The organism is Staphylococcus sp. 510 (assembly GCF_057219715.1).
Genome location: NZ_JBXVVK010000004.1, coordinates 1 through 115,343, shown reverse-complemented (window position 1 = coordinate 115,343; position 115,343 = coordinate 1). Strand labels below are relative to the sequence as shown.

Below are 115,343 nucleotides of genomic sequence, written 5' to 3'. Positions count from 1 at the left end.
GCACAAGAAGTAAGTTCTAAAGAGTATTTAATTACTGAATTATCTTCATTCCAATTACTCGGTATAGAACAATATAAGCCTCATATCGCAATTATCACTAACATTTATTCTGCACATCTAGATTATCATGAGTCACTTGAAAATTATCAAAATGCTAAAAAGCAAATATACAAAAATCAAACAGAAGATGATTATTTAATTTGTAATTATCACCAGCGTCATCTTATTGAATCAGAAAATTTAAAAGCTAAAACATTGTATTTCTCAACACAACAAGAAGTTGATGGCATTTATATTAAAGATGGCTTTATAGAATATAAAGGCGTACGTATTATTAGTGTAGAAGATTTAGTATTACCAGGCGAACACAATTTAGAAAATATTTTAGCTGCAGTGTTAGCTGCAATCCTAGCTGGTGTACCGATCAAAGCGATTGCAGATAGTTTAACTACCTTCTCAGGTATTGAACATAGACTACAGTATATTGGTACTAATAGAACAAATAAATACTACAATGACTCTAAAGCTACAAATACGTTAGCTACTCAATTCGCACTTAATTCATTTAATCAACCTATTATTTGGTTATGTGGTGGATTAGATAGAGGTAATGAATTTGATGAATTAATCCCATATATGAAAAATGTCAGAGTGATGGTTGTATTTGGTGAGACACAAGAAAAATTTGCCAAGTTAGGTAATAGCCAAGGTAAATATGTCATTAAGGCTACAGATGTACAAGATGCTGTAGATAAAATCCAAGATGTCATTGAGCCTAACGATGTTGTATTATTATCTCCTGCATGTGCAAGTTGGGATCAATACAACACATTCGAAGAACGTGGTGAGAAATTCATAGAAAGTTTCCGTGCACACTTGCCATCATACTAAAAGGGCGTGAAATCATATGGACGGTAAAACAAATAAAAACAACCATAACAAGCAAACGAATCACGAAAATAATCAAAATGATGATTTAAGTATGTTCCGTAGAAGTAACGACTTTAGAACTAGAAAAAGGAAGAAGTTTAAAGATAAAGTTGACGATGAGCAATCATTTTCATCGAGTTTTGATGACAATGACAAAGAGAGAAAAAATAGGAACAACAATGAAATGGATTCTAGGCAATATGAAGATCATAATACTCATCAGTATGAACATTATGGCCAAAATCAACCTGATGCGGAATCTATGCACACCACTCAAGAATTGGAACAGTCATATTCAGATGATTATCATGAAACTGAACGTGACATAGAGAAGAATGAATCGTCAAATGATATAAACAGTACTGCAACTAAGACCAAAACAGATACTAAAAAACATAAAAATAAAGATAAAAAATCTAAAGAGAATTGGTTTCAAAAGTTAACAGGAAAGCCAAAGTCATCTGATAAGGAAGCTAAAACCGATCGCAAACAACAGGATTACGATAGTAAGGTGACACAATTTAATTCACCTACATTAGAAGAAAAAAGAGCACAACGTCGACAACGACAAAAAAGAATTCAATATACAGTCATAACAGTATTGGTGTTATTAATCGTGATATTTTTACTTTATATGTTTACACCATTAAGTAAAATTTCTAATGTGAAAATTGAAGGTAATCATAATGTGAGTAAAAGTCAGATAAATAAGGCATTAGATGTAAAGCCAAGCTCACGTATGTATACATTTAGTAAAAGTAAAGCTCGGAACAATTTGAAGGAAAAAGAATTAATTAAAGATGTTAAAATAACAAAAGTAATACCTAATACATTAAATGTAAACATAACTGAATATCAGGTTGTTGGCTTGGAAAAATCTAAAGATAACTATGTACCTGTGTTAGAAGATGGCAAAGAATTAAAAGATTATAAAGGCGATATTTCACATGATGTACCAATTATCGATGGATTTAAAGAAGGCAAAAAAGAAAAAATGATACAAGCACTATCTGAAATGTCACCTAAGGCAAGAAATTTAATTGCAGAAATAAGCTATGCGCCAGATAAGAATAAACAAAACAGAATTAAAATTTTCACTAAAGATAACATTCAAGTGATTGGTGACATTACGACTATTGCGGATAAAATGAAGTATTATCCTCAAATGTCAGAATCATTATCTAGAAGTGATTCTGGTGACTTAAAAACAGATGGATACATTGATCTCTCAGTAGGTGCATCATTTATTCCATATAAAAATAGTACAGGTGCACAATCAGAATCTGAACAAAGTGTATCGCAAACATCACAGAAAGAAACAGATGCTAAAGAAGAACTTCAGAGTGTGTTAAATAAAATTAATAAAGATTCAAAAGAAAATAATTAAAAAATTTTGATATTAGTATGTGTTTATAGTTCACAAGCTTATCAACGTATTGTAAACTAAACATAGTGTATTTTAATAGTAACTTGTCAGGAGGTGCCTATCTATGGAGGAACATTACTATGTAAGCATAGATATTGGTTCATCAAGTGTTAAAACAATAGTAGGCGAAAAATTTCACAATGGAATAAATGTGATAGGTACAGGACAAACCTATACAAGCGGTATAAAAAATGGTTTAATTGATGACTTTGATATTGCTAGACAAGCTGTCAAGGATACAATTAAAAAGGCTTCTATCGCTTCAGGTGTAGACATCAAAGAAGTATTCTTAAAATTACCTATCATAGGAACTGAAGTGTATGATGAATCAAATGAAATAGAATTTTATGAAGATACTGAAATTAACGGAACTCACATTGAATCTGTACTTGAGGGTATTAGAGATAAAAATGATGTTCCTGAAACAGAAGTGATTAACGTTTTCCCAATTCGATTTGTTGTAGATAAGGAAAATGAAGTATCAGATCCAAAAGAATTAATCGCAAGACACTCACTTAAAGTGGATGCTGGCGTTATTGCTATTCAAAAATCAATTTTAATTAATATGATTAAATGTGTTGAATCATGTGGTGTAGATGTATTAGATGTATATTCTGATGCATATAACTACGGATCAATCTTATCAGCAACTGAGAAAGAACTTGGCGCATGTGTGATTGATATCGGTGAAGATTTAACACAAATTGCCTTCTATGAACGTGGCGAATTAGTAGATGCTGATTCAATAGAAATGGCTGGTCGTGATATTACTGATGATGTGGCACAAGGTTTAAATACGTCATATGACACGGCTGAAAAGATAAAACATCAATATGGACATGCATTTTATGATTCAGCTTCAAGCCAAGATGTATTCACAGTAGATCAAATTGATAGTGAAGAACATGTTCAGTATACTCAAAAAGATTTAAGCGACTTTATTGAAGCAAGAGTTGAAGATATATTCTTTGAAGTATTTGATGTATTACAAGAGTTAGGTTTAACTAAAGTTAACGGTGGTTTTGTTGTAACAGGTGGTTCAGCTAATCTATTAGGCGTAAGAGAATTATTACAAGATATGGTTAGTGAAAAAGTGAGAATTCACACACCTTCACAAATGGGAATTAGAAAACCAGAATTTTCATCTGCGATTTCTACTATTTCTAGTAGTATCACTTTTGATGAGTTATTAGATTATGTTACAATTAATTATCATGATAATGAGGAATTTGAAGAGGAAGTTATCGAATCTGATGAAAGAGATACTGACTCTAAATCAAGCGGTTTCGATTGGTTCAAACGCAAATCGAACAAAAAAGATGTTTATGAGGATGAGCCTGAAGCACCTCATGAAGAATATGACGACCGCGAAGCTCATCTAGAAGAAGATCATCATAATGCTCAAGGTAAAGACAAAGAAGAAGGTAAATTTAAAAAACTCATGAAATCTTTATTTGAATGATTATTGGCCATTAAAACTAGGAGGAAATTTAAATGTTAGAATTTGAACAAGGATTTAATCATTTAGCGACTTTAAAAGTCATCGGTGTAGGCGGCGGCGGTAACAATGCTGTAAACCGTATGATTGACCACGGAATGAATAATGTAGAATTTATCGCTATTAATACGGATGGACAAGCTTTAAACTTATCTAAAGCTGAATCAAAAATCCAAATTGGTGAAAAATTAACTCGTGGATTAGGTGCTGGTGCTAACCCAGAAATTGGTAAAAAAGCTGCTGAAGAATCACGCGAACAAATTGAAGATGCTATACAAGGTGCAGATATGGTATTCGTAACTGCAGGTATGGGTGGCGGTACTGGTACTGGTGCTGCTCCTGTAGTAGCTAAGATTGCTAAAGAAATGGGAGCATTAACAGTTGGTGTTGTTACTCGTCCATTTGGTTTCGAAGGACGTAAACGTCAAACACAAGCTGCTGCCGGCGTTGAATCAATGAAAGCTGCTGTAGATACATTAATCGTTATTCCTAACGACCGTTTATTAGATATCGTAGACAAATCAACACCTATGATGGAAGCATTTAAAGAAGCTGACAACGTATTACGTCAAGGTGTACAAGGTATCTCTGATTTAATCGCTGTATCTGGTGAAGTTAACTTAGACTTTGCTGACGTTAAGACAATCATGTCTAACCAAGGTTCAGCATTAATGGGTATTGGTGTTTCATCTGGTGAAAATAGAGCAGTTGAAGCAGCTAAAAAAGCAATTTCTTCCCCATTACTTGAAACATCAATTGTTGGTGCTCAAGGTGTGCTTATGAATATTACTGGTGGCGAATCACTATCATTATTCGAAGCACAAGAAGCTGCGGATATCGTACAAGATGCTGCAGATGAAGATGTAAATATGATCTTCGGTACAGTAATCAATCCAGAATTACAAGATGAAATTGTAGTAACAGTTATTGCTACTGGATTTGAAGATAAACCATCATCTCAAGGTCGTAAAGCGTCTAGTACTGGATTTGGTTCAAGTGTAAATAGCACTTCATCAACTTCTTCAGTTGGTAAAGAAGAATCAATGAGCAGTTCTGCAACAAGTTCATCATCTGATAGTGCGACTGAAAGAAGTCATACGACTAAAGACGATGATATTCCAAGCTTTATCAGAAATAGAGAAGAAAGACGTTCAAGAAGAACAAGACGTTAATCGTATCTTAACCATAATATTTAAAGTCATCAGAATTATTTCTGATGACTTTTTAATTTATTTGAATAGTGATTTTTAAATAGTCGTTGAAGCATAATTTAATTGTTTTTAAAATAATTAGTTTTAAGAATAGAAATAATAGTTTTAATTTAAATACGAATAAGAATGCTATATAATAGTTCTATAAAACATATTTAGACACTTTAATCGTTATTAATGAAAATTCATACTTAAGGTTGTGAAATAGTTGACTGAAAAATTTATAAAACAAAATCATTTTTTAGCATATAAAGACGATAAAATGACACATACTACTCTTGGTTTTACGACACGTGAGGGTGGCTTAAGTATGTATCCTGAAAAAGCCTTTAATATGGCTAGATATGTTGATGATCGACAAGAAAACATTACACATCATCAAACCATATTAGCTAATATGATTGGCTTCCCCCGTAATGAATGGGTTTTTCCGATACAAACACATGAGAATAAAATTGCTAAGATAACATCGAATGATAAAGGTGTAAATATTGATGCTATTACGAATGATTTACATGGTATAGATGGATTGTATACATATGAGCCCAATATATTATTAACGATGTGTTACGCAGATTGTGTGCCTGTTTATTTCTATAGCGAGAAGCATCATTATATTGGACTCGCTCATGCAGGTTGGCGTGGTACATACGGAGAAATCGTTAAAGAAATGGTTCGACATATTGATTTTGATTTAACTGACTTAAATGTAGTTATCGGTCCAGCTACATCTAATTCATATGAGATTAATGATGATATTAAAATGAAATTTGAAAGTCTAGATATTGATACAACTCAATTTATTGATACACGTGATAGTGATAGACACGGTATAGATTTAAAAAAGGCCAACTCATTATTATTACAAAGTGTAGGTGTACCGGAAAGTAATATTTATATTACAGACTATGCTACATCTGAAAACTTAGATTATTTCTTTTCTTATAGAGTTGAAAAAGGACAAACTGGACGAATGTTAGCATTTATAGGAAGAAAGCAAGGTGATTCATAATGCGTGAAGTGAAAGAGAATCTCGCACAAATCAATTCAGAAATCAATGAGCATAGAGAAAAAAGTAACATTTCAACACAGCCTAACGTGATTGCAGTAACAAAGTATGTTACAATAGAGCGAGCTAAAGAAGCATATCAAGCTGGAATTCGACATTTTGGAGAAAATAGACTTGAAGGGTTTAAAGAGAAAAAAGAAGCATTACCAAAAGATGCTGTACTTCATTTTATTGGCTCTTTACAATCTAGAAAGGTTAAAGATGTCATCAATGATGTTGATTATTTTCATGCTTTAGATAGAATGAGTTTAGCTAAAGAAATTAATAAGCGTGCCGAGCATACAATATCTTGTTTCTTACAAGTGAATGTTTCAGGTGAATCATCCAAACATGGGATTAGTTTAGATGAAGTAAATGCTTTTATTGATGAAATTAAACAATTCGAAAATATAAAAATAGTCGGTTTAATGACGATGGCACCATATACAGATGACGAGGGGTACATACAGTCATTATTTAGAAAATTACGAACAAAAAGAGATGAAATTAAACAACTCAATTTAGAATATGCACCATGTGAAGAATTGTCGATGGGTATGAGTAATGACTATCCAATTGCAATTGAAGAAGGTGCAACATTTGTGAGAATTGGGACTAAACTTGTAGGAGAATAGGAGTGAGCCCCTTGGCTTTAAAAGATTTATTTAATGGATTTTTTGTTGTTGAAGATGAAGAAGAAGTGGAAGTACCTGAGGAACGTGAACCTGAGCGTGATCGTAAACCAGAACGTGAAGTAGAATCGCCAAAAGAACCTGTGCAACAACCAGCAGCATCTAAAACAAGTGCGATTAAATCTGTACCTCAAAAAAGTACATCAAGATATAATACAACTTCCGAAGAAAGGAATTATCGTATGAGTAATAATTCTAAATCGAATACAAGAAATGTTGTAACAATGAATAATAACGTTCAATCAAATTATGCTACACAAGAAAGTTCAAAAATGTGTTTATTTGAACCACGTGTTTTCTCAGATACACAAGATATCGCAGATGAATTAAAAAATCGTCGTGCGACATTAGTTAACTTACAACGAATCGACAAAGTATCTGCAAAACGTATCATTGATTTCTTAAGTGGTACTGTTTATGCCATTGGTGGCGATATCCAACGTGTTGGTACAGATATTTTCTTATGTACGCCTGATAACGTCGAAGTTGCTGGTAGTATTACAGATCATATTGAAAACATGGAGCAACATTACGAATAAGGAGCTAACGTATGGACATTGGATTACTTAATACAATTTTCCAATTTATCATTTGGATTGTCCAAATTTATTATTTTGGTATGATTGTATATTTCTTTACATCTTGGGTACCAAGTATACGTGAATCTAAATTTGGTGAAATACTGGGAAAAATTTATGAACCATTTTTAGAACCATTTAGAAAAATCATTCCTCCGATTGGAATGATTGATATTTCATCAATTGCTGCAATTATAGTATTAGTTTTATTCCAAAGAGGACTAGTAACTATTTTTAACATGATTTTAGCTTATTTAGCGAGATAGTTAGAATAAACAGCAATATAGATATGATGATCATAAACGAGGTGATTGGAAGCATTCCATGTTGCCTCGTTTTATTATTGTTTAGATATAAAAATGATATTTTAAATAAATCACATTAAAGTTAAGTGAGGGATGAGCAATCGATATTTATCAACATTTTAGAAAAGAAGAACAAAGTATGATTGATATTTTAATTGATAAATGTGAACAAGCTGAACGTCACTATTCGCCTGTACTAACCACATTCCTAGACCCAAGAGGGCAATATATTTTAGAAGTGATAGTCGGCAGTTACGAAGATTTGAAAGTACATTTTAATGGTGGACCGAGAGCAGAACGACAACGTGCCGTGATTGCACCATCATATTATGAACCAGATGAAAGTGACTTTGAACTCACATTAATTGAAATAGATTATCCTGAAAAGTTTGTAACTATTCAACATCAACACGTTTTAGGTACGTTGATGTCTTTAGGAATCGATAGAAGTCAACTTGGCGATATCATTGTTGGAGAACGTATTCAATTTGTTTTGACAAAAGCATTAGAATCATTTATTATGTTAGAATTCACTAGAATCAAAGGTGCTACAATTAAACTTAATTCTATTCCGTTGAAAGATATGATACAATCAGAAGAGAATTGGAAGATTCACAGTTCAACAGTGAGTGCACTTAGACTTGATGTTGTATTAAAAGACATGATTCATAAATCAAGATCTATTGCGAAACAACTTATAGAGAAGAAGAGAGTCAAAGTGAATCATACCATTATTGATTCACCAGATTTTCAATTAGAAATGAATGACTTACTTTCCATACAAGGATTCGGAAGAGCTCAAGTAACCGATATTGGTGGAAGAACGAAAAAAGATAAAATACACATAACCTATCATACATTATTTAAATAGTGTAAAATTAAGGAGGATACACAATGCCTTTTACACCAAGTGAAATTAAAAGCAAAGAGTTTACTCGTGTGAAAAATGGTTTAGAACCTACTGAAGTTGCAAACTATTTAGACCAGTTAAGTACTGAAATAGAACGTTTAAAAGAAGATAAAAAACAACTTGAAAAAGTCATCGAAGAAAGAGATACTAATATTAAGTCTTATCAAGATGTTCACCAATCAGTTAGCGATGCTTTAGTACAAGCTCAAAAAGCTGGTGAAGAAACAAAATTAGCAGCGAATAAGGATGCAGAGGCAACAATTGCTAAAGCACAAGCGCAAGCAGACCAAATTGTTAACGATGCAATCGAGAAAGCACGTCGCTTAGCTTTCCAAACTGAAGATATGAAACGACAATCTAAAGTATTTAGATCACGTTTCCGTATGCTAGTTGAAGCGCAATTAGACTTATTGAAGAATGAAGATTGGGATTACTTATTAAATTATGATTTAGATGCTGAACAGGTCACTTTAGAAGATATTCATCATTTGAATGATAACGATTTAACAGAAGAAGAAAAAGCTATGAAAAATAATGCGCAAAGTCAATCACAATCAACACAAACTTCAGAGACCACATCAACGTCTCAAAGCGATTCAACAAGTACAAGTCAATCCGAATCAACGAGTTTAAAATAATAATTAAATTTGAAGTCAGACACGTAAGAAACACTACACTTATTACAGCGAATTAGGAAATGGTGTGAGCCTAATATAAGACTGTTTCTTATATCACTGACTGATAATGATGAATAAAGAACCAAGAGAGAACTCTAAGTTGAGTTAATCAGGGTGGTACCGCGGTATAACCGTCCCTGTTAATTGAACTTAGAGTTCTTTTTTATAATTAGGAGGAATGAAAGTATATGAATTATAAAGATACGTTATTAATGCCCAAAACAGAATTTCCAATGCGAGGCGGTTTACCAAATAAAGAACCAAAAATCCAAGAGCAATGGGATGCAGACAATCAATATCAAAAAGCTTTAGAGAAAAACAAAGGTAATGCCTCATATATTTTACACGATGGACCACCATACGCGAATGGTAGTTTACATATGGGTCATGCATTAAACAAAATTATTAAAGACTTTATTGTACGTTATAAAACAATGCAAGGTTTTTATGCACCATATGTACCAGGTTGGGATACACATGGTCTTCCAATTGAACAAGCATTGACTAAAAAAGGTGTAGATCGTAAAAAAATGTCTACAGCCGAATTTAGAGAAAAATGTAAAGAATTCGCTCTAGAGCAAATTGAAATTCAAAAGAAAGATTTCAAACGTCTAGGTGTACGTGGTGACTTTAACGATCCATATATCACATTGAAACCTGAATATGAAGCTGCTCAAATTCGATTATTCGGTGAAATGGCAGAAAAAGGACTTATTTATAAAGGTAAAAAGCCAGTCTATTGGTCACCATCTAGTGAATCATCTCTAGCAGAAGCGGAAATCGAATATCATGATAAACGTTCAGCATCAATTTACGTTGCATTTGATGTTAAAGATGATAAAGGTGTAGTAGATAAAGATGCTCAATTCATTATCTGGACAACTACACCTTGGACAATTCCTTCTAATGTTGCGATTACTGTTCATCCGGAATTAAAATACGGACAATACAATGTAAATGGCAAAAAATATATTATTGCTCAAGCATTAGCTGAAACAGTAGCAGAAGCTTTAGAATGGGATCAAGATACGATTCAACTTGAAAAAGAATTTACAGGTAAAGAATTAGAATATGTTGAAGCACAACATCCATTCTTAGATCGTACTTCATTAGTTATTAACGGTGAACATGTTACAACTGATGCTGGTACAGGTTGTGTTCATACAGCACCTGGACACGGGGAAGACGACTACATTGTTGGACAAAAATATGATTTACCAGTGATTAGTCCATTAAATGATAAAGGTGTCTTCACTGAAGAAGGTGGACCTTTTGAAGGTATGTTCTATGATAAAGCTAATAAAGCAGTAACAGACTTATTAACTGAGAAAGATGCATTGTTAAAATTAAACTTTATTACGCATAGTTATCCTCACGATTGGAGAACGAAAAAACCAGTTATCTTCCGTGCAACACCACAATGGTTTGCATCTATTAATAAAGTGAGACAAGACATTTTAGATGCAATTGAAGATACTCAATTTAAAGTAGATTGGGGTAAAACACGTATTTATAATATGATTCGTGACCGTGGTGAATGGGTAATTTCACGTCAACGTGTTTGGGGTGTACCACTACCTGTCTTTTATGCAGAAAATGGTGACATCATCATGACCAAAGAAACTGTAAATCACGTTGCAGATTTATTTGAACAACATGGTTCTAATATTTGGTTTGAAAAAGAAGCCAAAGATTTATTACCTGAAGGCTTCACACATCCAGGTAGTCCAAATGGTGAATTTACGAAAGAAAATGACATCATGGATGTATGGTTTGATTCTGGTTCATCTCATAGAGGTGTGCTTGAAACACGTCCAGAATTAAGTTTCCCAGCTGACTTATACTTTGAAGGTAGTGACCAATACCGTGGTTGGTTTAACTCATCTATTACAACTTCTGTTGCTACAAGAGGACAAGCACCATATAAATTCTTATTATCTCATGGTTTCGTTATGGACGGAGAAGGTAAGAAAATGAGTAAATCATTAGGTAATGTCATCGTTCCTGATCAAGTCGTTAAACAAAAAGGTGCTGATATTGCACGTCTTTGGGTAAGTAGTACAGACTATTTAGCAGATGTACGTATTTCAGATGAAATCTTAAAACAAACATCTGATGTATATCGTAAAATCAGAAATACATTAAGATTTATGTTAGGTAATGTGAGTGATTTCAATCCTGAAACTGATAGCATTGCTGAAGCGGAGTTATTAGAAGTAGATCGTTATTTATTACATCGTTTACGTGAATTTACTGCAAGTACAATTAACAATTATGAAAACTTTGATTATCTTAATATCTATCAAGAAGTTCAAAACTTTATTAATGTTGAATTAAGTAACTTCTACTTAGATTATGGTAAAGATATTCTATATATCGAAGAACGTTCTTCACATAAACGTCGTAGTATGCAAACAGTACTTTATCAAATCTTAGTTGATATGACTAAGTTGCTTGCACCAATTTTAGTGCATACAGCAGAGGAAGTTTGGTCACATACACCTCACGTTAAAGAGGAAAGTGTTCACTTAGCTGATATGCCTAAAGTTGAAGAGGTAGATCAACAATTATTAGATAAATGGAATACATTTATGAATTTACGTGATGATGTGAACCGTGCTTTAGAAGCAGCACGTAATGAAAAAGTAATTGGTAAATCATTAGAAGCTAAAGTTGTGATTGGTAGTAATCAAGACTTTAATGCTACAGAGTTCTTACAACAATTTGATGATTTACAACAATTATTCATTACGTCACAAGCGGAGGTTGTTGATCAAGTTGATAACGGCGTATCATATCAACATGGTGACATCCGTATTGAACATGCAGAAGGTGAAAAATGTGAAAGATGTTGGAACTATAGTGATCAATTAGGTTCTGTTGGTGAACTAGATCATTTATGTCCACGTTGCCAAGAAGTCGTTAAAACACTAATTTAATCGTTAATGTAATATTCAAACTGTTAGCAAAGTCGAATGATTTTGCTAACAGTTTTTATTTTGCAACGACTTGAGACAGTATGGGTATAAATAAATCGTATTGATAAGCATTGCAATTAAGTTGCTTTTGTTTTGATTTTTTTGCATAATATTTAAAATATGAGTCATAATTCATAAGTAAAGATAGTTATATAGATAAGTTATTTTGAAAGAGGTACATGGAATGTTTCATAATAAAGATGCAAATTTTGTCAACGGAATAACGATTAATGTGAGAGATAAAGATGCGCTCAAACCATTTTACGAACAGATTTTAGGATTTAATATTGTCAATGAAACGATGACAAGTATTCAATATGAAGTGGGCATGTCAAACCATTTTATTACTTTAAATGAAATTGCTAATGGTAGAGAACCTCTAATGTCAGAAGCTGGGTTATTCAATATAGGCATTATGCTGCCTTCATTATCGGATTTAGCTGATTTGTTAGTACAATTAAGCGACTATGAAATCCCGGTAAATGGTGGGGAACAAAGTGTAGCCACATCTCTATTTATCGAAGATCCAGAAGGAAATGGTTTGAAGTTCTATGTCGATCAAGATTATGAAGAATGGCATTATGAAGATGACAAAGTGTTACTTAATATCGTACCAATTAATGTACCACGTTTATTAAATGAAGTATCAGATGAAAAATGGCATGGTATACCAGATGACGCAAAAATAGGTACCTTGCATTTGAAGTCGATTCGTATTTCTGAAGTTAAACCATACTATTTCAATTATTTTGGTTTGGAAGAATCTGCATATATGGATGATTACTCGCTCTTTTTATCCTCACAACATTATCATCATCATTTAGCACTAAATCAATGGATTTCTGGAACAAAACGGGTGGATAATGCACATTCTTATGGCTTAGCGCTTGTAGACTTTCATTATCCTGAAACGACACATTTAAATATCAAAGGACCAGATGGGATATACTTTAGATTTAATTTTATAAAAGAAGCGTGATGAAGTGAAGAAAAGTATTGTTTGGATGTTATTTATTACGATTAGCCTAACACTAGCAGCAATTTTTGATGGTTTGAATAATCAAGATATGACTGAACCTAAAAATCATTTATTCGATTTTAATCCGATGAAATATAATACGTATCAAAAAGGACAATGTACATATTATGTTTTCGATAAGGTGAGAGAAGACCATCATCAAATTGCAAACTCTTGGCATGACGCTAAAGATTGGGCGAAAAATGCTAAAAAAGATCAATATAAAGTCAATCAACATCCTAAAGAAGGTTCGATTTTACAGACGACTGAAGGGAAATATGGTCATGTAGCCTATATTGAAAAAGTGAACGAGGATCAATCATTATACATTTCAGAAATGAATTTTAAAAAGCCATATGAAATATCAAATAGAACTATACCAGCGAATGACGTTGATCAATATCAATATATTCATCCCAAAGAAAATCAACATATATCCTAATGATGAAATGAGTGCAGGCTAGGATATTAATATATTTCAAGTTACATTCATATATAGGCTGTAGGTGACTTACACATGAGTATTGACTCATGTGTTCAAATTAAGCTTTAGAGGTATACATGAACTAAAGTTCATGCATAAAACCGTCTAAGTAATAAATTACAAAGACGGTCTAATGTACCAAGCTTTTTCGTTTCTAGTCAACCTTGCCGTGGGGACGGGCCCCAAACATAGAGAATTTCGAAAAGAAAATCTACAGACAATGCAAGTTGGGGATGGACAACGATAAAGAAATACTTTTTCTTTAGAAATTAGTATTTCTTATGCATGAGTTTCACTCATGTATTTCTATTTTAAAGTACATATTAGCTGCGGCTAATGCTTAAGAACCACTACATCATAAATGATTAGTGTTTCTTTATTATTTCTGTCTTACTCCTATATGTTTTAGCAAATATTTATTATGAAGCTAACCTGTTTTTATACTCTTGTTTAAGATATAATGAAAGTTGTTGTAAAAAGTGATGAATGGTTCTGAATGGAGGAACATGAATGAAAAAGAAATATTATGTCGGTATTTCATTACTCGTAGCCTTTTTAATCATAGTCATTGACCAAGTGACAAAATGGATTATTGCTAGTTCAATGAAAATAGGCGATTCTTACGAAGTGATACCCAATTTTTTAAATATAACGTCACATAGAAATAATGGTGCTGCTTGGGGAATATTAAGCGGTAAAATGTTCTTCTTTTATATTATTACAGTGATTATTTTAATTGTGCTCGTATTGTTCTTTATAAAAGAAGCGCAATATAATTTATTTATGCAGTTAGCGATAAGTTTATTATTTGCAGGTGCTTTAGGAAATTTCATTGATCGTTTATTAAATGGAGAAGTTGTTGATTTTATTGATACAAATATTTTTGGATATGATTTTCCTATCTTCAATGTAGCCGATTCAAGTTTAACAATTGGTGTGATGTTAGTCATTATTGCACTACTTAAAGATACAACAAATAAAGGTTAGGAGGTCTGATTATGGAAACGTATGAATATACGATTACAGATAGTAATCATGTTGGACAGAGATTAGATAAAGTATTACCAGAATTAAATAGTGATTGGTCACGTAGCCAAATTCAAGATTGGATTAAAGAAGATCTTGTGAAAGTTAATGACAAAGTGGTCAAACCCAATTATAAAGTGAAGCAAAATGACAATATCGTTGTGACTGAACAAGAAGTCGTTGATGCAGATATCACACCGGAAAATTTAAATCTTGATATATATTATGAAGATGATGATGTAGCTATTGTTTATAAACCAAAAGGGATGGTAGTTCATCCATCACCAGGCCATTACACTGGTACGTTAGTTAATGGGTTGATGTATCAAATTAAAAATTTATCTGGTATTAACGGTGAAATTCGTCCAGGTATCGTGCATCGTATTGATATGGATACATCTGGTTTATTGATGGTTGCTAAAAATGACATTGCACACCGTGGTTTAGTTGAACAATTAATGGCTAAATCAGTTAAGCGTAAATATGTTGCATTAGTTCATGGTAATATTCCACATGACTATGGAACAGTGGATGCACCTATTGGACGTAATAAAAAAGACCGTCAAGCGATGGCAGTAGTAGATGATGGAAAAGAAGCAGTAACACATTTTAACGTTTTAGAACATTTTAAAGATTATACTTTAATAGAATGTGAACTCGAAACAGGCCGTACGCACCAAATTCGTGTGCATATGAAATATATCGGTTTCCCATTAGTTGGAGACCCTAAATATGGTCCTAAAAAAACATTAGATATTGGCGGACAAGCCTTACATGCAGGTGTAATAGGATTTGAGCATCCAGTTACTCATGAATATATTGAAAGAACAGCAGAGTTACCTCAAGAATTTGAAGATTTATTAGCCGATATTAGAAAAAGAGATGCCTAGAAAATGGCATAAAAATAATAAATACTATCACAGCTCTTAAATGATATCCCATTGTCATTTAGGGGCTTTTTTATAATCAAAAGAAATATGTTAAATAATGTAGGAAGTTCATTTATAGAGTAATCATAAAATGAGTTATAGGTTCTATAGAATAAAATATATGAACATAACATGTAATATGCTATGATATGTTGAAAACAAAGTGAAAGTAGGAACAAACTAAATGGAAACATCGTATCAACCTCGACATTTACAAGAGAAAAGTGCGGGATTTCATGAATTATTTTTTGATTTAATATTTGTTTATGCAATGCAGAAGATGGCACATGTCATTTTAAATGTACATGGGGGGACTATATCATCTGAATTATTTTTAAAGTATATCATTATGAGTGTGTTTTTATGGATATTATGGTCGCATCAAACATTTTATACAAATAGATTTGGAGAAACGACAACTAAAGATGTCATATTTATGATGTTTAACTTGTTTGTATTAGTATTTTTATCAAATAGTTTATATCCTGATTTCGAAAAAACATTCTTTCCATTCTTTCTATGTATTGGAATTCTATATTTGAGTATAAGTATTCAATATAGTTTACATTTAAATAAAACAAAGCATAAATCTGATTATAAAACGTGTCAGGCATTTGCAATTGTTGCATTAATCGTTGCAATCCTTTCATTAGTATCTCTTGTATTACCAAAAAGTATTCATTATATTCCAGGGTTTTTAGGATTATTTATTGCTTCAACAGGCTTGATTCCATACCGAAAATATTTATATCAATCACCTGTGAATTTATCACATTTAGTTGAAAGATTCTCGTTGTTGACGATTATTATATTTGGTGAGGTTTTAGTTGGTTTAACATCTATATTTAGTATTGAGCATTTCAATTATATTTATATATTTCAATTTTTAATCGTTGTAAGTTTATTCGGAACATATTGGTTAGTGACTGAAAGTCATATTAATTTACATCAAACGACTATTGGTTTCCAACTCGTTTATACACACTTATTAATTAATATCGCATTAGGTATATTAAATGCTGCTGTTATTTTTAGTGACTCTCATCAGTTAAGTTCAAAGTTTGAAATCTGTATGATGCATGATAGTATTTTATTATTTTATATTGGTGTTTGGATTAATACGACATATTTTCATAAAGAACTTAAAAACATCAAATATATTATAATCGGCGCAATACTGTTGGTTTTATCATTTATCATAAGTATGTTTTTTAATGGTTATCAAGATGTAATGATTATCAGTATCGCAATTGCAAATACTTTAGTTATGCTTTTGTATTATAAAAATATAAAAAAACGTACCAATTCTGTGATTAAATAAAATACCGCTAGCGATGCAAATGGCATAATATAGTAAACATTTAAAAAATGTTAATCAATCAAGTATTTTATTAGAAAAGACGTTGACTATTTGCAACTTTAGGATTAAACTAATAACAGTTTAATTATAAAAGTAGTCTTTAAAGATAAGTCCAGAGAGGCTTCAAAGACATGAAAATGATACTGATATACATGATTGTTATTAATTTAATGAGATGATAACTAGCGATCAATCATTGAATGATTGCATAACAAACAGTTAAGAATATGTGTGGAATATTGTTTAGTTACACTAGGGCTAAATTGATATCACGCATTATCTATATATCAACCTCATGTCTTTGTTAAAGACGTGAGGTTTTTTTGATATGAATAAGAGATAGAGGTGAGACAATGTCTGAACGTATCATAATGGATGAAGCAGCAATTCAACGTACAGTTACTCGAATTGCACATGAAATATTAGAGTATAACAAAGGTACTGAGAATTTGGTATTACTAGGCATTAAAACACGTGGTGCATATTTAGCTTATCGTATTCAAGAAAAAATAAATATGATAGAGCAACAACTTGTAACAACAGGCACAATTGATATTACACAATTCCGTGATGATATCGATCATGTTTCGAAGCAATCATTCGACAAAGCTTTTGAAATAGATGTAGATATTACAGGAAAAGTTGTTATTATCATTGATGACGTCTTATACACTGGAAGAACGGTTAGAGCGTCATTAGATGCCATCTTATTACATGAGAGACCAATTAAAATTGGATTAGCTACGCTAGTTGATCGAGGCCACAGAGAGCTTCCAATTCGCGCAGATTTTGTAGGAAAAAATATACCAACTGCACGCGATGAATCCGTTAAAGTGTACTTAACTGAAAAGGATTCAACTAATGCAGTTATAATAGAATAATATCCCTTTTAAAGCAGTACGAGAGACTGAAAAAGGTGAAATGAATATATGAGCAAAGTAGTTACAATAGAATTATTATGTTAACTACTGTATTTAAATAGCTTAAATACTTCATATCATTCGCTTTAGTCTCTTTGCATAACTGTATGTAAAGAGATTTTTTTATGAAAGGAAATGAATCACCATGGAAAATGAACAAATGTTTGAAAGAACGGTACAACCAGTATTAGATGTACAAGACAAACCAAAGCCAGCACAGTGGGCGTTTTTAAGCTTGCAACACTTATTTGCAATGTTTGGATCGACAGTACTTGTACCATTTTTAACCGGACTGCCTATTTCAGCAGCATTATTAGCATCAGGAATTGGAACTTTGTTATACATACTTATTACCAAAGCTAAAATTCCAGCATATTTGGGATCTAGCTTTGCATTTATCACACCTATCATTACGGGATTAAGTACACATAGTTTAGGAGACATGTTAGTCGCACTCTTCATGAGTGGTTTAATGTACGTCATTATTGGTTTCTTAATCCGTTTTAGTGGGACAGGTTGGTTGATGCACTTATTACCACCAGTTGTAGTTGGACCTGTCATTATGGTCATTGGATTAAGCCTTGCACCAACTGCAGTTAACATGGCAATGTATGAAAATTCTGCAGACATGAAAGGTTATAACTTAAGCTATTTAGTCGTTGCATTAATTACGCTGATTGTAACAATCGTTGTACAAGGATTCTTCAAAGGATTCTTATCATTAATTCCTGTATTAATAGGGATCATAGTGGGTTATATCGTCTCTATCTTTATGGGATTGGTTAAATTTGCACCGATTGCAAAAGCAAAATGGTTAGCATTCCCGGATATTTACTTACCATTTAAAGATTATGTACCTTCCTTCCATTTAGGATTAGTGCTTGTCATGATTCCAGTTGTATTTGTAACTGTCAGTGAGCACATCGGACATCAAATGGTAATCAACAAAATTGTAGGTAAAAACTTCTTTAAAGATCCAGGTTTAGATAAATCAATCATAGGTGACGGTGTATCAACAATGGTTGCAAGTATTATAGGTGGACCACCAAGTACAACTTATGGTGAAAACATTGGTGTATTAGCGATCACGAAAATTTACAGTATCTATGTCATTGGTGGTGCTGCAGTCATCGCAATCGTACTTGCATTCATTGGTAAATTTACAGCACTTATTTCTTCCATACCAACACCGGTTATGGGTGGCGTGTCAATATTATTATTTGGCATTATCGCAGCAAGTGGTTTAAGAATGATTGTAGAAAGCAACGTTGATTTTGCTAACAATAGAAACTTAGTGATTGCATCAGTCATCTTAGTTATTGGAATAGGAAATTTATTAATCAATTTAAAAGGTATCGGCGTTAACTTACAACTTGAAGGAATGGCATTATCAGCTTTATCAGGCATTATCTTAAATTTAATCTTACCTAAAAAATAGTTAGATATTCTGAGGAGGCAAACAATGGAACATTTATTATCAATGGAAGATTTATCAAACGATGAAATTTATAGCTTAGTCAAAAAAGCAAGTCAGTTTAAATCTGGAGAAGTTAATGTACCACAATACAAAAATCATTTTGTAGCTAATTTGTTCTTTGAAAATTCAACAAGAACAAAATGTAGTTTTGAAGTTGCCGAACAAAAACTTGGATTGAATTTAGTTAATTTTGAAACGAGTACGTCGTCTGTACAAAAAGGAGAATCACTATATGATACTTGTAAGACATTAGAAAGTATTGGTGTAAACTTGTTAGTAATCAGACACTCTCAAAATGCATATTATGACGATTTGGAAGGACTAAATATACCTATTGCCAATGGTGGTGATGGTAGTGGACAACACCCGACTCAAAGCCTACTTGATTTAATGACTATTTATGAAGAATATGGAAAATTCGAAGGTTTAAACGTATTAATTTGTGGTGATATTAAAAATTCACGTGTTGCTAGAAGTAATTTCCATAGTTTAAAAGCTTTAGGTGCAAATGTCATGTTCGCGAGTCCTGATGAATGGGTAGATGATACAATAGAAGCATCATACGTTAACATTGATGATGTGATTGGAAAAGTTGATATTGTGATGTTACTTAGAGTTCAGCACGAAAGACACGGTATTACAGGAAAAGCTAACTTTGAAGCTGAAAATTATCATCAACAATATGGGTTAACTAAGGAAAGATATGATAAATTAAAGAAAGAAGCTATTGTCATGCATCCAGCTCCAGTCAATAGAGGTGTTGAAATTGAAAGTGACCTAGTAGAGGCACCTCAATCACGCATCTTTAAACAAATGGAAAATGGCATGTATTTAAGAATGGCAGTCATTGATGAGCTTTTAAAATAAGGAAGGGGTATTTAAATCATGAAACTAATTAAGAACGGTAAAATTATAAAAAATGGAAAATTAAAAAATACGGATATTCTTATTAACGGTAAAAGAATTAAAACGATTAGCAGTAAAATTGATTCTTCATCTGAAAATATTGAAGTTATAGATGCTAAAGGAAATTTAATCGCGCCTGGATTTGTAGATGTTCATGTACATTTACGTGAACCAGGTGGAGAACATAAAGAAACAATTGAAACTGGTACGAAAGCAGCTGCAAGAGGTGGTTTTACAACTATCTGTCCAATGCCAAATACAAGACCAGTACCAGATTCAGTGGAAAATATAAGAGCGTTAAGAGAAAAAATCAAAGATTCAGCACAAATTCGTGTCTTACCATACGCTTCTATTACAACTAGACAAGCAGGTAAAGAGTTAGTAGATTTCCAAGCTTTAGCAGATGAAGGTGTGTTTGCCTTTACTGATGATGGCGTTGGTGTACAACAAGCAAGTATGATGTATGCTGCTATGAAACAAGCAGCAAAAGTGAAAAAACCTATCGTAGCACATTGTGAAGATAATAGTTTAATATACGGTGGTGCTATGCACAAAGGTAAACGTAGTGAGGAATTAGGTATTCCAGGTATCCCAAATGTATGTGAATCAGTTCAAATTGCCCGAGACGTTCTATTAGCAGAAGCGACAGGTTGTCATTACCATGTATGTCATGTTTCTACTAAAGAAAGTGTTCGTGTCATTCGTGACGCTAAAAAAGCAGGCATTCATGTAACTGCAGAAGTAACACCTCATCACTTATTATTAACTGAAAATGATGTGCCAGGTGATGATGCAAATTACAAAATGAATCCACCATTAAGAAGTACAGAAGATCGTGATGCATTATTAGAAGGTTTATTAGATGGAACAATTGATTGTATCGCAACTGATCATGCACCTCATGCGAAAGAAGAAAAAGAACAACCAATGACAAAAGCACCATTCGGTATTGTAGGCAGTGAAACTGCATTCCCATTATTATATACGCACTTTGTTAGAAATGGTAATTGGTCATTAAAACAATTAATCGATTACTTAACAATTAAACCGGCAACTATCTTTAATCTTAATTATGGTAAATTGCATAAAGATAGTTACGCAGACATCACAATTATTGATTTAGAAAATGAAAAAGAAATTAAAAGTGAAGATTTCTTATCTAAAGCTGACAACACACCATTTATTGGTGAAAAAGTATTCGGACATCCGGTATTAACAATGGTTAAAGGTGAAGTAGTATTTAAGGAGGAAAAATAGATGCTTTCAAAACGTTATCTAGTATTTGAAGACGGCTCTTATTATGAAGGGTATCAATTAGGTTCAGATGAACTTTCAATTGGCGAAATTGTATTTAATACAGCTATGACAGGTTATCAAGAAACGATTTCGGATCCATCATATACGGGTCAAATTATTACATTTACGTACCCATTAATTGGAAATTACGGTATCAATAGAGATGATTTTGAATCTTTAACTCCAACATTGAATGGTGTTGTTGTGAAAGAAGCAAGTACACATCCTAGTAATTTTCGTAATCAAAAGACTTTACACGAAGTATTAGTACAATACCAAATACCAGGTATCTCAGGGGTAGATACAAGAAGTATTACCCGTAAGATTCGTCAACACGGTGTATTAAGAGCCGGATTCACAGATAACAAAGCTGACATTGAAAGCTTAGTCCAACATTTAAAAACGACTGAATTACCTAGAGATGAAGTATCGACAGTTTCTACAAAAACACCTTATGTTTCTACAGGTTCAGATTTAAGTGTTGTCTTACTCGACTTTGGTAAAAAACAAAATATCGTTCGAGAGTTAAACATGCGTGGTTGTAATGTGACTGTTGTACCTTATAACACATCTGCAGAAGAAATCATCAAAATGTCTCCAGACGGTGTAATGCTATCTAATGGTCCTGGAGATCCAGAAGAAATTGATGTTGCTGTGAAAATGATTAACGGTATTCTTGGCAAAATTCCATTCTTTGGTATTTGCCTAGGCCATCAATTATTTGCTTTATCTCAAGGTGCTACATCATTCAAAATGAAGTTTGGACATAGAGGTGCCAACCACCCTGTTAAAAACTTAAGAACAGGTAAAGTCGACATTACAAGTCAAAACCACGGTTATTCAATTGACCGAGATTCATTAGAAAATACAGACTTAGAAGTCACTCATATTGCATTAAATGATGGTACTGTTGAAGGCTTAAGACATAAAACGTTACCTGCCTTTTCAGTTCAGTATCATCCAGAAGCAAGACCAGGTCCAAGTGATTCTAATTATTTATTTGACGAGTTTATTACTATGATGAATGAGTTCATCGAAAAGGAGCGTAATATAAATGCCTAAGCGTAACGATATTCAAACAATTTTAGTATTAGGATCGGGCCCAATTATTATTGGCCAAGCTGCGGAATTTGATTATGCAGGAACTCAAGCCTGTCTTGCACTTAAAGAAGAAGGGTATAGAGTGATCTTGGTTAACTCTAACCCAGCTACAATTATGACTGATAAAGAAATTGCAGATAAAGTATATATTGAACCTTTAACACATGATTTTATCGCACGTATCATTCGTAAAGAACAACCTGATGCTTTGTTACCAACTTTAGGTGGTCAAACAGGTTTAAATATGGCAATTCAGTTACATGACAGTGGTGTATTAGCTGCTAATAATGTGAAACTACTGGGAACTGAATTAGAATCAATTCAACAAGCTGAAGACCGTGAACTATTTAGAACATTGATGAATGATTTAGATGTTCCTGTACCAGAAAGTGATATTGTAAATACAGTTGAACAAGCTTTTAAATTTAAAGAAGAAGTGGGTTATCCATTAATCGTTCGACCAGCCTTTACAATGGGTGGTACAGGTGGCGGTATTTGCTATAACGATGATGATTTAAAAGAAGTTGTAACAAATGGTTTACATTATAGTCCAGCTACACAATGTTTAATTGAAAAATCAATTGCAGGTTTTAAAGAAATTGAATATGAAGTTATGCGTGATAAAAATGATAATGCCATTGTAGTATGTAATATGGAAAACATTGACCCAGTGGGTATCCATACAGGTGATTCCATTGTGGTTGCACCAAGTCAAACATTATCAGACGTGGAATACCAAATGCTAAGAGACGTTTCATTAAAAGTTATTCGAGCTTTAGGCATCGAAGGTGGATGTAATGTTCAGTTAGCGTTAGATCCAGATTCATTTAATTACTATATTATTGAAGTCAATCCACGTGTATCTCGTTCATCAGCATTAGCATCTAAAGCAACAGGTTATCCAATTGCCAAACTAGCTGCAAAGATTGCTGTTGGATTAACATTAGATGAAATGTTAAACCCAATTACAGGTACTTCATATGCAGCATTTGAACCGACATTGGATTATGTAATCTCTAAAATTCCACGTTTCCCATTTGATAAATTTGAAAAAGGTGAACGCGAATTAGGCACACAAATGAAAGCAACAGGTGAAGTAATGGCAATCGGCCGTACCTACGAAGAATCATTACTCAAAGCAATTCGTTCATTAGAATATGGTGTGCATCACTTAGGATTACCAAATGGAGAAAGTTTTGATTTGGATTACATTAAAGAAAGAATTAGTCATCAGGATGACGAAAGATTATTCTTCATCGGTGAAGCCATTCGTCGTGGTACAACACTAGAAGAAATTCATAATATGACTAAAATTGACTATTTCTTCTTAAATAAATTCCAGAATATTATTAATATTGAACATGAATTAAAAGCACATCAAGGCGATTTAGAATATCTTAAATATGCTAAAGATTATGGTTTCAGTGACAAAGTCATTGCTCATCGATTTGATATGACAGAAGAAGACGTCTATCAATTGAGAATTAACAACAATATTACGCCAGTATACAAAATGGTAGATACATGTGCGGCTGAATTCGAATCAACAACACCATATTATTATGGTACCTATGAAACTGAAAATGAATCCATTGTTACAGACAAAGAGAAAATTTTAGTTTTAGGTTCAGGTCCTATTCGTATAGGGCAAGGGGTTGAATTTGACTATGCAACAGTACATGCTGTGTGGGCAATTCAAAATGCTGGATATGAAGCAATTATTGTCAATAATAACCCAGAAACAGTATCAACTGACTTCTCTATTTCAGATAAATTATACTTTGAACCTCTTACTGAAGAAGATGTGATGAGTATCATTAATCTAGAACAACCAAAAGGTGTCGTTGTACAATTTGGAGGACAAACAGCTATTAATTTAGCAGATAAATTAGCTAAACATGGCGTGCAAATTCTAGGAACATCTTTAGAAGATTTAAACAGAGCTGAAGATAGAAAAGAATTTGAAGCGTTATTGCATACGATTGACGTACCGCAACCTCAAGGTAAAACTGCGACTTCACCAAAAGAAGCATTAGAAAATGCACGTAATATTGGTTACCCAGTTGTTGTAAGACCTTCATATGTACTTGGTGGCCGTGCAATGGAAATTGTTGATAATGATAAAGAATTAGAAAACTATATGACACAAGCAGTTAAAGCTAGCCCAGAACATCCAGTGTTAGTTGATAGATACTTAACTGGTAAAGAAATCGAAGTCGATGCTATCTCAGATGGTGAAACAGTAATTATTCCAGGTATTATGGAACATATTGAACGTGCAGGTGTCCATAGTGGTGATTCTATCGCAGTATATCCACCTCAAACATTATCTCAAGAAGAAATTGAGACATTAGAAGATTATACGATTCGACTAGCGAAAGGCTTGAATATCGTTGGATTAATTAACATTCAGTTTGTGATTGCACATGACGGTGTTTATGTTTTAGAAGTAAACCCTCGTTCAAGTCGTACTGTACCATTCTTAAGTAAAATCACTGATATTCAAATGGCTCAACTCGCAATGCAAGCCATTATGGGTACAAAATTATCTTCACTTGGTTATAAAGAAGGTATTCAACCGTATTCAGAAGGGGTATTTGTTAAAGCACCAGTATTCAGCTTTAATAAATTGAAAAATGTTGATATCACTTTAGGACCTGAGATGAAATCAACTGGTGAAGTAATGGGTAAAGATCAAACATTAGAAAAAGCGCTATACAAAGGGTTAACAGGTAGTGGATTTGAAGTTAAAGACCATGGAACTGTATTGATGACTGTAAGTGATAAAGATAAAGAAGAAATTGTTAAAATTGCGCATCGTCTTAATGAAGTCGGTTATAAGATTTTAGCCACTAAAGGGACTGCTGAAAAATTAAATCAAAATGATATTCCAGTAGAAGTTGTAGGCAAAATCGGTGGCGAAAATGATTTACTCACTCGTATTCAAAATGGTGATGTACAAATCGTGATCAACACAATGACAAAAGGTAAAGAAGTGGAAAGAGATGGCTTCCAAATTCGTCGTACTACGGTAGAAAATGGTATCCCATGTCTTACATCACTTGATACTGCAAGTGCATTAACAAATGTTATAGAGAGTATGACATTTACAATGAGAAATATGTAAAACAAGTTCAATTAAATAAGCTAAAGTCTACATTTATTTTAAGATAAGTTCTTCAATTCATAGTTTTTAGCTATGGTTGAAGAACTTTCAATATAAGGAGTTACACGATGAAACAATTACCAATTATTGCATTAGATTTTGAATCAGCTGATAAAGTAAATGCATTTTTAGATCAATTCGATGAACCATTATTTGTTAAAGTTGGTATGGAATTATTCTATCAAACCGGACCTGAACTGATTAAATCTATTAAAGATAGAGGACATAGTATTTTCTTGGATTTAAAATTACATGATATTCCAAACACTGTGAGTAAAGCCATGGAAGGTTTAGCGAAGCTAGATGTGGATTTAGTCAATGTGCATGCAGCTGGTGGGAAGACAATGATGGAAGCGGCTATTAAAGGATTACGTCAACATAATAAACATACCAGAATCATTGCAGTGACTCAGTTAACATCAACTACAGAGACACAGTTACACGAAGAACAAAACATTCAAACGACAATTGAAGCGGCTGTATTAAACTATGCTAAGTTAAGTCAACAAGCTGGTTTAGATGGTGTGGTATGTTCACCACTTGAAGCGGAGTTAATAACTGCTCAACTAGGTAAAGATTTTATGAAGGTTACACCAGGTATTAGACCAGAAGGTGCCGCTCAAAACGACCAAAAGCGTATTACAACTCCCGAGCAAGCAAAACAATTAGGTTCAACACATATTGTCGTTGGACGACCTATAACACAGAGTGATGATCCAGTTAAAAGTTATCAAATTATTAAAGAAAGTTGGTTAGGTTAAATGGCTAAAGAAATTGCAAAGGCATTATTAGATATTAAGGCAGTATCACTTTCACCCAATGATTTATTTACATGGAGTTCAGGAATTAAATCACCTATCTATTGTGATAATCGTGTTACATTAGGTTATCCACTCGTACGTAATGCGATTAGAGATGGTTTAATCAAATTAATTAACGAAAAATTCGAAGATGTAGAAGTAATATCAGGAACTGCGACAGCAGGGATTCCACACGCTGCATATATTTCAGAAAAAATGGAATTACCTATGAACTATGTACGTTCAAAAAGTAAAAGTCATGGTAAGCAAAATCAAATCGAAGGTGCGAAAAGTGAAGGTAAGAAAGTCGTAGTTATAGAAGACTTAATTTCAACTGGCGGTTCTTCAATAACTGCAGTAGATGCATTAAAAGAAAGTGGTGCAGAAGTATTAGGTGTTGTAGCTATCTTTACTTATGGATTAGCCAAAGCTGATGAAACATTTAATGAAGCGAAGATACCTTTCTATACATTAAGTAATTATAATGAGTTAATTGACGTTGCTAAAGAGCAAGGAGAAATTTCTGAAGATGATATTAAGACATTAGTTGAATGGAGAGATAACTTATCATAAGATAAGAGCATAGGTGGGATGACCATGAAAAAACAAAACAATAATAATAATTTGTATACATCCTTAAAACATTGTAATGCATTTTTAAGTAGAGAAGAGGACTATCGTGAAAATGTATACACCGATGCTCAGACTAATGAATCAACGATGGTTCAATTTCAGAAAGAGATGAGCCGAGATGCGTTTGTGCATTCAAGTGATATATTTAAAAAAGCAAAGCAAAACCTACGTGTTAAAGGCGAGTTGTAAGTAGGCTCTAGAGAATTTACATGTTAATAAGTGATAATAATAGTTGAGCGGTGTACAGTCAATGTGTTTAAACAAAGATTGGACACCGCTCTATATTGTATTAACGAATGAATATTTTAGTTAATAGCCATCCAATGAGTAGAACAATTACTAATATTAATAAAGGTATAAGTACATGTGTCATGTTATGGCCTCCTTTTCACTTAGTTTAATTTTAACTGTTCATGATAATAAGTCAAAATTTATCAACTTATATGCTGAAAAAGTTTTATGAATTCACTGATTTAAAAGGTCTATAACAGAAAATAATCGTTACACATGTTAAACTATACTAAAGAAAAATAAACATACCTTTAGGGGGATTAAAATGGAAATACCAAAAATAACAACATTTTTAATGTTTAATGATCAAGCTGAAGAAGCTATCAATTTATATACAAGTTTATTTGAAGACAGTGAAATTATAACAATGGTTAAATACGATGAAGATGGACCAGGCACACCAGGTACCGTCCAACATTCAATATTTACACTCAATGGCCAAGTTTTTATGGCTATTGATGCGAACAATGGTGAAGAATTACCTATGAACCCTGCGATGTCACTTTATGTCACTGTTAAAGATCCTATGGAAATGGAAAGATTATTTAGCGGTCTGAAAAAAGAGGGCGCCATTTTGATGCCTAAAACAGAAATGCCTCCGTATAGAGAATTTGCATGGGTACAAGATAAGTTTGGTGTCAGTTTCCAATTGGCTTTACCAGAAAAACATTAATCTATAACATAAAAAAGCACTGATTTTAGCATTTAATGATGCATAATCAGTGCTTTTACTTTATTTAATTTAAACTGTCAGATTTCATTTTTTGTATATGGTCGTAATCAGGCGTAGCATATAATGTTTTTTGATTATCATAAGTAACAAATCCAGGTTTAGCGCCAGAAGGTTTATGCACATGGCGAATTTCTGTATAATCAACAGGAATTTGTCCAGAGTTACCAGCTTTAGAGAAATATCCGGCTAACATCGCCGCTTCTTTAATCGTTTCCTCTGACGGTGAGTCGTTAAGTATGACTACGTGTGAACCAGGTATATCTTTGGTATGGAACCATATATGATTTTTTTGTACTTTTTTATTTGTAAGGTAATCATTCTGTTTGTTGTTTTTACCAACTAAAATAGTGTCGCCATCTGATGATATATACGATTGTAATTGAATTTTAGCATTTTTCTTCTTCTTAACATTTTTACGTTGCTTCATAAATCCTTGGTCTGCTAATTCATCACGAATATCATCAATTTCATTGACAGTAATATGTTCAAGTTGCTGTTCGATACCTGTAAAGTAATCAATATTCTCTTTAGTCAATTGTAATTGATGTTGAAGTTCATGTTCACGTGTCTTCATACGATTATATTGTCTGTAATAATATTGTGCGTTAACTGATGGAGATTTAGTTGGATTGAGAGGAATAGTGATTTCCTCATTATTATAATAATTAAGAACAGTTACAGATTCATCACCTTGTTTAATACGATAAATATTAGCGGTTATTAATTCGCCATAGAGTTGATAATTATCTTTATCTTTTGTACCTTCGTATTCTTGTAACAATTTACTTAATTTATTTTGATATTTATGAAGTTGTTGTTGAACGAACCGAACTAAATCGTTAGCACGTTGTTTGACACGTTCACGTTCACCTCTCGCATCATAATAACGATCGAGTAATTCATTTAGTGATTCATAGGTAACCATATCATCATAAAATTGATTTAATGTCATGAAATAGAAATCTTCTTTACCTGATTGATGATTTTTATGAAATACAGGTGTAGGAGCTTCAAGCGTTTCAGCCATCACTTCATCATATGCTTCTGGTAAGGTGTCAGGTGTCATGAACTGACGTCGACTTACAATTTCATTTGTAATTAGAGGACTAAAACCTTCAAATGTATTAAGTAACTGTTTAGCAATTTTACCTGCATTAAAATCGATATATTTTAAAACATCTTCACCTGATACATCATAAGGGTTAAGTTTATGTTGTGTAGGTGGAGCTTCATATTTAAATCCAGGCATAACTGTACGGTATTGATTTGTATTCGGTGTAAGATGTTTAAAACCTTCGAGAATTTTTCGTTCGTCATCTACTAAGATCAAGTTACTGTGTTTGCCCATAATCTCTAAAATAACTGTACGGTGTATCGTATCACCGATTTCATCTTTACTTTGTACATCGATTTCAACTCTTCGGTCATTACCAATTTGACGAATGGATTTAATAATGCCACCTTCTAAATGCTTACGAAAGACACGTGCAAACATTGGGGGATCAAATGGATTATCATATTTTTTATTCGTTAATTGTAATCTAGAGAAGCTTGGATGTATGGATAAAAGTAATTGATGATTTTGACGATTTTGGCGAACAACGATGATGATTGTGTCATTTTCTGGTTGATTGATTTTATGGATTCGTCCAGTAACTAAATCTTGTAAAGAAGTCACCATCTTTTTTGTAAATAGGCCATCATATGCCATAATTATCTGCCACCTTCATTTTATTCATTCTCATTATTGTAACATGCATTGTGCTAATGGTCATACATCGTGTTCAAAACATTGAATATTTGAAAAATGAGGATAACTGCTCAAAGTATCTCTATACAATTTCAAGTGCAATATGATATCATATTTAAATAATAGAAGAATAGCTTAGAGAGGTCGTAAGGCATGGATAATGAAAAAGGATTGTTAATTGTTCTTTCAGGTCCTTCTGGTGTTGGTAAGGGAACTGTTAGAAAAAAAATATTTGAATATCCAAACACTTCGTATAAGTACTCTATATCAATGACAACTCGTAGCATGCGCGAGGGCGAAGTTGATGGTGTAGATTACTTTTTCAAGACGAAAGAAGAGTTTGAAGCATTAATAAAAGATGATCAATTTATTGAATATGCCGAGTATGTAGGTAATTACTATGGGACGCCTGTTCAATATGTTAGAGATACTATGGACCAAGGACATGATGTATTTTTAGAAATTGAAGTCGAAGGTGCAAAACAAGTAAGAAAGAAATTCCCTGAAGCATTATTTATTTTCCTTGCTCCACCAAGTCTTGATGATTTAAGGGATCGTTTAGTTGGTAGAGGCACTGAATCAGATGAGAAAATTCAAAGCCGTGTTGCCGAAGCACGTAAAGAAGTAGAAATGATGAACTTATACGATTATGTAGTGGTAAACGACGAAGTAGAATTAGCTAAACATAAAATTCAGTCTATTGTCGAAGCTGAGCACCTTAAACGTGAGCGTATAGAAGCTAAATATAGAAAAATGATACTGGAGGCTAAAAAATAATGTTAAATCCACCATTAAACCAATTAACAGGTAAGATTACATCTAAATATCTTATCGCAACGACTGCCGCAAAAAGAGCTCGTGAATTAGACGAAAGACCAGAAACAGCTTTAGAAACTGAATATCATTCAGCTAAGCCTGTTGGTAAAGCATTAGAAGAAATTGCAGATGGCAAAGTATCACCAGTTATCCCGCAAGAATTTTTAGGATAATCATATACTAATTTTATGACACACCTTTTTGAAGATATTTCATTACAATCTTGTGATGGATATATCATGTAGATGAGGTGTGTTTTTTTAATATTAGCGACAATTTGTGTATAATTAATATAAATTTGAACATAGATGCGAATATAAATTGTGTGAATATCCTCATTTAAAGAAATGAATTCAGTGAAATGAGAATGTTTTAAGGAGAAGTAGATAATGAAACATATTTTATTAGCAGTAACAGGCGGTATTGCAGCATATAAAGCAATTGATTTAACAAGTAAACTTACTCAAGCTGGTTACGAAGTGCGTGTCATGCTTTCAAATCATGCACAAGAATTTGTAACACCATTGGCTTTTCAGTCTATAAGTAAAAATCCAGTATATACAAATACTTTTAAAGAAGAAAACCCGCAAGAAATTCAACATGTGGCATTGGGGGATTGGGCAGATGTCATTATTGTCGCACCAGCAACTGCCAATACAATTGCGAAGTTAAGTGTTGGTATTGCAGACGATGTGATTACGTCAACGTTATTAGCAACAGAAACACAAACGTTTATTGCACCTGCAATGAATGTACATATGTATGAAAATAAGCGCACACAACATAATATTGAAACACTCAAAGCTGATGGTTATCAATTTATAGAGCCAGGAGACGGCTACTTAGCGTGTGGATATGTCGCTAAAGGACGAATGGAAGAACCTTTACAAATAGTTTCAGTCATCAATCAATATTTCCATCAACAAGAGATTCAAGTGGAAAGTTCATTTAATGGTAAACATGCATTAGTTACTGCAGGGCCAACGATTGAAGTTATTGATCCAGTTAGATTTGTATCTAATCGATCTTCAGGGAAAATGGGATTTGCTATTGCTAATGCACTAAAAAAACGGGGTGCACATGTTACGTTGATAACTGGTCCGACACAATTGGCAGATCCAGAAGGTATTGAAGTTATTCATGTTGAAAGCGCAGAAGAGATGTTTCAGGAAACCGCTAAACGATATGATATGCAAGATATTGTTGTGAAAGCGGCTGCCGTCTCAGATTATACGCCATCAGAAGTTCTAGACCATAAAATGAAAAAACAAGATGGTGATGTAATTGTTAATTTCAAACGAACACAAGACATACTAAAATATCTTGGTGAGCATAAAACACATCAATATTTAGTAGGGTTTGCAGCAGAAACACAAAATATTGAAAAGTATGCACAAGATAAATTAAAACGTAAAAATGCAGATGTGATTATTTCAAATAATGTAGGCGACCACTCAATTGGATTTAGTTCAGATGAAAATGAATTAACGATGCATTTTAAAAATCAAGATATGATCAATATTAAGAAAGGCAAAAAAGTTGAAATTGCGAACGATATTTTAGACGAATTAGAAACTAGGTGGCAATAATGATAGCTAAGGTTATTGTGGACATACCTTCGAAAAGCGTCGACTTTAAGTTTGATTATATCATTCCCGAACGACTGCAATCATTTGTTCAAATAGGTGTGAGAGTGATTGTACCTTTTGGACCAAGAACAATACAAGGCTATGTGATGAGTATTCAAAGTCAACCTGATGAAGGTATTGATATCAGTAAGCTAAAGGAAATTAAAGAAATACAAGATATTAAACCAGAGCTAACACCTGAGTTAATTGAACTCAGTGAATGGCTTAGTCATTATCATTTAACAAAACGTATATCTGTTTTAGAAGTGATGTTACCGAATGCAATAAAAGCTAAATATCAAAAGGCATTTGAGGTTCTTAAAGGTGATGATATACCTGAATTACTTTTAAAGCGATTTAATAAAGAAGGTTATTATTTCTATAAAGATGCTCAAAAAAATGATGATTTAGAAGCGTTGAATGATTTACTAAAGCAAGACATCATAAAAGAAACAACAATTTTATCGCAAAATATTAAGAAGAAAACGCAACGTGCCGTTAAAGTGACAGAAATAGGAAATCCGGATGAGATACTTAATCATTTGGAAAAAGCGATTAAACAATATGATTTATATGCGTACTTATTAGATGAACGTCATAGAGATGTCTTTTTAAAAGAAATTGAAGAAATGGGATTCTCTAAATCAAGTTTAGATACCCTTATTAAGAAGGGATACTTGGAAAAATATGATGCTGAAATAGAAAGAGATCCATTTGCGAATCGAATTTTTGAGAAAGAAGATAATCGTCAATTAACACATGACCAACAAAGTGCTTTTGATGCTATCAAAGAGAAAATAGATGCCAACGAAGAAAGAACCTTTTTATTACATGGTGTGACAGGTTCTGGTAAAACAGAAGTTTATTTACAAGCAATTGAATCCGCTCTAAATCAAGGTAAACAAGCTATGATGCTTGTACCTGAAATTGCTTTAACACCTCAAATGGTATTAAGAGTCAAACGTCGTTTTGGTGATGATGTTGCTGTATTACATTCAGGTTTATCAAATGGAGAACGTTACGATGAATGGCAAAAAATTCGTGATGGACGTGCACAAGTTAGTGTCGGTGCACGCTCTAGTATATTCGCACCATTTAAAAACTTAGGATTAATCATCATCGATGAAGAGCACGAGTCTACATATAAGCAAGAAGATTATCCTAGATATCATGCTAGAGATATTGCTCAATGGAGAAGTCGTTATCACCATTGTCCAGTCATATTAGGCAGTGCGACACCAAGTTTAGAATCGTATGCACGTGCTGAAAAAAATGTCTATCAATTACTTGCATTACCACATAGAGTGAATAATCAAGCATTACCAGAAATTGATATCGTGGACATGCGCGAAGAGCTCGCTGAAGGCAACCGTTCAATGTTCTCATCAACGTTAAGAGATGCGATTCAACATTGTTTAAATAACAATGAACAAATTGTATTATTCTTAAATCGAAGAGGCTACGCTTCATTTATGTTATGTCGTGATTGTGGTCATGTACCACAATGTCCGAACTGTGATATTTCTTTAACCTACCATAAGACGACAGATCTACTGAAATGTCACTATTGTGGATATCAAGAAACACCACCTAATCGATGTCCTAATTGTGAGAGTGAACATATTAGACAAGTTGGTACGGGAACACAAAGAGTTGAAGAGTTATTACAACAAGAATTTGAACAGGCCAAAATTATTCGAATGGATGTTGATACGACTTCACGTAAAGGTGCGCATGAAAAGTTACTCAATGATTTTGAAAATGGTAAAGGAGATATACTTTTAGGAACACAGATGATTGCCAAAGGGCTAGACTATCCAAACATCACTCTTGTTGGGGTACTCAACGCAGATACCATGCTTAATTTACCTGATTTCAGAGCGAGTGAACGAACATATCAATTATTAACACAAGTAGCAGGTCGTGCTGGTCGACATGAAAAAGAAGGTAAAGTGATTATTCAAACGTATAATCCAGAACATTATGCTATTGAAGATGTTAAGAAAAATGATTATTTAACGTTTTATGAACAAGAGATGACTTATCGTAAACTAGGAAAATATCCGCCGTATTACTTTTTAATTAACTTCACGATTTCACATAAAGAAATGAAAAAAGTAATGGAAGCTTCCAAACATATTCATAAAATCTTATTACAACATCTTACAGATCAAGCGCTTGTTTTAGGACCATCACCTGCAGCACTATCTAGAATTAATAACGAATATCGTTTCCAAATTTTAGTTAAATACAAACGGGAGCCTGAACTTCATAAAGCACTTCAATATTTAGACGATTACTATCATGATCAATATGTTAAAGACAAATTAGCATTAAAAATCGACATTAATCCGCAAATGATGATGTAAATAGAAAAGCCATTGTGTGACATAAAGATGACACACAATGGCTTTATTTGTTAGGTTGTAATGCAATGCTAAATTACATTGTCACATTACCATTTTCATCTGCAGGCTTGAATAATGTTAGAATAGCACTAATAATTGCTAATACATGAGGAATCGCTGTCCAACAGAATAAGATGTGTAAGATGCCTTGCATCGTTTTACCAGCATAGAATTTATGAATTCCAAAGCTTCCTAAGAATACGGCTAATAAAATGTAAATGACTTTATTGACTTCCATAATGGTTACACCTCACTTTATAAAAAATAAATTAATGATTTTGAAAGACTTTTCTATTTTCAAAACATACTACTCATTTATATTTTATAAAATATAATATTAAAGTCAAAGACATTGACCTCATCCTTTAGTCTGATTAGGAGAGGTCGCAATTTTGTGCTAATTAAGTTATAATGGTTTGATGAATTTTAATGAGGAGCGTTAAATGTGTCAGTAAAAAAATTAGTGAAATCAGAGCATCCAATTTTTAATCAACCTGCAAATTCAGTTAAACATTTTGATGATCAATTAAAGCAAACGTTAATAGATGTAGAAGATAGTCTATATGCTTTGGAAGGGTCTGCACTCAGTGCTAATCAAATTGGCATTAACCAACAAGTAGCGATTGTAGATATGGAAATGGAAGGATTGCTACAACTGATTAACCCGAAAATAAAAAAACAATCTGAAGAAACCATTACTGATTTAGAAGGGTCAGTCAGTTTGCCAAATGTGTTTGGTGAAGTTGAACGTAGCAAAATGATTGTTGTAGAAAGTAATGATGTCAATGGGAATACTGTTGAACTTACAGCATATGATGATGTAGCTAGAATGATTTTACATACGATAGATCAACTCAATGGCATATTTTTCACAGAAAAGGCTAAACGTATACTAAGTGAAGAAGAAATGGAGGCGTATTTCGAATATGAGTAAAATAATTTTTATGGGGACACCTGATTTTTCGACAAAAGTATTAGAAATGCTAATCGCAGAACAAGAAGTAGTTGCAGTAGTAACGCAACCAGATAGACCAGTAGGTAGAAAACGTGTCATGACACCACCACCAGTTAAAAAAGTAGCATTAGAGCATGATATACCAGTATATCAACCTGAAAAAATAAAAGATTCTGATGAATTACAAACTTTATTAGACATGGATGCTGATTTAATTGTTACAGCTGCATTTGGGCAAATCTTACCTGAATCTTTATTAGATTCACCTAAATTAGGTGCTATTAATGTACATGCATCTTTATTACCTAAATATCGTGGCGGTGCTCCGATTCATCAAGCGATTATTGATGGTGAAAAAGAAACAGGAATCACGATCATGTATATGGTGAAAAAATTAGATGCAGGAAATATTATTTCACAACGTGCAATTGCAATTGAACAAGATGATAATGTTGGTTCTATGCATGATAAGCTAAGTTTTTTAGGTGCTGATTTACTTAAAGAAACTTTACCGTCTATCTTAGATGGTACAAACGATAGTATTGTTCAAGATGAAGCTCAAGCTTCATTTGCTTCTAATATTAGTCGTGAAGATGAAAAAATTAATTGGAACCAAGATGCACAGGTAATTCATAATCATATTCGTGGCTTATCTCCTTGGCCAGTAGCTTATACCATCATGGATGATAAAAATTTAAAAATATATAGTGCGCACATCGTTTCTGGTAAAAAAGGAGAACCTGGAACGATTGTTGAAACGACTAAAAAAGCAATTGTTGTTGCAACAGCTTCAGATGAATGTATTGCACTAACTGATATACAATTAGCCGGTAAAAAACGTATGCAAGTAGCAAATTATTTAAGTGGTGTTCAAGAATCACTAGTTGGGAAGAAATTAGTATGACAAATTCGATAAGAGGTCTCGCATTTGAGACAATACAAGCAATATTAGATGAAGGTGCATATAGTAATCTAGAAATCAATGAAGTACTCTCTACTTATGAGATTAGTGATTTAGATAAAGGTCTTTTCACTGAACTTGTATATGGGACTGTTAAACGCAAATACACGTTAGATTTTTATTTGAAGCCTTTCTTAAAAACTAAGATAAAAGGTTGGGTACGTGAGTTGTTATGGATGAGTATCTATCAATATGTATATTTAGATAAGGTACCGAATCATGCCATTATTAATGAAGCGGTTGAGATTGCAAAAGAAGAAGGCGGCTATTATACCGGCAATGTGGTTAATGGTATTCTACGTACAATCATGAGAAGTGAATTGCCTGATGTTAAAGATATACAAGATGATAAAAAACGTATCGCCATTCAATATAGTTTACCAAAATGGCTTGTTGATCATTGGGTAACACATTACGGTTTAGAGCAAACAGAAGCAATTGCACAGTCATTTTTAGAGCCAGTAGCAACCACTGTTAGAGCAAATATTACGAGAGGTTCTATTGATAACATTATTAGTGCATTAGAGAAAGAGAATTATACTGTTGAACGAGATGATGTGTTACCATTTTGTCTCCATATTTCAGGCAAACCGATTGTTAATTCAAGAGCATTTAAGGATGGTTTAGTTTCAATTCAAGATAAAAGTTCTATGTTTGTTGCACATATTATGGGCTTAAACAGAGATGATTCAGTCCTTGATGCATGTAGTGCACCAGGAGGAAAAGCGTGTCACATCGCCGAAATTTTATCTCCGGAGGGACATGTTGATGCAACTGATATCCATGACCATAAAATTAAATTAATAGATTTCAATATAAGAAAGCTTAGATTGAAAAATATTAAAGCTTATCAACATGATGCAACTAAACCTTATAATAACCAATATGACAAGATTCTAGTAGATGCACCTTGTAGTGGCTTTGGTGTATTAAGACATAAACCTGAAATAAAATACACGCAGTCGAAAAATTCTATACAATCATTAGTTGAATTGCAATTACAAATATTGGAGAATGTTAAGCATAACGTGAAGCCAGGTGGCTCAATTATTTATTCAACATGTACGATTGAACAAATGGAAAACGAAAATGTTGTCTATACATTTTTAAAACAAAATAAAGATTTCGAATTCGAACCATTCCAACACCCAATGACAGGGGAAATGGTGAAGACATTACAAGTATTCCCTCAAGACTACCACTCAGATGGATTCTTTATCGCTAGAATTAAAAGAAAGGAAAGTTAAAATGATTACTGATAAAAAGAAAAAGAAAAATAAATTCCTTCCTGATTTTGAGAAGCAGTCTATTTATTCATTAAGATATGATGAAATGCAAAATTGGCTTATCGAACATGGCCAACAAAAGTTCAGAGCAAAACAAATATTTGAATGGTTATACCAAAAACGTGTTGATAGTATTGATGAGATGACGAATTTATCTAAAGATTTAAGACAACTTTTAAAAGATAACTTTGCTATGACAACATTAACTACTGTAGTTAAACAAGAAAGTAGAGACGGTACAATTAAATTCTTATTTGAATTGCAAGATGGATATACAATTGAGACAGTATTAATGCGTCATGAATATGGGAATTCTGTATGTGTAACAACGCAAGTAGGTTGTCGTATCGGTTGTACATTCTGTGCCTCAACATTAGGAGGATTAAAACGTAATTTAGAAGCAGGTGAAATTGTTTCACAAGTGCTTACAGTACAAAAGGCGTTAGATGAAACTGAAGAGCGTGTCTCTCAAATCGTTATTATGGGAATCGGAGAGCCATTTGAAAATTATGACGAAATGATGGATTTCTTGCGAATTGTCAATGATGATAATAGTTTAAATATAGGTGCACGTCATATTACTGTATCAACATCAGGTATTATTCCTAGAATCTATGATTTCGCAGAGGAAGATATTCAAATTAACTTTGCCGTTAGTTTACATGGCGCAAAAGATGAAGTGCGTTCAAGATTAATGCCGATTAACAGAGCATATAATGTTGAAAAGTTAATGGAAGCCATTGAATATTATCAAGAGAAGACGAATCGACGAATTACATTTGAATATGGCTTATTCGGCGGTGTGAATGATCAATTGGAACATGCAAGAGATTTAGCGCATCTCATTAAAGGGTTAAATTGTCACGTGAATTTAATACCTGTGAACCATGTTCCAGAAAGAAATTATGTTAAAACACCTAAAGATGACATTTTTAAATTTGAAAAAGAGTTAAAACGATTAGGTATCAATGCTACAATAAGACGTGAACAAGGGTCAGATATTGATGCAGCATGTGGTCAATTAAGAGCGAAGGAACGACAAGTAGAAACGAGGTAAGAGCAATGCTAAATGCACAATTTTTCACTGATACTGGACAACATAGAGATAAGAATGAAGATGCAGGTGGTATTTTTTATAACCAAACCAACCAACAAATGCTAGTTTTGTGTGATGGTATGGGTGGTCATAGAGCTGGTGAAATTGCAAGTCAGTTTGTTACTTATGAGCTACAAAAACGTTTTGAATCAGAAAACTTAATAGAAGAACATCAAGCTGAAGAATGGTTGCGTACAAATATTAAAGATATTAATTTTGATTTGTACAATTGTGCTCAAGAAAATCCAAATTATTATGGTATGGGAACGACTTGTGTTTGTGCATTAGTATTTGATAAAACAGTTGTCGTTGCCAATGTGGGTGATTCTCGTGCATATGTTATAAACAGTAGGCAAATCGATCAAATTACAAGTGATCACTCCTTTGTCAATCATTTAGTGATGACAGGTCAAATCACAGAAGAAGAAGCATACCGTCACCCACAAAGAAATATTATTACAAAAGTTATGGGCACTGATAAACGCGTGTCACCAGACTTATTTATTAAGCGCTTAAATTTTTATGACTTCTTACTATTATGCTCTGATGGATTAACAGATTATGTTAGAAATGAGGAAATTCAAGAGGAATTAAAACAAGACGCCTCTTTAGAAGATCATGGTGAGCGTATCATGCGTATAGCATTCGCACATGATTCAAAAGATAATATCAGTTTTATCTTATCTGCTATCGAAGGTGATAGAGTATGATCGATAAACTGATTGACGAACGCTACAAAGTCATCGATAAACTTGGCGGAGGTGGCATGAGCATTGTGTATCTTGCTGAAGATCTTATTCTTAAACGCAAGGTAGCTATCAAAGCGATTTCCATACCTCCAAGAGAAAAGGAAGAAACACTACGTCGATTTGAAAGAGAAGTGCATAATTCATCACAATTGGCACATAAAAATATTGTGAGCATGTATGATGTAGCTGAAGAGGACGACTGTTACTTTTTAGTGATGGAATATATAGAAGGGCCAACATTGTCTGAATATATTCAAAATCATGGACCTTTAAGTATAGAGACAGCAATTCAATTTGCCCAACAAATTCTTGAAGGTATCAAACATGCACATGATAATAGAATTGTACATAGGGATATTAAACCGCAAAATATACTCATAGATAAAAATAAAACACTTAAAATCTTTGATTTTGGAATTGCTAAAGCGATTAGTGAAACATCATTGACACAAACTAACCATGTGCTCGGGACGGTACAATACTTATCACCTGAACAAGCTAAAGGTGAATCGACTAATGAAGGTACTGACATTTATTCAATAGGTATTGTACTCTATGAAATGCTTGTTGGTGAACCGCCATTTAATGGTGAAACAGCAGTAAGTATCGCCATTAAGCATATTCAGGACACGATTCCCAATATCACTACTGAAAAACGTGAAGAGGTACCACAAGCTTTGAGTAACGTTGTACTTAAAGCAACGGAAAAAGATAGAGCAGATAGATATCGTACCATTCAACAAATGCGTGATGATTTAAGTAGTGCGCTACACGAAAATCGTTCAAATGAAGAAAAATATGAGTTAGATCAAACGAAAACAAAGACAATGTCGTTTTCGAAGGATGAAATTTCTAAAAAAATAGATGATACACCAAAAGAAAAAAGCATTGAAGAGACGATGCAAATTCCAATTATGGATCAAAAAGTCAACCATCAACAATTTCAAAGTATGGAAAGTCCAATTTATGAGCCACCTCGTAAAAAAAGTTCTAAGAAAAAGAAATTTTTATTTGCGTTTATTTTCGCATTATTGTTGATTGGTTTGATTGCCTTTATCAGCATGGCTGTATTCGGTAGTAAATATGAGGAAATGCCAAATGTATCAGGAAAAACTGAAAAACAAGCTGAGAAAATATTAAAAAATCACCAATTAAAACTTGGAGATATTTCGAGAGATTATAGTAATAAATATCCTGAAAACCAAGTTATTAAGTCACGTCCAGGTAAAGGGGAACGTGTAGAACGTGGTGACAAAATTGATATTGTTTTATCAAAAGGACCTGAAACAGTCAAAATGCCAAGTGTCGTTGGATTATCAAAAAATGAAGCCTTGAATAAACTTGAAAAATTAGGGCTTAAAGATGTTGCTGTTGAACAAACCTATAATGCGAATACGCCAAAAGGTTATATTGCTAACCAAAATGTTGCTGCTAACAAACAAGTGAAATTAAATGATCATAATATAAAGATTTATGAATCACTTGGTGTCAGACAAGTTTATGTTAGTAATTATGAAAACAAATCATATTCTACAGCTAAAAAAGAACTTGAATCAAAAGGGTTTAAAGTAAAGTTTTCTGAAACGTATAGTGATAGTGTGAAAAAGAACAATGTTATTTCACAATCACCTAAGAGTAAATCTATTGATGAAGGTTCTACTATCTCATTAGTCGTTTCAAAGGGGAAAGAATCAGATTCTGATGACGATAAATCTAAGGAAGATGATTCAGAGGATTCATCAGCAAAAGGCATAAAAAATTACAATGAATCTGTTGAAGTACCTTATTCTGGTAAAAAAGGAAAAAGCCAAAAAGTAGAAGTTTATATTCGAGATAAAGATAATGATGGTTCTGAGGCTATACAATCCTTTGAAATCAAAGATAATAAATCTATCAATATTCCAATGAAAATCGAAAAAGGCAAAACAGCTGGTTATACTATCAGAGTAGATAATAAAGTTGTTGCAGATAAAGATGTAGGATATGATGATTAAATCTATACAATATAGTACTACAGGTCAGACGGTGAGTTGAAAATAATACTCACCGTCTTTTTATATATAGAAAGATATATAAATAGTTATGATTTTGATATACTAATAACAGTAAAATAAAATTGAGAGGTGTCCTTTTGAAGACTGGTCGAATTGTAAAATTGATAAGTGGTGTTTATCAAGTTGATGTGAATGGCACAATGTATAATACCAAGCCTCGTGGCTTATTTAGAAAAAAGAAATTTTCACCAATCGTTGGCGATATTGTTGACTTTGATGTTCAAAATGAAACGGAAGGTTACATCCAACATGTTCATGAAAGAGAGAATGCTTTAAAACGACCACCTGTCAGTAATATAGATACATTAGTTATAGTCATGAGTGCAGTTGAACCACAGTTTTCTACTCAATTGTTAGATAGATTCTTAGTCATAGCACATTCTTATGGCTTAGATACTAGAATATTAGTTACTAAAAAAGATATGGCTGACGATAATCAAATTGAAAAAATCAATAGTTATTTAGCTATATATGAAGAAATAGGTTATTCAACTCAATTTGTTGGTATTAATGACGATCAATATGCTTTGGTACAAGAATGGGGAAAGGGTTTGATTGTATTAAGTGGTCAATCTGGTGTGGGTAAATCAACCTTTTTAAATCGTTTTAAACCAGAACTAAATCTTGATACAAACGATATTTCAAAATCTTTGAATCGTGGTAAACATACAACAAGACATGTTGAACTTCACGAAACAGTTAATGGGTTTATTGCAGATACACCTGGATTTAGCGCATTAGATTTTGATCATATTGATAAAGATGAACTTAAAGATTACTTCATCGAAATCGCACAATATGGCACACAATGTAAGTTCCGTAATTGTAATCATTTAAAGGAACCGAAATGTAAAGTCAAAGAAGAATTAGATGTTGGGAATATTGCTCAATTTAGATATGAACATTATTTACAGTTATTCAATGAAATTTCAGAAAGAAAGGTACGATATTAAATGACAAAAGTATTACCTTCATTATTATCAGTAGATTTTTTAAATTTAAAGGATGAATTAGTTAAATTGGAAGAAGCAGGTGTAGATGGCTTACATTTCGATGTAATGGATGGACAATTTGTGCCAAATATTTCAATTGGCATACCTATTTTAGACGCTGTGCGACAACAATCAAAGTTACCAATTGATGTTCATTTGATGATTGAAAATCCAGAACAGTATATTGAACTTTTTGCAGATCATGGTGCAGACTTAATTTCTGTGCATTTAGAAGCGACTGCACATATCCATAGAGCTATCGAACAAATTAAGAATAAAGGGAAAAAAGCAGGCGTAGTGATTAATCCGGGAACACCCGTGAGCCAAATTTTACCTATTATCAATGCAGTGGACTATGTTTTAATTATGACAGTAAATCCTGGATTTGGTGGCCAATCATTTATTGAGGATTGTGTGGATAAAGTGTTGGAATTAAATACTTTAAAAAATGAAAAGCAACTCACTTTTGATATTGAAGTTGATGGTGGAATTAATGTAGAAACAGCCGAAATTTGCGTTAAAAATGGCGCTACGATGCTAGTGACAGGTTCATACTTCTTCAAACAAGATGATTATCAAGCTGTTACACAAAAGTTAAAGGGCTGATTGAATATGAAAATCAATTTATTATGTTCAGATAGACATATCCCTAAAGATCTATTTCAACATCATGCTCAAGAAACATGGGCTGGTATTGATAGGGGAGCATTGATTTTAATTCAGAATCAAATTGACCCTGTTTTCTCAGTGGGGGATTTTGATTCTGTTAATAATCAAGAACGTCAACTTTTAGCAACACAATTGAATATTCATCCTGTTAAAGCTGAAAAAGATGATACAGATTTAGGTTTAGGAGTTGCTCAAGCTGTTGAAGAGGGGTATCAAGATATTCATATATATGGTGCTACTGGTGGTCGATTAGATCATTTTATGGGTGTCATTCAAATTTTGTTGAAATCAGAATATATTAATAAAGGTATCAAATTTAAAATAATAGATGAGCAAAATGAAATCATACTATTGACTTCTGGTATGCACAATATATCACCACATGCGCAATATCAATATGTTTCCTTTATACCCGTGAGTGGAGAACCTGTATTAACGTTGGCAGGATTTAAATATAATTTGGAAAAGGAAAAGTTAGTAAGGGGATCGACATTAACGATTTCTAATGAGGTTGAAAAACCTAATGCCAAAATAGAAATTCATAATGGTCTTGTGTTACAAATTAGAAGTAAAGACTTGTAGAAAAAAAGAACTTAAAGGATATCCTTTAAGTTCTTTTAAAATATGTCCTCCACATAAGGACTATTTATATGTGCATTATATTTATTAAACTCTAGTAACTTTACCAGATTTTAAAGCACGTGCAGAAACCCAAACTTTTTTAGGTTTTCCGTCAACAAGAATTCTAACTTTTTGAAGGTTAGCGTTCCATCTGCGTTTGTTCGCATTTAAAGCGTGTGAACGATTATTACCAGTCGAAGCTTTACGACCTGTTACGTAACATTGTTTACCCATGAAAGTACCTCCTTTAATAAATATAAATACACGTCACTACTTATATACTTTATTAAGATACCACAATTGTTTAAGATTAGCAATAAATAGTTATATAAATCATGAATTATATACAGAAACGCTTGATAAATTATGATATAATTGTAAGCTGTGGAGTAATATAGTATGATACTTTAAAGAAATAGGAAATTTAAACATTAAAAATTCGAATGAATTAGTAATAATAATTAATGCAGACTAGCAAAGAGATTGCTTATCTATATAAGACAAGAAACACATAACTTTTATTTTCAGGAGGAATATTAATATGACATTAGAAATTTCAAATGATTACGGTAAAATTGATATTTCGAATGAAGTCATCGCCTCAGTTGTAGGTGGAAAAGCTGTTGAATGTTACGGCATTGTTGGTATGGCATCTAGACAGCAAGTAAGAGATGGTATCGCAGAAATTTTAGGCCATGAAAATTATGCAAGAGGCATCAAAGTTCGTGAAGAGAACGGAAATCTTGATATAGACATGTATATTATAGTAAGTTATGGTGTGAAAATTTCAGAAGTGGCGAACAATGTTCAGTCAACTGTTAAATATACATTAGAGTCTACGCTTAATGTAAAAGTGAATTCAGTTAATATCTTTGTACAAGGTGTTAGATTAAACCAAACGGGCCAAAAGATTTAGGAGGATAACGTGAAATGATTAGCAAAATCAATGGTAAATTATTTGCCGATATGATTATACAAGGGGCACAAAATTTATCTAATAATGCAGATTTAGTGGATTCGCTTAATGTATATCCAGTTCCAGATGGAGATACAGGGACAAATATGAATCTAACAATCACTTCTGGTCGTGAGGAAGTTGAAAATAATTTATCTCAAAATATTGGAGAACTTGGTAAAACATTCTCTAAAGGTTTATTAATGGGTGCAAGAGGGAACTCTGGCGTTATTTTATCTCAATTATTTAGAGGATTCTGTAAAAATATCGAGACAGAATCTGAAATTGATGCACAACAGTTAGCTGAAAGTCTTCAAGCAGGTGTCGAAACAGCTTATAAGGCTGTAATGAAACCAGTTGAAGGGACGATCTTAACTGTTGCTAAAGATGCAGCTCAAGCAGCTATTGATAAAGCTGAGTCATCTAAAGATTGTGTTGAAATCATGGAAGCAACGATTGAAGCTGCTGAAAAATCATTAGACAATACACCTAATTTACTAGCTGTATTAAAAGAAGTTGGCGTTGTAGATAGTGGTGGTAAAGGATTATTATCTGTATATGAAGGATTCTTAAAAGGTTTAAATGGCGAAACGATTGAAGCAAGTAAACCTAAATTAGATACAGATACGTTAGTTAATGACGAGCATGATTTCCATGGCGTGATTAATACAGAAGATATTGTTTATGGATATTGTACTGAAATGATGGTTCGTTTTGGTAAAGATAAGAAAGAATTTAAAGAAGATGAATTCCGTCAAGATATGAGCGAATTTGGCGATTCATTATTAGTAATCAATGATGATGAAATTGTTAAAGTGCATGTTCATACAGAATATCCTGGACAAGTATTTAATTACGGACAACAATATGGAGAATTAATTAAACTTAAAGTTGAAAATATGAGAGAGCAACACCGTGAAGTAATTAAAAAAGAAGCGAATAATCATAAAGATGACACACCACAAACTGTCGAAACAGCTATTATTACTATTTCTATGGGTGATGGTATCTCAGATTTATTTAAATCAATGGGAGCTACACATATTATCAGTGGTGGACAAACAATGAATCCATCTACTGAAGATATAGTTAAAGTCATTGAGCAATCAGAATGTAAGCGTGCGATTATTTTACCAAATAATAAAAATATTTTAATGGCCAGTGAACAAGCAGCAGAAATTGTTGATGCAGAGACAGTAGTGATTCCTACAAAATCTGTTCCTCAAGGTATTGCAGCTTTATTCCAATATGACGAAGGTTCTTCATTAGAAGATAATAAGAGTCATATGGTTACTGCATTAGATGTCGTTAAATCTGGTTCGGTTACATTTGCAGTGAGAGACACTAAAATTGATGGTGTTGAAATTAAAAAAGATGAATTTATGGGTCTTGCTGAAGATAAAATCATAACAAGCGATGCTGATCAATATACTGCTACTAAACAATTGTTAGAAGCCATGCTTTCTGAAGATAGTGAAATTTTAACAATTATTGTTGGTGAAGATGCAAATCAACAAACAACAGATCAACTTGTTGAATGGATAGAATCTACGTATCCAGATGTTGAAATTGAAAATCATAATGGTCAACAACCTATTTATCAGTATTTATTTGCTGTTGAATAAACATATTTAATGAATAAAACGAGATTGAAAGTATATTCAGAATAATACTCTGACTACTTTTATCTCGTTTTATTTTTGTTAATCATCATATAACAATAACATTAAGATACTATAGTATATAGTCCGTAAAAATATTATGTAAACTAAAATACATCAATGCGTTTTAATCCACCATTGAAGGAACTAAATGGTAGAATGAATGTATTATTTAAGTGACAATATAGATTAAAGATTAATACATAATAAGGTGATCGAATATGGCGAAAGTCAATTTAATAGAAAGTCCCTATCCATTAAATCAAATTAAGGGTATAGGACCGAAGCGTTTAGCTGTATTACAAGAATTAAATATTAACACTGTCGAAGATCTCATACTATATTTACCTACGCGTTATGAGGATAATACTGTTATAGATTTAAACGAGGCAGAAGACCAAAGTACTGTAACTGTTCAAGGTGAAGTTTACTCCTCTCCAACAGTAGCATTTTTTGGGAGAAATAAATCTAAGCTAACTGTACATATTATGGTGAATCAAATTGCAGTCAAATGCGTCTTTTTTAATCAACCTTATTTAAAAAAGAAAATTGAATTACATGGTACTGTAACGGTTAAAGGGAAATGGAATCGCTCAAAACAAGAAATAAATGGTAATAGAATGTTCTTTAATCAGCAGGAAAATCTTAATGATACACAATTAGAGCCCGTTTATCGTATTAAAGAAGGTATTAAACAAAAGCAATTGCGTGATCATATACGTCAGTCATTAAATGATGTAGTCATACATGAGTGGTTATCAGATGAGCTCAGAAATAAGTATAAATTAGAAACTTTAGAATTTACACTTAATCATTTACATCATCCCCAAGGTAAACAAGACTTACTTAGAGCAAGACGTACTTATGCATTTACAGAATTATTTATGTTTGAATTACGCATGCAATGGTTGAATCGATTAGAAAAAGCGTCAGACGATGCCATAGAAATTGATTATGATATTCAAAAAGTAAAATCATTTATTGATAGTTTACCGTTCGAATTAACAGATGCCCAAAAGACGAGTGTTAATGAAATATTTAGAGATTTAAAAGCACCTATTCGTATGCATAGATTATTACAAGGAGATGTTGGATCAGGTAAAACGGTCGTAGCTGCTATATGTATGTATGCCTTAAAAACAGCTGGATACCAATCAGCACTTATGGTACCTACAGAAATACTTGCTGAACAACATGCCGAAAGTTTAATTCAATTATTCGGTGACACAATGAATGTCGCTTTATTAACAGGATCAGTCAAAGGGAAAAAACGTCGTATTTTGTTAGAACAACTTGAAAATGGAACGATAGATTGCTTAATTGGTACACATGCTTTAATTCAAGATGATGTTGCCTTTGACAATGTTGGTTTAGTGATTACGGATGAACAACATCGTTTTGGAGTGAATCAACGTCAAAAATTAAGAGAAAAAGGTGCGATGACCAATGTCTTGTTTATGACAGCCACACCGATTCCTAGAACATTAGCAATATCAGTGTTTGGAGAAATGGATGTTTCATCTATTAAACAGTTACCTAAAGGTAGAAAAACGATTATGACGAGTTGGGCAAAGCATGAGCAATATGAACAAGTATTAACTCAAATGACAAGTGAATTAAAAAAAGGAAGACAAGCCTATGTCATTTGTCCACTTATTGAAAGCTCTGAACATTTAGAAGATGTACAGAATGTGGTAGAACTATTTGAATCATTACAACAATACTATGGTGAAAACAAAGTAGGTTTATTACACGGTAAACTAAGCAATGAAGAAAAAGATGAAGTCATGCACCGTTTTAGTGAACATGAAATTGATATATTAGTTTCAACGACAGTGGTTGAAGTAGGTGTTAATGTACCTAATGCGACTTTTATGATGATATATGATGCTGACCGCTTCGGTTTATCAACTTTACATCAATTACGTGGACGAGTAGGTAGAAGTGAACATCAAAGTTATTGTGTGCTCATTGCTTCGCCTAAAACTGAAACTGGAATCGAAAGAATGACGATTATGACACAAACAACAGATGGGTTTGAATTGAGTGAACGAGATCTAGAAATGCGTGGTCCAGGTGATTTCTTCGGTGTGAAGCAAAGTGGTTTGCCTGATTTCTTAGTTGCCAATATTGTAGAAGATTATCGTATGTTAGAAGTAGCAAGAGATGAAGCAGGTGAATTAATTCAATCTGGTGAATTTTTCAATGAAAATTATGATCATCTTAGACATTTTATCGAAGATAATTTACTTGATATGAGCTTTGATTGATAAAATGCTATCATTTAAAACGAGGAATTTAATAACCAATAAATAAATTTATGTATGTATTATAGTTAATTGTTGAGGGATTGAAATAGAAAGTGTTATGATATGTGAGGAATGTTTAAGACTTGGTACTAAAATGAGGGGTGAGAATGTGAAATTAAAGAAAAATGAACGTAGACAGGCGATTCAGCAAGCCATTGAAAACAACCCCTTTATCACAGACAATGAACTATGTGAAATGTTCCAAGTGAGTATTCAAACCATTCGACTTGATCGAACACATTTGAATATTCCAGAATTAAGAAAACGAGTAAAATTAGTAGCTGAACACAATTACGATCAAATTAAATCAATTGAGGCTAATGAAATTATAGGTGATTTAGTTCAATTGAAACCCAATGATACAGCTACATCGATGATTGAAATTACAAGCGATTCCGTTTTCTCTAAATCACAAATTGCACGTGGTCATGTTTTATTTGCACAGGCCAACTCTTTGTGTGTTGCACTTATACATAATCCAACGGTATTAACGCAAGAAAGTGATGTTAAATTTCTGGATAAAGTAAAATTAAATGATACAGTGAAAGCAGTAGCCAACGTAATCAATCAAACGAACAAACATTATTTAATAGAAGTAAACTCTTATGTGAAAGATAAATTAGTTTTTATTGGTAAATTTAAAATGTTCTATATAAGTGAGGATGAATTAAATGGTTAAAATTGCAGTAGATATGATGGGCGGAGATGACGCACCTGGAATCGTACTTGAAGCTGTTAAAAAAGCAGTCGACGATTTTAAAGATTTAGAAATCATCTTATTCGGTGATCAAGAGCAATATACATTAAATCATGGACGTATCGATTTTAGACACTGCTCTGAAAAAATCGAAATGGAAGATGAACCAGTACGTGCCATTAAACGTAAAAAAGATAGTTCAATGGTTAAAATGGCTGAAGCGGTTAAGTCTGGCGAAGCGGATGGATGTGTTTCAGCTGGTAATACAGGGGCATTAATGTCAGCAGGTTTATTCATTGTTGGTCGTATCAAAGGTGTATCAAGACCGGCATTAGTTGTTACTTTACCTACGATAGACGGTAAAGGATTTGTATTCCTAGACGTAGGTGCGAATGCAGATGCTAAACCAGAACATTTATTACAATATGCTCAGTTGGGTAATATCTATGCACAAAAAATTAGAGGCATCAAACAACCATCAGTTTCATTATTGAATATTGGTACAGAAGCAGCTAAAGGTAATACGTTAACTAAGAAAACTTATGAGTTAATGGAAGCACAAGATGACTTCAAATTTACTGGTAATGTTGAGGCGAAAACATTAATGGATGGTAACGTAGACGTCGTCGTTACAGATGGTTTTACAGGAAATATGGTACTTAAGAACTTAGAGGGCACTGCTAAATCAATTGGTAAAATGTTAAAAGAAACATTATTAAGTAGCTTTAAAAATAAAATAGCAGCCTTAGTACTTAAAAAAGACTTAAATCAATTCTCTCAAAAAATGGATTACTCAGAGTATGGTGGTTCAGTATTATTAGGTTTAGATGGTACAGTCGTTAAAGCGCATGGAAGTTCAAATGCTAAAGCGTTTTATTCAGCTATCCGTCAGGCTAAAATTGCGGGAGAACAACAAATTGTACAAACAATGAGAGAAACGGTAGGTGGAACAAATGGGTAAAACAGCGATCATGTTCCCAGGTCAAGGTGCACAAAAAGTGGGAATGGCACAAGATTTATATAATGTAGATGAAAAAGCAACTGCAGTATTAAACATAGCACAAGAATCAGTAGATTTTGATTTATTAGAAACAATGTTTACAGATGAAGAAGGTAAATTAGGTGAAACTGAAAATACACAACCAGCTTTATTAACGCATAGTGTTGCATTATTAGAAGCGTTAAATCATATCGATGCAGATTATACTATGGGTCATAGTTTAGGAGAGTATTCAAGTTTAGTGGCAAGCGGTGTTTTATCATTTGAAGATGCCGTGAAGATTGTTCGTAAACGTGGTGAACTTATGGCTCAAGCATTCCCTAATGGTGTAGGTAGTATGGCTGCTGTTTTAGGTTTAGATTTTGACGAAGTAGATAAAATTTGTAAAGAACTATCAACAGAAGATCAATTAATTGAACCGGCAAATATTAATTCACCTGGTCAAATCGTAGTTTCAGGTCATAAAACATTAATTGATGAATTAGTTGAAAAAGGTAAATCATTAGGAGCGAAACGTGTATTACCATTAGCTGTGTCAGGTCCTTTCCATTCTTCAATGATGAATGTTATAGAAGAAGATTTTGCGGCATATATTAATCAATTTGAATGGCATGATGCAAAGTTCCCAGTCGTTCAAAATTACAATGCTGAAGGTGAAACTGATGCAGAGGTTATCAAATACCATATGGTAAAACAACTATACTCTCCAGTTCAATTTATCAAATCAACTGAATGGTTAATTGAACAAGGTGTCGATCACTTTATTGAAATTGGTCCAGGAAAAGTATTATCTGGTTTAATTAAAAAAATTAACAGAGACGTAAAATTAACATCAATTCAAACACTAGAAGATGTGAAAGGATGGAATGAATAATGGCTAAAAATGCTTTAGTAACAGGTGCTTCACGAGGTATTGGTCGTAGTATAGCAATTCAATTAGCTGAGGAAGGTTATAATGTTGCAGTCAATTATGCAGGTAACCAAGATAAAGCTGAGGCAGTTGTATCAGAAATTAAAGAAAAAGGTGTCGAAAGCTTTGCGATTCAAGCGAATGTTGCTAACGGTGACGAAGTAAAAGCAATGATTAAAGAAGTTGTAAGTCAATTTGGTTCTATTGATGTATTAGTTAACAATGCTGGCATAACACGTGATAATTTATTAATGCGTATGAAAGAGCAAGAATGGGATGATGTGATTGATACTAACTTAAAAGGTGTATTCAATTGTATCCAAAAGGTTACGCCACAAATGTTAAGACAACGTAGTGGCTCAATCATTAATTTATCAAGCGTAGTAGGCGCTGTTGGTAATCCAGGTCAAGCAAACTACGTAGCTACTAAAGCTGGTGTAGTAGGGTTAACTAAATCTGCTGCACGTGAGTTAGCTTCACGTGGAATTACTGTAAATGCTGTTGCACCTGGTTTTATTGTTTCTGATATGACTGATGCTTTAAGTGATGACTTGAAAGAACAAATGTTAGGTCAAATTCCTTTAGCACGTTTTGGTGAAGATACTGATATTGCGAATACAGTTGCATTCTTAGCTTCTGAAAAAGCAAAATACATTACTGGTCAAACGATTCATGTAAATGGCGGTATGTACATGTAATGAACTACATACAGTTCTATAATGATACAAACTCCTAAAAAATGAAAATTGAAAAAAAGAAATTCAACAAGCAATGCAAGTTGGGGTTGGGGCCCCAACAAAGAGAATTTCAAAAAAAAGAAATTCAACAAGCAATACAAGTTGGGGTTGGGGCCCCAACAAAGAGAATTTCAAAAAAAGAAATTCAACAAGCAATGCAAGTTGGGGTTAATAAAGAACGGATTACCTGAGCTAAAGCTCATTACGTAGTAGTTGACTGGTTATCCACTTTATGACTAACCTAGTCACCTTTACGGGGGTAATTCTAAAAAATCAAATAGATTTAAGAATTACTCCCTAAGAAACACTATTCATTTTAATGAAAGAGAAGATGAACACACAAGCTAAAGCTTATGTAACGCAGTAGTTGACTGTCCACTCATGTCAAAAGCCATGATTGAACTAGTCAACCTTGCGGGTGCAAGACAACGAAATCTATAGAATTTCTGTCTTGCAACCAAATTCTACTTGTTTTTTATATTCTAAAATGGGAAAATATAATAGTCTATGGATAGACGCTTTTAAAGGAGGTGAATCGACGTGGAAAACTTCGATAAAGTAAAGGATATCATCGTTGACCGTTTAGGTGTTGATGCTGATAAAGTAACTGAAGATGCATCTTTCAAAGATGATTTAGGCGCTGACTCACTTGATATCGCTGAATTAGTAATGGAATTAGAAGATGAATTTGGTACTGAAATTCCAGATGAAGAAGCTGAAAAAATCAACACTGTTGGTGATGCTGTTAAGTATATCAATAGTCTTGAAAAATAATAAACCTATATCTGAGTCGTCATTGCGTCGGCTCAGATTTTTTCTTTTGTTTTGGTGTGATTTCACGTAAAATTAGAGTTAACATATCATTAATTGAGGAGGTATATTTAATGACCAATCATAAAAAGACAGAAATGATTAATCACTTTCGAGAGCAATTTGCACAGAAAATGCATGAACTAGGCTTTGAATATAATAATATAGAATTATATCAACAGGCATTTTCACATTCTAGTTTTATTAATGATTTTAATATGGATCGTTTAGACCATAATGAAAGATTAGAATTTTTAGGTGATGCGGTATTAGAATTGACGGTTTCACGTTATCTATTTGATAAACACCCAGATTTACCAGAGGGTAATTTAACAAAGATGAGAGCAACTATCGTATGTGAACCTTCACTTGTAATATTTGCAAATAAAATAAAATTAAATGAACTGATTTTATTAGGAAAAGGCGAAGAGAAGACAGGTGGTAGAACACGTCCTTCACTTATTTCTGATGCATTTGAAGCATTCGTTGGTGCTTTATATTTAGATCAAGGATTAGATACAGTATGGGACTTTGCTGACAAAATTATATTCCCATACGTAGAAGATGATGAATTAGATGGTGTAGTCGATTTTAAAACACAATTCCAAGAATTTGTACACAGACAAAATAAAGGTGATGTCACTTATCGCTTAATTAAAGAAGAAGGTCCAGCACACCATCGTTTATTTACATCAGAAGTTATTTTAGAAAAGCAAGCTATCGCAGAAGGTCAAGGTAAAACTAAAAAAGAGTCTGAACAAAAGGCAGCTGAACGTGCTTACAAACAGATGAAGACTAAAAAGTAATTAAAAAATCTAATAAATCATCTTAATTGAAATCATTACGATCAATTAAGGTTAAACTTTAAAGGAAGATGTAACGTTAATAACTTTGCATCATATATTAAGTTGATTGTAAAGATATGGATCAACTAGGATTTGGATAAGGAGAATAACATGGTTTATTTAAAATCAATAGACGCCGTAGGATTTAAATCATTTGCAGACCATACTGATGTGCAGTTTGATAAAGGCGTAACAGCTATTGTTGGTCCAAATGGTAGCGGTAAAAGTAATATTACGGATGCAATCAAATGGGTATTAGGTGAGCAATCAGCGAAGTCACTTCGTGGTTCTAAAATGGAAGATATTATCTTTTCAGGTGCTGAACATCGTAAGCCTCAAAATTTTGCAGAAGTAAAATTAAAATTAGATAATCATTCAAAAAAATTACAAATAGATGCAGAAGTGGTAGAGGTTACACGACGTCTTTATAGAAGTGGCGAAAGTGAATACTATTTAAATAATGATCGCGCTCGATTAAAAGATATCATTGATTTATTTTTAGATTCTGGTTTAGGTAAAGAAGCATTCTCAATCATATCTCAAGGTAGAGTGGACGAGATTTTAAATGCAAAACCAATTGATCGTAGACAAATTATTGAAGAATCAGCAGGCGTTTTAAAATATAAAAAGCGTAAAGCAGAATCTGTGCAAAAATTAGATCAAACTGAAGATAATTTATCACGTGTAGAAGATATTCTTTATGATTTAGAAGGAAGAGTTGAACCTTTAAAAGAAGAAGCAGCCATTGCTAAAGAATATAAACAACTGTCATCTGAAATGAAAAAAAGTGACGTAATTGTGACTGTTCATGATATTGATCAATTTACACAGGATAATAGTCAGTTAGATGAACAACTCAATGATTTAAAAGGGAAACAAGCGAATAAAGAAGCTGAACAAAGTCAAATCAATCAATTATTACAAAAGTATAAAGGCCAAAGGCAAGAGCTAGATCAAAGTATAGAACGATTAAATTATGAACTAGTAAAAGCTACAGAAGAATTCGAAAAGTACTCTGGTCAACTTAATGTGCTTGAAGAAAGAAAAAAGAATCAATCAGAAACCAATGCTAGGTTTGAAGAAGAACAAGATAATTTAATGTCACAATTAGACAACCTTAAATCTGAAAAAGAACAAGCAGTACAAACATTAAACCAATTAAAACAAAAGCAAAAAGAACTTAATCAGACGATACAAACGTTAGAATCAAAGCTATATGTTTCAGACGAACAACACGATGAGAAATTAGAAGAAATCAAAAATAAATATTACACGTTGATGTCCGAACAATCGGATGTCAATAATGATATACGCTTTTTAGAACATACAATCAATGAAAACGAAGCGAAAAAATCACGTTTAGATTCCAGATTAGTTGAAGCATTTAATCAATTAAAAGATATTCAAAATAGTATTTCGAATACCGAACAAGAATATCAACAAGTACAGAAAGATATGCATCAAACTGAACAACAAATCAAAAATGTCGAAAAACAATTAACTGAATCGAAGCAACTACAAACTGAATTCGAAAATAAATTGTATCAAGCGTATAGATATAACGAAAAGTTAAAATCACGTATTGATAGTCTTGCTACTCAAGAAGAAGATTACACTTACTTCTTTAATGGTGTTAAACATATTCTTAAAGCTAAAGATAAAGAATTAAATGGTATTCACGGTGCTGTTGCGGAAATTATAGATGTTCCTTCACAATTAACGCAAGCGATAGAAACAGCTTTAGGAGCATCGTTACAACATGTCATTGTAGAAGATGAAAAAGATGGCCGTCAGGCAATACAATTTTTAAAACAACGTAGTTTAGGACGTGCCACATTCCTGCCTTTAAATGTTATTCAACCGAGGTATTTAGCTGCAGATATTAAATCGACAGCACAAGCTTCTGACGGCTTTGTGAACATTGCTTCAGATGCAGTGAAAGTATCTTCTAAATATAAAAATATCGTGGAAAATTTACTAGGTAATACTATTATTGTAGATGATTTAAAACATGCAAATGAATTAGCAAGATCGATACGTTATCGTACAAGAATTGTGACGCTTGAAGGCGATGTTGTTAATCCAGGTGGTTCCATGACTGGTGGGGGCGCCCGTAAAACTAAAAGCATCTTAACACAAAAAGATGAGCTAACAACGATGCGTCATCAATTAGAAAATTATCAAAAGCAGACACAAGAGTTTGAGAAACAGTTCCAATCACATCAAGCACAATCTGAAAAGTTAAGTGAAAAATATTTTGAGTTAAGTCAAAGTTATAATAACTTAAAAGAAAAAGCACATGGCTATGAGTTAGAGCTTGATCGCTTGAAGAAACAAGAAACACATTTAAAAGATGAACATGAAGAGTTTGAATTTGAAAAAAATGATGGTTATCAAAGTGATAAAAGTAAAGCAACACTGGAGCAAAAACAACAACAACTATCTGAAATTCAATCTCAACTTAAACAATTAGAAGCAGATATTGAAAAATATACGAAGCTATCTAAAGAAGGTAAAGAAACGACTACCCAAACTCAACAACACTTACATCAAAAACAATCTGATCTTGCAGTTGTTAAAGAACGAATTAAAGGGCAACAACAAGAAATCGAGCGATTAGAAAAACAATTACAAAGTACCGAACAACAACTTGATACAGTTAAAGAAAAAATACAATTATTTAATTCTGATGAAATGATGGGTGAACAGGCTTTTGATAAAATTAAGGCACAAATTGCTGATAAAGAGCGAACTCGAACGGAATTAAATGAACAACTTGATGAAATGAAGCAGCGACGAGTTGACTTAAATCAGATGATTGAAGACAATGATAGTAAGCTACAAGAATGTCATCAAGACTTATTATCTATCGAAAACCATTATCAAGATATTAAAGCCAATCAATCTAAATTAGATGTCCTTATTAATCATGCGATTGATCATTTGAATGATGAATATCAACTGACTGTCGAACGTGCACGTATGCTCTATGACAACGATGAGGATATTGATCAGCTACGTAAAAAGGTCAAACTAACTAAAATGTCAATTGACGAATTAGGTCCAGTTAATTTGAATGCGATTGAGCAATTTGAAGAATTAAATGAACGATATACATTTTTAAATGAACAAAGAACAGATTTAAGAGAAGCTAAATCAACATTAGAACAGATCATCAACGAAATGGATAAAGAAGTAGAAGACAGATTTAAAGAAACGTTCCATGCTGTACAAAGTCACTTTAGTGATGTCTTTAAACAACTATTCGGTGGTGGACAAGCTGAATTACAATTAACAGAAGATGATTATTTAGCAGCTGGTGTCGATATTATTGTTCAACCCCCAGGTAAAAAACTACAACATTTATCTTTATTAAGTGGTGGAGAGCGCGCATTAAGTGCAATTGCTTTATTATTTGCTATATTAAAAGTAAGATCAGCACCATTTGTTATATTAGATGAGGTAGAAGCGGCATTAGATGAAGCCAATGTGATTCGTTACGCACAATACCTCAATGAATTATCTGATCAAACACAATTTATAGTTATTACACACCGAAAAGGTACGATGGAATTTTCAGACCGACTATACGGTGTAACTATGCAAGAATCAGGAGTATCAAAATTAGTAAGTGTTAACCTAAATACAATAGATGAGGTTATGAAGGAGGAAGAAGCATGAGCTTTTTTAAACGCTTAAAAGATAAATTTTCAGGACCAAGTGAAGAAGACATAGAAAAGGAATTATCCAGTGAAGAGGTTTCAGATGATTCTTCTAAACAGATGGATGATGAACCACAAGCATCTCAACATGAACTAGAAGAAGATAAACCCAAAAAGAAACCTAGAAAATTAAGTGAAGCAGATTTTGATGAAGATGGCTTAATTTCCATTGAAGATTTTGAAGAGATAGAAGCACAAAAAATCGGCGCAAAATTTAAAGCTGGTTTAGAAAAATCTAGAGAAAACTTCCAAGAACAGTTAAACAATTTAATTGCGCGCTATAGAAAAGTCGATGAAGAATTCTTTGAAGCTTTAGAAGAAATGTTAATAACAGCCGATGTAGGTTTTAATACGGTAATGCAATTAACTGAAGAACTTCGTGCTGAAGCACAACGTCGTAACATTCAAGAAACAGAAGATTTACGTGAAGTTATTGTTGAAAAAATCGTAGAAATTTATCACCAAGAAGATGATAAATCAGAAGCGATGAATCTTGAAGATGGACGCTTAAATGTAATTTTAATGGTCGGCGTCAATGGTGTAGGTAAAACGACAACAATTGGTAAATTAGCATACCGTTATAAAATGGAAGGTAAAAAAGTCATGCTTGCTGCAGGTGATACATTTAGAGCAGGAGCTATTGAACAATTAAAAGTTTGGGGAGAACGAGTTGGCGTTGAAGTTATTAGTCAAAGCGAAGGTTCAGACCCAGCCGCAGTGATGTATGACGCAATTAATGCCGCTAAAAATAAACAAGTAGATATTTTAATTTGTGATACTGCAGGACGTTTACAAAATAAATCTAATTTAATGCAAGAATTAGAAAAAGTAAAACGTGTTATTGGTAGAGCTGTTCCTGACGCACCTCATGAAGCTTTACTGTGCTTAGATGCTACAACTGGTCAAAATGCATTATCACAAGCCCGTACATTCAAAGAAGTAACGAATGTTTCAGGTATCGTATTAACTAAATTAGATGGTACTGCCAAAGGTGGTATTGTTTTAGCAATCAGAAACGAACTTAAAATACCTGTTAAATATGTAGGTTTAGGTGAAAAATTAGATGACTTACAACCATTCAATCCTGAAAGCTATGTTTATGGACTATTTGCTGATATGATTGAACAAAATGAAGAGATTCCAGATGAATTAGCAGAATCTCCATCTGATAATGGAGATGCATCTCATGAGCCAAAATGATTTAGTAAAAACACTACGAATGAATTATCTTTTTGATTTTTATCAATCTTTGCTGACTGATAAACAAAGAAACTACTTAGAATTATTTTACTTACAAGATTATGCATTAAGTGAAATTGCTGATACTTTTAATGTGAGTAGACAAGCAGTTTATGATAATATAAGAAGAACTGGCGATTTAGTAGAAGATTATGAAACTAAATTAGGATTATACAAAAGGTTTGAACAACGACGAGATATTTATGATCAAATGAAACAATCTCTTGATAAACCAGAATTATTGAAGCAATATATAGATCAATTAGAAGAATTAGAATAGCGATAAAAAGAGGAGGGAATAATTATGGCATTTGAAGGATTGTCGGATCGCTTACAGGCATCTATGCAAAGAATGCGTGGCAAGGGTAAAGTAACAGAAGCAGATATCAAAGCAATGATGCGTGAAGTTCGTCTTGCGTTATTAGAAGCCGACGTTAACTTTAAAGTCGTAAAGGATTTCGTCAAAACTGTCTCAGAACGAGCATTAGGCTCAGATGTGATGCAGTCATTAACACCTGGACAACAAGTTATTAAAATTGTTCAAGATGAATTAACTAATTTAATGGGTGGCGAGAATTCAACGATTAAAATGGCTAATAAACCCCCAACTGTTGTCATGATGGTTGGTTTGCAAGGTGCAGGTAAAACTACAACTGCAGGTAAATTAGCACTTTTAATGCGTAAAAAATATAATAAAAAACCAATGTTAGTTGCTGGAGATATTTATCGTCCAGCTGCCATTGATCAGTTACAAACAGTAGGTAAACAACTAGATGTCCCAGTTTATAGTGAAGGAGATCAAGTTAAACCACAACAAATCGTTCAAAATGCATTAGCACATGCTAAAGAAGAGCATTTAGACTTTGTCATTATTGATACAGCAGGTCGTTTGCATATTGACGAAGCATTGATGAATGAATTGCAAGAAGTTAAAGAAATTGCTAAACCAGATGAAATTATGTTGGTTGTCGATGCAATGACTGGTCAAGATGCGGTTAATGTTGCACAATCATTTGATGAACAATTAGATGTAACGGGTGTGACATTAACTAAATTAGATGGTGACACTCGTGGTGGTGCTGCATTATCAATACGTTCAGTAACTCAAAAACCAATTAAATTTGTAGGTATGAGTGAAAAGCTTGATGGTTTAGAATTATTCCACCCAGAACGTATGGCGTCCCGTATTTTAGGTATGGGTGATGTTTTAAGTTTAATTGAAAAAGCGCAACAAGATGTCGATCAAGATAAAGCTAAAGATTTAGAAAAGAAAATGAGAGACTCGTCTTTCACATTAGATGATTTCCTAGAACAACTAGATCAAGTTAAAAATCTTGGACCACTAGACGACATCATGAAAATGATTCCAGGTATGAATAAGATGAAAGGCTTAGATCAACTTAATATGAGTGACAAACAAATCGATCATATTAAAGCGATTATTCAATCCATGACACCAAGTGAAAGAGCGAATCCAGCTATGTTAAACGTTTCTCGTAAAAAACGTATCGCAAAAGGGTCTGGACGTTCTTTACAAGAAGTCAATCGTTTGATGAAGCAATTTAATGACATGAAGAAAATGATGAAACAATTCACTGGTGGCGGTAAAGGTAAGAAAGCGAAACGAAGCCAGATGGAAAATATGTTAAAAGGTATGAACTTACCTTTCTAATATGAAGTTTTGATTCCAACAGATGTATGTCTGTTGGAATTTTTATATTTAATTAAAATCGAATGTTTGATTAGGGTCATAAAAATCAATTTATTATGTGAATTTAATGAAGATGAAACGCTTGAGATAGATGAATATCATGGTCTAAATTTATATGTGGCAGTAGCTGACTGGCAGAAAATACGCTTATTCTAAGCTACTTTCTAGCCTAGTCAGCATTGCCGGGGTGAGACATAGAAATAATAATTATTATTTCTGTCTCACTCCCATAACCAACACTAATTTTCCTGAAAGAAAGGAACGCCTTAGCTAAAGCTAATGCATAACCAAATCTACAATTCATTTCATGAATTTAATAAAGATGTAACGCTTGAGACCAAGGCTCAAGCATAACCAACACTAATTTTTCTGAAAGAAAAAAGTGTTGGTAAAGCAAAATGTCTTTACAAAGTTTAATATACCTGTTATTATTTATTCTTGTAGAAAATAAAAATTGAAATGTTTAAAGGAGAGTTTTATAATGGCAGTTAAAATTCGTTTAACTCGTTTAGGTTCAAAAAGAAATCCATTCTATCGTATCGTAGTTGCAGATGCTCGTTCACCACGTGATGGTCGTATCATCGAACAAATCGGTACTTACAATCCAGCACACGTTAATGCTCCAGAAGTTAAAATTGACGAAGAATTAGCATTAAAATGGTTAAAAGACGGTGCAAAACCAACTGATACAGTTCATAATATCTTATCAAGAGAAGGTATTTTGAGAAAATTCGATGACCAAAAAAACGCTAAATAATCATAGTCACTCGTGACGTGTTTATATATTTAGTTGAAAGGGCGCCATATATTGGTGTCCTTTTTTATTTTTGATTGATTAAGAAAAAATGCATGTATAACGTATTAATCAATGATATAGTAAAATCATTAATTAACAATATTTAAATTTACAAGGAGGTTAGTCATTATGGAAGTGGAGGTAGGACAAATCGTCAATACCCATGGAATTAAAGGAGAAGTCAAAGTGAAATCTAATTCAGATTTTACAGATACACGTTTTCAACCGGGTGAAGTGTTAACAGCAAAATTAAATCAAATTGAAAAAGAGTTGACTGTGACGTCATATCGTACACACAAAGGATTTCATATGTTGAAATTTGAAGGTATTGACAACATCAATGATATCGAGTATTTAAAAGGCGCTGTACTATATCAAGAACGAGATCATGAAGATATCGAACTTGAAGAAAATGAATTTTATTATTCAGATATTATAGGATGTACTGTATTTGATGATGAACAACAGCCAATTGGTCGCATAACTAGTATTTTTGAAACAGGCGCTAATGATGTGTGGGTTGTAAAAGGAGACAAAGAATATTTAATTCCTTACATAGCAGATGTTGTTAAAGACGTTGATGTAGAAAATAAAACAGTCATTATCACACCAATGGAAGGACTGTTAGATTAATGAAAATCGATTATTTAACTTTATTTCCGGAAATGTTTGATGGCGTACTCAATCATTCTATTTTAAAAAGAGCGCAAGACAAAGAAATTATAAATGTGAATACTATCAATTTTAGAGATTATTCGGTAAATAAACATAATCAAGTAGATGACTATCCATTTGGTGGAGGACAAGGTATGGTATTAAAGCCTGAGCCAGTGTTTAATGCGATGGAAGACATCAATAGGACCGATGATACTCGCGTTATATTAATGTGTCCTCAAGGGCGTCCATTTACGCAAGACATTGCCCAAGAATTAAGTGAAGCCAAACATATTGTGTTTATATGCGGTCATTATGAAGGTTATGATGAACGTATAAGAGAACATTTAGTAACTGACGAAATTTCCATGGGAGATTATGTGTTAACAGGTGGCGAATTACCTGCAATGACTATGACTGATGCTATCGTTAGATTAATTCCCGGAGTACTTGGTAATGAACAGTCACACCAGGATGATTCATTCTCTGATGGATTACTAGAATTCCCACAATATACAAGACCACGTGAGTATAATGGAATGAAGGTACCAGATGTATTATTATCTGGCAATCATGCTCATATTGATCAATGGCGTCATGAACAGAAACTGATTCGCACTTTGAATAAGAGACCTGATTTATTAGAGCAATATGATTTAACAGATAAAGATAAAAAAATAATCCAAACATACAAAAACCAATTGAAAAATGACTAACGTTATGCTAACATAATTTAAGTGTGAAAAAACACTAAAAATCACTATGATCCGCTGCTATACATTTGTCTAGGCAAGAACATAGGTTGAAGAGGAGAATTTATAATGAGTAATCATAAGTTAATCGAAGCAGTAACTAAATCACAATTACGTACAGATTTACCTTCATTCCGTCCAGGTGACACTTTACGTGTACACGTTCGTATCATTGAAGGTTCACGTGAACGTATCCAAGTATTCGAAGGTGTTGTAATTAAACGCCGTGGTGGAGGAATTTCAGAAACTTTCACAGTTCGTAAAATTTCTTCAGGTGTAGGTGTGGAACGTACATTCCCATTACACACTCCAAAAATCGAAAAAATCGAAGTTAAACGTCGCGGTAAAGTACGTCGTGCTAAATTATACTACTTACGTAATTTACGTGGTAAAGCTGCTAGAATTCAAGAAATTCGTTAATCAGCCAATTCGATCAATAAAATGGAATCATAACAGATTCAAATATCAAGCATTAAACTGTTGTCACTTTAGACAAAGTTTAATGCTTTTTTATTTATATTCATATAAAAAAGATGGTCGAGGAACTCACTATTGTGTCCTACGACCATCTTTTTCATCAATTAATTATTCTTTTTCATCTTTCTAGCAAATATCATACTAAGGACAACACCAATAATTGAGATAACAATAAGTAAATAAAAGTGTGGCGGAGTGTATGTTAATCGAATTATTTCTTGGCCTTTATTTACAGGTATAGCTGTCATAATACCATTTGCTTTTTTAACATCCACTGCGTGACCGTCAATCGTTGCCTTCATCCCTTTGGCATAAGGGATAGGCATGATTAAATAGCCATTTTGTTGTTTATCTTTTTTAATTGTATAGCCATTTCTTTGTTTATGAATTTCCACTTTTTTCAATTGTTTTGCTGATTTGCGTAAAGTTTGATAGTTTTCCCCATAAATGCCGTTAATCTTAAGTCGATATTTACCTGGTGAAAGCTTAATATTTAATAGGTCAGACGACGTTACTCTCATAGTGACTGGACTTACAAATCTACGATATTTATATGTGAGAGGATTCCTTTCTTGACTATATTCATTAACACCAACGCGATGTTTCTTGTCAGGTGCTAACAATTCGACATCCATTTCTACATATAAATCTTTATAACGTTGTGCATAAGATTTTGGTAATTGAAGCTCTATACCACCGTTATTTTTGGTAACTTCAATCTGATGGTTTTTGATTTGCTTAGCATGATTTAATTTAATATCAGCTTGGGATATAAGGTTAGAATTTGGCTTAAATGATGTATTTGGTTTTGAACTTTTATCATTCAATACGACGCCTTGAATCATTGCTTGTTCACGGTCTAAAGGTGATTTTAAATCATTTGAATCATAAATTTTATTTGTGATATGTGCTGCAGGATAATCAATCATATTATGTGAATGAATCCATTGATCATCTTTATTTTTTATTAACTTTTCCTTTTCGAATCCATAAGGCATATTTATATCGTTAGGATGTCTAAGACGATCTTCAACACCCCACAGTGCCATTAAGTTAGCACGATTTCCTAAATAGCGATAGGTACTGTTTTTATCTACTGGCATATTGATTTGCATCATTTTATCGTAATATTTCAAAATGTCTCCATCAAATATACTTGAATAGAGAGAAATACCGTTATAGTGGTAAATAAATGGTGAATTTAAACCATAGAATGACATATAATCTATTCTTGATAATGGATTAGATTGAAATCTTTTAATATGTTGAATAGTTTTATTTAATGCTTTACCTCTGTAGCTTGGGTCATCAATTGTTTTCATCGTTGTTTGGTATGGCTCAATTGTATTTTGCGTAGTGATATGTTCAATACCAAGTTGTTGCATGAATATCAACAACACGAGTGCGATTTGAATCCATCTTTTTGATTGAAGTTGTGGTTGCTTAATCAGTAAAGCTAATAAACATATCAATACGATTGACACTGGAATCCAGTATAAGTTTTTTTCTGCTAATGCAAAATAAACAATCCCGTAAATGGTGATAGGGATAGCAATCATACTATATCTTTTAAGAGATAATTCACTGATATGTTGTATGAATAATGCGACTAAAGCACTTGAAGAAAGTGTTAAAGCGTATACCCAACGTCTTTGTGGCATCGAAAAACCATTAAAAGCACTATCAAAGTATTGAGATAGAGAACCAATAAGTAATATCCAAGTAATCATCGCAAATAATTTAAAATAATAATGACGATATAATTTAAATGAAAATAAAGCAATAATAGTAATAAACGTAATGGTTATATAAAAGCCATCTGAAAAAATATTAAAATTAGGATTAACAAGATCTGTAAATAATGGTGTTTTAAGTTTAGGATTTTGTGCTCGGTCATTATTAAAAAATGACGATAATCCTGTATATAAGCCTAAAATACTACTCATTACGCTTAATAAAACACCGATAATGAGTAAATAGCATTTTTGCCATCTATTAACGATATCATTAGGGTGAACGACGATGACTCTATACATAAAGTAAAAGCCTAAGACAATTGCTTGATAATAGCTAAAATAGAAATTCATAAATAAAGTTAAAGCAATGACAAAGATAAATAACCCTATTTTCTTCTCTCTGAAGAAGCGTTCCATCGCAAATAATGATAGTGGTAATAGAATTAACAAATTACCGTAAAATGACCATGTAAAGTTATAGTAGATAACTACGGTTGACATACCATACATTATCGTTGCCACTATAATTGCTAGAGGTTTTAACTTTATGTATTTAAAGAAATAAAACGTACAGATAAATGTAATAACTGTTCTAACATATGCCATAATGAGTTGATTAATTGGCCAATAACTAATATCGTGAGGATTTGCTAAACCCATGTTTTCTAATATCCATATCGTTAAAAAGTTTAACCACATTAAAGGCGACATGGAATAATAATATGCCAAGCCCTTTACATAATCTCCACCTAATCCAAAGGATTCATCATAAAATCCTTTGAATTGCGTGAAGTGTTCATATAGATACATTTGAAAGGGCATCATTTGCCTAAAGCCATCACCTTCACCACTAAAGACAATACCTTGAGTGATAAAACGGTAAATGAATGGAATATATATGCATAATGATAAAATGCAACTTAAAATAATAATTGAAGATAATAATAAGAATGGCTTAGAAACAATTTTTTTAAACACTATGTGTCCTCTTCTTTCTCTTTTTAGGATAAATGTATTTAATGAATAACCAACTTATAATAATGCTTAAAATCGAAACGAATATCATTGTATTCCATAAAGGTGGTTGATATTTAATGACTATTGTTTTGGCATTTTTTTCTACTGGTACAGCTGTCATCATGCCATTGGCTTTATAAACATTTTCTTGTTCTCCATCAACAAAAGCTTTCATACCACTTCGATATGGAATGTTAATAGTTGCTATACCTTTTGAATGTTTATCTAAATTAACTTTGACGCCATTTTTAATGTCATGATATTTCAAATTAAAGTTTGCGTTTTCATGTGCTTTTTTGAGCTTATCATAATTTTCACCATTTAGGTTCAATAATTGAAAATCAAAAGTGCCTTTTGGTGATAGTTGAATCGTTATATCACCATTCTTATCGGGTTGTGTTCGGTAAAGTTGTGTATCTACACCGATTCTATAAACAGAATCATTGTATAAACGATTGTTACTATATTGATTAATACCCACTGTATAATTACTATCTGGTAAACCTCTTTTAATTTTCATAGTTAAATAAAAATCAGTATAACGTTTTTGTAAGGACTTAGGTAAATGAAGTTTAACTTTACCTGAAGATTGAGTGACTTTAATATGATGTTTATTTGATTTAACAATGTTTTGACTAGAGATATCAACTTGATTTAATAAATTTTTAGCTTTTTGTTTATAGTTTGTTCCTTTATTATTTAATACCACACCGTCTAACATTGCATGTTCTCTATCTATAGGGGTCTTTAAAGATTTACTATCATAAATATGATTTGTCACTTTAACTGAAGGAAGATTAAGTGCATTTTCGTAAATAGAATATTGACCGGCAGATTTAACTTTTTTAAAGAAACTTGGGATATTATGTTGATACTCTTTCAACATGACGTATCGAATAGAAAACAGACTGGCAATATTTTGTCTACCATTCGTCGATTGATAACGACTCAGTGATTCTTCAGCCATGTTAATCTTTAAATCGTCATAATAATCATCGAGTATATTATGATGGAAAATACTTGAATACAAACTTAATCCTTTGAAATGTTGATACATAGGAGTGTTGTCTTGTTCGTTAACACGCCAATCAATACGCTCATCATTACGTTTAGAATCATTCATTTGCTTAACTAATGCGCGCTGTAATTCGGAACTATACATATTGGAATTAAGGTAGTACGTATTTGCTCTATCTTTATGATCTTCAAAGTATATTTGATTCTTTATAAAAACAAATGACACCATAATGTTAAGTATAGCAATGGCAATGATAAATAGATAGGTCAATTTGGTACGACTCGTTCTATCGTTGATAATTAAAATACATAAACCAATGACAGATACGATAGGCACCAATATAATCCATGCAACATACGTATGATATATAATTGCACTAATAAATATGACGCTTTGAGCCAATATACTTGTGATGAGATATGATTTAATCGATATAGTTTTAAAATATTTTACATAAAGGCCTATAAGCATTGCTGAATTAAATGCAATGATAAAATGCCATCTTTTTTGAGGTGCAGAAAACCCATTAAATAATTGGTCTATAAATGGAATAAAATTAAAACATATAAATATAATAGTTAAAATGGCAAATACTCGATAATAAAAGTGTCTATATAATTTGAAACTTAAAATAGCTTGGATAGTTATAAATAAAATGACGATTAAATAATTATCAAAAAATAAATTTGTATTTGCATCCAAATGTTCAAAGTGTGGCACCTTACCTGAGAAAGGTGCTCTACGGTTATTTAAATAACTTTGAACACTATGGTAAAAAATAAAAAGACTATTACCGAACGATAAAAAACCACTGATACCAAAGATGCAGAGCGCTTGCTTACGATTGGCTAAATCATTAGGATGTCTAAAGATAATTCTAAGAATGATATAACCAGCACCAATGATAAGTAAGTAATAAGCAAAATAAAAATTATTAATCAATATGAGCGACGTTGTAACAACAAATAAACCTATTTTTTTACATGTTAAATATCGTTCTATAGATAAAAGTAACAAAGGCATGAAAATGAAAACATCACTAAAAAATGGCCAGTATACGGTGAATCTAAAATATAACGGTGATATTACAAATAAAAAGGCCATAAGTAGACTGATAAGATGATGTTTTGTTAGATGCTTTGCAAATAAATAAGTACAATAAAGTGCAATACTTGCTTTAATAATAGAAACGATAAGTGCGTTATTCATCCAAAATAATAATTGAGATGTGTCTAAATGAATAAACAGCTTGAACAGCATAATGACGAATGCGTTGATTATAAAGAGTATATTTGTAGAAAAGTAATAGCTTAAATCGGTGAAGAAGTCACCACCTAATCCAAAATCTGATGAATAAAACCAGTTACCGTGACTCCATTGATTAAATAGAAACATTTGGATAGGAACCATTTGTTCCATACCATCATTAGGTCCGGTAAAAAGTATGCCATCATGATAAAATTTATATATAACGTAGCTATGACCAACAAGTGATAAAAGTACGAATATGAATATGTATTTAAGTAATTTTTTCATGTCTTTCTCCTACTTGCATATATTTATCATGAGCATGTTTTACACTACCAAAAGTTAAGTGGTTTATATGTTAATTTTAAATTCATGCTTATTATCAAATTGTAGGTGATAGTATGATTGATGAAAAGTATTTATGCTTCTGTTTTAGACATTTTACAAAATCTTAAAATATAAAAATTGAAGTAAAATGGTCAAACAAGCTTATCGTGTTAAACTAAACCTAGTCTAGATGAAGATGTTAGCGTATAATTTGAACAATATGTATTTTAGAAAAATTGATAGTAACGAAAGGTGATAACTATGGCAATTCAATGGTATCCAGGACATATGGCTAAAGCCAAAAGGGAAGTAAGTGAGCAATTAAAAAAAGTTGATGTTGTGTTTGAACTTGTCGATGCTCGTATTCCTTATAGCTCAAGAAACCCAATGATTGATGAAGTAATTAAACAAAAACCTAGAGTGGTTATTTTAAATAAAAAAGATATGACAAACTTAAAAGAACTAGAAAAATGGGAACAATTTTTTGAAGAGAAAGGGTATTATCCAGTTGCTGTAGATGCGAAGCATGGTAAAAATTTAAAAGATGTTGAGAAAGCAGCAATACAAGCTACTAAAGAGAAATTTGAGCGTGAAAAAGCGAAAGGTTTAAGACCAAGAGCGATAAGAGCAATGATTGTTGGTATACCTAATGTTGGTAAATCAACACTCATTAATAAACTTGCCAATCGTAGTGTTGCACAAACTGGTAATAAACCAGGTGTTACGAAACAACAACAATGGATTAAAGTAGGTAAATCTTTACAATTATTAGATACACCAGGAATTTTATGGCCAAAATTCGAAGACGAAGAAGTAGGTAAAAAATTGAGTCTAACAGGTGCGATTAAAGATAGCATTGTTCATTTAGACGAAGTAGCCATTTACGGTCTTCAATTTATGATTGAAAGAGATTTAGATGGATTAAAAAATCACTATAATATTGACGTTGATGAACAAGCTGAAATATTAGAATGGTTTGATGCAATTGGTCGTCGTAGAGGCCTTCTGCAAAAGGGTAACGAAGTAGATTATGAAGCAGTTATTGAACTTATTATTTATGAAATTCGTAATGCTAAAATTGGTACATATTGCTTTGATATTTTTAAAGAAATGAAGCGTGACATAGAACATGAGTAAAACAATTAAAGAGATGAAATCAATTATTGATCAAATTGATTCTCTAGAGGTGCTTGAACAACATGAATGTAATATCGATGCGCGTAAAGGTGTTCAAAAAGCCATTGCTTCACGTAGAAAACAATTAGAAAAAGAATTAGCATTAATTCGTAATTATGAAGATATGAATTGGTATGAAAATGATATATTAGCTCAAAATAACAAAGCAATTATTTGCGGTATTGATGAAGTTGGAAGAGGACCGCTTGCTGGACCGGTCGTGACATGTGCAGTGATTTTAAATCCAGGACATCGATATCTAGGTCTAAACGATTCTAAAAAAGTATCTGCCAAAAATAGAGTAATCTTGAATCAACAATTAAAAGAGGGTGTGACAGATTATGCATATGGCATTGCGACATCAGCAGAAATTGATGAAATGAATATCTATCAAGCAACGCGGTTGGCTATGCAACGTGCTATTGATCAATTAAATATTCGACCAACTCAATTATTAATTGATGCGATGACTTTAGATAATGAGATTAGCCAAACATCGATTATTAAAGGTGATGCTAAAAGTGTATCTATTGCAGCTGCAAGTATCATGGCCAAAGAGTACCGAGATCATTATATGAAGGAATTAGCGAAACAATATCCTGGTTATGATTTCGAAAAAAATGTTGGTTATGGTACTAAAGCTCATCTTGAAGGTATAGCTCAAAATGGTGTCATATCAGAGCATCGTAAAACTTTTGAACCGATTAAATCAATCTTACAATAGTTTGAATTTTAAATTAATTGCAAAAAAGATGGTGTATCAGTTTACAATAACGCTTACATTTTTTATAATTAAAAGGGAACTTAACCTAAGAAACAGGAGGATGGAAGATGAATATCCACGAGTATCAAGGTAAAGAAATATTTCGTTCAATGGGCGTTGCCGTTCCAGAAGGACGAGTAGCATTTACTGCTGAAGAAGCGGTGGAAAAAGCGAAAGAATTAGATTCAGATGTATATGTGGTTAAAGCACAAATACACGCTGGGGGTAGAGGTAAAGCAGGCGGTGTTAAAATTGCTAAATCACTATCTGAAGTTGAAACTTACGCTAATGAATTATTAGGTAAACAATTAGTTACACATCAAACAGGACCTGAAGGTAAAGAAGTTAAACGCTTGTATATCGAACAAGGTTGCGATATTCAAAAAGAATATTATGTAGGTTTTGTAATTGATCGTGCTACTGATAAAGTGACTTTAATGGCTTCAGAAGAAGGCGGTACTGAAATTGAAGAAGTAGCTGCTAAAACACCTGAAAAAATCTTTAAAGAAACAATTGATCCAGTTGTAGGATTATCACCTTACCAAGCACGTAGAATTGCTTTCAATATTAATATTCCTAAAGAATCAATTAATAAAGCAGCGAAATTCTTAATTTCACTTTACAATGTATTTATTGAAAAAGATTGTTCAATCGTTGAAATTAACCCACTAGTAACTACTGGTGATGGTGATGTTTTAGCATTAGATGCTAAACTTAATTTCGATGATAATGCTTTATTCAGACATAAAGATATTATGGAATTAAGAGACTTAGAAGAAGAAGATCCAAAAGAAATCGAAGCGTCTAAATATGATTTATCATATATCGCTTTAGATGGAGATATTGGTTGTATGGTTAATGGTGCAGGTTTAGCCATGGCTACAATGGATACAATCAATCATTTTGGTGGAAATCCGGCTAACTTCTTAGACGTTGGTGGCGGTGCTACTAAAGAAAAAGTTACTGAAGCATTCAAAATCATCTTAGGTGATGAACATGTTAAAGGTATCTTTGTAAATATCTTTGGTGGAATCATGAAATGTGACGTCATTGCTGAAGGTATCGTTGCAGCAGTTAAAGAAGTAGAGTTAACTTTACCACTTGTAGTACGTTTAGAAGGTACAAACGTAGAACGCGGTAAAGAAATCTTAAATGATTCAGGTTTAGCGATTGAACCAGCATCTACTATGGCTGAAGGTGCTCAAAAAATTGTTAAACTTGTGAAAGAATCATAAGGAAAGGATGGGAACACTAAGATGAGTGTATTTATAGATAAAAATACTAAAGTAATTGTACAAGGTATTACAGGGTCTACTGCCCTTTTTCATACAAAACAAATGTTAGATTATGGAACACAAATTGTCGCAGGGGTAACACCTGGTAAAGGTGGACAAGTAGTAGAAGGTGTTCCAGTATACAATACTGTAGAAGAAGCAAAACAAGAAACTGGTGCTAATGTATCAGTAGTTTATGTGCCTGCGCCATTTGCTGCAGACTCAATTTTAGAAGCAGCTGATGCAGAATTAGACATGGTTATTTGTATTACTGAGCATATTCCTGTTGTAGATATGGTTAAAGTTAAACGTTATTTACAAGGTAGAAAAACACGTTTAGTAGGACCAAACTGCCCAGGTGTTATTACAGCAGATGAATGTAAAATTGGTATTATGCCAGGTTATATCCATAAAAAAGGTCACGTAGGTGTTGTATCTCGTTCAGGTACATTAACTTATGAAGCAGTTCACCAATTAACTGAAGAAGGTATTGGTCAAACAACTGCTGTAGGTATCGGTGGTGACCCAGTTAACGGTACTAACTTCATCGATGTATTAAAAGCATTCAATGAAGACCCTGAAACTAAAGCGGTTGTTATGATTGGTGAAATCGGTGGTACAGCTGAAGAAGAAGCAGCTGAATGGATTAAAGCCAACATGACTAAACCTGTTGTAGGATTCATTGGTGGTCAAACAGCACCTCCAGGAAAACGTATGGGCCATGCTGGTGCCATTATTTCTGGTGGTAAAGGTACTGCATCAGAAAAAATTAAAACTTTAAATAGTTGTGGTGTAGAAACAGCTAACACACCTTCTGAAATTGGTACAACATTAATCGAAGCAGCTAAAAAAGCTGGTATTTACGAAGAATTATTAACTGTAAAATAATCAGTATGAATAATGTTTGTTATGAGCTTAGACACTTCTAAAAGTGTCTAAGCTTTTTTGTGAGCATTATATTATTACGATTATTTTTTCATATGTCATTTCAGTTGTATAAAGAGTTGATAGTTTTACTTCTTAAAAGTACGTTACAATTAGTGCTAAGATGTTTTTCAACTGTAATATTTTAATGAGTTATTTCTTTGTATAATTAAGTTAAAGGAGTAATGAACTTGAACGAATACTTTTTACTTAAATTATACTGGTCGCAATTTACAACCTCTCAAATCCATCAATTCTATCGGTACTACCCACATATTTTCCAAATGACTCCTAAAGAACAAGAAACGTCATTATTATGCTGGATAACACATCATCATCCTATGTTTCTTTCTAAATTTCATAAATATAAACAAATAAATATACAAGAAATTATGAAAATTCTTCGACAATTACATGTAAAATATATCACTTGTTTCGACCAAGGTTATCCACATTTATTAAAAGAAATCTATGATTATCCATTAGTTCTATTTTATAAAGGAGATGAAAAGCTATTTTTAAGTAGTCAAACTCTAGCCATAGTTGGGTCTAGGAAATGTACACATTATACTCAAGAAGCGCTTCATTTTCTTTTTCCTTCATTTAAAGATAAAAATATTACAATCATTTCTGGACTAGCAGAAGGCGCTGATAGTAAAGCACACATACAAGCATTGAAAAATCATTTACCAACCATTGCAGTACTAGGTTTTGGACACCATTATTATTATCCTAGATCCTCGGTTTCATTAAGAAATCGGATTGAAAAAGAGGGGTTAGTCATTTCAGAATATCCACCTTTTTCGCCAATTGCTAAATATAAATTTCCAGAAAGAAATAGGATTATTAGTGGTTTGTCAAAAGGTGTATTACTAACTGAGGCAAACGAAAGAAGTGGTAGCAGAATTACAATTGATTGTGCATTAGAACAAAATAGAAACGTGTATGTTTTACCAGGTAAATTATTTGATTCCAAAACAAAAGGCAATTTATTATTACACCAAGAAGGGGCTACTATAGTCGTTAGTGAAGAAGATATTTTACAAGACTATTTAAATTGATAAAATAGTTTGTATGAGACAATTAGACATTATGAAAATGGATTAAAATCATTAAAGAAATGGTTGGGAAATTAAATAAAAGATAAAACAAAATGCTTGATAAAATATTAAAACATTGACAAAAACAAAATTAAACGTTTATCATTTATCTTTAGTAATTAGATTAGCAAGGGGGAAATCACTTTGGCAGATAATTTAGTCATAGTTGAGTCGCCTGCAAAAGCTAAAACCATTGAAAAGTATTTAGGAAAAAGATATAAAGTTATTGCTTCAATGGGACACGTTCGTGATTTACCTAGAAGTCAAATGGGCGTGGACACTGAAGATAACTATGAACCCAAATATATAACAATACGTGGTAAAGGTCCTGTCGTTAAAGAATTGAAAAAGCATGCTAAGAAAGCTAAAAAAGTTTTTCTAGCTAGTGACCCTGACCGCGAAGGTGAAGCGATTGCTTGGCATTTATCAAAAATTTTAGAATTAGAAGATTCAAAAGAAAACAGAGTAGTATTTAATGAAATAACTAAAGATGCAGTAAAGGATAGTTTCAAACACCCTAGAGGTATTGAAATGGATTTAGTAGATGCGCAACAAGCACGTCGTATACTTGATAGATTAGTGGGTTATAATATTTCTCCAGTCTTATGGAAGAAGGTTAAAAAAGGTTTATCAGCTGGACGTGTACAATCTGTAGCATTGAAACTCGTAATTGATAGAGAAAATGAAATAAGAAACTTTAAACCAGAAGAATATTGGACAATTGAAGGTGAGTTTAGATATAAAAAGTCTAAATTTACAGCCAAATTCCTTCATTATAAAAACAAACCATATAAATTAAATAAAAAAGAAGACGTTGAAAAAATTACTGCAGCGTTAGATGGAGACGAGTTTGAAATAACAAATGTTAATAAAAAAGAAAAAACACGTAATCCAGCTAATCCATTTACAACGTCTACACTTCAACAAGAGGCAGCACGTAAACTGAATTTTAAAGCACGTAAAACAATGATGATTGCACAACAACTATATGAAGGTATTGATTTGAAACGACAAGGAACAGTTGGTTTAATTACCTATATGCGTACTGATTCAACTCGTATCTCAGATCAAGCTAAATCAGAAGCTAAAAATTATATCATTGACAAGTATGGCAATGAATATGTATCTAATAGGAAAGCATCTGGTAAACAAGGGGATCAAGATGCCCATGAAGCTATAAGACCTACAAGCACACTAAGAACACCAGAAGAAATGAAACCGTTCTTAACACGTGACCAACATCGATTATATAAATTGATATGGGAACGTTTCGTAGCTAGTCAAATGGCTCCAGCAATTTTAGATACTATTGCTTTAGATGTCACTCAGAATGATATTAAATTCAGAGCGAATGGTCAGACAATAAAATTTAAAGGTTTCATGACATTATATGTTGAAACTAAAGATGATAAAGACAGTGATAAAGAAAATAAATTACCTAAATTAGAACAAGGTGATAAAGTCACTGCTACACAAATTGAACCTGCACAACATTTTACACAACCACCACCAAGATATACCGAAGCACGGTTAGTTAAAACATTAGAAGAATTGAAGATTGGACGACCTTCTACGTATGCACCAACGATAGATACAATTCAAAAACGTAACTACGTTAAACTTGAAAGTAAACGTTTCATGCCAACAGAATTAGGTGAAATCGTTTATGAACAAGTGAAAGAATACTTCCCAGAAATTATCGATGTCGAATTTACAGTTAATATGGAAACATTACTTGATAAAATTGCAGAAGGTGACATGAATTGGAGAAAAGTTGTTGGTGACTTCTACAATAGTTTCAAACAAGATGTTGAACGTGCTGAAGAGGAAATGGAAAAAATTGAGATAAAAGATGAACCTGCTGGAGAAGACTGTGAAGTTTGTGGCTCTCCAATGGTTATTAAAATGGGAAGATACGGAAAATTCATGGCATGTTCCAATTTCCCAGATTGTCGAAATACAAAAGCAATTGTTAAGACTATCGGTGTTAAGTGCCCTACGTGTAAAGATGGAGAAGTAGTTGAACGTAAATCTAAGAAAAATAGAATTTTTTATGGTTGTTCTAATTATCCAGAATGTGATTTCATCTCATGGGATAAACCGGTAGGCAGAGATTGTCCAAAATGTAATCATTACCTAGTTGATAAGAAAAAAGGTCGAAGTAGCCAAGTGACTTGTTCAAATTGTGATTACAAAGAAGAAGTACAAAAATAGATATGACTTATATAAAAATAGCTACACAATCAAGTTGTGCGAGCTATTTTTATAGTTTGAATGAAGATCATAAATCGTTAAAATATAACCAAACGAATTCTACAGGAGGCATAAGCATGACACAAACAGTCAATGTAGTTGGTGCAGGTTTAGCTGGTTCCGAAGCTGCATATCAATTAGCAGAAAGAGGAATTAAAGTTAATTTAATAGAAATGCGCCCAGTTAAACAAACACCTGCGCATCATACAGATAAATTTGCAGAGTTAGTATGTTCAAACTCATTAAGAGGTAATGCACTTACAAATGCTGTAGGTGTATTAAAAGAAGAAATGCGACGCTTAGATTCTTTAATTATAAAAGCTGCAGATAAAGCCAGAGTACCGGCAGGAGGGGCCCTTGCAGTTGATAGACATGATTTTGCTGGCTATATCACAGACACACTTAGAAATCATCCCAATGTGACAGTTTTAAATCAAGAAGTACACAATATTCCTGAAGGATATACAATCATAGCGACAGGACCACTTACTACAGAAAACTTAGCACAAGAAATCGTGGATATTACAGGAAAAGATCAATTGTACTTCTATGATGCTGCAGCACCTATTATCGAAAAAGATTCAATTGATATGGATAAAGTTTATTTAAAATCTAGATATGATAAAGGAGAAGCAGCATATTTAAATTGTCCGATGACCGAAGAAGAGTTTGACCGTTTTTATAATGCCGTATTAGAAGCAGAAGTCGCTCCCGTTAATGAATTTGAAAAAGAAAAATACTTTGAAGGTTGTATGCCGTTTGAAGTAATGGCAGCACGTGGTAGAAAAACATTACTATTTGGGCCAATGAAACCAGTTGGATTAGAAGATCCTAAAACTGGTAAACGACCATTTGCAGTTGTTCAATTAAGACAAGATGATGCAGCAGGCACGTTATATAATATTGTTGGTTTCCAAACACATTTAAAATGGGGTGCTCAAAAAGAAGTTATCAAATTAATACCAGGATTAGAAAATGTAGATATCGTACGATATGGTGTGATGCACAGAAATACATTTATTAATTCACCAGATGTCTTAAACGAAAAGTATGAATTAATTGGTCATGAAAATATTTACTTTGCAGGACAAATGACAGGTGTGGAAGGTTACGTTGAAAGTGCAGCAAGCGGATTAGTTTCAGGGATTAACTTAGCACATAAATTACTAGATAAAGGTGAGGTTATTTTCCCTAGGGAAACAATGATTGGTAGCATGGCTTACTATATTTCACACGCTAAAAATGAAAAGAACTTCCAACCAATGAATGCCAACTTTGGTTTATTACCATCATTAGAAAAGAGAATTAAAGATAAAAAAGAAAGATATGAAACACAAGCAAATCGTGCATTAGAATATCTTGAAAATTATAAAAAAACTTTATAATTTTTAAGAACATAAACTAGATGGCTTATGCTATCTAGTTTTTTGTTGGTTATGATTGCTGACGGTATATGTTACAATTCTCGAAAGATTTTGAATTGAATATCAAATCACTGTAAGCCCTACCACGGATATGCTACAATTCTATATGATGGAGGCGAAATTTATTGAATGATATTCAAAAAGCGTTTCTCTATATGTTAAAAGTAGAACGACATTTTTCTGATCACACACTCAAGTCTTATCATGATGACATTGTGCAATTTAATGATTTTTTATATCAGGAATCTTTAGATTTAAATGACTTTGAATATAAAGATGCAAGAAATTATTTAAGTTTTTTATATTCGAAAAATTTGAAAAGAACTACAGTTTCACGTAAAATTTCTACGTTACGAACTTTTTATGAATATTGGATGACACAGGATGAGTCCGTTGTTAATCCATTTGTTCAACTTGTACACCCAAAGAAAGAACAGTACTTACCACAATTTTTTTATGAAGAAGAAATGGAAGCTTTATTTAAAACGGTAGATACTGATAGTAAAAAGGGTATGCGAGATAAAGTAATACTTGAACTATTATATGCAACAGGTATTCGTGTTTCTGAATTGGTGCATATCAAAACACAAGATTTAGATATGAAGTTACCTGGAGTTAAAGTATTAGGTAAAGGTAATAAAGAAAGATTTATTCCTTTTGGAGAATTTTGTAAGCAAAGTATAGAACGGTATTTAAAGGAATTTAAACCTTTAAAACATGTTGATCATGACTATTTAATCGTTAATATGCAAGGTCAACCAATAACAGAAAGAGGAGTTAGATACGTACTTAATGATGTAGTAAAACGTACGTCTGGTGTAACGAATATTCACCCCCATAAATTACGACATACCTTCGCAACACACTTGTTAAACCAAGGAGCTGATTTGAGAACAGTGCAATCTCTACTAGGTCATGTTAATTTATCAACCACTGGGAAATATACACACGTATCTAATCAACAATTAAGAAAAGTTTATCTTAATGCACATCCTCGAGCAAAAAAGGAGAATGAATGATGGATAACTCATTACATGCAACTACGATATATGCTGTAAGACATAATGGTGGCGCAGCAATGGCCGGAGACGGACAAGTCACATTAGGACAACAAGTAATAATGAAACAAACAGCAAGAAAAGTGAGACGTTTATACGATGGAAAGGTACTAGCAGGTTTTGCAGGTAGTGTTGCTGATGCGTTTACACTTTTTGAAAAGTTCGAAACAAAACTTCAACAATTTAGTGGTAATCTTGAAAGAGCAGCCGTTGAACTTGCACAAGAGTGGAGAGGAGATAAACAACTGCGTCAGTTAGAAGCAATGTTAATAGTAATGGACAAAGATGCCATATTAGTTGTTAGCGGTACAGGAGAAGTGATTGCCCCCGATGATGATTTAATAGCGATAGGTTCAGGCGGAAATTATGCATTAAGTGCAGGTCGAGCACTAAAACGACACGCAGGACAAATGTCAGCAGAAGAAATGGCTTATGAAAGTTTGAAGGTGGCATCTGACATTTGTGTGTTCACAAATGATAATATTATAGTTGAAACATTATAAAAATCTATAATCAATCGAGCAAATTGATTTGTAGTAAGTATAAATAGCATTAATTTCAGAAAGTAAGAAATTGGAGGTCATCCATATATGGATACAAATGGTATAAAATTAACACCGAAAGATATTGTATCTAAATTAAACGAATATATCGTAGGACAAGATGATGCGAAAAGGAAAGTAGCCATTGCCTTACGTAATAGATACAGAAGAAGCCTATTAGATGAAGAATCTAAACAAGAAATAGCACCCAAGAATATTTTAATGATTGGACCAACAGGTGTAGGTAAAACAGAAATAGCACGTAGAATGGCCAAAATTGTAGGTGCACCGTTTATTAAAGTTGAAGCAACTAAATTTACAGAGGTTGGTTATGTAGGTCGTGACGTAGAGAGTATGGTCAGAGATTTAGTTGATGTGTCAGTGCGATTAGTTAAAGATGAAAAGAAAGAAATGGTCAAAGATGAAGCAACGCAAAAAGCTAACGATAAATTAGTAAAATTACTCGTTCCTAGCATGAAGAAAAAAGCATCTCAAGGTAATAATCCATTAGAATCTTTATTCGGTGGAGCAATTCCGAATTTTAATCAAAATAATGAAGAAGAGGAAGAGCCACCAACAGAGGAAATTAAAACTAAACGTTCAGAAATCCAAAAACAACTTGAAGAAGGCAAACTTGAAGAAGAAAAAGTGCGTATCAAAGTTGAACAAGATCCAGGTGCTTTAGGAATGTTAGGTACAAATCAAAATCAACAAATGCAAGATATGATGAATCAACTTATGCCTAAAAAGAAAGTTGAACGTGAAGTTCCAGTTAAGACGGCACGTAAAATACTTGCAGATGACTTTGCAGATGAACTCATCGATCAAGAAACAGCAAATCAAGAAGCATTAGAGTTAGCTGAACAAATGGGAATTATCTTTATCGATGAAATTGATAAAGTGGCTACAAATAATCAAAATAGTGGTCAAGATGTTTCAAGACAAGGTGTTCAACGTGATATCTTACCAATTCTTGAAGGTAGCATGATTCAAACTCAATATGGTACTGTAAATACTGAACATATGCTATTTATTGGCGCTGGTGCATTCCACGTGTCTAAACCTAGTGATTTAATTCCAGAGCTTCAAGGACGATTCCCAATTAGAGTCGAACTTGATAGTTTATCAGTAGAAGATTTCGTTAGAATTCTTAAGGAACCTAAATTATCACTAGTAAAACAATATGAAGCGTTACTTCAAACAGAAGAAGTAACAGTTAACTTCTCAGATGAAGCAATTATACGATTAGCTGAAATTGCATATCAAGTCAATCAAGATACTGATAATATTGGTGCGCGTCGATTACACACAATTTTAGAAAAAATGTTAGAAGATTTATCATTCGAAGCACCGAATATGCCACATGCTGTTGTTGATATTACGCCACAATATGTTGATGATAAATTAAAATCAATCTCAACAAATAAAGATTTAAGTGCATTTATTCTATAAAAATAAAAAGAAGGAGAAAAATTATGAGCTTATTATCTAAAACAAGAGAGTTAAACACGTTATTACAGAAACACAAAGGCATCGCAGTAGATTTTAAGGACGTTGCCCAAACGATTAGTAGCGTTACAGTAACTAATGTATTTATTGTGTCGAGAAGAGGTAAAATTTTAGGGTCGAGCTTAAATGAATTACTGAAGAGTGATCGAATCATTCACATGCTTGAAGATAGACATATCCCTGCAGAATATACTGATCAATTAATGGATGTTAAAGAAACACAATCTAATATTGATATTGATAATGTTTTAACGGTATTCCCACCAGAAAATAGAGAAGTGTTTGTAAATAGTAGAACAACAATATTCCCTATTTTAGGTGGAGGAGAAAGATTAGGTACGTTAGTTTTAGGAAGAGTTCAAGATGATTTCAATGAAAATGATTTAGTTTTAGGCGAATATGCTGCAACTGTCATTGGTATGGAAATTTTACGTGAAAAGCACAATGAAGTTGAAAAAGAAGCACGAGATAAAGCTTCAATCACAATGGCCATTAATTCATTATCTTATTCAGAAAAAGAAGCCATCGAACATATCTTTGATGAATTAGGTGGTAATGAAGGGTTATTAATTGCTTCTAAAGTTGCTGATAGAGTCGGTATTACACGTTCAGTAATTGTAAATGCACTACGTAAACTAGAAAGCGCTGGTGTGATTGAGTCACGTTCACTAGGTATGAAAGGTACATTTATCAAAGTTAAAAAAGAAAAATTCTTAGATGAATTAGAACGTAATAAATAAATTTATTAAGGTTTAGGTGCTACCATTGGAATGCCTAAACCTTAATTTTTTGTAAATAAGGGATAATGATTTTTAGAAACACTTCATCGATGAAAAATAAATAATAAATGACACTAGATGATGTTTGATTTAATCAATCATTTATTAGACGAAAGGCATTGCAATCAATGTCAAATTATGATATATTTATTTTCGGCTATAAAGCCAATACACACATAATAAATGTAAATATAGAGGGTGCAGTATTTAATTACTGTCTTTATATGAGTTTGTTATGGAGGTAATTAACCAATAGGAGGAATTTATAATGGCAGTTATATCAATGAAACAATTGTTAGAAGCTGGTGTTCACTTCGGCCATCAAACACGTCGTTGGAACCCAAAAATGAAAAAATATATCTTCACTGAGAGAAATGGTATTTATATCATTGACTTACAAAAAACAGTGAAAAAAGTTGAAGAAGCATATAACTTCATCAAACAAGTATCAGAAGATGGCGGTAAAGTCTTATTCGTAGGTACTAAAAAACAAGCACAAGATTCAGTTAAAGCTGAAGCAGAACGTGCTGGTCAATTCTACGTTAACCAAAGATGGTTAGGTGGAATCTTAACTAACTATAAAACAATCTCAAAACGAATCAAACGTATTTCTGAAATTGAAAAAATGGAAGAAGACGGCTTATTCGAAGTATTACCTAAAAAAGAAGTTGTTGAACTTAAAAAAGAATACGACCGTTTAATTAAATTCTTAGGCGGTATTCGTGATATGAAAACTATGCCTCAAGCATTATTCGTAGTTGATCCTCGTAAAGAGCGCAACGCAATTGCTGAAGCACGTAAATTAAATATTCCAATCGTGGGTATTGTTGACACTAACTGTGACCCAGATGAAATTGATTATGTAATCCCAGCAAACGACGATGCTATCCGTGCCGTTAAATTATTAACTGGTAAAATGGCAGACGCTGTTTTAGAAGGTCAACAAGGTGTATCAAACGAAGAAGTAGCTGCAGAACAAAACATCAATTTAGATGAAAAAGAAGAATCTGACAAAGCAGAAACAACTGAAGAAAACACTTCTGTTGAATCAAACTAAGTTATAGTTTAAATGGGTGATAAGATACTAATGCTTATCACCTTTTTTTAAAAAATAAATTAATAGTATAGAGTATTGGAAATTTTACTAGGAATAATGGTAAAATTTAAATATATCTGTAACAGAATTATATATACTGGAGGAATAATTAATGGCAATTTCAGCTAAACTTGTAAAAGAATTACGTGAAAAAACTGGCGCTGGCATGATGGACTGTAAAAAAGCGCTAACTGAAACTGATGGTGATATGGACAAAGCTATCGATTACTTACGTGAAAAAGGTATTGCTAAAGCAGCTAAAAAAGCTGATCGTATCGCAGCAGAAGGTCTTGTACATGTTGAAATCAATGGTAACGAAGCAGCTATCGTTGAAATCAACTCAGAAACAGACTTCGTTGCTCGTAACGAAGGTTTCCAAAACTTAGTAAAAGAAATTGCTAACCAAGTACTTGCTACTAAAGCAGAATCTGTTGAAGCATTAATGGAAACTAAATTCGAAGACGGTAAAACTGTTGACGAAAAAATGAAAGAAGCTATTTCAACAATCGGTGAAAAATTAAGCATCCGTCGTTTTGCAGTTAGAACTAAATCAGATAACGATGCATTCGGTGCATACTTACACATGGGTGGACGTATCGGTGTGTTAACTGTAATTGAAGGTACTACTGATGAAGCAGCTGCTAAAGATGTAGCTATGCACATTGCTGCTATCAATCCTAAATATGTTTCATCTGACCAAGTAAGCGAAGATGAAATTAATCATGAAAGAGAAGTACTTAAACAACAAGCATTAAATGAAGGTAAACCAGAAAACATCGTTGAAAAAATGGTTGAAGGTCGTTTACGTAAATATTTACAAGAAATTTGTGCTGTTGACCAAAACTTCGTTAAAAACCCAGATGAAACAGTTGAAGCTTTCTTAAAATCTAAAGGTGGTAAACTTGTTGACTTCGTAAGATATGAAGTAGGCGAAGGTATGGAAAAACGCGAAGAAAACTTTGCTGATGAAGTTAAAGGACAAATGAAATAATAAGTCATATTGTTAACAAGAAAGAAGACACCTGAAAGGTTTTCTCAGATTAAAAGCAGTAGTTTTTAATTTAGAGAGGACGTCCGTGTCTTCTTTACTTATATACTTTTACATATTTCTACTATAGAGAGGATAAGAAAATGGCTCAAACTTCTAAATATAAACGTGTAGTCTTAAAACTTAGTGGTGAAGCACTTGCAGGTGACAAAGGATTTGGCATTAACCCAATGATTATTAAAAGTGTTGCTAAGCAAGTAGCCGAAGTAGCAAAAATGGATTGCGAAATTGCTGTAATAGTTGGTGGCGGTAACATTTGGAGAGGTAAAACAGGAAGCGATTTAGGAATGGATCGCGGTACTGCTGACTATATGGGAATGTTAGCCACTGTTATGAATGCACTTGCCCTACAAGATAGCCTTGAACAATTAGAATGTGATACGCGTGTTTTAACTTCTATTGAAATGAAGCAAGTTGCTGAACCTTACATTCGTCGTCGTGCCATTCGTCATTTAGAGAAAAAACGTGTTGTTATCTTTGCAGCAGGTATTGGTAACCCTTATTTCTCTACTGATACAACAGCGGCACTAAGAGCGGCTGAAGTAGAAGCAGACGTTATATTAATGGGTAAAAATAATGTTGATGGTGTTTACTCTGCAGATCCTAAAGTAGATAAAGATGCAGTTAAATATGAACATTTAACACATATTCAAATGCTTCAAGAAGGTCTACAAGTTATGGACTCAACAGCTTCTTCATTCTGTATGGATAACAATATTCCATTAAATGTGTTCTCTATTATGGAAGAGGGTAATATTAAACGAGCTGTAATGGGCGAGAAAATTGGTACATTAATTACAAAATAATATGAGGTGTAAAAAATGAGTGACATTATTAAAGATACTAGAGCAAGAATGCAAAAATCTATCGATAATTTATCTAAAGAATTAGCTAATATCAGTGCAGGTAGAGCGAATTCTAATTTATTAAATGGTGTAAATGTTGATTATTATGGTGCACCAACACCAGTACAACAATTAGCAAGTATTAATGTTCCAGAAGCAAGATTACTTGTTATTTCTCCTTACGATAAATCTTCTGTGGCTGATATCGAGAAAGCAATTAATGCGGCTAATCTTGGTGTTAACCCAACTAGTGACGGAGAAGTTATTCGTATTTCTGTTCCTGCTTTAACAGAAGAGCGTCGTAAAGAATTAGTTAAAGATGTTAAAAAAATTGGTGAAGATGCCAAAGTTTCAATTAGAAACATTCGTCGTGATGTTAACGATCAACTTAAAAAAGATGAAAAGAACGGCGACATTACTGAAGATGACTTAAGAAGTCAAACAGACGACGTTCAAAAAGCAACGGATAATTCAATTAAAGAAATTGATCAATTAGTTGATGACAAAGAAAAAGACATTATGTCAGTATAATCTTCTGACAAACTTAAAAGTCATATTAACTTATTGTAGATGGCACTTATACAGTGTTAATGTAAGACAAAATGATGCAATATTCATTCTAGTCTAAACTGTACCAAGTAAGACTTTGGTACAGTTTTTTTATTTGCTTATTCAATGCTATAAATGAGTATGATAAAATGGTAGATGATTGTTTAAACAACCTATACAATAATACAGAGATGATCAGGCTCGGAGGAAAGACCATGTTTAAAAAGCTTAGAAATAATAATAAGAGTGAAAGTAATCAATTTAATGATTTAGATTTACATAATATACCTGAACATGTTGCAATTATCATGGATGGTAATGGCCGTTGGGCTAAACAACGCAAAATGCCTCGTATCAAAGGACATTATGAAGGTATGCAAACAATCAAGAAGGTCACACGAGAAGCCAGTGATATCGGTATTAAATATCTTACCTTATACGCTTTCTCCACTGAAAATTGGTCTAGACCTGAAAGTGAAGTAAACTATATTATGAATTTACCAGTTAACTTTTTAAAAACATTTCTACCAGAATTGATAGAGAAGAATGTTAAAGTTGAAACAATTGGTTTTCAAAAAGGGTTACCGACATCAACAATCGAAGCTATTGATCATGCCAAAGAAAAAACGAAAAATAATACAGGATTAAGATTAATTTTTGCCATCAATTATGGTGGGCGTGCTGAAATCGTTCAAAGTTTTAAAACGATTGTAGATGAACTCCAACATAAAGGATTGAGTAGTGATGATATTAACGAAGATTTAATTAATCAACACTTGATGACTAAGAATTATCCTGATCCAGAATTATTAATTAGAACTTCTGGTGAGCAACGAATAAGCAACTTTTTAATTTGGCAAGTTTCATATAGTGAATTCATATTTAATGAAAAATTATGGCCAGACTTTGATGGTGACGAATTGAAAAATTGTTTAAAAATTTACCAATCACGCCAAAGACGTTTTGGAGGATTGAGTGAGGAGTAAAGTATGAAAGTAAGAACATTGACAGCGATTATTGCTTTATTAATTTTCTTGCCTATCCTTTTAAAGGGTGGATTAGTACTAATGCTTTTTGCTTATTTATTAGCATTAATTGCATTAAAAGAACTTTTAAATATGAATATGATTAAATTTATTTCAATTCCCGGGATAATAAGTGCAATCGGTTTAATTATTATTATGCTTCCTCAAGATGCCGGAGATTGGGTACAAGTCATACAGTTGAAAAGTTTAGTCGCAATGAGTTTTATAGTACTCAGTTATACTGTTTTATCAAAAAATAGATTTAGTTTTATGGATGCAGCATTTTGTTTAATGAGCGTTGCCTATGTCGGAATTGGTTTTATGTACTTTTATGAAACGCGTTCAGAAGGATTACACTACATTTTATATGCATTCTTAATAGTTTGGTTAACAGATACTGGTGCTTACATTTTTGGCCGTTTAATGGGCAAACATAAGTTATGGCCAGTTATAAGTCCAAACAAAACAATTGAAGGATTTATTGGTGGTCTTTTCTGTAGTTTACTTGTACCGCTAGTAATGCAGTTTTTTGTAGATTTTAATTTAAACGTGTGGTTATTGTTAATTGTGACCATCATCTTAAGCATGTTTGGACAATTAGGTGATCTAGTAGAATCTGGATTTAAACGTCATTTCGGTGTGAAAGATTCTGGAAGAATTTTACCAGGACATGGTGGTATATTAGATAGATTTGATAGTTTCATGTTTGTTTTACCATTGTTAAACATTCTTTTAATTCAAATTTAATATCTTGAAGCATTTTTTAATAAATAAAATGTTATAATGGGGGAGTTATTGAGATGTTCATAGCATTTCTTAACTCCTTTTCATAACTTATACATAATTTTCATTGGTACAAAAGTATAATGAACATGATTAGCCAAATTAATATGCTAATTAAGTCAAACGTAATATAATGTCTTATATTATCTTTTAATAATTAATCGAGAGAAATTTGAAATATTACTTAAAATAGAGGTGTAGCGAGTGAGCTCATTAATAACAATATTAGCGTTCATCATCGTTTTTGGTGTTCTTGTAACTGTCCACGAATATGGACATATGTTCTTTGCTAAGAGAGTGGGCATTATGTGCCCAGAATTTGCCATCGGTATGGGACCGAAAATATTTAGTTTTAGAAAAGATGAAACGTTATATACAATTCGTATTTTGCCTGTAGGCGGATATGTGCGTATGTCAGGCGATGGTCTTGAGGAGCCGCCTGTTGAACCAGGTATGAACGTAAAAATTAAATTAAATGATCATGATCAAATTACACATATCATTTTAGATGATCAACATAAATTCCAACAAATTGAAGCTATTGAAGTGAAAAAATGTGATTTTAAAGATGATCTTTTTATTGAAGGTATCACATCATATGATGAAGAGCGTCATCATTTCGATATCGCTAAGAAAGCATATTTCGTTGAAAATGGTAGCTTAATTCAAATAGCACCTAGAGAACGTCAATTCACACATAAGAAGCCGTTACCCAAATTTTTAACATTATTTGCCGGCCCGTTATTTAACTTTATTTTGGCTATCGTACTATTTATTGGATTAGCTTATTATCATGGTACACCTACAACAACAGTAGGCGATTTAGCCAAAGGTTATCCCGCTGAAAAAGCAGGATTAAAAGCAGGCGACAAAATTGAACAAATTGGTAACCACAAAGTTAAAGATTATAATGATATTTCAAACATTTTAGATAAAAATAAATCTGCTAAAACTACTGTTAAAGTTGAACGGAACGGTAAGATGAAATCAATCGATATCGAACCTAAGAAAACTGAAATCAAACAAACAAAGAATAAATCTGAGACAGTTTATCAAATTGGATTCAAACCGAAAACAGAACATACGGTATTTAAGCCTCTTGTCGCAGGAGTTGAACAGTTCTTTAAAGCAGGTACGTTAATATTTACAGCAGTCGTTGGCATGCTTGCGAGTATCTTTACTGGTGGTTTTTCATTTGACATGTTGAATGGGCCAGTAGGTATTTATCATAATGTGGATTCAGTTGTGAAATCGGGAATTATTAACTTGATCACATATACAGCATTATTAAGTGTAAACTTAGGTATTATGAATTTATTACCAATTCCAGCATTAGACGGTGGAAGAATTTTATTTGTGATTTACGAAGCAATATTTAGAAAACCTATTAATAAAAAGGCAGAAACAGGTATTATTGCAGTCGGTGCAATCTTTGTAGTTATCATTATGATTCTAGTAACATGGAACGATATTCAAAGATATTTCTTATAAATAGGGAGGCAAAGTAACTATGAAACAATCTAAAGTTTTTATACCAACTATGAGAGAAGTGCCAGCAGAAGCTGAAGCTTTAAGTCATCGTTTATTATTAAAAGCAGGTTTAATTAAACAAAGTACAAGTGGAATATATAGCTATTTACCATTAGCTACACGTGTTCTGAATAATATTTCTAAGATTATACGTGAAGAAATGGAAAAAGTAGATGCAGTAGAAATTTTAATGCCAGCGCTTCAACAAGCTGAATTATGGGAAGAATCAGGCCGTTGGGGTGCATATGGTCCTGAATTAATGCGATTAAAAGACCGTAATGGACGCGAATTTGCATTAGGACCAACGCATGAAGAAGTAGTGACATCACTTGTTAGAGATGAGTTAAAGTCATACAAACGTTTACCTTTAACGTTGTTCCAAATCCAATCTAAATTTAGAGACGAACAACGTCCACGTTTTGGGTTACTTCGTGGTAGAGAATTTATCATGAAAGATGCTTATTCTTTCCATGCTGATGAAGCATCATTAGATGAAACTTATCAAGATATGTATAACGCGTATGATCGTATATTTAAACGAGTAGGCATCAATGCACGACCTGTTGTAGCAGATTCAGGGGCAATTGGTGGTAATCATACACATGAGTTTATGGCTTTAAGTGAAATTGGTGAAGACACTATCGTTTATAGTAATGAAAGTGATTATGCTGCCAACATTGAAAAAGCAGAAGTGGTTTATACAGCTAACCCTAAAAATACTGAAGTTGCTGAATTGAAAAAGGTAGAGACACCTAATATAAAAACAGCTGAAGAAGTAGCTGAATATTTAAATCGTCCGCTAGATGAAATTGTGAAAACAATGATATTTAAAGTGGATGGCGAGTTTATCATGGTACTTGTAAGAGGACATCATGAGTTGAATGACGTGAAATTAAAAGCATACTTTGGTACAGACCAAATTGAAATGGCTAGCCAAGATGAAATTGTTAATATTGTGGGTGCACATCCAGGTTCATTAGGTCCTATTCATGATAAAGATATTAAAATCTATGCTGACCATTTTGTTCAAGACTTAAATAACTTTGTGATTGGTGCAAATGAAGATGGATATCATTTCGAAAATGCACAATTAGATCGTGATTTTAAAGTTGACGAATTTGGAGACTTTAGATTTATCTTAGAAGGTGAACCTTTAAGTGATGGTTCTGGAAATGCACAATTTGCAGAAGGAATAGAAGTTGGACAAGTCTTTAAACTCGGAACAAAATATTCTGAATCAATGAATGCGACTTTCTTAGATAACCAAGGTAAAGCACAACCGCTCATTATGGGTTGTTATGGTATTGGCGTGTCTAGAACATTGAGTGCTATAGTAGAACAACACCATGACGATAACGGTATTATTTGGCCTAAATCAGTTACACCATTTGATTTACATTTAATTACAATTAACCCTAAAAAAGAGGAACAACGTAAGCTAGGTGATCAATTATATGATCAATTAATGAATAACTATGATGTACTATATGATGATCGCCAAGAACGTGCGGGTATTAAATTTAACGATGCTGATTTAATAGGTTTACCATTGAGAGTTGTAGTTGGTAAACGTGCAGAAGAAGGTATTGTAGAAGTTAAACAACGTTCAACAGGTGAAAGTGAAGAAATTCATATTGATGATTTAGAAAATTATATTAAAGATTTATATTTAACATTAAACTAAATATGAACATTTGACCTTTTAGGTTTTATGTATTGGGAGTGTGATGATGGATTCAATTAGAATTCTTATCCACTCCTTATTTTTCGTAAATGTATTTAATTCATATCGATGAAATCTATACCAATTAAGCGTATAATAAGATATAAATTTGCTTTGAACTTCGAACGATTCATCAGTATAATTTGTATGATTGATTTCATAATTCCAAATTACTAATTCAAGCAATGTTAAAGAAGTATAAATTTAAGGTGGTTTTCATATTGGCAATGACAAATCAGGAAAAATTTAAAGTACTTGCTGATCAAATTAAAATTTCTAATCAATTAGATTCAGAAATCCTACAGCAAGGAGAACTAACTAGAATTGATGTCTCAAGTAAAAATAGAACATGGGAATTTCATATTACATTGCCATATTTCTTATCTCATGAAGATTATTTACTTTTTAATCATGCGATTGTAGAAGAATTTAAAGAAATAGCGGATGTAAGCTGTCATTTCACGATAGAAAACACTGATAATCAAGATGAACAGGCAATTAAATATTTTGCACATTGTATCGATCAAACTGCCTTATCTCCTAAAGTAAAAGGGCAGTTAAAACAAAAACGCTTGATTATGTCAGGTAATGTTCTAAAAGTAATGGTTTCCAATGATATTGAACGTAACCATTTTGATAAGGCATGTAATGGTAGTTTAGTCGCTGCTTTTAAAAAATGCGGATTTAAAATAGATAAAGTCGTATTTGAAACAGATAATACTAACCATGATGAAGATCTAGCATCATTAGAAGCGCATATTCAAGAAGAAGATGAACAAAGTGCACGTGAGGCTACTGAAAAACTTGAAAAAATGAAAGCGGAAAAAGCAAAACAACAAGATAACAACGAAAGCGATGTAGATAGATGTCAAATTGGTAAACCAATTCAAGTTGAAAATTTAAGATCAATAGAATCGATTATAGAAGAAGAATTTAAAGTGGCAATTGAGGGCGTTATATTTGATATTAATTTAAAAGAATTGAAAAGTGGACGTCATATCGTAGAATTGAAAGTAACGGATTATACAGATTCATTAGTATTGAAAATGTTTACTCGTAAAAATAAAAATGATTTAGATCATTTTAAAGCCTTAAGTGTAGGAAAGTGGGTTCGTGCACAAGGTCGTATTGAAGAAGATACTTTTGTTAGAGATTTAGTTATGATGATGTCTGATATTGAAGAAATTAAAAAATCGCCTAAAAAAGATAAGGCAGAGAATAAAAGAGTTGAATTCCATTTACATACATCAATGAGTCAAATGGATGGTATACCTAATATTGGCGGCTATGTAGCGCAAGCAGCTGAATGGGGTCATCAAGCGATTGCTGTGACAGATCATAATGTTGTTCAAGCATTTCCAGATGCCCATGCTGCAGCTGAAAAACATGGTATCAAAATGATATATGGTATGGAAGGCATGTTAGTGGATGATGGTGTACCTATTGCTTACAAACCTACAGATCGAGATTTAAAAGATGCTACATATGTTGTTTTTGACGTAGAAACGACTGGTTTATCTAATCAATATGATAAAATTATCGAATTAGCAGCTGTTAAAGTACATAACGGAGAAATCATAGATAAGTTTGAAAGATTTAGTAATCCTCATGAGAAATTATCAGAAACAATTATTAATTTAACGCATATTACAGATGATATGCTAACTGATGCTCCTGAAATAGAAGATGTACTTACAGAATTCAAAGAATGGGTAGGAGATGCCATATTCGTGGCCCATAACGCCTCATTCGATATGGGATTCATTGATACAGGTTATGAACGCCTTGGATTCGGCCCTTCAACTAATGGTGTAATTGATACACTAGAATTATCTCGTACTATAAATACTGATTATGGTAAACATGGTTTGAACTTCCTTGCTAAAAAATATGGTGTGGACTTAACACAACATCATAGAGCTATATATGATACTGAAGCTACTGCATATATTTTTATTAAAATGGTTCAACAGATGAAAGAACTTGGCGTGACAAATCATATAGATATTAATCAAAAACTATCTAATGAAGATGCATATAAACGTGCTAGACCATCACATGTCACATTAATAGTTCAAAATCAACAAGGTTTAAAAAATCTTTTCAAAATTGTGAGTGAATCATTAGTAACGTATTATTATAGAACACCAAGAATACCGAGATCTTTATTAAATGAGTATAGAGAAGGTTTGCTTGTTGGAACGGCATGTGATGAAGGTGAATTATTTACAGCTGTCATGCAAAGAGATCAATCAGAAGTAGAAAAAATAGCAAAGTATTATGACTTTATTGAAGTACAACCACCAGCACTTTATCAAGATCTTATTGATCGTGAACTCATTAGAGATACTGAAACACTTCATGAGATTTATCATCGTTTAATTGAAGCTGGAAAGAGTGCTAATATTCCTGTTATAGCAACAGGTAATGCACACTATTTATATGAACACGATGCCATCGCTCGTAAAATTTTAATTGCTTCCCAACCGGGGAATCCTTTAAATCGTTCAACTTTACCAGAAGCACATTTTAGAACAACCGACGAAATGTTGGATGAATTACATTTCTTAGGTGAAGAAAAGGCTTATGAGTTAGTTGTAACAAATACTAATGCCTTAGCAGATCAAATTGAACGTGTTGTACCAATTAAAGATAAATTATATACACCACGAATGGATGGTGCGAATGAAGAAATTAGAGAATTAAGTTATAGCAATGCCAAAAAGTTATATGGTGAAGATTTACCTCAAATTGTTATTGATCGTTTAGAGAAAGAACTAGATAGTATTATAGGGAACGGTTTCTCAGTTATTTATTTAATTTCACAACGTTTGGTTAAAAAATCTTTAGATGATGGTTACTTAGTAGGTTCACGTGGTTCTGTAGGATCAAGCTTTGTAGCGACTATGACAGAAATCACTGAAGTTAACCCATTGCCGCCACATTACATTTGTACGCATTGTAAAACGAGTGAGTTTTTCGACGATGGTTCTGTTGGTTCAGGATTCGATTTACCCGATAAAAAATGTCCTGAATGTGGCAATGAGCTAATTAAAGAGGGGCAAGATATACCTTTCGAAACGTTCTTAGGATTTAAAGGTGATAAGGTACCAGATATCGACTTAAACTTCAGTGGTGAATATCAACCTAATGCACATAACTATACAAAAGTATTATTCGGTGAAGACAAAGTATTCCGTGCAGGAACAATTGGTACAGTTGCCGAAAAAACTGCATTTGGATTTGTTAAAGGTTATCTTAATGACCAAGGTATTCATAAACGTGGAGCAGAGGTGGATCGTTTAGTTAAAGGTTGTACAGGTGTTAAACGTACAACTGGACAACACCCTGGTGGTATTATAGTAGTTCCAGACTACATGGATATTTATGATTTTACACCTATACAATATCCAGCAGATGACCAAAGTTCTGCTTGGATGACAACACATTTTGATTTCCATTCTATCCATGATAACGTCTTAAAACTCGATATACTTGGACACGATGATCCAACTATGATACGTATGCTACAAGATTTATCTGGCATTGATCCTAAAACGATTCCTGTGGATGATAAAGAAACTATGAAAATATTTAGTAGTCCAGAAAGTTTAGGTGTGACTGAAGAAGACATTTTATGTAAAACAGGGACATTTGGTGTACCGGAATTTGGTACAGGGTTTGTAAGACAAATGCTTGAAGATACTAAACCAACAACATTTTCTGAATTAGTACAAATTTCTGGACTATCACATGGTACAGATGTTTGGTTAGGTAACGCACAAGAACTAATCCGTGCAGGTATCTGTGATTTATCATCAGTTATTGGTTGTCGTGACGACATCATGGTATATCTGATGTATGCAGGATTAGAACCATCTATGGCCTTCAAAACAATGGAATTTGTACGTAAAGGACGTGGTTTAACTGATGAAATGGTTGAAGCTATGAAAGAAAATGACGTTCCTGATTGGTATCTAGATTCTTGTCGTAAAATCAAATACATGTTCCCTAAAGCCCATGCGGCAGCCTATGTATTAATGGCAGTCCGTATCGCATACTTTAAGGTACATCATCCTTTATATTATTATGCGTCTTACTTTACAGTTAGAGCATCTGATTTTGATTTAATTACTATGATTAAAGATAAAACAGGTATTAAAAACACTGTAAAAGATATGTACTCTCGCTATATGGATTTAGGTAAAAAAGAAAAAGATGTATTAACAGTATTAGAAATAATGAATGAAATGGCTCATCGAGGTTATCGTATGCAACCGATTAGTTTAGAAAAAAGCCAAGCGTTTGATTTCATTATTGAAGGTGATACATTAATTCCACCATTTATAGCCGTACCTGGACTAGGTGAAAATGTTGCCAAACGAATTGTTGAAGCAAGAGAAGAAGGACCATTTTTATCTAAAGAAGATTTAAATAAAAAAGCAGGTTTATCACAAAAGGTTATTGAATATCTAGACGATTTAGGCTCATTACCAGGATTACCTGATAAAGCACAATTATCTATTTTTGACATGTAATGTAAAACAATAAAGAAGTTATTAAATTATTAAGTGTATACAGGGATGTTCCCATTAATTAGGGTGTGATTTGTTTACTAGTATAACTTATGGTATACTTAGATTGCTTAAAAAATTAGTAACTCAGGCAAAAGAGTGGGCATAAACCCGCTCTTTTCTATTTGCCTAAAAGGGAGGCCTGTATGAGTAAAATAACTGAACAAGTTGAACCTATTATTCAACCCGTATTAGATGACCTTAACTTTGAACTAGTTGAAATTGAGTATGTTAAAGAAGGTAAAGATCATTTTTTAAGAATTTCAATAGACAAAGAAGGTGGCGTCGATCTTAATGATTGTACGTTAGCCTCAGAAAAGATTAGCGAAGCGATGGATGAAAATGATCCAATACCTGAAATGTACTACTTAGATGTAGCATCTCCAGGTGCTGAAAGACCTATCAAGAATGAGAAAGCGCTTAAAGATGCAATATCACATCCTATTTTTATTTCACTTTATATACCAATCGAAAATGAAAAAGAATGGTTAGGTATTTTAAAAGAAGTCAAAGAGGATATTATATTAATAGAAGTCAAAGAAAAATCTAAAACAAAAACGATAGAGATACCACGCAATAAAATTGCAAAAGCACGTCACGCAGTAATGCTATAACGTGGTGAGGAGGAAGAGCCGTGTCAAGTAATGAATTATTATTAGCTACTGAATATTTAGAAAAGGAAAAGAAAATTCCAAGAGAAGTATTAATTGATGCTATTGAAGCAGCTTTAATTACTGCTTACAAAAAAAACTATGATAGTGCCAGAAATGTTAGGGTAGAACTTAATATGGACGAAGGTACTTTCAAAGTTATTGCTAGAAAAGAAGTTGTTGAAGAAGTATTCGATGATAGAGAAGAAGTTGATATTAGTACTGCATTAGTTAAAAATCCAGCATACGAGATTGGTGACATATATGAAGAAGATGTGACGCCACAAGATTTCGGACGTGTTGGTGCTCAAGCAGCTAAACAAGCAGTCATGCAACGTTTGAGAGATGCTGAAAGAGAAATTCTTTATGATGAATTTATCGATAAAGAAGAAGACATCTTAACGGGTGTGATCGATCGTGTAGACCATAGATATGTTTACGTTAATTTAGGTCGTATTGAAGCAGTATTGTCTGAGGCAGAAAGAAGTCCGAATGAAAGCTATATCCCTAACGAAAGAATTAAAGTCTTTGTTAACAAAGTTGAACAAACAACTAAAGGACCTCAAATTTATGTTTCAAGAAGCCATCCAGGCTTATTAAAACGACTATTTGAACAAGAAGTACCTGAAATCTTTGATGGTACCGTTATTGTTAAATCAGTAGCACGTGAAGCAGGAGATCGTTCTAAAATTAGTGTGTACTCTGATAATCCTGAAATCGATGCAGTAGGTGCTTGTGTCGGATCAAAAGGTGCTCGTGTTGAAGCTGTAGTAGAAGAACTTGGTGGAGAAAAAATTGATATTGTTCAATGGAATGAAGATCCTAAAGTATTTGTAAGAAATGCTTTAAGTCCATCACAAGTGTTAGAAGTTATCGTAGACGAAGAAAATCAATCTACAGTAGTAGTTGTACCAGACTATCAATTATCATTAGCAATTGGTAAACGTGGTCAAAACGCACGTTTAGCTGCTAAACTAACTGGTTGGAAAATTGATATTAAATCTGAAAGTGATGCTCGTGAAGCAGGCGTTTATCCTGTTATTGAATCAGAAGAAATTGCTGATGAAGTTGTAAATACTGGTGATGAAGACATTGAATTTGAAGATGTGAATTTAGAAGAATCAAATTTAACTACTGCCGAATTAGCAGCTGAAACAGATGAAACGTTAGAAGATACGGATGAAGTTACTACTGAAGATAAAGATACAGAAAAATAGGTTGGAGTGATGATTGAACATGAAAAAGAAAAAAATTCCAATGCGTAAATGTATCATATCTAATGAAATGCATCCAAAGAAAGATATGATTAGAGTTGTAATTAACAAAGAAGGCGAAATATTCGCTGATGCTACTGGTAAAAAACAAGGCCGTGGTGCCTATGTTTCAAAAGATGTTCAATTAGTAGAAAAAGCACAACAAAAGGAAGTTTTAGAAAAATATTTTAAAGCTTCTAAAGAACAATTAGAGCCTGTATATAAAGAGGTTATTCGTTTAATTTATAGAGAAGAGATTCCAACAAAATGATTAATGAGAAGATATTTAATTTTTTAGGTCTTGCGATGAGAGCAGGTAAAGTGAAAACGGGTGAATCAGTTATTGTCAATGATATGCAAAAAGGCAATATAAAGTTAGTTATATTAGCTAATGATGCTTCTCCAAACACTATGAAATTAATTAAAAATAAAACTTCGAGTTATAAAGTGCCTTTAAGGGTATTTGGAACTAGAGAAGAATTAGGGATAGCACTTGGTAAAGGCGAGAGAGTCAACGTTGGCATTACTGATCAAGGTTTTGCCAAAAAGTTGCTGTCTATGATAGATGAATATCGTGAGGAGTGATTATATGAGTAAACAAAGAATTTACGAATATGCGAAAGAATTAAATCTAAAGAGTAAAGAGATTATAGATGAATTAAAGAGTATGAACGTTGAAGTGTCGAACCATATGCAAGCTTTAGAAGATGACCAAATTAAAGCTTTAGACAAAAAGTTCAAACCAGGACAAAGTAACGAAACACAAAAGAATACTCAAAATAATCACAATAAATCTGAAAATAAGCAACAAAGTAACCAAAAACAAAATAATAATAAATCAAATAATCAAAACAAGCAGAATAATAACAACAAAGGTAAACAACAAAGTAATCAAAACAACAATAACAATAAGAAGAATAATAAAAATAACAAAAACAACAAAAATAATAAAAAGAATAACCAAAAGCAAAGTGCTCCACAACAAGCAGAACCTAAAGAAATGCCATCTAAAATTACGTATCAAGAAGGCATTACAGTAGGAGAATTAGCAGATAAACTGAATGTTGAATCTTCAGGTATTGTAAAAAAATTATTTTTATTAGGTATTGTTGCTAACATTAACCAATCATTGGACCAAGAGACACTTGAGTTAATTGCAGATGACTATGGTGTTGAAATTGAAGAGGAAGTCATCATCGAAGAAGAAGATTTATCTATTTATTTCGACGATGAAACTGAAGATCCAGATGCAATTGAACGTCCTGCAGTTGTTACTATTATGGGACACGTTGACCATGGTAAAACAACATTATTAGATTCAATTCGTCATACTAAAGTAACTGCAGGTGAAGCGGGTGGTATCACACAACATATTGGTGCTTACCAAATCGAAAATGAAGGTAAAAAGATTACTTTCCTTGATACACCTGGACACGCGGCATTCACTACAATGCGTGCACGTGGCGCTCAAGTTACAGATATTACAATCCTAGTAGTAGCTGCAGATGACGGTGTTATGCCTCAAACAATTGAAGCGATTAATCACGCTAAAGAAGCGAATGTTCCTACAATTGTTGCAGTTAATAAAATAGATAAACCAACCGCAAATCCTGACCGTGTAATGCAAGAGTTAACAGAGTACGGTTTAATTCCAGAAGACTGGGGTGGCGATACGATCTTCGTACCACTATCAGCATTAAGTGGAGACGGTATCGATAGCCTATTAGAAATGATTGGTTTAGTTGCAGAAGTTCAAGAGTTGAAAGCAAACCCTGATAAACAAGCAGTAGGTACTGTGATTGAAGCTGAATTAGATAAATCAAGAGGACCTGCAGCATCATTACTAGTACAAAATGGTACATTACATCAAGGAGATTCAATTGTTGTAGGTAATACGTATGGCCGTATTCGTGCGATGGTTAATGACTTAGGTCAACGAATCAAAACTGCTGGTCCATCTACACCAGTTGAAATTACAGGTATTAATGATGTACCACAAGCTGGCGATCGCTTTGTAGTATTTAAAGATGAAAAACAAGCGCGTCGTATTGGTGAAGCACGTCATGAAGAAAGCGTTATTCAACAACGTCAAGAAAGTAAAAACGTTACGTTAGATAACTTGTTCGAACAAATGAAACAAGGTGAAATGAAAGACTTAAACGTTATTATTAAAGGTGACGTACAAGGTTCAGTTGAAGCATTAGCAGCATCATTAATGAAAATAGATGTTGAAGGTGTGAATGTACGTATTATTCATACTGCTGTAGGTGCAATTAATGAATCTGACGTTACTTTAGCCAATGCATCAAATGGTATTATCATCGGATTCAATGTACGTCCTGATGCTGGTGCTAAGCGTGCAGCTGAAGCAGAAAACGTAGATATGCGTTTACACCGTGTCATTTATAACGTTATTGAAGAAATTGAATCAGCTATGAAAGGTCTACTTGACCCTGAATATGAAGAGCAAGTCATTGGTCAAGCAGAAGTACGTCAAACATTCAAAGTTTCTAAAGTTGGTACAATTGCAGGTAGTTATGTTACTGAAGGAAAAATTACTCGTAATGCAGGCGTACGCGTTATTCGTGATGGCATTGTTCAATTTGAAGGTGAATTAGACACATTAAAACGTTTCAAAGACGATGCTAAAGAAGTAGCCCAAGGTTATGAATGTGGTATTACGATTGAAAAATATAACGACCTAAAAGAAGGCGACATTATTGAAGCGTTCGAAATGGTTGAAATCAAAAGATAATCGCTAATTTTGCGATGAAGTTTGGAGGTTGAGACAGGCGAGATATATTAGAGCATTAAACCATGTTCTAATAAATAATTGTCTTATGTCTCACCTCTTATTTAAACTCAAAAATAAAGAATAAAAGAGGTGACAATAAATGAGTAATATGAGAGCAGAACGTGTTGGCGAACAAATGAAAAAAGAAATCATGGATATCGTTAATAATAAAGTGAAAGATCCTCGAGTAGGTTTTATTACAATTACAGATGTTGAATTAACAAATGATTTATCTCAAGGTAAAGTATATTTAACAGTTCTAGGTAATCAAAAAGAAGTAGATAATACTTTTAAAGCACTAGATAAAGCTAAAGGATTTATTAAATCTGAACTTGGCTCACGTATGAGATTACGAATTATTCCAGAATTATCATTCGAATATGATGAATCAATAGAATATGGTAATAAAATTGAACGTATGATCCAAGATTTACACAAACAAGATAAATAATTATCATATTATTTTAGCCTGGGAAAATGTTTCTCAGGCTATATACATATCAAAATCAATCATATTAATCGATGTACTCAATCATCAAATACTTTGCTAAATGTTATAATATAAAGCGTAATAATTTTGGAAAATAAAAGGTGTGAAACCATGTATAACGGTATATTACCAGTATATAAAGATCGAGGATTAACAAGTCACGATGTGGTATTTAAATTAAGAAAGATACTTAAAACTAAAAAAATCGGTCATACGGGCACGTTGGATCCCGAAGTATCAGGTGTCCTACCTATATGTATCGGTTCGGCAACACGTGTAAGTGATTATGTTATGGAAATGGGGAAATCCTATAATGCAACCGTAACAATTGGAAGAAGTACAACAACAGAAGATCAAACGGGAGAAACTGTTGAATATCAAAATATTGAAGAAAATACATTAACTGAAACTCAGGTGGATGACATTATCAATCAATTTAAAGGTACAATTGAACAAATTCCACCCATGTACTCATCCGTTAAAGTTAATGGGAAAAGATTATATGAGTATGCACGTAATAATGAAACTGTGGAGCGCCCAGTGAGAAAAGTAACCATTAAACACATAGTACGTACATCACCTTTAAGATTCAAAGATGGAGAATGTCATTTCGATATTTCAGTAAATTGTGGTAAAGGAACATATATTAGAACATTAGCGACTGATATAGGTGCCAAGTTAGGCTTGCCAGCACATATGTCATTATTAACACGTGTTCAATCAGGAGGATTTGGTCTTGAACAAAGTCTCACTCTTGATGATATACGTTCATTACATGAGCATGATGCATTACAAGATAAATTGTTTCCTATAGAATATGGTTTGAAAGGTTTACCACAAATTAGTATAGATGATGAACAAATCAAACAACGCATTTTAAATGGTCAAAAGTTTTATAAAAAGCAATTTCAAAATATAACGAATGACCAATTTGTATTTGTTAATGATTCAACTCAAAAAGCGATGGCAATATACATTGTACATCCAGATAAACCAGATGAATTAAAACCAAAAAAAGTATTTAATTAAAGGAGATTTATTATGAAAGTGATAGAAATTACCCATCCAATTCAAGAAGACCAACGAATAAATGAAAATGTTGCGATGGCGTTTGGTTTCTTTGATGGTATGCATAAAGGGCATGATAAAGTTTTTCAAACATTAGATCAACAGGCACAATCTCGTGGATTGAAGAAAGCTGTTATGACGTTTGATCCACATCCATCAGTTGTGTTAAATCCTGAACGTAAAAGAACGACTTATTTAACACCACTTTCAGACAAAATTGATATGATAGCTTCACATGATGTGGACTACTGTATTGTTATCAATTTCTCATCTAGGTTTGCGAATGTAACTTCTGAAGAATTTATTGAAGAATATATTATAAAAAATAATGTTAAAGAAGTTATTGCTGGATTTGACTTTACATTTGGTAAATTTGGTAAAGGTAATATGACAGTGTTAAACGAAGTTGATTCATTTAATACGACAATAGTAGGCAAACAAGAATTAGACGATGAAAAAATTTCTACTACAGCGATTAGAGATGCGTTACAAAACGGTGAATTGCAAAAAGCGAATGAGGAATTAGGTTACTTATATAAAATTAAAGGTACAGTCGTTCAAGGTGAAAAGCGTGGGCGAACAATAGGATTTCCAACTGCAAATGTTCATCCTAGTGATGATTATTTGTTACCTAAAAAAGGTGTATATGCAGTAAGTATGGAAATCGGCACCGAACAAAAATTATATAGAGGCGTTGCAAACGTAGGTGTTAAACCCACTTTCCATGATCCAGCTAAAGCCGAAGTGGTAATAGAAGTAAATATTTTCGATTTCGATGAAAATATTTATGGCGAACGAGTAGTGGTATATTGGCATCATTTCTTACGTCCTGAAATAAAATTTGATGGCATTGATCCATTGGTAGAGCAGATGAATGATGACAAAGCACGTGCTAAATATTTATTATCTGTTGATTTTGGTGATGATGTATCATATAATATATAAAGTTGATTAAAACAAGTTAACCTTGTTTAAGAGACAACCTTTTTCTTAGTAGGTCGAGACTCCGACGCCTAACTCGGATAAAGGAGTATACAAATTAAAGGAGGAAATTGACAATGGCAATTTCACAAGAACGTAAAAATGAATTAATTAAAGAATACCGCACTCACGAAACAGATACTGGTTCTCCAGAAGTACAAATCGCTGTTTTAACTGCAGAAATCTCTGCATTAAACGAGCATTTACGTGAGCACAAAAAAGATCACCATTCACGTCGTGGATTATTAAAAATGGTTGGTCGTCGTAGACACTTATTAAACTACTTACGTGGTAAAGATATTCAACGTTACCGTGAATTAATCAAATCTTTAGGTATCCGTCGTTAATCTTAATAATAAATTAGGAAAGCACCATTCGATTGGTACTTTCCTTTTTTTATTATCTGACAAATAAGAACTAATATAAATTAAATGTAATAAATGATATGATATAGATAATAGAATTTAGAGAGGAGATTCATAATGTCTCAAGAGAAGAAAGTGTTTAAAACTGAGTGGGCTGGCAGATCATTAACGATTGAGACAGGACAATTAGCCAAACAAGCTAATGGTGCTGTTTTAGTTCGTTATGGTGATACAGTTGTCTTATCAACTGCTACAGCTTCTAAGGAACCACGTGATGGTGACTTTTTCCCATTAACAGTTAATTATGAAGAAAAAATGTACGCTGCAGGTAAGATTCCTGGAGGATTTAAAAAAAGAGAAGGACGTCCAGGAGATGACGCAACATTAACTGCACGATTAATAGATAGACCAATACGACCGTTGTTCCCTAAAGGCTATAAGCACGATGTTCAAATTATGAATATTGTACTCAGTGCTGACCCTGATTGTTCGCCTGAAATGGCTGCTATGATTGGTTCTTCAATGGCATTAAGTGTGTCTGACATACCATTCTTAGGACCTATCGCAGGTGTCAATGTAGGATATGTAGATGGCAAGTATGTGATTAATCCAACCGTTGCTGAAAAAGAAGTTTCACGTTTAGATTTAGAGGTAGCAGGCCATAAAGATGCAGTTAACATGGTTGAAGCTGGAGCAAGTGAAATCACAGAAAGTGAAATGCTTGAGGCAATCTTCTTTGGTCATGACGAAATTAAACGACTAGTTGCTTTCCAACAAGGAATCATAGATTATATTCAACCGGAAAAACAGGCGTTTATTCCAGTTGAAAGAGACGAGGCACTTGTTGAAAAGGTTAAATCATTAACAGAAGCTAAAGGTTTAAAAGATACAGTACTAACTTTTGACAAACAACAACGTGATATTAATTTAGACGCATTAAAAGAAGATATTGTTGCTGAATTTATTGATGAAGAAGATCCTGATAATGAGGCGTTAATTAAAGAAGTATATGCCATTTTAAACGATTTAGTTAAAGAAGAAGTGAGACGTCTGATTGCAGACGAAAAAATCCGTCCAGATGGTCGTAAACCAGATGAAATCCGTCCGTTAGAATCAGAAGTAGGACTTCTTCCAAGAGCACACGGTTCAGGATTATTCACTCGTGGTCAAACACAAGCCTTATCCGTTTTAACATTAGGTGCCCTTGGAGATTATCAACTAATTGATGGTCTTGGACCTGAAGAAGAAAAGCGCTTCATGCATCACTATAATTTCCCTAACTTCTCTGTTGGTGAAACTGGTCCTGTAAGAGCGCCAGGTCGTCGTGAAATTGGTCACGGTGCACTAGGTGAAAGAGCGCTTAAATATATTATTCCAGATACATCGGATTTCCCATATACTGTACGAATCGTAAGTGAAGTATTAGAATCAAATGGTTCATCATCACAAGCTTCTATTTGTGGTTCAACATTAGCATTAATGGATGCCGGCGTACCAATCAAAGCACCAGTTGCCGGAATCGCAATGGGATTAGTTACACGTGAAGATAGTTACACTATTTTAACTGATATCCAAGGTATGGAAGATGCACTTGGCGATATGGACTTTAAAGTCGCTGGTACTAAAGATGGTATTACAGCAATTCAAATGGATATTAAAATTGATGGTCTTACACGTGAAGTAATTGAAGAAGCTTTAGAACAAGCCCGTCAAGGTCGTTTAGCGATTATGGATCATATGTTACAAACAATAGATCAACCTAGAAATGAATTAAGTGCGTATGCACCAAAAGTGGTTACTATGAATATTAAACCTGAAAAAATTAGAGACGTAATTGGACCAGGTGGTAAAAAAATCAATGAAATTATTGATGAAACAGGTGTAAAATTAGATATCGAACAAGATGGACAAATATTCATTGGTGCTGTAGATCAAGAAATGATTAATCGTGCACGTGAAATCATTGAAGAAATCACTCGTGAAGCTGAAGTTGGTCAAGTATACAATGCTAAAGTAAAACGCATTGAAAAATATGGTGCCTTTGTAGAATTGTTCCCTGGAAAAGATGCGTTATTACACATCTCACAAATTTCAACTGAGCGTATTAATAAAGTTGAAGATGTATTAAAATTAGGTGATTCAATCGAAGTTAAAGTAACTGAAATTGATAAACAAGGCCGCGTTAATGCATCTCACAAAGCTATTAATGAAAAATAATAATACCTTACAAGATTGGAAACCAAACAAAGGTTTCCAATCTTTTTTAGTTCATTTAAAGAATTCAAATATCCTACTATAATATAGAGTCATGACTTGCATTAATAGTGTACATCAAGCGAATTTTAACTTATAATAAATGGTGAGTTTATATATGGACGGGGATTAATTATAGGAGGTAACATTTTGAGTTTAATAAAGAAAAAAAACAAAGACATTCGCATCATACCACTTGGTGGTGTTGGAGAAATTGCGAAAAATATGTATATCGTTGAAGTAGACGATGAAATGTTTATGCTTGATGCAGGCTTAATGTTTCCAGAAGATGAAATGTTAGGTGTAGATATTGTAATACCAGACATTCAATATGTCATTGAAAATAAAGAAAAGTTAAAAGGAATATTCCTTACACATGGACATGAACATGCAATGGGTGCTGTAAGTTATATTTTAGAACAAGTTGATGCACCTGTTTATGGTTCAAAATTAACAATTGCACTTGTTAAAGAGAATATGACATCTCGAAATATTAATAAAAAAGTGCGTTATTATTCAGTTAATCATGAATCTGTGATGCGTTTTAAAAATGTGAATATTAGTTTCTTTAATACTACACACAGTATTCCTGATAGTTTAGGCATTTGTATCCACACTTCTTATGGATCAATTGTTTATACTGGTGAATTTAAATTTGATCAAAGTTTAAATGGACAATATTCTCCAGATTTCAAACGTATGGCTGAAATTGGTGAAGAAGGCGTATTTGCATTAATTAGTGACTCTACAGAAGCAGAAAAACCGGGATATAATACACCTGAAAATGTCATCGAACATCATATGTATGATGCATTTGCAAAAGTCAAAGGTCGTTTGATTGTTTCATGTTATGCATCGAATTTTATCAGAATTCAACAAGTGTTGAATATTGCTAGCCAATTAAATCGAAAAGTGTCATTTTTAGGTCGTTCATTAGAAAGTTCATTTAATATCGCACGCAAAATGGGATATTTCGATATTCCTAAAGATTTACTTATTCCAATTAGTGAAGTTGAAAATTATCCGAAAAATGAAGTCATCATCATTGCAACAGGAATGCAAGGTGAACCTGTAGAAGCTTTAAGTCAAATGGCTCAACAAAAACATAAAATTATGAACATCGAAAAAGGTGATTCAGTTTTCTTAGCAATTACTGCATCTGCAAATATGGAAGTGATTATTGCTGATACATTAAATGAATTAGTACGTGCTGGTGCACACATTATTCCAAATAACAAAAAAATACATGCATCAAGCCATGGTTGCATGGAAGAGTTAAAAATGATGATTAACATCATGAAACCAGAATACTTTGTACCAGTTCAAGGTGAATTCAAAATGCAAATTGCTCATGCTAAGTTAGCAGCCGAAGCAGGTGTTGCGCCTGAAAAGATTTTCCTTGTTGAAAAAGGGGACGTCATTAATTATGATGGCAAGAATATGGTATTAAATGAAAAAGTTCATTCTGGTAATGTATTAATTGACGGTATTGGCGTAGGAGATGTCGGTAATATTGTATTAAGAGACCGTCATTTATTAGCTGAAGATGGTATTTTTATTGCTGTCGTAACGCTCGATCCTAAAAACCGTAGAATTGCTGCTGGACCTGAAATTCAGTCGAGAGGCTTTGTATATGTAAGAGAAAGCGAAGACTTATTAAAAGAAGCTGAAGAAAAAGTACGTGAAATTGTTGAAGCTGGCTTACAAGAAAAACGAATTGAATGGTCAGAAATCAAACAAAACATGAGAGATAAAATTAGTAAATTACTTTTCGAAAGCACAAAACGTCGTCCAATGATTATTCCAGTTATTTCTGAAATATAATCATTATAAAATAAACTAAAGAGGTTGGGACAAACTCACGTTGTTTGTAGTTCAAGTATGTAAATCACTACAGACTTCAATAGGCAAATGTTGAAATGCGAATCTGCATCAAGGTAGATTCGTTATATCATACAGATGTTCTATTATGTGTGTGACGTCCTTACCTCTTTCATCTTATTTAATAAAACTTTAAATCAATACGATACATATGAAAGATTAAAAAAAGAAGGTGTACGAATTTGCCACAAGCAAAGAAAAAATCGCCGACAAAGAGAAAATCGAATACAACTAGGAAAAAATCAACCACAAAGAAAAAGCAAACAGAGAGTCCATTAAGATACATCATTGCTATCATTGTGGTTATTTTAGTCATTTTAGGTGCTTTTCAATTAGGCATCGTTGGACGAATGATTGATAGTTTCTTTAATTATTTTGTCGGAATGAGTCGTTATTTAACATATATATTAATATTATTAGCAACTGGATTTATCACATATTCTAAAAAAATTCCTAAAACAAGACGTACGGTTGGAACGATTACGTTACAAGTAGCGTTATTATTTATTTCTCAATTATATTATCACTTTAGTAAAGGTGTCATATCTGAAAGAGAACCAGTTTTATCATACGTTTATCAATCATACAAACATAGTCATTTTCCTAATTTTGGTGGCGGCTTAATTGGATATTATCTATTAGAGTTATTTATTCCACTCATTTCTATTATTGGCGTATTTATCATTACTGTTTTACTTGTTGCTTCAAGTATTATTTTATTATTTAATTTACGACATAGAGATGTAACTAAAAAAGTATTTGAAAGTGTTAGATCATCGAGCATTTCAGCCACTCAAACTTTAAAAGAAAAACGTGAAGCTAATAAATCGAATAAAGAACAAAGAGCTAAAGATAAGGCTGAAAGAATAGACAAACGACATCGTACTAATGATAAAGACGAAGTTAAAGATGTTTCAGATTTACCTGAAGTACCTCAAGATAGCGATATTCCTATTTATGGACACAGTGATTCAGAGCAAGAACCTACGCCTTCTAGACGAAAAAAGCGTTCATTTAGTAATGATTCAGAACAAATGTCATCAATGACAAATGGCACTCCAAACACTTCACAACCATCAACAGTAGATGAGCCAGAAAATCATCAACAGTCTAGTGATGAAGATAATGAAAATTCAATTTCAGAAGCTGGAGAAGAAATGAATGCGGCTTATGTTGTGCCACCATTATCATTATTAAACCAACCAACACAAAAACAATCGACATCAAAAGCAGAAGTGAAAAGAAAAGGTCAAGTTCTAGAATCTACGATGAAAAACTTTGGTGTAGATGCTAAAGTGACACAAATTAAAATAGGTCCAGCAGTTACACAATATGAAGTGCAGCCAGCGCAAGGTGTGAAAGTCAATAAAATAGTAAACTTGCATAATGATATTGCTTTAGCGTTAGCAGCTAAAGATGTACGAATAGAAGCGCCAATCCCAGGCCGTTCAGCTGTTGGGATAGAAGTTCCAAATGATAAAATTTCTCTTGTAGCACTCAAAGAAGTTTTAGAGGAAAAATTCCCATCTAATGATAAATTAGAAGTAGGTTTGGGTAGAGACATCTCAGGCGATCCTATAACGATTCAATTGAATGAAATGCCACACTTGTTGGTAGCAGGTTCTACCGGTAGTGGTAAATCAGTTTGTATCAATGGAATCATTACAAGCTTGTTATTAAACGCGAAACCGCATGAAGTAAAACTTATGCTGATTGATCCAAAAATGGTAGAATTAAATGTATACAATGGTATTCCACATTTATTAATACCAGTTGTAACTAATCCACATAAAGCAGCTCAAGCATTGGAAAAAATAGTAGCTGAAATGGAGAGACGTTATAATTTATTCCAACATTCATCAACTAGAAACATTGAAGGTTACAATCAGTTTATAAGAAAACAAAATAGAGAATTAGATGAAAAACAAGCTGAGTTACCTTATATCGTTGTCATTGTCGATGAATTAGCGGACTTGATGATGGTAGCAGGTAAAGAAGTGGAAAATGCAATTCAACGTATTACACAAATGGCCCGTGCAGCAGGTATACATTTAATCGTTGCAACACAAAGACCATCAGTGGATGTTATCACAGGTATTATTAAAAATAATATTCCATCAAGAATTGCCTTTGCTGTAAGTTCTCAAACAGACTCAAGAACAATCATTGGATCTGGTGGAGCTGAAAAATTATTAGGTAAAGGTGATATGTTGTACGTTGGAAATGGAGATTCAACTAAAACTAGAATACAAGGTGCATTCTTAAGTGACCAAGAAGTTCAAGATGTAGTTAACTATGTTGTTGAGCAACAACAAGCAAATTATGTTAAAGAAATGGAACCTGATGCGCCAGTAGATAAGTCAGAAATGAAAAGTGAAGATGCCTTATATGATGAAGCCTATTTATTTGTAATTGAAAAACAAAAAGCAAGTACATCTTTATTACAGAGACAGTTTAGAATTGGGTATAACCGAGCATCACGCCTGATGGATGATCTTGAAAGAAACCAAGTGATTGGTCCACAAAAAGGTAGTAAACCAAGACAAATTTTAGTTGATATTGATAAAGATGAGGTGTAATTATGGCGGAAATGAATGCTATTTATAGAGTGAAACAATATATCTTAAACAAAATTAAGTCTGGAGAATTAGAGTTTGGTAGTAAATTACCAAGCAATTTAGCTATTGCACGAGAACTCAATATTAAAACAGATGATGTTTATGAAGGTATAGGGGAATTAATTACTGAACAAGTAGTTGTAGATAATTTTGAAGAGGGTACCAGTGTCAAATCACTGCCCCCTTTCTTTTATCCATTAAATGAATTAATTAGTATTACAGAGATGATAAAAAGTGCTGGTTATCAATCTGGTACAGAATATTTAAACTTTGATGAACAACCTGCAACATTATTAGATGCTAAGCGTTTGGGTATTAACGAGAAACAACCAGTAACTATTATAGAAAGATTAAAAACTGCTAATCATCAACCTGTAGTTTATTGTTTAGACAAGATTGCAAAGGACTATTTAACATGTACAGGATATCAAGAAAGTAATGGATCAATGTTAAATGCAATTAAACATGCAACAGGACATACAGTAACTTATGCTGAAACTGACTTAGAAGCGGTTAATTATGAACCACATATTTCTGAAATGTTAAATGCCTCACCACATGAAGGATTGATGTTACTTAAGGTAACTCATTTTGATGAACAAAATAATCCAATTTTATACTCTTTAAATTATATGAAGAGCAGTTTAGTTAAGTTTAGAATTACGAGAGAAAAATAATGAAAAATGTCAATGGAGGTATTGCAGTTGCATAACGAAAAGCAAGAAAATCAAAAAAGCCATATACATGTATTGCCAACCGAGAAATTTAAAACAACAATGATTACGTTTAAATTTATGGCACCACTTGAATACGAAACAATAACTGCACGTTCAGTATTAAGCAAAGTACTTGTACGCGCATCTCAAAAATGGCAGGACGACAAAGCCCTAAATCGTCGTTTATCTGAACTTTACGGCGCATATGTAAATAGTTTTGTTTCGAAATTTAAAGATAAACATGTAATTACTATTTCTTTAGAAATAGTTAATGAACGATATTTAAAAGATCAAACACCATTATTTGAGCATGGATTAGATTTATTAAATGAATTAATTTGGAATCCATTAATACATAATAAACAATTTGACGACAAATTTGTGAAACAAGAAAAATCATTGTTAGGTAAAAAGATTGAGGCGATGATTGATAACAAAGCACAATATTCATTTTTAAAATTATTAGAAAACATGTTTGAAAATGAAGCATATCAATATTTAGCAACTGGTCAAATTGAACAAGTACCACAGGTAACACCTGCATCACTGTATGATACATATCAATCTATGATTGAAAACGACTACTGTGCTATTTATGTTGTTGGTAATGTTGATAAACAACAAGTCTACAATCAAATCCAATCTAAATTCGAAATTAAACCGTTTACTTTTGAAGTTTCTGATAATAAAGCACAAAAATTAGACAATAAAATTGAACAACTGCCAAAGACAATTGTTGCAACAGATGATGTTGACCAAGCTAAACTTAATTTAGGTTATCGATTCCCAACTCATTATGGTAAAAGTAATTATTACGCTTTTATTGTGTTTAATATCATGTTCGGAGGAGATCCATCATCAGTGTTATTTAATGAAGTACGTGAACGTCAAAGTTTAGCATACTCTATACACTCTCAGATCGATGGTAAAAATGGTTACTTATTTGTGTTGAGTGGTGTATCAGCAGATAAATACGAAATTGCGAAGCAAACGATTTTAGAAGAATTTGATAAATTTAAAAAAGGTGAATTTGACGATAATAAACTTGCATTAGCTAAAAAAATCATTACATCCCAGAGACATGAATCTGCAGATAGACCAAAAAGTATTATAGAAATATCACACAATCAAATTTTATTAGATGAGCCTCAAAGTGATGAAGCTTTCTTAAATGAAATAGATAAAGTGACTAAAGAAGATATTATAAAATTAGCAAATGAAGCAGTATTAGATACAATTTATGTACTTACTAAAGGAGGGAATGAGTAGTGAAACAACACTATTATGATGTCATAGATGAGACAGTTTATGAACATGAACTACAAAATGGATTACGTTTATTTGTCATACCTAAACCAGGATTTCAAAAAACGTTTGTTACCTATACTACTCAATTTGGCTCTCTAGATAGTCGTTTTAAACCGCTAGGTAAAGAAGATTTTGTAACTGTACCGGATGGTGTGGCACACTTCTTAGAGCATAAATTATTTGAAAAAGAAGAAGAAGATTTATTTACTGCATTTGCTGAGGAAAATGCACAAGCCAATGCTTTTACTAGCTTTGACCGCACAAGTTATTTATTTAGTGCGACAGATCATCTTGAGAATAATATCAAACGGTTATTGACTATGGTTGAAATACCTTATTTTACAAAAGAAACTGTAGACAAAGAAAAAGGTATAATCGCTGAAGAAATCAAAATGTATCAAGAACAACCTGGATATAAACTCATGTTTAATACATTAAGAGCTATGTATGAAAAACATCCTATTAGAGTTGATATCGCAGGTAGTGTTGAAAGTATTTATGATATTACTAAAGATGATTTATATCTTTGCTATGAAACATTTTATCACCCATCTAATATGGTACTCTTCGTAGTAGGCGATGTAGAACCACAGTATATTGTTGATATTGTAGAAGAACATGAAAACCTTAGAGATAAAACGAATCAACCTAAAATTGAACGTGCATTGATTGATGAACCAAAATCAGTGAATCAACATGTTGTATCTGAAGAAATGAAACTACAATCTCCTAAGTTAATGCTAGGATTTAAAAATCAACCTTTAGATGAATCACCAGAAAAATATGTTCAACGTGATTTAGAAATGACATTTTTCTATGAACTTATTTTGGGAGAAGAAACAGAGTTTTATCAAGAATTATTGAATGATGATTTAATTGATGAAACATTTGGTTATCAATTTGTTTTAGAGCCAACTTATAGCTTTTCAATTATTACTAGTGCAACCAATCATCCAGATCAATTAAAACAGTTGCTTATCAAACAATTAAAGGATAACAAAGGTAATCTTACTGACGTTGAAGCATTTGATTTATTGAAAAAACAATTTATAGGAGAATTTATTTCAAGTCTTAATTCTCCTGAATACATTGCTAATCAATACGCAAAGTTATATTTCGAAGGTGTTAGTGTATTTGATATGTTAAACATTGTTGAAAATATTACGCTTGAAAGTGTTAATGAAACGTCTCAGTTATGCTTAGATTTAGATGAGATGGTGGATAGTCGTTTGGAGCTTAAAAACTAATGAGAGCATTAGTATTGGGTGGTTCAGGGTCAATTGGATCTGCAATTGTTGATCGATTATTAGAAGATGGTTATGAAGTAGATTTACAATTTTATTCAGCTGATAAAACGCAGTTGATTAACCGATATCAAAATAGACCTGTTAATTTAATACAATGTGATTTATCTGAGGATATCAACTTAGAAAATGTATTTGGTCATATTACACGTCTCGATTGTATGATTTATGCAACAGGAACAGCATTGTATGGCATGCTTCAAGATATGTCAGATGAACAAGTTGATAAGTCTTACCATATCCATGTAAGACAACTCATAAGACTGAGTCGTTATTTTGTTGATACTTTAAGACAAAGTGAAAATGGTAGAATAATAGTCATTTCATCCATTTGGGGTGAAACGGGTGCAAGTATGGAAACGATTTATTCTGCTATGAAAAGTGCTCAAATTGGCTTTGTAAAAGCTTTAAGTCAGGAACTGGCTCAAACAACAGTGACAGTAAATGCTATTACACCAGGATTTGTCTCAGGTAACATGAGTAAAAAGTGGTCAGAAGAAGAGTTGGAGGAGATTCTAGATGAACTCCCGCAACATCGCATGATAGAACCTTGCGAAGTAGCACACACTTGTGCATATTTATATAATCCGATGGCTAAAGGTGTTACAGGGACTATTCAAAAAGTGAATGGCGGATGGTATTTATAATCGCTTCAACTAATAGTATCAACTATAAAAACATGATTTCTCTAGTACATGATATTCAATTCGATGTTATAATGTGATTATTATTATATTTAATCAGTGAAATTGAACTTTGAGTCGTGTTTAAACAAGGGGTGGGTATTGGTGTCAGTGGCAGAGAGAAGAAAAGAATGGTATCTCGAATATGAGATTACTATGAACCGTGCCGGTTTGTTAGGTGATGTTTCAAGTTTATTAGGTATGTTAGGAATTAGTATTGTAACGATTAATGGTGTTGACCAAGGTAAGCGTGGCTTATTAATTAAAACCGATAAACTAGAAAAAGTAGAACGATTTGAACAAATAGTTAAAGAAATTAATGAAATTGATATTACTAAATTACGTATACCAGAATTACGAGATAGATTAGCTGTCCGACATGGTCGTTACATAGAGCAAGATGCAGATGATAAAAAAACATTTCGTTTTGAACGTGAAGACCTAGGATTATTAGTGGATTTCTTAGCAGAATTATTTAAAGAAGAAGGTCATAAATTAATAGGAATTCGTGGTATGCCTAGAGTCGGAAAGACTGAATCAATTGTTGCTGGTAGCGTCTGTGCACACAAACGTTGGTTATTTATTAGTTCAACCTTAATTAAACAAACAGTTAGAAGTTCGTTAATTAAAGGTGAATATGATTCGAATCATGTGTATATTATTGATGGTGCTGTTACAGCACGTGAATCTAATATGAAACATCAAGATTTAGTAAGAGAAATCATGACACTTCCTTCAGTCAAAGTAGTAGAGCATCCTGATTTATTTGTAGAGGCATGTGATTATAGTATGGATGATTTTGATTACATCATAGAATTACGCGAAAATAAAAATCAAGAAATTCAATATGAAGAGATGAAAAGACAAACGGTTCAAACTAAAAGTAAAAATAATTTAGACTTTGGTGACCCGTTTGGTGGAGGATTTGGATTCTTTGAATAGTATTTAAGGAGGCATCGTTTTGAATACAATAGGTGAAGTTTTAAAGAGTAGACGTGAAAGATTAGGTATGACTCTTAATGAATTAGAGCAACGTACACAACTTAAACGTCATACTTTAGAACAAATTGAAAATAATGAATTTAATCAATTACCTAACAGTAATTATACTGAAGGTTTTATTAGAAAATATGCCAGTGTTGTGAATATCGAGCCTAATCATTTAATTGAAGTTCATCAAGATGAAATACCGGACAATCGTATTCAATTAGATGATGCGATTCATTCATTCGCTAATAAAGAAGCACCTCCTTATAGAAGAAAGTCGAAAGAATCTTTACAAGTAGTAGTCATTATTGGATTAGTTATCTTGGTTACACTTATGTTGTGGATTATTGCAGTACTATTATTTTAGATAAAAAAGTATTAGAAATGAGGATTTTAAATGAATATACCAAATCAGATAACGGTATTTAGAGTTGTACTTATACCAGTATTTATCTTATTTGCATTAGTCAATTTTGGTTTTGGAAAAGTATCATTCCTAGGTGGATATGATATTAAAATAGAGCTTTTAATAAGTGGTTTGATCTTTATCATTGCATCATTAAGTGATTTCGCAGATGGCTATTTGGCTCGTAAATGGCAATTAGTTACAAACATGGGGAAATTTTTAGATCCATTAGCTGATAAGTTATTGGTTGCTAGTGCATTAATTGTGATGGTACAACTTGATTTAACCAATTCTATTGTTGCTATTATCATTATTGCTAGAGAATTTGCAGTAACTGGACTTAGATTATTACAAATTGAACAAGGTTTTGTAAGTGCAGCCGGTCAATTAGGTAAAATCAAAACAGCAGTTACTATGGTTGCCATTATTTGGATTTTATTAGGTGATCCTTTAGCAACTTGGATTGGATTCCCGATTGGACAGGTATTATTATATATCGGTGTTTTCTTTACTATTTTATCTGGTATTGAATACTTTTATAAAGGCAGAGATGTATTTAAACATTAATATTTTAGCGAGTTGAAATGACATTTTATTTCAACTCGTTTTTTA

General features: G+C 32.9%; 100 protein-coding genes and 2 pseudogenes (1 of these 102 running past the window's edge). 97 read left to right on the top strand and 5 right to left on the bottom strand.

Going from position 1 to position 115,343, the window contains the following annotated elements:
* From murD to AC2D8K_RS04260, 26 genes are all read left to right on the top strand, one after another.
* On the top strand, nucleotides 1-891 hold the 3' portion of the coding sequence (gene murD / locus AC2D8K_RS04385) for a UDP-N-acetylmuramoyl-L-alanine--D-glutamate ligase (RefSeq protein ID WP_002450628.1). 459 nt of this gene lie to the left of the window's left edge; 891 of the gene's 1,350 nt are visible here — the last part of the coding sequence; its start codon lies off the left edge, out of view; the stop codon is at nucleotides 889-891.
* 16 nt (nucleotides 892-907) lie between these two features.
* On the top strand, nucleotides 908-2,317 hold the full coding sequence (locus AC2D8K_RS04380) for a cell division protein FtsQ/DivIB (RefSeq protein ID WP_484698093.1): 1,410 nt from the start codon (nucleotides 908-910) through the stop codon (nucleotides 2,315-2,317).
* Nucleotides 2,318-2,420: 103 nt separating this feature from the next.
* On the top strand, nucleotides 2,421-3,818 hold the full coding sequence (gene ftsA, locus AC2D8K_RS04375; RefSeq protein ID WP_002450626.1) for a cell division protein FtsA: 1,398 nt from the start codon (nucleotides 2,421-2,423) through the stop codon (nucleotides 3,816-3,818).
* A gap of 32 nt (nucleotides 3,819-3,850) precedes the next feature.
* Nucleotides 3,851-5,026, top strand: a complete 1,176-nt coding sequence (ftsZ, locus tag AC2D8K_RS04370) for a cell division protein FtsZ (protein ID WP_002450625.1) — start codon at nucleotides 3,851-3,853, stop codon at nucleotides 5,024-5,026.
* A gap of 247 nt (nucleotides 5,027-5,273) precedes the next feature.
* Nucleotides 5,274-6,077 (top strand): peptidoglycan editing factor PgeF, encoded by an 804-nt coding sequence (gene pgeF / locus AC2D8K_RS04365; protein WP_002450624.1) that lies wholly within the window; start codon nucleotides 5,274-5,276, stop codon nucleotides 6,075-6,077.
* An 8-nt stretch (nucleotides 6,078-6,085) separates the two neighbouring features.
* Nucleotides 6,086-6,748, top strand: coding sequence for a YggS family pyridoxal phosphate-dependent enzyme (locus tag AC2D8K_RS04360; protein ID WP_172852434.1), 663 nt, complete (start codon nucleotides 6,086-6,088; stop codon nucleotides 6,746-6,748).
* A 2-nt stretch (nucleotides 6,749-6,750) separates the two neighbouring features.
* Complete coding sequence (locus AC2D8K_RS04355) at nucleotides 6,751-7,344, top strand: cell division protein SepF (RefSeq protein ID WP_100066968.1); 594 nt, start codon at nucleotides 6,751-6,753, stop codon at nucleotides 7,342-7,344.
* An 11-nt stretch (nucleotides 7,345-7,355) separates the two neighbouring features.
* Nucleotides 7,356-7,649 (top strand): YggT family protein, encoded by a 294-nt coding sequence (locus AC2D8K_RS04350; protein WP_002450621.1) that lies wholly within the window; start codon nucleotides 7,356-7,358, stop codon nucleotides 7,647-7,649.
* Nucleotides 7,650-7,827: 178 nt separating this feature from the next.
* The gene (locus AC2D8K_RS04345) at nucleotides 7,828-8,559 is read left to right on the top strand and encodes a YlmH family RNA-binding protein (RefSeq protein WP_002450620.1); all 732 of its coding nucleotides are present in this window, start codon (nucleotides 7,828-7,830) and stop codon (nucleotides 8,557-8,559) included.
* 23 nt (nucleotides 8,560-8,582) lie between these two features.
* Complete coding sequence (locus AC2D8K_RS04340; protein WP_002450619.1) at nucleotides 8,583-9,236, top strand: DivIVA domain-containing protein; 654 nt, start codon at nucleotides 8,583-8,585, stop codon at nucleotides 9,234-9,236.
* A 227-nt stretch (nucleotides 9,237-9,463) separates the two neighbouring features.
* Nucleotides 9,464-12,214, top strand: a complete 2,751-nt coding sequence (ileS, locus tag AC2D8K_RS04335) for an isoleucine--tRNA ligase (protein WP_002450618.1) — start codon at nucleotides 9,464-9,466, stop codon at nucleotides 12,212-12,214.
* Nucleotides 12,215-12,437: 223 nt separating this feature from the next.
* Nucleotides 12,438-13,232, top strand: coding sequence for a VOC family protein (locus tag AC2D8K_RS04330; protein WP_002450616.1), 795 nt, complete (start codon nucleotides 12,438-12,440; stop codon nucleotides 13,230-13,232).
* A 4-nt stretch (nucleotides 13,233-13,236) separates the two neighbouring features.
* Nucleotides 13,237-13,713: a CHAP domain-containing protein gene (locus tag AC2D8K_RS04325; protein ID WP_002450615.1), complete on the top strand. Its 477-nt coding sequence runs from the start codon at nucleotides 13,237-13,239 to the stop codon at nucleotides 13,711-13,713.
* A gap of 552 nt (nucleotides 13,714-14,265) precedes the next feature.
* On the top strand, nucleotides 14,266-14,742 hold the full coding sequence (gene lspA / locus AC2D8K_RS04320; protein ID WP_002450614.1) for a signal peptidase II: 477 nt from the start codon (nucleotides 14,266-14,268) through the stop codon (nucleotides 14,740-14,742).
* A gap of 11 nt (nucleotides 14,743-14,753) precedes the next feature.
* The gene (locus AC2D8K_RS04315) at nucleotides 14,754-15,671 is read left to right on the top strand and encodes an RluA family pseudouridine synthase (RefSeq protein WP_002450613.1); all 918 of its coding nucleotides are present in this window, start codon (nucleotides 14,754-14,756) and stop codon (nucleotides 15,669-15,671) included.
* A 223-nt stretch (nucleotides 15,672-15,894) separates the two neighbouring features.
* The gene (locus tag AC2D8K_RS04310) at nucleotides 15,895-17,031 is read left to right on the top strand and encodes a low temperature requirement protein A (RefSeq protein ID WP_484698090.1); all 1,137 of its coding nucleotides are present in this window, start codon (nucleotides 15,895-15,897) and stop codon (nucleotides 17,029-17,031) included.
* Between the two features lie 392 nt (nucleotides 17,032-17,423).
* Nucleotides 17,424-17,951: a bifunctional pyr operon transcriptional regulator/uracil phosphoribosyltransferase PyrR gene (gene pyrR, locus AC2D8K_RS04305; RefSeq protein WP_002450610.1), complete on the top strand. Its 528-nt coding sequence runs from the start codon at nucleotides 17,424-17,426 to the stop codon at nucleotides 17,949-17,951.
* 184 nt (nucleotides 17,952-18,135) lie between these two features.
* Nucleotides 18,136-19,428 (top strand): uracil-xanthine permease family protein, encoded by a 1,293-nt coding sequence (locus AC2D8K_RS04300; protein WP_002450609.1) that lies wholly within the window; start codon nucleotides 18,136-18,138, stop codon nucleotides 19,426-19,428.
* Between the two features lie 24 nt (nucleotides 19,429-19,452).
* Nucleotides 19,453-20,334, top strand: a complete 882-nt coding sequence (locus AC2D8K_RS04295) for an aspartate carbamoyltransferase catalytic subunit (protein ID WP_002450608.1) — start codon at nucleotides 19,453-19,455, stop codon at nucleotides 20,332-20,334.
* A gap of 18 nt (nucleotides 20,335-20,352) precedes the next feature.
* The gene (locus tag AC2D8K_RS04290) at nucleotides 20,353-21,630 is read left to right on the top strand and encodes a dihydroorotase (RefSeq protein ID WP_002450607.1); all 1,278 of its coding nucleotides are present in this window, start codon (nucleotides 20,353-20,355) and stop codon (nucleotides 21,628-21,630) included.
* Nucleotides 21,631-22,731, top strand: coding sequence for a carbamoyl phosphate synthase small subunit (locus AC2D8K_RS04285; RefSeq protein ID WP_002450606.1), 1,101 nt, complete (start codon nucleotides 21,631-21,633; stop codon nucleotides 22,729-22,731).
* Nucleotides 22,724-25,897: a carbamoyl-phosphate synthase large subunit gene (carB, locus tag AC2D8K_RS04280; protein ID WP_484698089.1), complete on the top strand. Its 3,174-nt coding sequence runs from the start codon at nucleotides 22,724-22,726 to the stop codon at nucleotides 25,895-25,897. Before AC2D8K_RS04285 ends, carB begins: the two co-directional genes overlap by 8 nt.
* Nucleotides 25,898-26,004: 107 nt before the next feature.
* Nucleotides 26,005-26,697: an orotidine-5'-phosphate decarboxylase gene (pyrF, locus tag AC2D8K_RS04275; protein ID WP_484698087.1), complete on the top strand. Its 693-nt coding sequence runs from the start codon at nucleotides 26,005-26,007 to the stop codon at nucleotides 26,695-26,697.
* The gene (pyrE, locus tag AC2D8K_RS04270) at nucleotides 26,698-27,309 is read left to right on the top strand and encodes an orotate phosphoribosyltransferase (RefSeq protein ID WP_002450603.1); all 612 of its coding nucleotides are present in this window, start codon (nucleotides 26,698-26,700) and stop codon (nucleotides 27,307-27,309) included.
* A 24-nt stretch (nucleotides 27,310-27,333) separates the two neighbouring features.
* Nucleotides 27,334-27,558: a hypothetical protein gene (locus AC2D8K_RS04265; protein WP_002450602.1), complete on the top strand. Its 225-nt coding sequence runs from the start codon at nucleotides 27,334-27,336 to the stop codon at nucleotides 27,556-27,558.
* A 367-nt stretch (nucleotides 27,559-27,925) separates the two neighbouring features.
* On the top strand, nucleotides 27,926-28,333 hold the full coding sequence (locus AC2D8K_RS04260; protein WP_002450601.1) for a VOC family protein: 408 nt from the start codon (nucleotides 27,926-27,928) through the stop codon (nucleotides 28,331-28,333).
* A 64-nt stretch (nucleotides 28,334-28,397) separates the two neighbouring features.
* Here the strand turns inward: AC2D8K_RS04260 and AC2D8K_RS04255 are convergent, their stop codons facing one another.
* Nucleotides 28,398-30,104 carry an Rqc2 family fibronectin-binding protein gene (locus tag AC2D8K_RS04255; protein WP_484698086.1) on the bottom strand — a complete coding sequence of 569 codons (1,707 nt, stop codon included), beginning with the start codon at nucleotides 30,102-30,104 and terminating at the stop codon, nucleotides 28,398-28,400.
* A 192-nt stretch (nucleotides 30,105-30,296) separates the two neighbouring features.
* On the opposite strand from AC2D8K_RS04255, the gene gmk reads away from it, so the two are divergent.
* The 4 genes from gmk to priA all read left to right on the top strand — a co-directional run bounded on the left by gmk (nucleotide 30,297) and on the right by priA (nucleotide 34,956).
* Entirely contained in the window at nucleotides 30,297-30,920 is a 624-nt protein-coding gene (gmk, locus tag AC2D8K_RS04250) for a guanylate kinase (protein WP_484698084.1), read from the top strand.
* The gene (gene rpoZ, locus AC2D8K_RS04245; RefSeq protein ID WP_002450598.1) at nucleotides 30,920-31,132 is read left to right on the top strand and encodes a DNA-directed RNA polymerase subunit omega; all 213 of its coding nucleotides are present in this window, start codon (nucleotides 30,920-30,922) and stop codon (nucleotides 31,130-31,132) included. The genes gmk and rpoZ overlap by 1 nt, the downstream gene beginning before the upstream one ends.
* A gap of 216 nt (nucleotides 31,133-31,348) precedes the next feature.
* Nucleotides 31,349-32,548, top strand: coding sequence for a bifunctional phosphopantothenoylcysteine decarboxylase/phosphopantothenate--cysteine ligase CoaBC (coaBC, locus tag AC2D8K_RS04240; protein ID WP_002450597.1), 1,200 nt, complete (start codon nucleotides 31,349-31,351; stop codon nucleotides 32,546-32,548).
* A complete protein-coding gene (gene priA / locus AC2D8K_RS04235; protein ID WP_002450596.1) occupies nucleotides 32,548-34,956 on the top strand; it encodes a primosomal protein N' in 2,409 nt (802 codons plus the stop codon). The genes coaBC and priA overlap by 1 nt, the downstream gene beginning before the upstream one ends.
* 73 nt (nucleotides 34,957-35,029) lie before the next feature.
* Here priA and AC2D8K_RS04230 read toward each other — a convergent pair whose 3' ends face one another.
* Complete coding sequence (locus AC2D8K_RS04230; RefSeq protein WP_002450595.1) at nucleotides 35,030-35,233, bottom strand: TM2 domain-containing protein; 204 nt, start codon at nucleotides 35,231-35,233, stop codon at nucleotides 35,030-35,032.
* 207 nt (nucleotides 35,234-35,440) lie between these two features.
* Between AC2D8K_RS04230 and AC2D8K_RS04225 the strand changes: the two genes are divergently transcribed.
* The 9 genes from AC2D8K_RS04225 to AC2D8K_RS04185 all read left to right on the top strand — a co-directional run bounded on the left by AC2D8K_RS04225 (nucleotide 35,441) and on the right by AC2D8K_RS04185 (nucleotide 44,339).
* Entirely contained in the window at nucleotides 35,441-35,929 is a 489-nt protein-coding gene (locus AC2D8K_RS04225) for a peptide deformylase (protein WP_002450594.1), read from the top strand.
* Nucleotides 35,922-36,854: a methionyl-tRNA formyltransferase gene (gene fmt, locus AC2D8K_RS04220; protein WP_002450593.1), complete on the top strand. Its 933-nt coding sequence runs from the start codon at nucleotides 35,922-35,924 to the stop codon at nucleotides 36,852-36,854. Before AC2D8K_RS04225 ends, fmt begins: the two co-directional genes overlap by 8 nt.
* Nucleotides 36,851-38,158, top strand: coding sequence for a 16S rRNA (cytosine(967)-C(5))-methyltransferase RsmB (rsmB, locus tag AC2D8K_RS04215; protein WP_124228364.1), 1,308 nt, complete (start codon nucleotides 36,851-36,853; stop codon nucleotides 38,156-38,158). Before fmt ends, rsmB begins: the two co-directional genes overlap by 4 nt.
* Nucleotide 38,159: 1 nt before the next feature.
* Complete coding sequence (gene rlmN, locus AC2D8K_RS04210; protein ID WP_002450591.1) at nucleotides 38,160-39,254, top strand: dual-specificity RNA methyltransferase RlmN; 1,095 nt, start codon at nucleotides 38,160-38,162, stop codon at nucleotides 39,252-39,254.
* A gap of 5 nt (nucleotides 39,255-39,259) precedes the next feature.
* A complete protein-coding gene (locus AC2D8K_RS04205) occupies nucleotides 39,260-40,003 on the top strand; it encodes a Stp1/IreP family PP2C-type Ser/Thr phosphatase (protein ID WP_484698122.1) in 744 nt (247 codons plus the stop codon).
* On the top strand, nucleotides 40,000-42,036 hold the full coding sequence (gene pknB, locus AC2D8K_RS04200) for a Stk1 family PASTA domain-containing Ser/Thr kinase (RefSeq protein WP_207024693.1): 2,037 nt from the start codon (nucleotides 40,000-40,002) through the stop codon (nucleotides 42,034-42,036). Before AC2D8K_RS04205 ends, pknB begins: the two co-directional genes overlap by 4 nt.
* A 137-nt stretch (nucleotides 42,037-42,173) precedes the next feature.
* A complete protein-coding gene (gene rsgA / locus AC2D8K_RS04195) occupies nucleotides 42,174-43,049 on the top strand; it encodes a ribosome small subunit-dependent GTPase A (RefSeq protein WP_002450588.1) in 876 nt (291 codons plus the stop codon).
* Nucleotides 43,050-43,694 (top strand): ribulose-phosphate 3-epimerase, encoded by a 645-nt coding sequence (gene rpe, locus AC2D8K_RS04190; RefSeq protein ID WP_002450587.1) that lies wholly within the window; start codon nucleotides 43,050-43,052, stop codon nucleotides 43,692-43,694.
* Between the two features lie 6 nt (nucleotides 43,695-43,700).
* Nucleotides 43,701-44,339: a thiamine diphosphokinase gene (locus AC2D8K_RS04185; RefSeq protein WP_002450586.1), complete on the top strand. Its 639-nt coding sequence runs from the start codon at nucleotides 43,701-43,703 to the stop codon at nucleotides 44,337-44,339.
* Between the two features lie 84 nt (nucleotides 44,340-44,423).
* Here the strand turns inward: AC2D8K_RS04185 and rpmB are convergent, their stop codons facing one another.
* Nucleotides 44,424-44,612: a 50S ribosomal protein L28 gene (rpmB, locus tag AC2D8K_RS04180; protein WP_002435210.1), complete on the bottom strand. Its 189-nt coding sequence runs from the start codon at nucleotides 44,610-44,612 to the stop codon at nucleotides 44,424-44,426.
* 307 nt (nucleotides 44,613-44,919) lie between these two features.
* Here rpmB and AC2D8K_RS04175 point away from each other — a divergent pair, with 307 nt between their 5' ends.
* The 18 genes from AC2D8K_RS04175 to rplS all read left to right on the top strand — a co-directional run bounded on the left by AC2D8K_RS04175 (nucleotide 44,920) and on the right by rplS (nucleotide 63,596).
* Nucleotides 44,920-45,294 carry an Asp23/Gls24 family envelope stress response protein gene (locus tag AC2D8K_RS04175; RefSeq protein ID WP_484698081.1) on the top strand — a complete coding sequence of 125 codons (375 nt, stop codon included), beginning with the start codon at nucleotides 44,920-44,922 and terminating at the stop codon, nucleotides 45,292-45,294.
* Between the two features lie 14 nt (nucleotides 45,295-45,308).
* The gene (gene fakA, locus AC2D8K_RS04170; RefSeq protein ID WP_002450584.1) at nucleotides 45,309-46,958 is read left to right on the top strand and encodes a fatty acid kinase catalytic subunit FakA; all 1,650 of its coding nucleotides are present in this window, start codon (nucleotides 45,309-45,311) and stop codon (nucleotides 46,956-46,958) included.
* Nucleotides 46,959-47,215: 257 nt separating this feature from the next.
* Nucleotides 47,216-49,264, top strand: coding sequence for an ATP-dependent DNA helicase RecG (gene recG, locus AC2D8K_RS04165; RefSeq protein ID WP_002450583.1), 2,049 nt, complete (start codon nucleotides 47,216-47,218; stop codon nucleotides 49,262-49,264).
* 148 nt (nucleotides 49,265-49,412) lie between these two features.
* A complete protein-coding gene (gene fapR / locus AC2D8K_RS04160; protein ID WP_002450582.1) occupies nucleotides 49,413-49,982 on the top strand; it encodes a transcription factor FapR in 570 nt (189 codons plus the stop codon).
* Complete coding sequence (gene plsX / locus AC2D8K_RS04155; RefSeq protein ID WP_002450581.1) at nucleotides 49,975-50,961, top strand: phosphate acyltransferase PlsX; 987 nt, start codon at nucleotides 49,975-49,977, stop codon at nucleotides 50,959-50,961. The genes fapR and plsX overlap by 8 nt, the downstream gene beginning before the upstream one ends.
* A complete protein-coding gene (fabD, locus tag AC2D8K_RS04150) occupies nucleotides 50,954-51,874 on the top strand; it encodes an ACP S-malonyltransferase (RefSeq protein WP_002450580.1) in 921 nt (306 codons plus the stop codon). The genes plsX and fabD overlap by 8 nt, the downstream gene beginning before the upstream one ends.
* Nucleotides 51,874-52,608, top strand: coding sequence for a 3-oxoacyl-[acyl-carrier-protein] reductase (fabG, locus tag AC2D8K_RS04145; protein WP_002450579.1), 735 nt, complete (start codon nucleotides 51,874-51,876; stop codon nucleotides 52,606-52,608). Before fabD ends, fabG begins: the two co-directional genes overlap by 1 nt.
* 41 nt (nucleotides 52,609-52,649) lie before the next feature.
* On the top strand, nucleotides 52,650-52,838 hold the full coding sequence (locus AC2D8K_RS04140) for a hypothetical protein (protein ID WP_484698079.1): 189 nt from the start codon (nucleotides 52,650-52,652) through the stop codon (nucleotides 52,836-52,838).
* 349 nt (nucleotides 52,839-53,187) lie between these two features.
* Nucleotides 53,188-53,421 (top strand): acyl carrier protein, encoded by a 234-nt coding sequence (locus tag AC2D8K_RS04135; RefSeq protein WP_001830184.1) that lies wholly within the window; start codon nucleotides 53,188-53,190, stop codon nucleotides 53,419-53,421.
* A gap of 110 nt (nucleotides 53,422-53,531) precedes the next feature.
* On the top strand, nucleotides 53,532-54,263 hold the full coding sequence (gene rnc / locus AC2D8K_RS04130) for a ribonuclease III (protein WP_002450578.1): 732 nt from the start codon (nucleotides 53,532-53,534) through the stop codon (nucleotides 54,261-54,263).
* Between the two features lie 150 nt (nucleotides 54,264-54,413).
* Complete coding sequence (gene smc, locus AC2D8K_RS04125) at nucleotides 54,414-57,983, top strand: chromosome segregation protein SMC (RefSeq protein WP_484698077.1); 3,570 nt, start codon at nucleotides 54,414-54,416, stop codon at nucleotides 57,981-57,983.
* Entirely contained in the window at nucleotides 57,980-59,224 is a 1,245-nt protein-coding gene (gene ftsY, locus AC2D8K_RS04120) for a signal recognition particle-docking protein FtsY (protein WP_002450576.1), read from the top strand. Before smc ends, ftsY begins: the two co-directional genes overlap by 4 nt.
* A complete protein-coding gene (locus tag AC2D8K_RS04115) occupies nucleotides 59,211-59,543 on the top strand; it encodes a putative DNA-binding protein (protein WP_002450575.1) in 333 nt (110 codons plus the stop codon). The genes ftsY and AC2D8K_RS04115 overlap by 14 nt, the downstream gene beginning before the upstream one ends.
* A gap of 24 nt (nucleotides 59,544-59,567) precedes the next feature.
* Nucleotides 59,568-60,935, top strand: a complete 1,368-nt coding sequence (gene ffh / locus AC2D8K_RS04110; protein ID WP_002450574.1) for a signal recognition particle protein — start codon at nucleotides 59,568-59,570, stop codon at nucleotides 60,933-60,935.
* Nucleotides 60,936-61,455: 520 nt separating this feature from the next.
* The gene (gene rpsP / locus AC2D8K_RS04105; protein ID WP_002450573.1) at nucleotides 61,456-61,731 is read left to right on the top strand and encodes a 30S ribosomal protein S16; all 276 of its coding nucleotides are present in this window, start codon (nucleotides 61,456-61,458) and stop codon (nucleotides 61,729-61,731) included.
* Nucleotides 61,732-61,899: 168 nt separating this feature from the next.
* Nucleotides 61,900-62,403, top strand: a complete 504-nt coding sequence (gene rimM, locus AC2D8K_RS04100) for a ribosome maturation factor RimM (RefSeq protein ID WP_002450572.1) — start codon at nucleotides 61,900-61,902, stop codon at nucleotides 62,401-62,403.
* Nucleotides 62,403-63,140 (top strand): tRNA (guanosine(37)-N1)-methyltransferase TrmD, encoded by a 738-nt coding sequence (gene trmD / locus AC2D8K_RS04095; protein ID WP_002450571.1) that lies wholly within the window; start codon nucleotides 62,403-62,405, stop codon nucleotides 63,138-63,140. Before rimM ends, trmD begins: the two co-directional genes overlap by 1 nt.
* Nucleotides 63,141-63,245: 105 nt before the next feature.
* On the top strand, nucleotides 63,246-63,596 hold the full coding sequence (gene rplS / locus AC2D8K_RS04090) for a 50S ribosomal protein L19 (RefSeq protein ID WP_002450570.1): 351 nt from the start codon (nucleotides 63,246-63,248) through the stop codon (nucleotides 63,594-63,596).
* A 161-nt stretch (nucleotides 63,597-63,757) separates the two neighbouring features.
* Here the strand turns inward: rplS and AC2D8K_RS04085 are convergent, their stop codons facing one another.
* Both AC2D8K_RS04085 and AC2D8K_RS04080 read right to left on the bottom strand, forming a co-directional pair.
* Nucleotides 63,758-66,367: a YfhO family protein gene (locus tag AC2D8K_RS04085; protein WP_484698075.1), complete on the bottom strand. Its 2,610-nt coding sequence runs from the start codon at nucleotides 66,365-66,367 to the stop codon at nucleotides 63,758-63,760.
* Nucleotides 66,360-68,960 carry a YfhO family protein gene (locus tag AC2D8K_RS04080; protein ID WP_002450568.1) on the bottom strand — a complete coding sequence of 867 codons (2,601 nt, stop codon included), beginning with the start codon at nucleotides 68,958-68,960 and terminating at the stop codon, nucleotides 66,360-66,362. The genes AC2D8K_RS04085 and AC2D8K_RS04080 overlap by 8 nt, the downstream gene beginning before the upstream one ends.
* Before the next feature lie 300 nt (nucleotides 68,961-69,260).
* Here AC2D8K_RS04080 and ylqF point away from each other — a divergent pair, with 300 nt between their 5' ends.
* From ylqF to pgsA, 40 genes and pseudogenes are all read left to right on the top strand, one after another.
* Entirely contained in the window at nucleotides 69,261-70,136 is an 876-nt protein-coding gene (gene ylqF / locus AC2D8K_RS04075; RefSeq protein ID WP_484698074.1) for a ribosome biogenesis GTPase YlqF, read from the top strand.
* Nucleotides 70,129-70,899, top strand: coding sequence for a ribonuclease HII (locus AC2D8K_RS04070; protein WP_002450566.1), 771 nt, complete (start codon nucleotides 70,129-70,131; stop codon nucleotides 70,897-70,899). The genes ylqF and AC2D8K_RS04070 overlap by 8 nt, the downstream gene beginning before the upstream one ends.
* Before the next feature lie 107 nt (nucleotides 70,900-71,006).
* Nucleotides 71,007-72,173, top strand: a complete 1,167-nt coding sequence (sucC, locus tag AC2D8K_RS04065; RefSeq protein WP_002450565.1) for an ADP-forming succinate--CoA ligase subunit beta — start codon at nucleotides 71,007-71,009, stop codon at nucleotides 72,171-72,173.
* 21 nt (nucleotides 72,174-72,194) lie between these two features.
* Complete coding sequence (gene sucD / locus AC2D8K_RS04060; RefSeq protein ID WP_002450564.1) at nucleotides 72,195-73,100, top strand: succinate--CoA ligase subunit alpha; 906 nt, start codon at nucleotides 72,195-72,197, stop codon at nucleotides 73,098-73,100.
* 221 nt (nucleotides 73,101-73,321) lie between these two features.
* Complete coding sequence (gene dprA, locus AC2D8K_RS04055) at nucleotides 73,322-74,197, top strand: DNA-processing protein DprA (protein ID WP_484698072.1); 876 nt, start codon at nucleotides 73,322-73,324, stop codon at nucleotides 74,195-74,197.
* A gap of 177 nt (nucleotides 74,198-74,374) precedes the next feature.
* Complete coding sequence (topA, locus tag AC2D8K_RS04050) at nucleotides 74,375-76,450, top strand: type I DNA topoisomerase (protein WP_171970108.1); 2,076 nt, start codon at nucleotides 74,375-74,377, stop codon at nucleotides 76,448-76,450.
* Between the two features lie 116 nt (nucleotides 76,451-76,566).
* Nucleotides 76,567-77,874 carry an FADH(2)-oxidizing methylenetetrahydrofolate--tRNA-(uracil(54)-C(5))-methyltransferase TrmFO gene (gene trmFO, locus AC2D8K_RS04045; protein WP_002450561.1) on the top strand — a complete coding sequence of 436 codons (1,308 nt, stop codon included), beginning with the start codon at nucleotides 76,567-76,569 and terminating at the stop codon, nucleotides 77,872-77,874.
* A gap of 164 nt (nucleotides 77,875-78,038) precedes the next feature.
* The gene (gene xerC, locus AC2D8K_RS04040; RefSeq protein ID WP_002450560.1) at nucleotides 78,039-78,932 is read left to right on the top strand and encodes a tyrosine recombinase XerC; all 894 of its coding nucleotides are present in this window, start codon (nucleotides 78,039-78,041) and stop codon (nucleotides 78,930-78,932) included.
* Nucleotides 78,929-79,474, top strand: coding sequence for an ATP-dependent protease subunit HslV (gene hslV, locus AC2D8K_RS04035; RefSeq protein WP_002450559.1), 546 nt, complete (start codon nucleotides 78,929-78,931; stop codon nucleotides 79,472-79,474). Before xerC ends, hslV begins: the two co-directional genes overlap by 4 nt.
* 87 nt (nucleotides 79,475-79,561) lie before the next feature.
* Complete coding sequence (gene hslU, locus AC2D8K_RS04030; protein ID WP_484698070.1) at nucleotides 79,562-80,965, top strand: ATP-dependent protease ATPase subunit HslU; 1,404 nt, start codon at nucleotides 79,562-79,564, stop codon at nucleotides 80,963-80,965.
* Nucleotides 80,966-80,988: 23 nt separating this feature from the next.
* Complete coding sequence (codY, locus tag AC2D8K_RS04025) at nucleotides 80,989-81,762, top strand: GTP-sensing pleiotropic transcriptional regulator CodY (RefSeq protein ID WP_002450557.1); 774 nt, start codon at nucleotides 80,989-80,991, stop codon at nucleotides 81,760-81,762.
* 307 nt (nucleotides 81,763-82,069) lie between these two features.
* Nucleotides 82,070-82,858: a 30S ribosomal protein S2 gene (gene rpsB / locus AC2D8K_RS04020; protein WP_002466032.1), complete on the top strand. Its 789-nt coding sequence runs from the start codon at nucleotides 82,070-82,072 to the stop codon at nucleotides 82,856-82,858.
* A 151-nt stretch (nucleotides 82,859-83,009) separates the two neighbouring features.
* On the top strand, nucleotides 83,010-83,888 hold the full coding sequence (gene tsf / locus AC2D8K_RS04015) for a translation elongation factor Ts (protein ID WP_002450555.1): 879 nt from the start codon (nucleotides 83,010-83,012) through the stop codon (nucleotides 83,886-83,888).
* A gap of 140 nt (nucleotides 83,889-84,028) precedes the next feature.
* Nucleotides 84,029-84,751 carry a UMP kinase gene (gene pyrH, locus AC2D8K_RS04010; protein ID WP_002450554.1) on the top strand — a complete coding sequence of 241 codons (723 nt, stop codon included), beginning with the start codon at nucleotides 84,029-84,031 and terminating at the stop codon, nucleotides 84,749-84,751.
* A 15-nt stretch (nucleotides 84,752-84,766) separates the two neighbouring features.
* Complete coding sequence (gene frr / locus AC2D8K_RS04005; RefSeq protein ID WP_002450553.1) at nucleotides 84,767-85,321, top strand: ribosome recycling factor; 555 nt, start codon at nucleotides 84,767-84,769, stop codon at nucleotides 85,319-85,321.
* A 233-nt stretch (nucleotides 85,322-85,554) separates the two neighbouring features.
* Complete coding sequence (gene uppS / locus AC2D8K_RS04000) at nucleotides 85,555-86,325, top strand: undecaprenyl pyrophosphate synthase (protein WP_002450552.1); 771 nt, start codon at nucleotides 85,555-85,557, stop codon at nucleotides 86,323-86,325.
* Between the two features lie 3 nt (nucleotides 86,326-86,328).
* The gene (locus AC2D8K_RS03995; RefSeq protein ID WP_002450551.1) at nucleotides 86,329-87,111 is read left to right on the top strand and encodes a phosphatidate cytidylyltransferase; all 783 of its coding nucleotides are present in this window, start codon (nucleotides 86,329-86,331) and stop codon (nucleotides 87,109-87,111) included.
* Nucleotides 87,112-87,351: 240 nt separating this feature from the next.
* Entirely contained in the window at nucleotides 87,352-88,638 is a 1,287-nt protein-coding gene (gene rseP / locus AC2D8K_RS03990; protein WP_484698068.1) for an RIP metalloprotease RseP, read from the top strand.
* A 19-nt stretch (nucleotides 88,639-88,657) separates the two neighbouring features.
* Nucleotides 88,658-90,361, top strand: coding sequence for a proline--tRNA ligase (locus tag AC2D8K_RS03985; RefSeq protein WP_484698067.1), 1,704 nt, complete (start codon nucleotides 88,658-88,660; stop codon nucleotides 90,359-90,361).
* 266 nt (nucleotides 90,362-90,627) lie between these two features.
* Nucleotides 90,628-94,938: a PolC-type DNA polymerase III gene (locus tag AC2D8K_RS03980; RefSeq protein ID WP_100066973.1), complete on the top strand. Its 4,311-nt coding sequence runs from the start codon at nucleotides 90,628-90,630 to the stop codon at nucleotides 94,936-94,938.
* Nucleotides 94,939-95,120: 182 nt separating this feature from the next.
* Nucleotides 95,121-95,588 (top strand): ribosome maturation factor RimP, encoded by a 468-nt coding sequence (gene rimP / locus AC2D8K_RS03975; RefSeq protein ID WP_484698065.1) that lies wholly within the window; start codon nucleotides 95,121-95,123, stop codon nucleotides 95,586-95,588.
* 20 nt (nucleotides 95,589-95,608) lie between these two features.
* Nucleotides 95,609-96,841 (top strand): transcription termination factor NusA, encoded by a 1,233-nt coding sequence (gene nusA / locus AC2D8K_RS03970; protein WP_002450546.1) that lies wholly within the window; start codon nucleotides 95,609-95,611, stop codon nucleotides 96,839-96,841.
* 19 nt (nucleotides 96,842-96,860) lie between these two features.
* Complete coding sequence (rnpM, locus tag AC2D8K_RS03965) at nucleotides 96,861-97,148, top strand: RNase P modulator RnpM (RefSeq protein WP_002450545.1); 288 nt, start codon at nucleotides 96,861-96,863, stop codon at nucleotides 97,146-97,148.
* Entirely contained in the window at nucleotides 97,145-97,462 is a 318-nt protein-coding gene (locus AC2D8K_RS03960) for a L7Ae/L30e/S12e/Gadd45 family ribosomal protein (RefSeq protein ID WP_002450544.1), read from the top strand. The genes rnpM and AC2D8K_RS03960 overlap by 4 nt, the downstream gene beginning before the upstream one ends.
* A gap of 4 nt (nucleotides 97,463-97,466) precedes the next feature.
* The gene (gene infB / locus AC2D8K_RS03955) at nucleotides 97,467-99,632 is read left to right on the top strand and encodes a translation initiation factor IF-2 (protein WP_002450543.1); all 2,166 of its coding nucleotides are present in this window, start codon (nucleotides 97,467-97,469) and stop codon (nucleotides 99,630-99,632) included.
* A gap of 139 nt (nucleotides 99,633-99,771) precedes the next feature.
* A complete protein-coding gene (gene rbfA, locus AC2D8K_RS03950; protein ID WP_002450542.1) occupies nucleotides 99,772-100,122 on the top strand; it encodes a 30S ribosome-binding factor RbfA in 351 nt (116 codons plus the stop codon).
* A gap of 150 nt (nucleotides 100,123-100,272) precedes the next feature.
* Nucleotides 100,273-101,190, top strand: coding sequence for a tRNA pseudouridine(55) synthase TruB (gene truB / locus AC2D8K_RS03945; protein WP_002450541.1), 918 nt, complete (start codon nucleotides 100,273-100,275; stop codon nucleotides 101,188-101,190).
* Nucleotides 101,191-101,202: 12 nt separating this feature from the next.
* Nucleotides 101,203-102,174 (top strand): riboflavin biosynthesis protein RibF, encoded by a 972-nt coding sequence (gene ribF / locus AC2D8K_RS03940; RefSeq protein WP_002450540.1) that lies wholly within the window; start codon nucleotides 101,203-101,205, stop codon nucleotides 102,172-102,174.
* Nucleotides 102,175-102,287: 113 nt separating this feature from the next.
* Nucleotides 102,288-102,557, top strand: a complete 270-nt coding sequence (rpsO, locus tag AC2D8K_RS03935) for a 30S ribosomal protein S15 (RefSeq protein WP_002450539.1) — start codon at nucleotides 102,288-102,290, stop codon at nucleotides 102,555-102,557.
* Between the two features lie 135 nt (nucleotides 102,558-102,692).
* Nucleotides 102,693-104,792 carry a polyribonucleotide nucleotidyltransferase gene (gene pnp, locus AC2D8K_RS03930; RefSeq protein ID WP_172852385.1) on the top strand — a complete coding sequence of 700 codons (2,100 nt, stop codon included), beginning with the start codon at nucleotides 102,693-102,695 and terminating at the stop codon, nucleotides 104,790-104,792.
* A gap of 186 nt (nucleotides 104,793-104,978) precedes the next feature.
* The gene (rnjB, locus tag AC2D8K_RS03925; RefSeq protein WP_484698062.1) at nucleotides 104,979-106,652 is read left to right on the top strand and encodes a ribonuclease J2; all 1,674 of its coding nucleotides are present in this window, start codon (nucleotides 104,979-104,981) and stop codon (nucleotides 106,650-106,652) included.
* 239 nt (nucleotides 106,653-106,891) lie between these two features.
* Nucleotides 106,892-107,725: pseudogene (locus AC2D8K_RS03920) on the top strand (cell division protein FtsK); the annotation flags it as partial.
* 111 nt (nucleotides 107,726-107,836) lie between these two features.
* A pseudogene (locus AC2D8K_RS03915) lies at nucleotides 107,837-109,288 on the top strand (DNA translocase FtsK); the annotation flags it as partial.
* Nucleotides 109,289-109,290: 2 nt separating this feature from the next.
* Entirely contained in the window at nucleotides 109,291-110,004 is a 714-nt protein-coding gene (locus tag AC2D8K_RS03910) for a GntR family transcriptional regulator (RefSeq protein ID WP_002450534.1), read from the top strand.
* A 99-nt stretch (nucleotides 110,005-110,103) separates the two neighbouring features.
* Nucleotides 110,104-111,312 (top strand): EF-P 5-aminopentanol modification-associated protein YfmF, encoded by a 1,209-nt coding sequence (gene yfmF / locus AC2D8K_RS03905; protein ID WP_398577571.1) that lies wholly within the window; start codon nucleotides 110,104-110,106, stop codon nucleotides 111,310-111,312.
* Nucleotides 111,312-112,598: an EF-P 5-aminopentanol modification-associated protein YfmH gene (yfmH, locus tag AC2D8K_RS03900; RefSeq protein WP_002450532.1), complete on the top strand. Its 1,287-nt coding sequence runs from the start codon at nucleotides 111,312-111,314 to the stop codon at nucleotides 112,596-112,598. The genes yfmF and yfmH overlap by 1 nt, the downstream gene beginning before the upstream one ends.
* Nucleotides 112,598-113,302 (top strand): elongation factor P 5-aminopentanone reductase, encoded by a 705-nt coding sequence (gene ymfI / locus AC2D8K_RS03895; protein WP_002450531.1) that lies wholly within the window; start codon nucleotides 112,598-112,600, stop codon nucleotides 113,300-113,302. The genes yfmH and ymfI overlap by 1 nt, the downstream gene beginning before the upstream one ends.
* A 141-nt stretch (nucleotides 113,303-113,443) precedes the next feature.
* Nucleotides 113,444-114,280, top strand: coding sequence for a YmfK family protein (locus AC2D8K_RS03890; RefSeq protein WP_002450530.1), 837 nt, complete (start codon nucleotides 113,444-113,446; stop codon nucleotides 114,278-114,280).
* Between the two features lie 19 nt (nucleotides 114,281-114,299).
* A complete protein-coding gene (locus tag AC2D8K_RS03885; protein WP_002450529.1) occupies nucleotides 114,300-114,692 on the top strand; it encodes a helix-turn-helix domain-containing protein in 393 nt (130 codons plus the stop codon).
* A gap of 30 nt (nucleotides 114,693-114,722) precedes the next feature.
* Nucleotides 114,723-115,298, top strand: coding sequence for a CDP-diacylglycerol--glycerol-3-phosphate 3-phosphatidyltransferase (gene pgsA, locus AC2D8K_RS03880; RefSeq protein ID WP_002450528.1), 576 nt, complete (start codon nucleotides 114,723-114,725; stop codon nucleotides 115,296-115,298).
* Nucleotides 115,299-115,343: the final 45 nt, after the last annotated feature.

Excerpts from the sequence above, each read along its gene's own strand:
- AC2D8K_RS04070 (WP_002450566.1), top strand. The coding sequence starts at position 70,129 with ATGAGTAAAACAATTAAAGAGATGAAATCAATTATTGATCAAATTGAT.
- ftsZ (WP_002450625.1), top strand. The coding sequence starts at position 3,851 with ATGTTAGAATTTGAACAAGGATTTAATCATTTAGCGACTTTAAAAGTC.
- fakA (WP_002450584.1), top strand. The coding sequence starts at position 45,309 with ATGATTAGCAAAATCAATGGTAAATTATTTGCCGATATGATTATACAA.
- infB (WP_002450543.1), top strand. The coding sequence starts at position 97,467 with ATGAGTAAACAAAGAATTTACGAATATGCGAAAGAATTAAATCTAAAG.
- rpsP (WP_002450573.1), top strand. The coding sequence starts at position 61,456 with ATGGCAGTTAAAATTCGTTTAACTCGTTTAGGTTCAAAAAGAAATCCA.
- AC2D8K_RS03960 (WP_002450544.1), top strand. The coding sequence starts at position 97,145 with ATGATTAATGAGAAGATATTTAATTTTTTAGGTCTTGCGATGAGAGCA.
- AC2D8K_RS04185 (WP_002450586.1), top strand. The coding sequence starts at position 43,701 with ATGAAAATCAATTTATTATGTTCAGATAGACATATCCCTAAAGATCTA.
- coaBC (WP_002450597.1), top strand. The coding sequence starts at position 31,349 with ATGAAACATATTTTATTAGCAGTAACAGGCGGTATTGCAGCATATAAA.
- AC2D8K_RS04330 (WP_002450616.1), top strand. The coding sequence starts at position 12,438 with ATGTTTCATAATAAAGATGCAAATTTTGTCAACGGAATAACGATTAAT.
- ylqF (WP_484698074.1), top strand. The coding sequence starts at position 69,261 with ATGGCAATTCAATGGTATCCAGGACATATGGCTAAAGCCAAAAGGGAA.
- AC2D8K_RS03985 (WP_484698067.1), top strand. The coding sequence starts at position 88,658 with ATGAAACAATCTAAAGTTTTTATACCAACTATGAGAGAAGTGCCAGCA.
- AC2D8K_RS04350 (WP_002450621.1), top strand. The coding sequence starts at position 7,356 with ATGGACATTGGATTACTTAATACAATTTTCCAATTTATCATTTGGATT.
- rpsO (WP_002450539.1), top strand. The coding sequence starts at position 102,288 with ATGGCAATTTCACAAGAACGTAAAAATGAATTAATTAAAGAATACCGC.
- uppS (WP_002450552.1), top strand. The coding sequence starts at position 85,555 with ATGTTTAAAAAGCTTAGAAATAATAATAAGAGTGAAAGTAATCAATTT.
- plsX (WP_002450581.1), top strand. The coding sequence starts at position 49,975 with ATGGTTAAAATTGCAGTAGATATGATGGGCGGAGATGACGCACCTGGA.
- AC2D8K_RS03995 (WP_002450551.1), top strand. The coding sequence starts at position 86,329 with ATGAAAGTAAGAACATTGACAGCGATTATTGCTTTATTAATTTTCTTG.
- pyrH (WP_002450554.1), top strand. The coding sequence starts at position 84,029 with ATGGCTCAAACTTCTAAATATAAACGTGTAGTCTTAAAACTTAGTGGT.
- pgsA (WP_002450528.1), top strand. The coding sequence starts at position 114,723 with ATGAATATACCAAATCAGATAACGGTATTTAGAGTTGTACTTATACCA.
- pyrF (WP_484698087.1), top strand. The coding sequence starts at position 26,005 with ATGAAACAATTACCAATTATTGCATTAGATTTTGAATCAGCTGATAAA.
- hslU (WP_484698070.1), top strand. The coding sequence starts at position 79,562 with ATGGATACAAATGGTATAAAATTAACACCGAAAGATATTGTATCTAAA.
- gmk (WP_484698084.1), top strand. The coding sequence starts at position 30,297 with ATGGATAATGAAAAAGGATTGTTAATTGTTCTTTCAGGTCCTTCTGGT.
- fmt (WP_002450593.1), top strand. The coding sequence starts at position 35,922 with ATGAGTAAAATAATTTTTATGGGGACACCTGATTTTTCGACAAAAGTA.
- AC2D8K_RS03980 (WP_100066973.1), top strand. The coding sequence starts at position 90,628 with ATGACAAATCAGGAAAAATTTAAAGTACTTGCTGATCAAATTAAAATT.
- AC2D8K_RS04265 (WP_002450602.1), top strand. The coding sequence starts at position 27,334 with ATGAAAAAACAAAACAATAATAATAATTTGTATACATCCTTAAAACAT.
- rpe (WP_002450587.1), top strand. The coding sequence starts at position 43,050 with ATGACAAAAGTATTACCTTCATTATTATCAGTAGATTTTTTAAATTTA.
- pyrE (WP_002450603.1), top strand. The coding sequence starts at position 26,698 with ATGGCTAAAGAAATTGCAAAGGCATTATTAGATATTAAGGCAGTATCA.
- trmD (WP_002450571.1), top strand. The coding sequence starts at position 62,403 with ATGAAAATCGATTATTTAACTTTATTTCCGGAAATGTTTGATGGCGTA.
- AC2D8K_RS04340 (WP_002450619.1), top strand. The coding sequence starts at position 8,583 with ATGCCTTTTACACCAAGTGAAATTAAAAGCAAAGAGTTTACTCGTGTG.
- rpoZ (WP_002450598.1), top strand. The coding sequence starts at position 30,920 with ATGTTAAATCCACCATTAAACCAATTAACAGGTAAGATTACATCTAAA.
- ftsA (WP_002450626.1), top strand. The coding sequence starts at position 2,421 with ATGGAGGAACATTACTATGTAAGCATAGATATTGGTTCATCAAGTGTT.
- fabG (WP_002450579.1), top strand. The coding sequence starts at position 51,874 with ATGGCTAAAAATGCTTTAGTAACAGGTGCTTCACGAGGTATTGGTCGT.
- AC2D8K_RS04310 (WP_484698090.1), top strand. The coding sequence starts at position 15,895 with ATGGAAACATCGTATCAACCTCGACATTTACAAGAGAAAAGTGCGGGA.
- rnpM (WP_002450545.1), top strand. The coding sequence starts at position 96,861 with ATGAAAAAGAAAAAAATTCCAATGCGTAAATGTATCATATCTAATGAA.
- carB (WP_484698089.1), top strand. The coding sequence starts at position 22,724 with ATGCCTAAGCGTAACGATATTCAAACAATTTTAGTATTAGGATCGGGC.
- AC2D8K_RS04175 (WP_484698081.1), top strand. The coding sequence starts at position 44,920 with ATGACATTAGAAATTTCAAATGATTACGGTAAAATTGATATTTCGAAT.
- pknB (WP_207024693.1), top strand. The coding sequence starts at position 40,000 with ATGATCGATAAACTGATTGACGAACGCTACAAAGTCATCGATAAACTT.
- AC2D8K_RS04295 (WP_002450608.1), top strand. The coding sequence starts at position 19,453 with ATGGAACATTTATTATCAATGGAAGATTTATCAAACGATGAAATTTAT.
- AC2D8K_RS04380 (WP_484698093.1), top strand. The coding sequence starts at position 908 with ATGGACGGTAAAACAAATAAAAACAACCATAACAAGCAAACGAATCAC.
- truB (WP_002450541.1), top strand. The coding sequence starts at position 100,273 with ATGTATAACGGTATATTACCAGTATATAAAGATCGAGGATTAACAAGT.
- rimM (WP_002450572.1), top strand. The coding sequence starts at position 61,900 with ATGGAAGTGGAGGTAGGACAAATCGTCAATACCCATGGAATTAAAGGA.
- sucD (WP_002450564.1), top strand. The coding sequence starts at position 72,195 with ATGAGTGTATTTATAGATAAAAATACTAAAGTAATTGTACAAGGTATT.
- sucC (WP_002450565.1), top strand. The coding sequence starts at position 71,007 with ATGAATATCCACGAGTATCAAGGTAAAGAAATATTTCGTTCAATGGGC.
- AC2D8K_RS04140 (WP_484698079.1), top strand. The coding sequence starts at position 52,650 with ATGAAAATTGAAAAAAAGAAATTCAACAAGCAATGCAAGTTGGGGTTG.
- recG (WP_002450583.1), top strand. The coding sequence starts at position 47,216 with ATGGCGAAAGTCAATTTAATAGAAAGTCCCTATCCATTAAATCAAATT.
- AC2D8K_RS04115 (WP_002450575.1), top strand. The coding sequence starts at position 59,211 with ATGAGCCAAAATGATTTAGTAAAAACACTACGAATGAATTATCTTTTT.
- AC2D8K_RS04260 (WP_002450601.1), top strand. The coding sequence starts at position 27,926 with ATGGAAATACCAAAAATAACAACATTTTTAATGTTTAATGATCAAGCT.
- AC2D8K_RS04290 (WP_002450607.1), top strand. The coding sequence starts at position 20,353 with ATGAAACTAATTAAGAACGGTAAAATTATAAAAAATGGAAAATTAAAA.
- hslV (WP_002450559.1), top strand. The coding sequence starts at position 78,929 with ATGATGGATAACTCATTACATGCAACTACGATATATGCTGTAAGACAT.
- ymfI (WP_002450531.1), top strand. The coding sequence starts at position 112,598 with ATGAGAGCATTAGTATTGGGTGGTTCAGGGTCAATTGGATCTGCAATT.
- ileS (WP_002450618.1), top strand. The coding sequence starts at position 9,464 with ATGAATTATAAAGATACGTTATTAATGCCCAAAACAGAATTTCCAATG.
- ribF (WP_002450540.1), top strand. The coding sequence starts at position 101,203 with ATGAAAGTGATAGAAATTACCCATCCAATTCAAGAAGACCAACGAATA.
- AC2D8K_RS04300 (WP_002450609.1), top strand. The coding sequence starts at position 18,136 with ATGGAAAATGAACAAATGTTTGAAAGAACGGTACAACCAGTATTAGAT.
- AC2D8K_RS04315 (WP_002450613.1), top strand. The coding sequence starts at position 14,754 with ATGGAAACGTATGAATATACGATTACAGATAGTAATCATGTTGGACAG.
- rpsB (WP_002466032.1), top strand. The coding sequence starts at position 82,070 with ATGGCAGTTATATCAATGAAACAATTGTTAGAAGCTGGTGTTCACTTC.
- lspA (WP_002450614.1), top strand. The coding sequence starts at position 14,266 with ATGAAAAAGAAATATTATGTCGGTATTTCATTACTCGTAGCCTTTTTA.
- AC2D8K_RS04255 (WP_484698086.1), bottom strand. The coding sequence starts at position 30,104 with ATGGCATATGATGGCCTATTTACAAAAAAGATGGTGACTTCTTTACAA.
- rlmN (WP_002450591.1), top strand. The coding sequence starts at position 38,160 with ATGATTACTGATAAAAAGAAAAAGAAAAATAAATTCCTTCCTGATTTT.
- AC2D8K_RS04080 (WP_002450568.1), bottom strand. The coding sequence starts at position 68,960 with ATGAAAAAATTACTTAAATACATATTCATATTCGTACTTTTATCACTT.
- pyrR (WP_002450610.1), top strand. The coding sequence starts at position 17,424 with ATGTCTGAACGTATCATAATGGATGAAGCAGCAATTCAACGTACAGTT.
- AC2D8K_RS04205 (WP_484698122.1), top strand. The coding sequence starts at position 39,260 with ATGCTAAATGCACAATTTTTCACTGATACTGGACAACATAGAGATAAG.
- smc (WP_484698077.1), top strand. The coding sequence starts at position 54,414 with ATGGTTTATTTAAAATCAATAGACGCCGTAGGATTTAAATCATTTGCA.
- trmFO (WP_002450561.1), top strand. The coding sequence starts at position 76,567 with ATGACACAAACAGTCAATGTAGTTGGTGCAGGTTTAGCTGGTTCCGAA.
- pnp (WP_172852385.1), top strand. The coding sequence starts at position 102,693 with ATGTCTCAAGAGAAGAAAGTGTTTAAAACTGAGTGGGCTGGCAGATCA.
- ftsY (WP_002450576.1), top strand. The coding sequence starts at position 57,980 with ATGAGCTTTTTTAAACGCTTAAAAGATAAATTTTCAGGACCAAGTGAA.
- rbfA (WP_002450542.1), top strand. The coding sequence starts at position 99,772 with ATGAGTAATATGAGAGCAGAACGTGTTGGCGAACAAATGAAAAAAGAA.
- priA (WP_002450596.1), top strand. The coding sequence starts at position 32,548 with ATGATAGCTAAGGTTATTGTGGACATACCTTCGAAAAGCGTCGACTTT.
- frr (WP_002450553.1), top strand. The coding sequence starts at position 84,767 with ATGAGTGACATTATTAAAGATACTAGAGCAAGAATGCAAAAATCTATC.
- dprA (WP_484698072.1), top strand. The coding sequence starts at position 73,322 with ATGAACTTGAACGAATACTTTTTACTTAAATTATACTGGTCGCAATTT.
- rplS (WP_002450570.1), top strand. The coding sequence starts at position 63,246 with ATGAGTAATCATAAGTTAATCGAAGCAGTAACTAAATCACAATTACGT.
- rsmB (WP_124228364.1), top strand. The coding sequence starts at position 36,851 with ATGACAAATTCGATAAGAGGTCTCGCATTTGAGACAATACAAGCAATA.
- tsf (WP_002450555.1), top strand. The coding sequence starts at position 83,010 with ATGGCAATTTCAGCTAAACTTGTAAAAGAATTACGTGAAAAAACTGGC.
- AC2D8K_RS04345 (WP_002450620.1), top strand. The coding sequence starts at position 7,828 with ATGATTGATATTTTAATTGATAAATGTGAACAAGCTGAACGTCACTAT.
- ffh (WP_002450574.1), top strand. The coding sequence starts at position 59,568 with ATGGCATTTGAAGGATTGTCGGATCGCTTACAGGCATCTATGCAAAGA.
- AC2D8K_RS04230 (WP_002450595.1), bottom strand. The coding sequence starts at position 35,233 with ATGGAAGTCAATAAAGTCATTTACATTTTATTAGCCGTATTCTTAGGA.
- rimP (WP_484698065.1), top strand. The coding sequence starts at position 95,121 with ATGAGTAAAATAACTGAACAAGTTGAACCTATTATTCAACCCGTATTA.
- rpmB (WP_002435210.1), bottom strand. The coding sequence starts at position 44,612 with ATGGGTAAACAATGTTACGTAACAGGTCGTAAAGCTTCGACTGGTAAT.
- yfmF (WP_398577571.1), top strand. The coding sequence starts at position 110,104 with ATGATTACGTTTAAATTTATGGCACCACTTGAATACGAAACAATAACT.
- fabD (WP_002450580.1), top strand. The coding sequence starts at position 50,954 with ATGGGTAAAACAGCGATCATGTTCCCAGGTCAAGGTGCACAAAAAGTG.
- rnc (WP_002450578.1), top strand. The coding sequence starts at position 53,532 with ATGACCAATCATAAAAAGACAGAAATGATTAATCACTTTCGAGAGCAA.
- codY (WP_002450557.1), top strand. The coding sequence starts at position 80,989 with ATGAGCTTATTATCTAAAACAAGAGAGTTAAACACGTTATTACAGAAA.
- AC2D8K_RS03910 (WP_002450534.1), top strand. The coding sequence starts at position 109,291 with ATGGCGGAAATGAATGCTATTTATAGAGTGAAACAATATATCTTAAAC.
- AC2D8K_RS04285 (WP_002450606.1), top strand. The coding sequence starts at position 21,631 with ATGCTTTCAAAACGTTATCTAGTATTTGAAGACGGCTCTTATTATGAA.